This window comes from Roseobacter weihaiensis, assembly GCF_020622345.1.
GTDB classification, from domain to species: domain Bacteria; phylum Pseudomonadota; class Alphaproteobacteria; order Rhodobacterales; family Rhodobacteraceae; genus Roseobacter; species Roseobacter weihaiensis.
Genome location: NZ_JACNMO010000005.1, coordinates 1 through 113,319 on the forward strand (window position 1 = coordinate 1; position 113,319 = coordinate 113,319).

The 113,319-nt window shown below is 58.0% G+C and carries 113 protein-coding genes, 1 tRNA gene and 8 pseudogenes (1 of these 122 only partly in view); 43 read left to right on the top strand and 79 right to left on the bottom strand.

The genetic code is table 11. From position 1 onward, the window contains the following. Positions 1-461, top strand: a pseudogene (locus tag H7847_RS07185) (helix-turn-helix domain-containing protein); the annotation flags it as partial. Here H7847_RS07185 and H7847_RS07190 read toward each other — a convergent pair. Next, a pseudogene (locus H7847_RS07190) lies at positions 461-923 on the bottom strand (tyrosine-type recombinase/integrase); the annotation flags it as partial. The pseudogenes H7847_RS07185 and H7847_RS07190 sit on opposite strands and share 1 nt — an antisense overlap. Positions 924-1,197: 274 nt before the next feature. Between H7847_RS07190 and H7847_RS07195 the strand changes: the two are divergent. Further along, on the top strand, positions 1,198-1,830 hold the full coding sequence (locus H7847_RS07195) for an ImmA/IrrE family metallo-endopeptidase (RefSeq protein WP_227268716.1): 633 nt from the start codon (positions 1,198-1,200) through the stop codon (positions 1,828-1,830). On the opposite strand, the gene H7847_RS27115 is transcribed toward H7847_RS07195, so the two are convergent. The 3 genes from H7847_RS27115 to H7847_RS07210 are packed head-to-tail and all read right to left on the bottom strand — an operon-like array spanning position 1,718 to position 3,241. After that, positions 1,718-2,401 (bottom strand): transporter substrate-binding domain-containing protein, encoded by a 684-nt coding sequence (locus H7847_RS27115; protein ID WP_406675973.1) that lies wholly within the window; start codon positions 2,399-2,401, stop codon positions 1,718-1,720. The genes H7847_RS07195 and H7847_RS27115 overlap by 113 nt on opposite strands. Then, entirely contained in the window at positions 2,292-2,891 is a 600-nt protein-coding gene (locus tag H7847_RS07205) for a short chain dehydrogenase (protein WP_227268717.1), read from the bottom strand. The genes H7847_RS27115 and H7847_RS07205 overlap by 110 nt, the downstream gene beginning before the upstream one ends. Next, the gene (locus tag H7847_RS07210; RefSeq protein ID WP_227268718.1) at positions 2,888-3,241 is read right to left on the bottom strand and encodes a MerR family transcriptional regulator; all 354 of its coding nucleotides are present in this window, start codon (positions 3,239-3,241) and stop codon (positions 2,888-2,890) included. The genes H7847_RS07205 and H7847_RS07210 overlap by 4 nt, the downstream gene beginning before the upstream one ends. Positions 3,242-3,679: 438 nt before the next feature. Between H7847_RS07210 and H7847_RS07215 the strand changes: the two genes are divergently transcribed. Next, positions 3,680-4,510 (top strand): alpha/beta fold hydrolase, encoded by an 831-nt coding sequence (locus H7847_RS07215; RefSeq protein WP_227268984.1) that lies wholly within the window; start codon positions 3,680-3,682, stop codon positions 4,508-4,510. Positions 4,511-5,533: 1,023 nt separating this feature from the next. Then, positions 5,534-6,589, top strand: a complete 1,056-nt coding sequence (locus H7847_RS07220; RefSeq protein ID WP_227268719.1) for a nitric oxide synthase oxygenase — start codon at positions 5,534-5,536, stop codon at positions 6,587-6,589. A gap of 728 nt (positions 6,590-7,317) precedes the next feature. On the opposite strand, the gene H7847_RS07225 is transcribed toward H7847_RS07220, so the two are convergent. Together H7847_RS07225 and radC are read right to left on the bottom strand one after the other, a co-directional pair. Further along, positions 7,318-7,734, bottom strand: coding sequence for an NUDIX hydrolase (locus H7847_RS07225; protein ID WP_227268720.1), 417 nt, complete (start codon positions 7,732-7,734; stop codon positions 7,318-7,320). Between the two features lie 393 nt (positions 7,735-8,127). Continuing rightward, the gene (gene radC / locus H7847_RS07230) at positions 8,128-9,072 is read right to left on the bottom strand and encodes a RadC family protein (RefSeq protein ID WP_319799754.1); all 945 of its coding nucleotides are present in this window, start codon (positions 9,070-9,072) and stop codon (positions 8,128-8,130) included. Positions 9,073-9,567: 495 nt separating this feature from the next. On the opposite strand from radC, the gene H7847_RS07235 reads away from it, so the two are divergent. From H7847_RS07235 to H7847_RS07245, 3 genes are all read left to right on the top strand, one after another. Next, complete coding sequence (locus H7847_RS07235; protein ID WP_227268721.1) at positions 9,568-10,035, top strand: SpoIIAA family protein; 468 nt, start codon at positions 9,568-9,570, stop codon at positions 10,033-10,035. Positions 10,036-10,184: 149 nt separating this feature from the next. Continuing rightward, positions 10,185-10,673: a c-type cytochrome gene (locus tag H7847_RS07240; protein WP_227268722.1), complete on the top strand. Its 489-nt coding sequence runs from the start codon at positions 10,185-10,187 to the stop codon at positions 10,671-10,673. A gap of 387 nt (positions 10,674-11,060) precedes the next feature. Then, positions 11,061-11,846, top strand: a complete 786-nt coding sequence (locus tag H7847_RS07245; RefSeq protein WP_227268723.1) for a universal stress protein — start codon at positions 11,061-11,063, stop codon at positions 11,844-11,846. 232 nt (positions 11,847-12,078) lie between these two features. On the opposite strand, the gene H7847_RS07250 is transcribed toward H7847_RS07245, so the two are convergent. Together H7847_RS07250 and H7847_RS07255 are read right to left on the bottom strand one after the other, a co-directional pair. Further along, entirely contained in the window at positions 12,079-12,285 is a 207-nt protein-coding gene (locus H7847_RS07250; protein ID WP_227268724.1) for a M14 family metallopeptidase, read from the bottom strand. Between the two features lie 282 nt (positions 12,286-12,567). Continuing rightward, a pseudogene (locus H7847_RS07255) lies at positions 12,568-13,215 on the bottom strand (M24 family metallopeptidase); the annotation flags it as partial. An 80-nt stretch (positions 13,216-13,295) separates the two neighbouring features. Here H7847_RS07255 and H7847_RS07260 point away from each other — a divergent pair. Further along, entirely contained in the window at positions 13,296-14,039 is a 744-nt protein-coding gene (locus H7847_RS07260) for a maleate cis-trans isomerase family protein (RefSeq protein WP_227268725.1), read from the top strand. Positions 14,040-14,067: 28 nt separating this feature from the next. Here the strand turns inward: H7847_RS07260 and H7847_RS07265 are convergent, their stop codons facing one another. The 7 genes from H7847_RS07265 to H7847_RS07295 are packed head-to-tail and all read right to left on the bottom strand — an operon-like array spanning position 14,068 to position 20,487. After that, the gene (locus tag H7847_RS07265) at positions 14,068-15,003 is read right to left on the bottom strand and encodes an AEC family transporter (RefSeq protein ID WP_227268726.1); all 936 of its coding nucleotides are present in this window, start codon (positions 15,001-15,003) and stop codon (positions 14,068-14,070) included. Between the two features lie 21 nt (positions 15,004-15,024). After that, the gene (locus H7847_RS07270) at positions 15,025-15,825 is read right to left on the bottom strand and encodes an MBL fold metallo-hydrolase (protein ID WP_227268727.1); all 801 of its coding nucleotides are present in this window, start codon (positions 15,823-15,825) and stop codon (positions 15,025-15,027) included. Further along, a complete protein-coding gene (locus H7847_RS07275; RefSeq protein ID WP_227268728.1) occupies positions 15,825-16,631 on the bottom strand; it encodes a TatD family hydrolase in 807 nt (268 codons plus the stop codon). Before H7847_RS07275 ends, H7847_RS07270 begins: the two co-directional genes overlap by 1 nt. Before the next feature lie 32 nt (positions 16,632-16,663). Continuing rightward, a complete protein-coding gene (locus H7847_RS07280; RefSeq protein ID WP_227268729.1) occupies positions 16,664-17,770 on the bottom strand; it encodes a DNA polymerase III subunit delta' in 1,107 nt (368 codons plus the stop codon). After that, positions 17,767-18,405 (bottom strand): dTMP kinase, encoded by a 639-nt coding sequence (gene tmk, locus H7847_RS07285; RefSeq protein ID WP_227268730.1) that lies wholly within the window; start codon positions 18,403-18,405, stop codon positions 17,767-17,769. Before tmk ends, H7847_RS07280 begins: the two co-directional genes overlap by 4 nt. After that, positions 18,402-19,586 carry a D-alanyl-D-alanine carboxypeptidase family protein gene (locus tag H7847_RS07290; protein ID WP_406675974.1) on the bottom strand — a complete coding sequence of 395 codons (1,185 nt, stop codon included), beginning with the start codon at positions 19,584-19,586 and terminating at the stop codon, positions 18,402-18,404. Before H7847_RS07290 ends, tmk begins: the two co-directional genes overlap by 4 nt. Positions 19,587-19,590: 4 nt before the next feature. After that, positions 19,591-20,487 (bottom strand): SPOR domain-containing protein, encoded by an 897-nt coding sequence (locus tag H7847_RS07295; RefSeq protein ID WP_227268731.1) that lies wholly within the window; start codon positions 20,485-20,487, stop codon positions 19,591-19,593. A 196-nt stretch (positions 20,488-20,683) separates the two neighbouring features. Between H7847_RS07295 and H7847_RS07300 the strand changes: the two genes are divergently transcribed. From H7847_RS07300 to H7847_RS07320, 5 genes are all read left to right on the top strand, one after another. Then, positions 20,684-20,773 (top strand) — tRNA-Ser (locus H7847_RS07300). Between the two features lie 150 nt (positions 20,774-20,923). Beyond that, positions 20,924-21,901, top strand: coding sequence for a DUF6538 domain-containing protein (locus H7847_RS07305; protein ID WP_227268732.1), 978 nt, complete (start codon positions 20,924-20,926; stop codon positions 21,899-21,901). Beyond that, entirely contained in the window at positions 21,876-22,241 is a 366-nt protein-coding gene (locus H7847_RS07310) for a site-specific integrase (RefSeq protein WP_227268733.1), read from the top strand. Before H7847_RS07305 ends, H7847_RS07310 begins: the two co-directional genes overlap by 26 nt. A 404-nt stretch (positions 22,242-22,645) precedes the next feature. Continuing rightward, positions 22,646-24,079, top strand: a complete 1,434-nt coding sequence (locus H7847_RS07315) for a YfjI family protein (protein WP_227268734.1) — start codon at positions 22,646-22,648, stop codon at positions 24,077-24,079. Beyond that, on the top strand, positions 24,072-24,377 hold the full coding sequence (locus H7847_RS07320) for a hypothetical protein (protein ID WP_227268735.1): 306 nt from the start codon (positions 24,072-24,074) through the stop codon (positions 24,375-24,377). The genes H7847_RS07315 and H7847_RS07320 overlap by 8 nt, the downstream gene beginning before the upstream one ends. Positions 24,378-24,514: 137 nt before the next feature. On the opposite strand, the gene H7847_RS07325 is transcribed toward H7847_RS07320, so the two are convergent. From H7847_RS07325 to H7847_RS07370, 10 genes and pseudogenes are all read right to left on the bottom strand, one after another. After that, the gene (locus H7847_RS07325; protein WP_227268736.1) at positions 24,515-24,877 is read right to left on the bottom strand and encodes a hypothetical protein; all 363 of its coding nucleotides are present in this window, start codon (positions 24,875-24,877) and stop codon (positions 24,515-24,517) included. Between the two features lie 25 nt (positions 24,878-24,902). Continuing rightward, positions 24,903-25,406 (bottom strand): sulfotransferase domain-containing protein, encoded by a 504-nt coding sequence (locus H7847_RS07330; protein WP_227268737.1) that lies wholly within the window; start codon positions 25,404-25,406, stop codon positions 24,903-24,905. 285 nt (positions 25,407-25,691) lie between these two features. After that, positions 25,692-25,997 (bottom strand): transposase, encoded by a 306-nt coding sequence (locus tag H7847_RS07335; RefSeq protein WP_227268738.1) that lies wholly within the window; start codon positions 25,995-25,997, stop codon positions 25,692-25,694. Between the two features lie 347 nt (positions 25,998-26,344). Further along, entirely contained in the window at positions 26,345-27,064 is a 720-nt protein-coding gene (locus H7847_RS07340; protein ID WP_227268739.1) for a calcium-binding protein, read from the bottom strand. A 33-nt stretch (positions 27,065-27,097) separates the two neighbouring features. After that, the gene (locus H7847_RS07345) at positions 27,098-27,409 is read right to left on the bottom strand and encodes a DUF4214 domain-containing protein (RefSeq protein WP_227268740.1); all 312 of its coding nucleotides are present in this window, start codon (positions 27,407-27,409) and stop codon (positions 27,098-27,100) included. A 20-nt stretch (positions 27,410-27,429) separates the two neighbouring features. Continuing rightward, positions 27,430-27,618: pseudogene (locus H7847_RS07350) on the bottom strand (transposase); the annotation flags it as partial. A 486-nt stretch (positions 27,619-28,104) separates the two neighbouring features. After that, positions 28,105-28,605, bottom strand: a complete 501-nt coding sequence (locus tag H7847_RS07355; RefSeq protein ID WP_227268741.1) for a hypothetical protein — start codon at positions 28,603-28,605, stop codon at positions 28,105-28,107. A 10-nt stretch (positions 28,606-28,615) separates the two neighbouring features. Then, a complete protein-coding gene (locus tag H7847_RS07360) occupies positions 28,616-29,815 on the bottom strand; it encodes a hypothetical protein (protein WP_227268742.1) in 1,200 nt (399 codons plus the stop codon). A gap of 85 nt (positions 29,816-29,900) precedes the next feature. Next, on the bottom strand, positions 29,901-30,287 hold the full coding sequence (locus H7847_RS07365) for a hypothetical protein (RefSeq protein WP_227268743.1): 387 nt from the start codon (positions 30,285-30,287) through the stop codon (positions 29,901-29,903). A gap of 181 nt (positions 30,288-30,468) precedes the next feature. Further along, positions 30,469-30,624, bottom strand: a pseudogene (locus tag H7847_RS07370) (IS3 family transposase); the annotation flags it as partial. 329 nt (positions 30,625-30,953) lie between these two features. Between H7847_RS07370 and H7847_RS07375 the strand changes: the two are divergent. The 3 genes and pseudogenes from H7847_RS07375 to H7847_RS27120 form a co-directional block, all read left to right on the top strand. Continuing rightward, entirely contained in the window at positions 30,954-31,610 is a 657-nt protein-coding gene (locus tag H7847_RS07375; RefSeq protein ID WP_227268744.1) for a hypothetical protein, read from the top strand. Beyond that, positions 31,543-31,819: pseudogene (locus tag H7847_RS07380) on the top strand (IS3 family transposase); the annotation flags it as partial. The gene H7847_RS07375 and the pseudogene H7847_RS07380, both read left to right, overlap by 68 nt. Next, a pseudogene (locus H7847_RS27120) lies at positions 31,806-32,006 on the top strand (YcbK family protein); the annotation flags it as partial. The pseudogenes H7847_RS07380 and H7847_RS27120, both read left to right, overlap by 14 nt. Positions 32,007-32,368: 362 nt before the next feature. Here H7847_RS27120 and H7847_RS07390 read toward each other — a convergent pair. Next, positions 32,369-33,106, bottom strand: coding sequence for a plasmid partitioning protein RepB C-terminal domain-containing protein (locus H7847_RS07390; protein WP_227268745.1), 738 nt, complete (start codon positions 33,104-33,106; stop codon positions 32,369-32,371). 34 nt (positions 33,107-33,140) lie between these two features. Here H7847_RS07390 and H7847_RS07395 point away from each other — a divergent pair, with 34 nt between their 5' ends. Beyond that, the gene (locus tag H7847_RS07395; RefSeq protein WP_319799755.1) at positions 33,141-33,713 is read left to right on the top strand and encodes an ABC transporter ATP-binding protein; all 573 of its coding nucleotides are present in this window, start codon (positions 33,141-33,143) and stop codon (positions 33,711-33,713) included. A 668-nt stretch (positions 33,714-34,381) separates the two neighbouring features. Then, complete coding sequence (locus H7847_RS07400) at positions 34,382-34,525, top strand: hypothetical protein (protein ID WP_227268746.1); 144 nt, start codon at positions 34,382-34,384, stop codon at positions 34,523-34,525. Positions 34,526-34,718: 193 nt separating this feature from the next. Here the strand turns inward: H7847_RS07400 and H7847_RS07405 are convergent, their stop codons facing one another. The 11 genes and pseudogenes from H7847_RS07405 to H7847_RS07455 form a co-directional block, all read right to left on the bottom strand. Then, on the bottom strand, positions 34,719-36,350 hold the full coding sequence (locus H7847_RS07405) for a hypothetical protein (RefSeq protein ID WP_227268747.1): 1,632 nt from the start codon (positions 36,348-36,350) through the stop codon (positions 34,719-34,721). Position 36,351: 1 nt separating this feature from the next. Then, the gene (locus H7847_RS07410) at positions 36,352-37,434 is read right to left on the bottom strand and encodes a protein-glutamate methylesterase/protein-glutamine glutaminase (protein ID WP_227268748.1); all 1,083 of its coding nucleotides are present in this window, start codon (positions 37,432-37,434) and stop codon (positions 36,352-36,354) included. Next, positions 37,427-38,323 (bottom strand): CheR family methyltransferase, encoded by an 897-nt coding sequence (locus H7847_RS07415; RefSeq protein WP_227268749.1) that lies wholly within the window; start codon positions 38,321-38,323, stop codon positions 37,427-37,429. Before H7847_RS07415 ends, H7847_RS07410 begins: the two co-directional genes overlap by 8 nt. 9 nt (positions 38,324-38,332) lie before the next feature. Beyond that, the gene (locus tag H7847_RS07420; RefSeq protein WP_227268750.1) at positions 38,333-38,869 is read right to left on the bottom strand and encodes a chemotaxis protein CheW; all 537 of its coding nucleotides are present in this window, start codon (positions 38,867-38,869) and stop codon (positions 38,333-38,335) included. 26 nt (positions 38,870-38,895) lie between these two features. Further along, positions 38,896-41,103 carry a HAMP domain-containing methyl-accepting chemotaxis protein gene (locus H7847_RS07425; protein ID WP_227268751.1) on the bottom strand — a complete coding sequence of 736 codons (2,208 nt, stop codon included), beginning with the start codon at positions 41,101-41,103 and terminating at the stop codon, positions 38,896-38,898. Positions 41,104-41,115: 12 nt separating this feature from the next. Continuing rightward, entirely contained in the window at positions 41,116-41,616 is a 501-nt protein-coding gene (locus tag H7847_RS07430) for a chemotaxis protein CheW (RefSeq protein WP_227268752.1), read from the bottom strand. 1 nt (position 41,617) lies between these two features. Next, on the bottom strand, positions 41,618-43,600 hold the full coding sequence (locus H7847_RS07435; RefSeq protein WP_227268753.1) for a chemotaxis protein CheA: 1,983 nt from the start codon (positions 43,598-43,600) through the stop codon (positions 41,618-41,620). Between the two features lie 8 nt (positions 43,601-43,608). Continuing rightward, positions 43,609-43,974, bottom strand: coding sequence for a response regulator (locus H7847_RS07440; RefSeq protein ID WP_227268754.1), 366 nt, complete (start codon positions 43,972-43,974; stop codon positions 43,609-43,611). Further along, on the bottom strand, positions 43,971-44,228 hold the full coding sequence (locus tag H7847_RS07445; protein WP_227268755.1) for a hypothetical protein: 258 nt from the start codon (positions 44,226-44,228) through the stop codon (positions 43,971-43,973). Before H7847_RS07445 ends, H7847_RS07440 begins: the two co-directional genes overlap by 4 nt. 283 nt (positions 44,229-44,511) lie before the next feature. Next, positions 44,512-44,733 (bottom strand): annotated as a pseudogene (locus tag H7847_RS07450) (glutathione S-transferase N-terminal domain-containing protein); the annotation flags it as partial. Between the two features lie 34 nt (positions 44,734-44,767). Continuing rightward, positions 44,768-45,223 carry a MarR family winged helix-turn-helix transcriptional regulator gene (locus H7847_RS07455; RefSeq protein WP_227268756.1) on the bottom strand — a complete coding sequence of 152 codons (456 nt, stop codon included), beginning with the start codon at positions 45,221-45,223 and terminating at the stop codon, positions 44,768-44,770. Positions 45,224-45,337: 114 nt separating this feature from the next. Here H7847_RS07455 and hmgA point away from each other — a divergent pair, with 114 nt between their 5' ends. Genes hmgA through H7847_RS07480 form a run of 5 tightly spaced genes read left to right on the top strand, consistent with a single transcriptional unit; the run spans position 45,338 to position 50,824 of the window. Further along, positions 45,338-46,699: a homogentisate 1,2-dioxygenase gene (hmgA, locus tag H7847_RS07460; RefSeq protein WP_227268757.1), complete on the top strand. Its 1,362-nt coding sequence runs from the start codon at positions 45,338-45,340 to the stop codon at positions 46,697-46,699. Positions 46,700-46,719: 20 nt separating this feature from the next. Continuing rightward, positions 46,720-47,976 carry a fumarylacetoacetase gene (gene fahA, locus H7847_RS07465; RefSeq protein WP_227268758.1) on the top strand — a complete coding sequence of 419 codons (1,257 nt, stop codon included), beginning with the start codon at positions 46,720-46,722 and terminating at the stop codon, positions 47,974-47,976. Positions 47,977-48,021: 45 nt separating this feature from the next. Next, positions 48,022-48,972 carry an MBL fold metallo-hydrolase gene (locus tag H7847_RS07470; RefSeq protein WP_227268759.1) on the top strand — a complete coding sequence of 317 codons (951 nt, stop codon included), beginning with the start codon at positions 48,022-48,024 and terminating at the stop codon, positions 48,970-48,972. 37 nt (positions 48,973-49,009) lie between these two features. After that, positions 49,010-50,635, top strand: a complete 1,626-nt coding sequence (locus H7847_RS07475) for an FAD-dependent oxidoreductase (RefSeq protein WP_227268760.1) — start codon at positions 49,010-49,012, stop codon at positions 50,633-50,635. Positions 50,636-50,638: 3 nt separating this feature from the next. After that, positions 50,639-50,824, top strand: a complete 186-nt coding sequence (locus H7847_RS07480; protein WP_227268761.1) for a DUF2783 domain-containing protein — start codon at positions 50,639-50,641, stop codon at positions 50,822-50,824. A gap of 366 nt (positions 50,825-51,190) precedes the next feature. Here the strand turns inward: H7847_RS07480 and H7847_RS07485 are convergent, their stop codons facing one another. Continuing rightward, the gene (locus H7847_RS07485) at positions 51,191-52,351 is read right to left on the bottom strand and encodes a S8 family serine peptidase (RefSeq protein WP_227268762.1); all 1,161 of its coding nucleotides are present in this window, start codon (positions 52,349-52,351) and stop codon (positions 51,191-51,193) included. A gap of 183 nt (positions 52,352-52,534) precedes the next feature. Here H7847_RS07485 and H7847_RS07490 point away from each other — a divergent pair, with 183 nt between their 5' ends. Continuing rightward, positions 52,535-53,104 (top strand): hypothetical protein, encoded by a 570-nt coding sequence (locus H7847_RS07490; protein ID WP_227268763.1) that lies wholly within the window; start codon positions 52,535-52,537, stop codon positions 53,102-53,104. Between the two features lies 1 nt (position 53,105). Here H7847_RS07490 and H7847_RS07495 read toward each other — a convergent pair whose 3' ends face one another. Both H7847_RS07495 and H7847_RS07500 read right to left on the bottom strand, forming a co-directional pair. Then, the gene (locus H7847_RS07495; protein ID WP_227268764.1) at positions 53,106-53,642 is read right to left on the bottom strand and encodes an RNA polymerase sigma factor; all 537 of its coding nucleotides are present in this window, start codon (positions 53,640-53,642) and stop codon (positions 53,106-53,108) included. A gap of 402 nt (positions 53,643-54,044) precedes the next feature. Next, positions 54,045-55,679: a calcium-binding protein gene (locus H7847_RS07500; RefSeq protein WP_227268765.1), complete on the bottom strand. Its 1,635-nt coding sequence runs from the start codon at positions 55,677-55,679 to the stop codon at positions 54,045-54,047. 266 nt (positions 55,680-55,945) lie between these two features. Here H7847_RS07500 and H7847_RS07505 point away from each other — a divergent pair, with 266 nt between their 5' ends. Then, on the top strand, positions 55,946-56,305 hold the full coding sequence (locus H7847_RS07505) for a hypothetical protein (protein WP_227268766.1): 360 nt from the start codon (positions 55,946-55,948) through the stop codon (positions 56,303-56,305). A gap of 275 nt (positions 56,306-56,580) precedes the next feature. Here the strand turns inward: H7847_RS07505 and H7847_RS07510 are convergent, their stop codons facing one another. The 6 genes from H7847_RS07510 to H7847_RS07535 form a co-directional block, all read right to left on the bottom strand. Beyond that, complete coding sequence (locus H7847_RS07510) at positions 56,581-58,152, bottom strand: GMC family oxidoreductase (protein WP_227268767.1); 1,572 nt, start codon at positions 58,150-58,152, stop codon at positions 56,581-56,583. A gap of 14 nt (positions 58,153-58,166) precedes the next feature. After that, entirely contained in the window at positions 58,167-58,685 is a 519-nt protein-coding gene (locus tag H7847_RS07515) for a twin-arginine translocation signal domain-containing protein (RefSeq protein WP_227268768.1), read from the bottom strand. A 31-nt stretch (positions 58,686-58,716) separates the two neighbouring features. Continuing rightward, positions 58,717-59,112: a VOC family protein gene (locus H7847_RS07520; protein WP_227268769.1), complete on the bottom strand. Its 396-nt coding sequence runs from the start codon at positions 59,110-59,112 to the stop codon at positions 58,717-58,719. A 92-nt stretch (positions 59,113-59,204) separates the two neighbouring features. Beyond that, entirely contained in the window at positions 59,205-59,495 is a 291-nt protein-coding gene (locus tag H7847_RS07525; protein WP_227268770.1) for a ribbon-helix-helix domain-containing protein, read from the bottom strand. Between the two features lie 453 nt (positions 59,496-59,948). Further along, positions 59,949-61,526 (bottom strand): PepSY-associated TM helix domain-containing protein, encoded by a 1,578-nt coding sequence (locus tag H7847_RS07530; protein ID WP_227268771.1) that lies wholly within the window; start codon positions 61,524-61,526, stop codon positions 59,949-59,951. Then, positions 61,523-61,861: a hypothetical protein gene (locus H7847_RS07535; RefSeq protein WP_227268772.1), complete on the bottom strand. Its 339-nt coding sequence runs from the start codon at positions 61,859-61,861 to the stop codon at positions 61,523-61,525. The genes H7847_RS07530 and H7847_RS07535 overlap by 4 nt, the downstream gene beginning before the upstream one ends. Positions 61,862-62,079: 218 nt before the next feature. Here H7847_RS07535 and H7847_RS07540 point away from each other — a divergent pair, with 218 nt between their 5' ends. After that, positions 62,080-64,188 carry a TonB-dependent receptor gene (locus H7847_RS07540; protein WP_227268773.1) on the top strand — a complete coding sequence of 703 codons (2,109 nt, stop codon included), beginning with the start codon at positions 62,080-62,082 and terminating at the stop codon, positions 64,186-64,188. On the opposite strand, the gene H7847_RS07545 is transcribed toward H7847_RS07540, so the two are convergent. The 9 genes from H7847_RS07545 to H7847_RS07585 all read right to left on the bottom strand — a co-directional run bounded on the left by H7847_RS07545 (position 64,173) and on the right by H7847_RS07585 (position 69,330). Continuing rightward, entirely contained in the window at positions 64,173-64,430 is a 258-nt protein-coding gene (locus tag H7847_RS07545; RefSeq protein ID WP_227268774.1) for a hypothetical protein, read from the bottom strand. The two genes, H7847_RS07540 and H7847_RS07545, sit on opposite strands and share 16 nt — an antisense overlap. A gap of 198 nt (positions 64,431-64,628) precedes the next feature. Next, on the bottom strand, positions 64,629-65,621 hold the full coding sequence (locus H7847_RS07550; RefSeq protein ID WP_227268775.1) for a cell envelope integrity protein TolA: 993 nt from the start codon (positions 65,619-65,621) through the stop codon (positions 64,629-64,631). Then, positions 65,618-66,010, bottom strand: a complete 393-nt coding sequence (locus tag H7847_RS07555) for an ExbD/TolR family protein (RefSeq protein WP_227268988.1) — start codon at positions 66,008-66,010, stop codon at positions 65,618-65,620. The genes H7847_RS07550 and H7847_RS07555 overlap by 4 nt, the downstream gene beginning before the upstream one ends. Position 66,011: 1 nt before the next feature. Beyond that, complete coding sequence (locus H7847_RS07560; RefSeq protein WP_227268776.1) at positions 66,012-66,353, bottom strand: ExbD/TolR family protein; 342 nt, start codon at positions 66,351-66,353, stop codon at positions 66,012-66,014. 28 nt (positions 66,354-66,381) lie between these two features. Further along, positions 66,382-67,044 (bottom strand): MotA/TolQ/ExbB proton channel family protein, encoded by a 663-nt coding sequence (locus tag H7847_RS07565; RefSeq protein ID WP_227268777.1) that lies wholly within the window; start codon positions 67,042-67,044, stop codon positions 66,382-66,384. Continuing rightward, on the bottom strand, positions 67,044-67,475 hold the full coding sequence (locus H7847_RS07570) for a hypothetical protein (RefSeq protein ID WP_227268778.1): 432 nt from the start codon (positions 67,473-67,475) through the stop codon (positions 67,044-67,046). Before H7847_RS07570 ends, H7847_RS07565 begins: the two co-directional genes overlap by 1 nt. A 280-nt stretch (positions 67,476-67,755) precedes the next feature. Then, on the bottom strand, positions 67,756-68,019 hold the full coding sequence (locus H7847_RS07575; protein ID WP_227268779.1) for a hypothetical protein: 264 nt from the start codon (positions 68,017-68,019) through the stop codon (positions 67,756-67,758). Between the two features lie 29 nt (positions 68,020-68,048). After that, positions 68,049-69,047, bottom strand: a complete 999-nt coding sequence (locus H7847_RS07580) for an MFS transporter (protein ID WP_319799756.1) — start codon at positions 69,045-69,047, stop codon at positions 68,049-68,051. Then, positions 68,959-69,330 carry an MFS transporter gene (locus H7847_RS07585; RefSeq protein WP_227268780.1) on the bottom strand — a complete coding sequence of 124 codons (372 nt, stop codon included), beginning with the start codon at positions 69,328-69,330 and terminating at the stop codon, positions 68,959-68,961. Before H7847_RS07585 ends, H7847_RS07580 begins: the two co-directional genes overlap by 89 nt. Positions 69,331-70,355: 1,025 nt before the next feature. Between H7847_RS07585 and H7847_RS07590 the strand changes: the two genes are divergently transcribed. Continuing rightward, positions 70,356-72,167 (top strand): PAS domain-containing sensor histidine kinase, encoded by a 1,812-nt coding sequence (locus tag H7847_RS07590; protein ID WP_227268781.1) that lies wholly within the window; start codon positions 70,356-70,358, stop codon positions 72,165-72,167. 53 nt (positions 72,168-72,220) lie between these two features. On the opposite strand, the gene H7847_RS07595 is transcribed toward H7847_RS07590, so the two are convergent. Next, entirely contained in the window at positions 72,221-73,174 is a 954-nt protein-coding gene (locus H7847_RS07595; protein ID WP_227268782.1) for a response regulator, read from the bottom strand. A gap of 371 nt (positions 73,175-73,545) precedes the next feature. On the opposite strand from H7847_RS07595, the gene H7847_RS07600 reads away from it, so the two are divergent. Together H7847_RS07600 and H7847_RS07605 are read left to right on the top strand one after the other, a co-directional pair. Next, on the top strand, positions 73,546-73,800 hold the full coding sequence (locus H7847_RS07600; RefSeq protein ID WP_227268783.1) for a hypothetical protein: 255 nt from the start codon (positions 73,546-73,548) through the stop codon (positions 73,798-73,800). Positions 73,801-73,926: 126 nt separating this feature from the next. After that, positions 73,927-75,189, top strand: a complete 1,263-nt coding sequence (locus H7847_RS07605; RefSeq protein ID WP_227268784.1) for a response regulator — start codon at positions 73,927-73,929, stop codon at positions 75,187-75,189. A gap of 995 nt (positions 75,190-76,184) precedes the next feature. On the opposite strand, the gene kynU is transcribed toward H7847_RS07605, so the two are convergent. The 6 genes from kynU to H7847_RS07635 all read right to left on the bottom strand — a co-directional run bounded on the left by kynU (position 76,185) and on the right by H7847_RS07635 (position 82,950). After that, entirely contained in the window at positions 76,185-77,387 is a 1,203-nt protein-coding gene (gene kynU, locus H7847_RS07610; RefSeq protein WP_227268785.1) for a kynureninase, read from the bottom strand. Then, positions 77,384-78,214: a tryptophan 2,3-dioxygenase gene (locus H7847_RS07615; RefSeq protein ID WP_227268786.1), complete on the bottom strand. Its 831-nt coding sequence runs from the start codon at positions 78,212-78,214 to the stop codon at positions 77,384-77,386. Before H7847_RS07615 ends, kynU begins: the two co-directional genes overlap by 4 nt. Then, the gene (locus tag H7847_RS07620) at positions 78,211-78,984 is read right to left on the bottom strand and encodes a GntR family transcriptional regulator (protein WP_227268787.1); all 774 of its coding nucleotides are present in this window, start codon (positions 78,982-78,984) and stop codon (positions 78,211-78,213) included. The genes H7847_RS07615 and H7847_RS07620 overlap by 4 nt, the downstream gene beginning before the upstream one ends. A 60-nt stretch (positions 78,985-79,044) precedes the next feature. Next, complete coding sequence (locus H7847_RS07625; RefSeq protein ID WP_227268788.1) at positions 79,045-79,863, bottom strand: alpha/beta hydrolase; 819 nt, start codon at positions 79,861-79,863, stop codon at positions 79,045-79,047. Between the two features lie 4 nt (positions 79,864-79,867). Continuing rightward, positions 79,868-81,811, bottom strand: coding sequence for a 3-hydroxyacyl-CoA dehydrogenase NAD-binding domain-containing protein (locus H7847_RS07630; protein ID WP_227268789.1), 1,944 nt, complete (start codon positions 81,809-81,811; stop codon positions 79,868-79,870). 95 nt (positions 81,812-81,906) lie between these two features. Beyond that, positions 81,907-82,950 carry an acyl-CoA dehydrogenase family protein gene (locus H7847_RS07635; RefSeq protein WP_227268790.1) on the bottom strand — a complete coding sequence of 348 codons (1,044 nt, stop codon included), beginning with the start codon at positions 82,948-82,950 and terminating at the stop codon, positions 81,907-81,909. A gap of 229 nt (positions 82,951-83,179) precedes the next feature. Here H7847_RS07635 and H7847_RS07640 point away from each other — a divergent pair, with 229 nt between their 5' ends. The 8 genes from H7847_RS07640 to pcaF all read left to right on the top strand — a co-directional run bounded on the left by H7847_RS07640 (position 83,180) and on the right by pcaF (position 91,938). Then, on the top strand, positions 83,180-85,471 hold the full coding sequence (locus H7847_RS07640) for a bifunctional salicylyl-CoA 5-hydroxylase/oxidoreductase (protein WP_227268791.1): 2,292 nt from the start codon (positions 83,180-83,182) through the stop codon (positions 85,469-85,471). Then, positions 85,468-86,211, top strand: a complete 744-nt coding sequence (locus H7847_RS07645; protein ID WP_227268792.1) for an SDR family NAD(P)-dependent oxidoreductase — start codon at positions 85,468-85,470, stop codon at positions 86,209-86,211. The genes H7847_RS07640 and H7847_RS07645 overlap by 4 nt, the downstream gene beginning before the upstream one ends. Next, positions 86,208-86,681 (top strand): MarR family winged helix-turn-helix transcriptional regulator, encoded by a 474-nt coding sequence (locus H7847_RS07650; protein WP_227268793.1) that lies wholly within the window; start codon positions 86,208-86,210, stop codon positions 86,679-86,681. The genes H7847_RS07645 and H7847_RS07650 overlap by 4 nt, the downstream gene beginning before the upstream one ends. Next, a complete protein-coding gene (locus H7847_RS07655; protein ID WP_227268794.1) occupies positions 86,678-87,484 on the top strand; it encodes an enoyl-CoA hydratase family protein in 807 nt (268 codons plus the stop codon). Before H7847_RS07650 ends, H7847_RS07655 begins: the two co-directional genes overlap by 4 nt. Further along, on the top strand, positions 87,484-88,638 hold the full coding sequence (locus H7847_RS07660; protein WP_227268795.1) for an acyl-CoA dehydrogenase family protein: 1,155 nt from the start codon (positions 87,484-87,486) through the stop codon (positions 88,636-88,638). Before H7847_RS07655 ends, H7847_RS07660 begins: the two co-directional genes overlap by 1 nt. Before the next feature lie 2 nt (positions 88,639-88,640). Then, positions 88,641-90,263 (top strand): AMP-binding protein, encoded by a 1,623-nt coding sequence (locus H7847_RS07665; RefSeq protein WP_227268796.1) that lies wholly within the window; start codon positions 88,641-88,643, stop codon positions 90,261-90,263. Between the two features lie 71 nt (positions 90,264-90,334). Further along, positions 90,335-90,739: a RidA family protein gene (locus tag H7847_RS07670; RefSeq protein WP_227268797.1), complete on the top strand. Its 405-nt coding sequence runs from the start codon at positions 90,335-90,337 to the stop codon at positions 90,737-90,739. Next, entirely contained in the window at positions 90,739-91,938 is a 1,200-nt protein-coding gene (pcaF, locus tag H7847_RS07675; RefSeq protein ID WP_227268798.1) for a 3-oxoadipyl-CoA thiolase, read from the top strand. The genes H7847_RS07670 and pcaF overlap by 1 nt, the downstream gene beginning before the upstream one ends. A gap of 18 nt (positions 91,939-91,956) precedes the next feature. On the opposite strand, the gene H7847_RS07680 is transcribed toward pcaF, so the two are convergent. Genes H7847_RS07680 through H7847_RS07715 form a run of 8 tightly spaced genes read right to left on the bottom strand, consistent with a single transcriptional unit; the run spans position 91,957 to position 98,209 of the window. Further along, the gene (locus H7847_RS07680) at positions 91,957-92,361 is read right to left on the bottom strand and encodes an acyl-CoA thioesterase (RefSeq protein WP_227268799.1); all 405 of its coding nucleotides are present in this window, start codon (positions 92,359-92,361) and stop codon (positions 91,957-91,959) included. 47 nt (positions 92,362-92,408) lie between these two features. Further along, on the bottom strand, positions 92,409-93,029 hold the full coding sequence (locus tag H7847_RS07685) for a thioredoxin domain-containing protein (RefSeq protein ID WP_227268800.1): 621 nt from the start codon (positions 93,027-93,029) through the stop codon (positions 92,409-92,411). A gap of 8 nt (positions 93,030-93,037) precedes the next feature. After that, the gene (locus tag H7847_RS07690) at positions 93,038-93,463 is read right to left on the bottom strand and encodes a YybH family protein (RefSeq protein WP_227268801.1); all 426 of its coding nucleotides are present in this window, start codon (positions 93,461-93,463) and stop codon (positions 93,038-93,040) included. Between the two features lies 1 nt (position 93,464). Then, the gene (locus tag H7847_RS07695; RefSeq protein ID WP_227268802.1) at positions 93,465-94,919 is read right to left on the bottom strand and encodes an aldo/keto reductase; all 1,455 of its coding nucleotides are present in this window, start codon (positions 94,917-94,919) and stop codon (positions 93,465-93,467) included. Then, a complete protein-coding gene (locus tag H7847_RS07700; protein WP_227268803.1) occupies positions 94,909-95,865 on the bottom strand; it encodes a branched-chain amino acid ABC transporter permease in 957 nt (318 codons plus the stop codon). Before H7847_RS07700 ends, H7847_RS07695 begins: the two co-directional genes overlap by 11 nt. Beyond that, positions 95,866-96,783 carry a branched-chain amino acid ABC transporter permease gene (locus tag H7847_RS07705; protein WP_227268804.1) on the bottom strand — a complete coding sequence of 306 codons (918 nt, stop codon included), beginning with the start codon at positions 96,781-96,783 and terminating at the stop codon, positions 95,866-95,868. Next, a complete protein-coding gene (locus H7847_RS07710) occupies positions 96,780-97,511 on the bottom strand; it encodes an ABC transporter ATP-binding protein (protein ID WP_227268805.1) in 732 nt (243 codons plus the stop codon). Before H7847_RS07710 ends, H7847_RS07705 begins: the two co-directional genes overlap by 4 nt. Beyond that, positions 97,508-98,209 (bottom strand): ABC transporter ATP-binding protein, encoded by a 702-nt coding sequence (locus tag H7847_RS07715; protein ID WP_264479500.1) that lies wholly within the window; start codon positions 98,207-98,209, stop codon positions 97,508-97,510. The genes H7847_RS07710 and H7847_RS07715 overlap by 4 nt, the downstream gene beginning before the upstream one ends. 184 nt (positions 98,210-98,393) lie before the next feature. Here H7847_RS07715 and H7847_RS07720 point away from each other — a divergent pair, with 184 nt between their 5' ends. From H7847_RS07720 to H7847_RS07740, 5 genes are read left to right on the top strand one after another with little or no spacing between them, the layout of a single operon-like run. Continuing rightward, complete coding sequence (locus H7847_RS07720) at positions 98,394-99,104, top strand: GntR family transcriptional regulator (RefSeq protein WP_227268807.1); 711 nt, start codon at positions 98,394-98,396, stop codon at positions 99,102-99,104. Continuing rightward, positions 99,097-99,438, top strand: coding sequence for a TIGR04076 family protein (locus H7847_RS07725; protein ID WP_227268808.1), 342 nt, complete (start codon positions 99,097-99,099; stop codon positions 99,436-99,438). Before H7847_RS07720 ends, H7847_RS07725 begins: the two co-directional genes overlap by 8 nt. Further along, entirely contained in the window at positions 99,438-100,487 is a 1,050-nt protein-coding gene (locus H7847_RS07730; RefSeq protein WP_227268809.1) for an aldo/keto reductase, read from the top strand. The genes H7847_RS07725 and H7847_RS07730 overlap by 1 nt, the downstream gene beginning before the upstream one ends. Then, entirely contained in the window at positions 100,487-100,897 is a 411-nt protein-coding gene (locus H7847_RS07735) for a hypothetical protein (protein ID WP_227268810.1), read from the top strand. Before H7847_RS07730 ends, H7847_RS07735 begins: the two co-directional genes overlap by 1 nt. Before the next feature lie 31 nt (positions 100,898-100,928). Then, positions 100,929-102,185 (top strand): ABC transporter substrate-binding protein, encoded by a 1,257-nt coding sequence (locus H7847_RS07740; protein WP_227268811.1) that lies wholly within the window; start codon positions 100,929-100,931, stop codon positions 102,183-102,185. 319 nt (positions 102,186-102,504) lie between these two features. Here the strand turns inward: H7847_RS07740 and H7847_RS07745 are convergent, their stop codons facing one another. The 9 genes from H7847_RS07745 to H7847_RS07785 form a co-directional block, all read right to left on the bottom strand. After that, positions 102,505-103,104: a histidine phosphatase family protein gene (locus H7847_RS07745; RefSeq protein ID WP_227268812.1), complete on the bottom strand. Its 600-nt coding sequence runs from the start codon at positions 103,102-103,104 to the stop codon at positions 102,505-102,507. Beyond that, positions 103,104-104,162 (bottom strand): ABC transporter ATP-binding protein, encoded by a 1,059-nt coding sequence (locus H7847_RS07750; RefSeq protein WP_227268813.1) that lies wholly within the window; start codon positions 104,160-104,162, stop codon positions 103,104-103,106. Before H7847_RS07750 ends, H7847_RS07745 begins: the two co-directional genes overlap by 1 nt. A gap of 8 nt (positions 104,163-104,170) precedes the next feature. Continuing rightward, positions 104,171-105,916 carry an ABC transporter permease gene (locus H7847_RS07755; protein WP_227268814.1) on the bottom strand — a complete coding sequence of 582 codons (1,746 nt, stop codon included), beginning with the start codon at positions 105,914-105,916 and terminating at the stop codon, positions 104,171-104,173. 79 nt (positions 105,917-105,995) lie between these two features. After that, positions 105,996-107,117: an ABC transporter substrate-binding protein gene (locus H7847_RS07760; protein ID WP_227268815.1), complete on the bottom strand. Its 1,122-nt coding sequence runs from the start codon at positions 107,115-107,117 to the stop codon at positions 105,996-105,998. Positions 107,118-107,140: 23 nt separating this feature from the next. Continuing rightward, a complete protein-coding gene (locus H7847_RS07765; protein WP_227268816.1) occupies positions 107,141-107,977 on the bottom strand; it encodes a MurR/RpiR family transcriptional regulator in 837 nt (278 codons plus the stop codon). Positions 107,978-108,608: 631 nt separating this feature from the next. Then, positions 108,609-109,397: a heme ABC transporter ATP-binding protein gene (locus tag H7847_RS07770; RefSeq protein ID WP_227268817.1), complete on the bottom strand. Its 789-nt coding sequence runs from the start codon at positions 109,395-109,397 to the stop codon at positions 108,609-108,611. Between the two features lies 1 nt (position 109,398). Next, positions 109,399-110,439: a FecCD family ABC transporter permease gene (locus H7847_RS07775; RefSeq protein ID WP_227268991.1), complete on the bottom strand. Its 1,041-nt coding sequence runs from the start codon at positions 110,437-110,439 to the stop codon at positions 109,399-109,401. A 31-nt stretch (positions 110,440-110,470) separates the two neighbouring features. Beyond that, positions 110,471-111,370: a heme/hemin ABC transporter substrate-binding protein gene (locus H7847_RS07780; protein ID WP_227268819.1), complete on the bottom strand. Its 900-nt coding sequence runs from the start codon at positions 111,368-111,370 to the stop codon at positions 110,471-110,473. Next, complete coding sequence (locus H7847_RS07785) at positions 111,367-112,413, bottom strand: hemin-degrading factor (protein ID WP_227268820.1); 1,047 nt, start codon at positions 112,411-112,413, stop codon at positions 111,367-111,369. The genes H7847_RS07780 and H7847_RS07785 overlap by 4 nt, the downstream gene beginning before the upstream one ends. A 213-nt stretch (positions 112,414-112,626) precedes the next feature. On the opposite strand from H7847_RS07785, the gene H7847_RS07790 reads away from it, so the two are divergent. Next, positions 112,627-113,319, top strand: the 5' end (the start) of a protein-coding gene (locus tag H7847_RS07790) for a TonB-dependent receptor domain-containing protein (protein WP_227268821.1). The gene runs 1,323 nt beyond the window's last position; the window shows 693 of its 2,016 coding nt (coding positions 1-693); the start codon lies at positions 112,627-112,629; its stop codon lies off the right edge, out of view.

Sequence of the window (113,319 nt, forward strand, 5' to 3'; positions counted from 1 at the left end):
CTCAAAAAAAGCATGTTCGACGGTGGGGGCGACCACGAATGAGGTACCCTGCATCAGAAAAGCTTGAGATCATCCGGCTGGTCGAGGAAAGCCATCTATCTGCCCGTCGGACATTGGCAAAACTGGGTATCCCCCGGACGACGTTCTATCGCTGGTATGATCGGTATTTGCAGCGGGGTGAGGCTGGGTTGCAGGATCAGCGCCCCAAGCCGAAGCACGTTTGGAACCGCGTTCCTGATGAGGTGAAGCGCAAGGTTGTCGACTTCGCCTTGCAGGAGACAGAACTGTCACCGCGCGAGCTGGCGGTGACGTTCACGGATCAAGAACGCTACTTTGTCTCGGAAGCCACCGTCTATCACACGCTCAAGGCGCATGATCTGATCACCAGCCCGGCGTTCATCGTCTTGAAGGCTGCCAAGGAGTTCAAAGACAAAACAACTACGATCAACCAGCTGTGGCAGAACACCTTGTGGATCGGGTTTTGCAGTACGTCGACGGTGTCTCGCCATGTGCGCAAGTCTTCAATGATGTGAACCTTTGGTTTTTCGTCATACCATTCGATTGCCATGGTCGGGCTTTCCGGCAAGTCATGCACCCGGCGCGCATAGTTCCAGACAGTGCGGAAGTACTTAAGCACATGATTTGCCCCGGACGGCGTACTGGCCATCGCGCGATGTCGATCAGCGACCATAGACTTTGAGATCTCATCAAGCGGGAGACGGAGCCAGTCCTTCAGATGCAGATCGAACTGCTGCCGCATACCAATCTTATGCGCCTGCGACCGCAGTTTCGGGCGGGCAAGATAGGCATCGTGCAGCCTGCAATGTCGGCGCACCGATCTGGATTTTCTTACCGGCCTCCCTGCCCCACTCCAGCGCAAATCTTAAAGCTGTTTGCCGCGCCGCATCCGCGGAGATAACGGGATGACACACCCATCGGTGGCGCACGTGTCGCCCGCGAGCTGGATCGGATCTGGCATCCACAATGCACAATATGCACGACCGCAGCGCCACATCCAGTCCGGCAAAATATTCCATCATCTTTCTCCCTTGCTCACAGATTTCCTGTGATCCTAACGGGAGCTCGACCTTAGTTCAGGGTCAGCGCAATTACCCATGCTTTGGGCCATCCTCATCTTGGATAAATGAACCTACTTGTTGGATGCTGCTTTGCATCCGAAGGCGGCTGAGAGCCCTTATGGTGCGCCCACGGGTCTGCAGATTTGCCAAAGATTATCAATATAGTAATCTTTTGGGCTTAACAGCGGCCGCAGAATTTGATGAAAAGGTTTGTAACATGCCTGCGAGACGTCTTTCCTACCCCTACGTCGAGCCAGATGCAGCGCACCAGACGCGTCTGGAAATTGAAGTTCTGGCGGACCGGTATGCGCACGAGTGGGGTTACAGAAGCGGAAAATCGTTGGATGAAGTTTGCAAGACTGCTGGCGTAGATATCGAATACTCTCATCGCCCAAATGAAATAATGCTGGAAATACCGCTGGAAGAGCGGCCGGTTATCTGGCTGCCTCGCACAGGACGCAAACGTGATGACCGCTTTATTATCGCAACAGCACTTGGGCACTGGGCAATACACGTGGGCGAAACGCGCAAAGCGCACCCAGGCTGCGGGATCCAGGCTCTATATGAACCAGACTCAAATGAAGCACTAGAAGAGGCGAAGGCGTTCGGAATGGCTTTTCTTATGCCGACACAAGCGTTTATAGATTCCTGGTGTCAAGGGCGGTCCCAAGCGGCTTCCATTCGCTTTGATGTGCCGACGAAGATCGCTTATTTGCGCGCCAAAAGTCTTGAGCTGGGCGACACAGTCTAAGTCGAGACTTCTTTGGTTTTCGCACCCCAAAGATCGCTTTGGTTCCCGTCCATGAAGGCCATTTCGCTTGATTCAAACTGGCGCTGAGCATTTTTATTCGAAGAGTAAGACACGGTCGGTTTTCGTTTCGGTAATCGGATATGCTTCCATACCCACGGATGCGGCTGACATCCGCTGACCGGACCAACAGACCATCAGGCAAGGCCCAGATCGGTCGACTGAACAATGCGACCCTTTGCCGGGCGGCGGTCGCAAAGAGTCCAGTGGTCATCTGCCGGTCCCTGCGGGCAAGCCCAGGCTGGAGGTCTGCAAACTCCGTCTCTACAAATTCGACATCCCCGACACCAAGCTGGCGCAGGACATAGCGTGCAAGTTCAACATCGCATCCTGTGAAAAGACCCAGTTCATTCAGGTAGTTGAAGGATGGTTCGATTAAGTATGCAAACTTCTTGACCCCCGCCTCATGCGACCACCACCACCTGTCCGGTGAGGGCTCCATCGACGCATTTTGCAAAGGCGCGTCCGACCTTCTCCGAAGCCACGCGCTCGTGCCCGGGAAAGAAAGCGCCATACCGGTCCGCGGACACCCGGAGCAGGCCGGGGCTGACAGCATTGATCCGAATGCCTCTTGGCAGCTCAATCGCTGCGCCGGTGACAAAGCCCTCCAAAGCCCCGTTTGCCGTGGCAGCGCTGGTTCCTGAAATGACAGGATCGCGGTTGAGCACGCCAGTTGTCAATGTGAACGACCCCCCGTCCGAGATGCGGCCCAATCCCGAGAGAACCAAGTTTATCTGCCCCATAGCTTTGTTCTCCAGGCCAATCCTGAATGTCGCCTCGGTGTGATCCGAAAGCGGTGAAAAATGAACATTGCCAGCGGCTGAAATGACGGCATCGAATGTGCAAACCTCGTCATACATCGCATCGATGGCGCATTTGTCGCCGATATCAACCACCACGTCGCCGGTATGTCTGCCAGCACGAATGATTTCATGGCGCTTTGACAGCTCGGCATATGCCGCCTCCCCGACATCGCCCGATGCACCAACAAGAATGATCTTCAACGCAAATACTCCTCGTAAATCTCAAGCTTTCTGGTGAGGATGTCCGCGCATCGGTCAAGATCGTCGCGGCGTTTGGCGAGCAAGTCCGAGTGATCGAGCAAGATATCCTTGCGCGCTTGGATTGTCTCCTCGCCTTGGGCATAGAGAGCCGCGAATTCCTGCATGACCTTCATCGGCATCCCGGTCTCGCGGAGCCAATAAAGCAACGTCAGCCAGTCTATATTCTCAGGTGAAAAGCGCCGTTGTCCATCTGCCCCGCGACCAACATTCGGCACGAGCCCCTCTGCTTCGTAGTAGCGGATCGTATCGACCTTGAGCCCTGACCGAGAGGCGGCCTCTGAAATGCGCATGATAGCTTCCCTTCTGACATCGAACGAGATACCGGGCTGGAGTAGCTCAAGGTCAAGAGGAAATCTCGAATCTTGTCTACACCCCGATCCAAGGGAGACATCCAGAGTCACCCTGTAATGCTGCTCTACGGCTCTCCATGCCGGATCTTCACCGCACTCGCAAAATCACGGTTTGGACGAATTCACAGAGCGCGATGACGATAGTGCCACCATCGAGGCCCTGCCACGACCCTTCCAAAATCTGACCTCTTTCCCTCCGCCAAGCGACGTGTTTTTCACTACCATAGACCGTCTTTTCTGGGTAGCATTCGGTAATGCGCCATGGCCGGCTTGCGGATAGAGCGACCCACATCAAGTTTTTCAGAACGGCTGGTTTGCGCGGCGAAGTGGGCATCTCGGCGGGCCATGATTTAGTGGTATCTTGTCATGTACAATCAAATGAATGAATTCGCCTCTTCGGACGGGCTTACCTTGCGGTATCGCGCAGTCGGCCACGGCCCCGTGATCTTGACCCTCCATGGCTTCCCCGACACATATCGGACGTGGGACGCGATGACAGCTGATCTTGAGGCTGCGGGCTTTCAGGTCATTAATCTGGCGCTGCGCGGCTATGCGCCTTCCGATGTTGCAAGCGACGCGAATTATTCCATAGATCGACTTGCACGGGATATCGCTGATCTTTTGGACCACCTTGAAAGAGATAAGGCCGTATTGATCGGGCATGACTGGGGGGCATCAGCGGTCTATGCTTTTGCGGCCATGTATCCGGAGCGCGTCTCCAAGCTGGTGGCGCTTGCAATTCCACCTTTGGCTGTTGGCCCACGCGGGCTGCTGGAAAGATGGGCGCGTCCGCACAATCTCTATCTGGGTTTGGGTGGCTTTTCAGATTGGTGGGTCAGGCGAAATGGCTTCAACGAGATAAAAAGGCTATACAGTCTTTGGAGCCCGAGCTGGCATGTGCCGACGGATCACATCGAGACTGTTCTGACGGCCCTGGAACCCAAAAGCCGGTCGCGTGCGGCGATAGACTACTATCGTTTGGGAAAAGCCGAACCGTCAGATGATCTTCTGACAGCGCCTCTTTCCACGCCCTGTCTCGTCATTTACGGCAGTGATGAACCAGCGGTCCGCAGGTCGGCGTTTGCTCAGGCGCACGGTGTCATGGGTAAGGGATCGAAGGTTGTGATGCTGCCAAATGTTGGTCACTGGCCCCATCTTGAAGCGCCACAGAAGTGTATCGCGGAGGTACTGACTTTTCTGACCAAGTGATCTTGGTGCTCAGTCGCACAGTCAGGTAACGTCTCTCTGTTGGTGGTCATCTGTTCCGCTCGCGGCATCCGGACATGGCCTCGCGCTGCGCCGCGATAAAAACCGGACGGCAAGCCCTGCTGGGCGACGCATTCACATCATGAAAACAGATTTTTCAAGGACCGAGGCGCGTCCCTTGAGCCGGCATCTATGAATCTTGCAGCATTGCTGCGTATAGGTTCCTTTGCGGCCTTCGCCGATGTTGGGGGCGTCGGAGGAATTTGGGCACAGGCATAGCAGGTCAAACGCTCCAGTCAGATGCGATGCCAAGCTGATACTAGAAAATTATTATAATAGTCCGCAAATTTTTCTCGTTTGTCAGCTTTGGCGACCACAGACTAAATATCCATAGACCAAATATTAAGTGCGTTCGAGTGTTCCTGAGGTGGCATGCCAACAGGCTGAACTAGAAACCTCTGGAAGCTTTGATCACAGGAGGAGTCACTATGAAGAGTTTCGACACCGACATGGACGTTGATATTTCTACTGCCCCCGTAACCGCTTGCGGCGCCGGGTGTCGAGACGACCTTCAGGGGTCAACGGTTCTGGACACCTGGTCAGGCTGACCTTGACCCTGTCCACCCAAAGATCAATCACACAGCTAACATCCCCGGTCTAGAATGCCTGGCAACGGTCTTTACAAAACGACAGGGTTCGACCGCCCAGAAATCGAGGAAGCCCCCTTCTGATATTGATGGACGAGGGTATTTTCCGGGCGCATCGCAGGCTTTGCGATGCGGCTCACGGAACAAGATACCGAACCGTCCAGGGATAATAAAAGTCACCGCAGACGCCGAACCCATGGTTTTGCGCGCGGCTCGCAACCGGCTTGCCAGATATCGGACAACAAGATGGGCAACAAACAGAGTATTTACCCAGAATTGATTTAAGGAATAAGACTTGCAGACCTACAAGCTGATCCCATCATCGTGTCCTGTTAAAACCGACAGCTTTTCGTTAAAGTCAGGAGATCGTCCGGAAGAAATGCGTGCGTTTCTGCTGCAAATGGCCGAAGAAACCGGCGCGGACGCTCATCGAAGAATTGCAGAATTGACGCGCGAACTGGCGCGGTCAGGGACTGTAACCCACACGGCTGAAGAGTTGAAATGGGGTGCGCGTGTTGCTTGGCGAAATGCAGCAAGATGCATCGGACGCATGTTCTGGCCCGGGCTTGAGGTGCGCGATGCGCGCGATGCAAAGACCGAAGACGAAGTCTTTGAGAACCTGCTCGCTCATCTAAATGCATCGACCAATGGTGGCGATATCAAGCCGATGATCACGGTCTTTGGACTTGGGCCGCCATTGATTCGCATTCTCAACGCGCAGTTGATCCTTTATGCTGGCTACCTTCAGGCTGACGGTTCAGTAATCGGTGATCCACGTAACGTGAACCTGACGAAACTGGCTCAGCGGCTTGGTTGGCGGGGTCAGGGCACGCGGTTTGACGTATTGCCCCTCATGGTCAGGATTGGCGACAGACCGATACGCCTTTTCCCCTGGCCTCCCCAGGCCGTTCTTGAGGTGCCTATAGAACATCCTGACGCCGCCGCGGTGGGTGAACTTGGATTGAAGTGGTTTGCGCTGCCCGCCGTCTCCGGCATGGCGCTCGACATGGGCGGAGGTGTTTACACCGCAGCCCCCAGCAGCGGCATCTATATGGGGACGGAAATTGGCAGCTTTAACCTTGGTGACCCACGCCACTACAATCAGTTGGGGCCGATTGCCCGCGCGCTTGGGCTCAATCAGGGGGCCGAAAATCCCTTGTGGCAAGATCAGGCGATGGTTGAGCTGAACCGGGCTGTTCTGCACTCGTTCTCTCAGGCGGGCGTGCGCATCTTCGATCATCACACGTTGTCAGAAAGCTTTTGCAAATTCAGAGCCCGGGAAAGAAAACAAGATCGGATCGTGGCGGGCCATTGGCCCTGGCTTGCGCCGCCTCTTTCATCGAACCTTTCGGAGATCTGGCACATGAAAGACCTTCAGGCCACGATGTTAAAGCCCGGCTATTTCTATCAGCCCGTTCCAGAATTGGACTTTTAGAACGGTTGAGTCGCCCCTAGGCTTTGCAAAAGCTGGTTCATCTTCACCATGCCGCTTTGGGATCTCGCCAAAGGCGGCGCCGCGCAGGGTCACCTGCCCCGCACAAGTTGTCCTGGGCGCCGTGGGTATGAACGCGAGCCATATATATATGGAACCCGCCGTCTGGCCGACCACTTTGGTCAACTCGCCTTGAGCCAGTAAAATCGAGTGCCCGGATATATTTCCTGGGAGACCCCCTGACATTTCAAAAATCCAGGACGCGCCCCGTCGTATGTGCCGCAGCCTACTTCTTTGGGCTCGCTTTCCTCGTCAAGCTGTTTGCTCTGGTTGGATCGCAAAGAGCCCCTATGGATGAATACCGGTGACAGCTTTCATGCTTTGGCCCACGTTCAACTGATGTCTCGTCGCGCCACCACTGACACCATTGGTAAGAAGTCAATGCAACGATGGCAAAGTCAACGCAGTGCCCTCGCAGGTAAGACAACCACAAAACGCCCGCTTCAAGGCTTCATTGACCCATCCACACCTCTGTGGGCGTCAGATGGCGTCAATCATTGAGCCTGCAGAGGTGATGAACCAGCGAGTACCCGGCCCAATCCGGTCCTTCGTCAATCTGCCAAAAACCGCCGCGCAGATTTCGCCTTGCGGCCCGTCATGCACCGCGCAGCGTTCGACGGTGCACCAGCTCACACCTTGCGGGACAACCTGCTATTGCGGCAATGGCCCTTTCAGGCAGAATACTGCTTTTCCACGATATCATCGACATGCTGGCTGCATTCGATTTTGCCCGACAAGACGTCGGCAACCGGCCACCATCGCGCATCGCTGACATCATCCCGGGCGACAGGTTCGCCCACATGGTATTCACAAAGAACCGCCGCAAGCAGGAAATGGAACCGAACGGCCCCCTCATCGTCGCGCTCGATCACATCTACGTTCGTCAGATAGCGACGCGGCTGGCCTGTCACACCGGTCTCTTCGTAGAGCTCACGCACGGCGGCCTCCATCGCGGTTTCGCCAAGGTCCACATGGCCGCCCGGAAAACCCCAGCGACCGGCATCCGGTTCATTTCGGCGCTTGACGAGAAGCACTTGGTCCGCCCGTATCACGACAGCCAGAGCAGCAAGTTTTGGATGATTTGTCATGAGGTGAGTTTTGCAGAGCGTGGCGGCGAAAGAAAGCCTGGGGTAATTGTTGGTGGCTGGATTTGCGCCTGGGACCCGGACCATGGGTGCAAGGGGGGATATCTCCGCCGTGGCCATGCCCGGTCTGAGCAGGTGTTTGACCGTCGCACTGTGGCAGGCTTAAAACGACAAGCTTGGTGATCAGCCACCAGGATCGTCCCGCTGCCAGCGCCTGATGAGCCTCGGGCGACCCTCCGGTCTATCGCTGTGAAAAACCCTAATTCCGCCTTGAATTATGATCGGCTGCAATTCAGCGGAGGGGTTGGTTCCCGCAAATGCCAACACGACCGCTGCTGTGTCGCCCAGCTTTCCGTTTTTGGCAGTTGCAGCGGCCTGACCCTTCGGCACCAACCGTCAGCCGCATGCAAACATGCCTTCGGCTTTGAAAGAAAACTCCGTCTGCTTACCGATAATCACATGATCATGGATGGTGACGCCGATCGCGGCGCAAGCAGATGCAACACTGTCCGTCATTGCGATGTCTTGCGAACTGGGAGAGGGATCACCGGAGGGATGATTGTGTATCAGGATGATCGCGCTCGCATTCAACTCAAGTGCCCGTTTGGCCACTTCGCGCGGATAAACAGGAACGTGGTCTACCGTGCCCTGTGACTGTTCTTCATCTGCAATGACGATGTTCTTCCTATCCAAGAACAGGATGCGAAACTGTTCGGTTTCGCGATGCGCCATAGAGGTTCTGCAGTATGTAATGAGGTGATCCCAAGACGACATGACCTCTCGTTTCAGAACTTTTGCCTGACCCATCCGCTGCGCAAAAGCTTCTGCAATCTTGAGCTGCAAGTATACTTTCTCGTCCGCTCCCTCCACTTGCAAAACACGATGCCGAGATGCCGCAACAACTCCATTCAGATCACCGAACGTACTCAGCAACCTCTTTGCCAGTGGTTTTACATCGATACGGGGAATAGCGTTGAACAGTACAAGCTCCAACAACTCATATTCCGGCATGGACTTGTGTCCGCCATCCATGAAGCGCGTTCTCAGACGTTTGCGATGACCCCAGTAATGGGGTACGCGGTTGCCTTCGCCATCCATCAGCAAACCGCCACCGGCGGCTGCAGTTTTGGAAAGTTTGCTTGTCTGTCTGTAAGACGGTGCAAAAGCCGGCCGTGTCTCGATGCCGGGTGGTGGGACCCTTGCGTCCAGATCCGCAAGGCCACGCAGTGCATCCTCCGAAAACCCGCTTGGAGGGTTTTTCAAAATACGGCGCGAAACCTGCGGGGCCGCTTTTTGCCTTTTACCAAGGATTGTCGCTCCAGAAGTAAACCAACGGTTCATTTGTGACCTCCTACAGGCAAAACCGGCTATGATATCGTCAAACCAATAGGCTGCAGAATTCTGATTAATGTTTCGTTAAGAAACGACAATTGAACGCCGAAGTTGAAAAATGGTGCTAAATCTGTGGTGTGTCTGCCAAAGGCGGTTTTGGCAGATATCTGTGACATCTCTGAGACCGCTCAGAGGGCGCAACGGAAACAATCATATCCCTTGCCTCGACGTCCTGACCACCGATTTGCATGTGAAGGCCGACAGATCTTGATTTGATCCTTGGCGATGGCGACAATCCGTCCACGGTGTCCCACAAGGTGCGCAGGTGTTCTATGACCTGGCCCCTGGGCTTCTCGTCCTACCACTCGATTGCCATGGTCTGACCTAGCAGCCACGTAGAAAACTGCTCTGTGTGATCTCGGCGCGGGTCTGCGCGGTGCCCCGCCGATTTGCAGCTTTGCGGCCCTCAAACCAGCTCAGTCTGAACAGGTCAAAGGAGGGCTTTTGATTTGCATCAACACCATCGACAACCAGATCGCCCATTCTATGCGCAAGGAGATAAGGAATCTGAAAATGTTGAAGATCTCGAAACCGGGAGCAAACCGTTTAGACCTCGAACTCTCGGGTGTGCTTGATGCAGAAGCAATGCGGGCCGCGCTCGATGAATTGCTTGAGAAATCGGAAGGGATCACCCACGGAAAGATGCTCTACAGGATTCTAGACTTCGAGATGCCGACCATGGGCGCGCTGGCCGTCGAGTTCCAGCAGATGCCAAAGCTGTTCAGCTTAATAGGCAAATTTGACAAATGTGCAGTGCTCTCAGATACCGCGTGGCTCCGAACTGCCGCAGATATCGAAGGCGCTTTGATCCCGTCACTTGAGGTCAAGAGCTTTTCGCTTTCGGCTGCCAAGGCTGCAGAAGACTGGCTCAATGACAGTATGGAGGAAGAAGAGGAGAATTTTCCTGTCTGAACTCGGACCCGCACGGTCGCCGCCGGTCGGTCGATTGCATCGACCTTTCGGTTCATGAGTGCCCGCACGGTCCTTCACCAAAGGATGTATCCCGGCATGTGATTTGAATTGCGGGGCGAACGGCTTCCCCGCTTGCCGGGAACCACCAGATGGTTGTTATTGCGTGTGCAGAGGAAATTCTCACAGCAACTGAAAAAAGAGAGGCGAATATGTACAGGACTATTTTGGCAGTTTTTGGTTTTGGGGTTGCTCTTTCGGGGCTGGCGTCCTGCACGGACCTGGCTGGGCAAGATCAGGCCATGCCCACGCGGGCTGACGGTGCCGCATTTTTTGCCGAGAATTGCGCATCTTGCCACGGCACCGATGGCCAAGGCAATGGTCCGGCCGCAAGCCGTCTGACCGTTGCAGCAACGGATCTAACGACACTAAGCAAAGCAAACGGCGGGACGTTCCCCGCAGCGCGTGCGTTGAGTTACATCTACGGTGATCCTCAAAACAGCCATCTTGCGCGTGTCATGCCCCAGTTTGGTGGAGAGATGGCCGAAGACCTTGTTCCGGTGGAAATTGAAGGTGTGCTTACACCGACACCCAGGGAACTGGCTGGCTTGCTGGTTTATCTGGAGAGCATCCAGCAGTAAAATCGTGTTTTTGGAATCTGGCGCAGGCGTTGAGCAGAAACGAGCTAAGGTGTCAGCGATTGAGGGTATATACCGGCGAAGTACTCTCGTTCGGTTGATACTGCGCGCCTGTCAGAGCACCCAGAAAGAGCGGCAGTATGGGGCACCCAAGCAAGATTTCGTGCAGTTGGGCTCATGGCAGCTTCATGGTGCATCGCGGCATATGCTGCCACAGAGCTTGCACGGCTCAGTGCCGACATTCGCGCGATACCTACACCGGGTACCGCCCGTCACCGGCATGTTCCTTCGATGGAAAAATCATCCCAAAGAGGGGCAGCGACATCTTGTGTGGGTCCAACATCTCCCCACATGGGAAAGAGGTCAAGAATGCACTGAACGGGGGGAGACATGACGGTGAAAAGCATCATCGTGGCAAGTGATTTATCTGAGCGGTCGCGACAGGCGGTTCGGCGTGGTGTCAATCTGGCGGCAGGGTTGGAGGCGCGGCTCACGGTGTTGCATGTGGTGGATGCAGCCATACCGGCTGCGCTGGCAACTCAGATACAGAAAGAAGCTGTCAAGAGCCTGGCGGATGATGTTGCTGAGGACGCAAAAGGACGGCAGATTGATCACGAGATCAAAGTGGTCATTGGCGACACGATTGAAGAGATCAACGGCACTGCACAGACGGCCAGCGCGGATTTGCTGATCGTCGGGTTGCATCGTCGGCGCGTCTTCCTCGATCATATCAAGGAAACCACGATGGAGCACCTCATCCGCTCCAGCAACCTGCCGGTTCTTCTTGTCTCCGAAGAGGCGGATCATGACTACGCCCGTGTTCTGGGGGGTGTCGATCTGTCGCCGGTCTGTGCATCTGCGCTGCATAAAATACAGGTAATCGCCCCAAAGGCGAAGGTGGATCTTTTTCACGCGCATCAAGTCTCTTTCCGCAAGGAGGCTGAGCGGGACTATGCCACGTGGAAGGCGGTCTGTGGTCTTCCCGATCACCTGCCTGAACCGATATTTGTCGAGGCGTCCGCACAGGATGCGCTGCACGATCTCATGGCCAAGGAACGCTATGATTTGCTGGCCATTGGCGCGCATACACGCTCAAATACGGGGCGCTACATTCTTGGGGGGTTCTCGGCGGGGCTGATCCGGCAGCCCCCTTGTGATCTCTTGCTGGCAAAATAGAGCGCGAAACCGGCCCGTCTTTCATGGAACCACGTCATGCCATGCTCCTTGTCCTATTGCGGGTGCCGTGACTGGTGGCATTCTCCTTTATGAGAGCTGTCAAATCCCTAAAACCGAAAGGCAAACCACGGCTCTGAAATTAGCGATTGTCATAATGCGGCCCTTGGGCTGGGCAGATGATCGTACATGCCCAAGGCTTCAATCTCTCGCATCTCGATGCTGCAGGGCGCGCTTAAGGCATGCTGGGCAGCCCGACAACGCGCCTCCTGCGCCTTGTCCTCAAGTCTATGAAACCCTTCAAAGGGCGGAAATCCGGCGTGCGGCCCCCCGAAAAAAAATCGAACACGATATCGGCCATGGGCAGCAGAACGCGCTGAAGACAATCCGCGATCTTTTGCGCCGGCGCCCCATCCGGCGGACCGGGAAAGGCGCGGTTCATATTCCCCTGATCGACGGGCGCAACAGCCTGGTGCCCCTAATTTTCGCAGGTGTCAGCGCACGCCCAAGCCGGTGCAGCGCCATCGGGCCTTCCTATTCATCGCCATGATTGCCACCGGTGAAAAGCGCGCAGGAACCGTCGGCGTTTCGGATCATACAGATCGGGATCAGGATCGGCTCCCATGGGCTGTCGTTGTGGCTATAAGGCAGGCGCAGATGGCCAGATTGCCTGTCGTCACAGCTGAAATCCACGGTTGCGGTGATCGGGGTGTCCCGCAGCGCGCTAATCCTTGACGACCAGAGCGCGCGGCGTTTTGCACAGACAGCTGGCGCCACTTCCGGTGATAACGATGGGTTCCGTAATCTCCAATCCGCCGTCATCGAGCCAGAGCGCTGGCATAAAATGAAATGTCATGCCGGGGACCAGCAGGGTCTTGTCGCCTGTGCGAAACGACATCGTACGCTCGCCCCAATCGGGCGGGTAAGAGAGGCCAATCGCGTAACCGCAGCGGCTGTCTTTTTCAAAGCCCAGCCGGTTCAGGGTGGCATTGAAGGCAAGCGCAATGTCTTCGCACCGATTGCCGGGTCTTGCCCGCTCCAGACCAGCCTCCACCGCCTCCAACACGGCCTTTTCAGCGTCCAGATACCTTTGGGGTGGTTTGCCGAAAAACAGCGTGCGGGACTGCGGGCATTGATAGCGCTTATGGGCCCCTGCGATCTCGAAAAATGTGCTTTCCCCCCGGCGCAGGGGGCTGTCGTCCCAGGTCAGGTGCGGGGCTGTGGCATCAATACCTGACGGGGCCATCGGCACAATCGCGGGATAATCGCCCCAGTATTCGTCTGCGCCCGTCACTGAGGCATGATAGATTTCCGCAATCAGATCGTTCTTGCGCATGCCGGGCTCGGCCTTGTCGCGGATCACGCCGTGCATGAGGAGAACATCGTGATCCGCGAGAACGGTGCCGCGTGGCTTTCGACACCCTGTGGCCCCGAGATGCGGGTGCTTGAGGGATGAACGCGAGGCCGTTCCCCTACAGGTTGGCTGAGATCACCGCCCCTCGGTTGGGTTTGATCGCCCTGCAGTCTGATGAGACCGTGGAAGGCGACCTGCGCCGTCTGCTACCACCCGATTGCGAACTGATGGTCAGCCGTGTGCCCTCCGCAAGGGAGGTGACATCCGGGTCCCTCGCCGCGATGGAGGATCATCTGACGGCGTCAGCAAAGCTGTTCCCGGCAGGTCTGACATTCGATGTGATCGGATATGGCTGCACCTCTGCCAGCGCGCAGATCGGCCCCGGTGCCGTGGCCGACAAGATCCGCACCGGGGCGCCCGCGCATCACATCACAGAACCGCTCAGCAGCCTGATCGCCGCATGTCGGTACCTGGGGCTCTCCCGCGTTGCTCTGCTGTCGCCCTATATCGCGCAGGTGTCCGAGCGGCTGAGCATCGCCCTGGCAAAGGCAGATATTTCCACACCTGTCTTCGGCAGTTTCAATGTCGCAGAGGAGGCATCGGTGGTCCGCATTGAGGCCGCCTCGATCATGTCGGCGGCGAAATATCTGATGGCAGACGCGGAGGTGGATGCGCTGTTTCTGTCCTGCACCAATCTGCGGACCCTTGAGAGCATTGCGCCGCTCGAGGCCCTGCTGGGCAAGCCGGTTCTGGCCAGCAATCAGGTGCTGGCCTGGCATATGATGCGGCTTGCGGGGCTTGCGCCGCCTGCTGCTGCGCCGGGGCAACTGTTTGGTCGCTGAGAAAGCCTGGGCAGCCCGTTCCCGCCGTTCAGATGCCTTCCAGCAGCACAAGCCAGACCCAGACCGTCAGGATCGACCCCAGGGTCGCCAGCAGGACGGAGGAGGCGGCCACCCGGCGCGCCCGCCCGTACATATTGGCAAAGATATAGGCGTTGAAACCGGGTGCCATGGCGGCCGTAAGCACACCGGAACGGAAGGCCTCATCCGGGACGGAGAGGTTTTTGCCAAAGAGCCACATCAGCGCGGGGTGCAGAACGAGAGTAATTGCGCAGACCATCGTAATGGCGCGCAGGTCACCTTCGGGGCGGTACTGGAAAAGAACGCCGCCTAGCGCAAAGAGCGCCGCCGGCAGAGCCGCGCGGATGATGAGCGAGAGCGCATCATCAACAACCGTTGGGATTGGCAGGCCCGTCAGGTTGACGAAAAATCCAAGCGCGATGCCGATCACCAACGCATTGCGGAACATCGCGCTGGCCACGCCGCGCGCCATCACGAGCGGTGACTTGCCGCGATTGCGGGTAATCTCCATCACGGTGATGCCAAGCCCATAGCAGAAAGGCGAATGCAGGGCGACAATCGCAAAGTTGCCGGTCAGCGCCTCCGGCCCGTAAGCCCGTTCGGTAATGGGCAGCCCCAGCAGCACCGAATTGGAAAACAGACAGCAAAAGCCGATGGCCACGCAATCTTCCCAATCGCGCTTGAAAAACGCCCGCGCGCCGAACATCCCGGCAAAGAAACACAAGGTAGCCCCCGCATAGAAGCTTGAGAGCAACCGCGGGTCAAAGGAGTTCTGCAGATCGATTTCCGCAATCGCCTTGAAGAGCAGACAGGGGATCGCAAACCCTTGGGTAAACCGCATCACCCCGTCGATGCCGGAGACCGGAAACAGCTCTTTCCAGACCGCGACATAACCGAAGCCGATGACCAGAAAGACCGGGAGGATGACCTCAAGAAGGGTTTGCATGGGGGCCTTTTGTACCGGATCTTAGGGGGCGGCGAGGCTTACGCGCAGCCCGTCATAGGCCGGTTGGACATGATCGGGGGTTTCAGCAAGAACAGTTTCATAGTCAAGATCGATGTGCATATTCGTCAGCACAGCCCGTTTGGGTCCTGCCCGTTCAATCCACTCCAGCGTCTGGGAAAGATGGGAGTGGGTTGGGTGAGGGTCGCGCCGGAGCGCATCAACGATCCAGCAGTCCAACCCTTCAAGCTTGGGCCAGACAGCCTCCGGGATTTGGGCCACATCCGGCAGGTAGGCCAGATCGCCTATGCGGAACCCCAGCGCGTCCATGCCACCGTGGGGCACGTCAAAGGGACAAAAGGTGATCGGGCCGCCCGCGCCTTCGATGGTCACGTCGCCGTCAATCAGGTTCATCTCCAGGATCGGGGGATAGGTTGAGCCTTTGGGTTGAATAAAGACATAGCCGAAACGCTGCATGAGCGCATCGCGGGTCGGCGCGTCGGCCCAGACCGGCAGGCGGGCGCGCATGTTGAAAACGATCATGCGCAGGTCGTCGATGCCATGCACGTGATCGGCGTGGCTATGGGTATAGATCACGGCGTCCAGCCGTCCCACATCCGCGTCCAGCAGCTGTTCGCGCACATCCGGGGAGGTGTCGATCAGCACGGTTGTTGTGCCGCCGGGGCCCTGCCGCTCCACCAGCAAGGAACATCGGCGGCGACGGTTTTTGGGGTTTACCGGGTCGCAATCCCCCCAATGCCCGCCCAGTCGCGGCACGCCGCCTGACGATCCACAGCCCAGGATGGTAAAGTGCAAATCTGCCATTATGACGCCGGGGCGGGCTGCGCCGCCTTGGAGAACAGGCGGTCAAAATTCGCCTCTGTCTGCGCGGCAAAGGCTTCGTATTCCATGCCAAAGGTCTCTGCCGCGCGCCGGGCGGTATAGGCGGTAAAGGCAGGTTGGTTCCGCTTGCCGCGATGCGGCGGCGGGGCGAGATAGGGCGCGTCTGTCTCAACGAGAACCCGGTCCACCGGTGCTGCCGCAAAGATCTCCCGCAGAGCCTGCGATTTGGGGAAAGCCGTGATCCCCGACATCGAAAGGTAAAACCCCAGATCAAGCGCCGCCCGCGCAAGCCCCGCGGACGACGAAAAGCAGTGCATCACACAAGTATACGGGCCTTGTCGATACGCGTCCCTCAGGATCGCGGCCATGTCCTCATCAGCGTCGCGGGCATGTATGATCACCGGCAGACCTGTCTCGCGGGCAGCATCGATATGCACCCGGAGGGAAGTTTTCTGCACCTCGGCGCTTTCGGCTGTGTAATGATAGTCGAGCCCGGTTTCCCCGATCCCCACAAATTTCGGGTGCTGCGCCAGTGCGACAAGGCCGTCCACGGTGGCCATGGGTTCGGTTGCCGCACTCATCGGGTGGGTCCCCGCAGCATAATAGATCGGCGCATGCGCCTCGGCAATCGCGCGCACGGCGGGTTCGTTTTTCAGCTTGGTGCAAATCGTGACCATGCGCATGACTCCCGCCGCTCGGGCGGTGGCGACAACCTCGTCGAGCCGTCCGTCAAAGTCCGGGAAGTCGAGGTGGCAGTGGCTGTCTGTGATATGCGGTTCTGTGCTCATGCCTGTCCGACGTCTTACTGGCCGACCCTGTGTCAAGCGGCGCGGGCCTGACCGATCTTAATGAGGGTATCTAGGACCAAGGCGGCAGGGTCAAGGTTCACCGCGCGGCCATGTTGGCTGCGCGCACCTGTCTCCTGGGCGATCTCGGCCCAGGCGCGTCCCGCTGCCGGGTGCGGCGCCAGCCGCGCCAGCGTTTCCGCCTCACGCGGGGCGGCCTCGACATCGGGCACAACACCGCTGGCCCCTGTGCGCGCAAGACGCGCAAGCAAAAGGTCCAAGAGCTCAAACAGCAGGTCCCGCTTGGCTTCTGCCCCGCGTGCGGCGGCGGCTTCTGCCAGTTTGACAGCCCGGCTTCGGTCAAATTGCGGCAGCCCTCCTACTAGCGCGACCAGCTCGGCATAGAGTTTCAGACCCTCCAGCGCCGACAGCCGCAGGGCAGCTCCGACCGAACCGCCTGAGAGTTCCGACAAGGCGGCCGTTTGGGCAGCGGTGTCGGTCCCGGCCTGCGTCAAGGCACGCGCCATATCGTCGGCACCAAGCGGTTTGAGACGCAACACGCGGCAGCGCGACCGGATGGTCGGCAAAAGTCTTGACGGCTGATGGTTGACAAGCAGTAGTGTCGCGCGATCCGGTGGCTCCTCAAGCATTTTAAGCAGGGCGTTGGCCGCTTGGGGGTTCATGTCGTCCGCAGCATCCACGATGACAACCCGCCGCCCGCCATCAGCGGCGGACATCTGGAAAAACCCGGTCAGGCCACGGATATCCTCGACCGAGATCACATCCCGCAAGCGTCCGGTTTTTTCATTTTCCGTGCGGGTGATCGATTTCAGGCCGGGTTCGGAGCCTGCCGCGATCCGGCGCGCTACAGGGTGTTCGGGATCGATATGCAAGGACGACGGCGCTACGGGAGCGCCAAAGAGCCCGTCTCCATCCAGCGACGGGGTGGCCAGCAGGAAACGCGCGATGGACCACGCGAGAGTTGCCTTACCAATACCGCGCGGCCCGGTCAGCAACCAGCCGTGGTGCAGACGTCCGGTCGCATAGGCCTCCAGAAACCCGGCCTCGGCGACGGATTGACCAAATATTTCAAGGGTATCGCGCGGATGAGGCGCACCGTCGATCTGGTCAGGCGCGGTCATGGTAGGGCGGCCTCAACAAGCTGCCGGATGTCTTTTGCCACGGCATCAGGGGCTTGCGCACCATCGACCACTCGGAAGCGGTCGGGAAACTCCTCCGCCAGCTTCAGAAAGCCTGCGCGCATGCGGGTCTGCAAATCTTCGCCAAAGGCTTCAAAGCGCTCGTCCGCAGTCTGGCGCGACAAGGCGCGGGCGAGCCCCACCGCCGGGTCCATGTCGATCAGAACAGTGAGATCCGGCTCCCGTCCGATCATTAACCTGTGCAATTGGTCGACAACATCGCGCAGATCACCACGGGACAGCCCCTGATACATCCGGGTGCTATCCGCAAAGCGGTCGCAGATCACGATCTTGCCTGCCGCGAGCGCGGGCGCGATCAACCGCTCCAGATGGTCCCGGCGCGCGGCGGTAAAGAGCAGGATTTCGGTTTCGGCAGACCAGCGGTCAGGGTCCCCCTGCAGCACCAGCGCGCGGATTTCCTCGGCCCCGGCGGAGCCGCCAGGCTCGCGTGTTTCCACCACGTCGTAGCCTTGGGCGCGCAAGTGTGCCGCAAGCCTGTTGGATTGCGTTGATTTGCCTGATCCGTCGATGCCTTCAAAGGTAATGAACAATCCAGTGTCGCGCGGCGACGGTGTCACGATTGCGCCTCAGGCCCCTGGATCAGCTTCGTCATCAGGATCATGGCCGCCGTCGTCATCCGACTGAGAAAGCCACCGCTTGCCACATCCCGGTCCGCGACGAGCGGGAGCCGAACTTCGGGCAGCCCTTCGGGCGTAAAGACAAGCTCGGCCAGGGGATCGCCCTGCGCAATCGGCGCCTCGACCGGGCCGGTATAGACGACCTCGGCCTCGACCTGTTGACCGGCCAGCGCTGGCATCAGGACACTGAGATCTTCAGGCGCGACGAGCCCGACGGTCGGGACGCTGCCCATCCAGACGTCGGCCTGTGCGAACTGCTGGCCTTCTGTTGCAACTTCGCGCATGGAAAACTGACGAAATGCCCAATTGACGATAGCTTGAGATTCCTGCGCGCGCGCCGCCACAGTATCAAGACCGGTAATTACGAAGATCACCCGGCGGTCCCCCTGTTTCGCCGATCCGACCAGCCCGTAGCCTGCCTCCTGCGTATGGCCTGTTTTGAGACCATCCGCCCCGATGCCCATGGTCAGAACCGGATTGCGGTTCAGCCGGTTGCTGGGCACCCGGTTGTCGAATTCGAATTCGGTTTCCGCAAAAAGAGGATAGAACTCTGGAAAATCGGTGATGAGCCGGTCTGCCAGCAAGGCCAGATCGCGCATCGACATCAGGTGACCGGGCTGGGGCCATCCGCTTGCATTGGTAAAGGTCGAGTTTGTCATGCCCATCTGTTGCGCCCGCTGGGTCATCAGCCGCGCAAAGCCGTATTCGGTCCCATCCGGCGACAGCGCTTCGGCGATCACCACACAGGCGTCATTGCCCGACAAGACGACAATTCCGCGGATCAGGTCTTCAACCCGCACGGTCTCGCCAGAGCGAAGGAACATGCTGGAGCCGCCGTAGGACTGGGCATGCTCCGACACCGGAAGCTCTTCGTTCATGTCCAACCCGCCTTCGGTTTTGCCGCGGCGCACCGCATCGAAGGCCATATACAGGGTCATCAGCTTGGACATCGAGGCAGGCGGCAGCGGGGTGTCGGCCTCTTTGTTGAGCAGCACGGTGCCGGTTGTCTGATCCATCACAAAAGCAGCGGCGGCTTTGGTTTCAAAGGCCGAGGCGCTGGCGGTCGAAAAGATCATGGCGAAGATGGCGACGGCAAAACGGATCACGTTCAATCTCCTCATTGGCTCAATTGGTCACGGCGTAGGCATCCGAGAACCCTTCGCCCTTGATCTGGTCAAGCAGCTGGCGGCGTTCCCCCGAAGTCGTGGCGGGCCCGACGAGAACCCGCCAGAAGTCCTTGCCGCTGGAATTCTGCGCCTGCACCGTTGGGACCATGCCAGCGCTTCTTATCTGGGTCGCAACACGGTCCGCGTTATCCTCGACGCTGAAAATGCCCACTTGGATAAAGGGTTTTTGCAGTGTCGAAACCGGCAATGTCGACTGGACGGCCGGAGCCGGCGCTGCGGCCGTCGTTGGTTCTGCGGCATCTATTGCGGCACCTGCAGCTTCAATCGGATCAAGGGTGCTTTCCGCAATCACTTCCGGGGCATCAATGGCCTCGTCAGCCGTCTCGATAACGTCCGGTTCCGGTGGTGTCACAGCAATCCGCTCCTTGCGCAGGGCTATGACGTCGAGATCAACAGGCGCGCCCGCCAGAACACCCAGGGACTGCGCGGCATCCGATGAGATTTGTAGCCGCGGCCCCGGTATTTCGCGTTCGCGCCGAAAGAGAGCCCCCACCACGAATTGGCCATTTGATTGATTGCGGATGAGGACGCGTTCTGGTTCGGTCACGTCCGGATGTGCCACCCAGACCCCGCCGAGCGATGGCCTGCCATCCCACAATCCGGGTTCGGTAGCCGAGAAAACCTCCGGCGCTTCGACATCCTGTTCAATGAACTCACCCTCGGCGTCGGTCTCGACCGTCGCGGCCGTTTCAGCCCCCTGCCTGGGGGTGAAGATGTTTTGGATATCGAAAGAGCCTGTATCATCGCAACCCGTCAACAGCAGAATACCAATTAATCCGGCGGTCAATTTAAATCTCTCAACCTGACCATAAGAGGCAAAAGGGAGTTTGCTCATTGTCGCTGTCCTTGCCTGTTGGCTGCCTGAGCAGCACACCTCGCAGCCCCGTTTGGAACAGGGTCTTGACGCAAGTGTAGCTTGCGATGATCTGCGTGGGAAGACGAAACGGCAAAGATCGGCAATATTCCCCAGCGTAGCGTAGAGATTTTTCGAGGTTTCAGAATCGCTTGTCACACACTAGGACGGTCTAACCGGAGGAGTGGCAGAGTGGTCGAATGCACCGGTCTTGAAAACCGGCGTGCGTGAAAGCGTACCGTGGGTTCGAATCCCACCTCCTCCGCCACTAAGCTGATGGTATGAACTATCCAATCTCTGAAAAACCCAATGTTTTCAATGTCCGCACGGTGCGTTTACGCGCTGTAGGGGCCGTTTCCCTCATAAAATCCCGCATGGATTTCCGCATAGTGGCGGGTTTGGTGATGGAGGGTTTTGTATGGGTCTGACGTTGGATCGGGGGCGGTATTACTTCGTGATGAACGTGCCCAAGCATCTCTTTGGGAAGCTTTTAGGCAAGACCGGGCAACCGGTGCGGCAGGTGCGCCAAGCGCTGCGGACGGCCGATTTCAGCGTGGCAAAGCGCAAAGCCTTTGAGCTGGAGGAGCTGAAACGCGCAGAGTGGCATCTGCTGGAGCTGGGCGAAGAGGCGCTGGCGCATGAGAAGTTTGCCGCCGCCAAGAGAACAGCAGAAAGCCGCGGCTTTGACTATGTGCCGAGCGATGTCTTGCTACGGCGCTCTTTTGAGGAGAACCTGCCCCGGTTGATGGCGGCGGCGGGCACAGAGGCGCAGCCGACGCCACCCGAGATGGCCAAGGCGATCCTCGGCGGCGTGGAGGTGGCCTTGCCGCCTCTACGAGAGGTGCTGCAGGAGTTCATCGCCCTCACCAAGACGAAGCATATCCGCAAATCCGAGCGCCAGCGGCATCTGTGGCGTCTGCCAAGAGAGCGTGCCGTGTCCAACTTCGAAAAGGCTGTTCCAAGGCGCGCAACGGGCGGCATTAATCGGATTACGCGGGAGGACGCGCTGGCCTTTCGGGCCTGGTGGGCGGCGCGGATCGAGGCGGGAGAGACCCGCGCAGAGACGGCGAACAAGGACTTTGGGCATCTGTCGCAGATCATTCGGGAGTGGTGCGAGTTGAAAGGCCATGCTGATCTCGAGAACCCCTTCGCGAAGCTCCGGTTTGACCGCGCCATTGACCCAGAGATCCCGCGACCTCCGTTCTCCCGCGAATGGGTTGAGACGCGTCTGCTGGCACTTGGTGCGCTGGACGGTCTCAATGCCGAGGCCAGAGATGCGTTCCTGATGCTGATCAACACAGGGCTATGGCCCTCAGAAGTGCCTCTCCTGCCCGCTGGAAGACTTCTGCCTCGACGACCCCATTCCTTTCTTGCGCGTGGCCCCACACGGGCGTGAGCTCAAGCAGCGCCATACGGCGCGCGAGGTTCCCCTGCTGGGCGTCTCACTGGCAGCTGCCCAACGGATTGTGGCGCGCGGCGGAATCCAGAGATACTGGCACAAGGCGACATCCTGGTCGAACCTGGTCAACAAATACCTCGAGACCAACGGCTTGAAAGAAACGCCCGCGCACACCGCCTACAGCCTGCGGCACTACGTTGAAGACGCGCTGCTCACCGCCGGGATCGATGATCGGGTGCGGGCAGACATCCTCGGCCACAAGTACAAGCGGCCTGTCTACGGGTCAGGCGGTGGGTTGGCTTTGCGGCATCAGGCTTTGGCCGAGATCGCCCTGTGATTTATCTTGCTGACGATTAACGAAATCACCCCTTTTTTGGCCTGGTGTCTCCCGCCACCTGAGAGCCACCTTCATATCTTTCAATAGGTTATGCCCGGGAGGTGTTGCGCTTTGGGCAGGAACAGCGCGCGGGGATAACCAATTCTTTAACCCAAATTGGTTCTGTCCGGACAGAGGTACTCACCCTCGAACAGACGCAAATCACGCAAACAAGCGCACCGGCTCGGATCAAAGTTGAACCGAGACGGCGTGCGCAGGCTCTCTTAACGGCGCCGGACAGAATGGCGTACAGGCTTGAATGTAAACATTCAGGTCATGAGAGAGCTATTTCAAAAACGGAGGTTTCAAACGTTTTGGCCAAAGACTGTCCCGCAGATCATACACTCACCGCCCCGGAGCCCTTGTTGCGATCTCGCCCGGAAGGGGTTCCACTTCCTCTTGCACATCTTGGACCGCTTCGCGCACCGACACAGGCGTTGGCGGATCTGACGCAAGCGCCTGTCGAGATCGGCGCACAATCTCTGCTCGCTGTCTCGTCTCTCGCCACGCAATCGCTCGCAGATGTGGAGACGCTGGCCGGAAAGGCCCCGCTCAGTCTCTTCTTCCTCACTTTCGCACCTTCTGGCGAACGCAAATCGTCCTGCGACAAGCTGGCCATGGCACCGGTTCAACACTGGGAAGAAGAGCAGTTCACCGCCTATCTTCACCGCCGGAAGACCTACGAGTTCGACCTTGAAGTGTTTGAGAACCGGCACCGGAAACAGGTGAAAGCCCGCAGCGGCGGTGACGGCAACGTGATCGAAACCGATGCACCGCAAGCGCCTGTGGCGCCGATCATCCCGCGCAAGGTTCTGTCGGATGTGACCTACGAGGGCTTGCTGCATCACTTCGAGGACGGCGACCCCTCGGTGGGCATCTTTTCCGATGAAGGTGGACAGATCTTCGGCGGGCACGCCATGTGCAAGGAGAACCAGCTCAAGACATCCGCAGGCTTGTCTAAGATCTGGGATGGGGCACCCCTGAACCGGACACGCGCGGATGACGCGCTGACCACCTTCCGGCATCGCCGCGGATGCCTTCATCTGATGTTGCAGACCGGTGTGGCGGAGAGCGTTTTTGCCAATGACACCTTTCGGGATCAGGGATTGTTGTCGCGCTGTCTGATCGCTCAACCGCAAAGCCGGATCGGACAGCGGTTCATATCGGAAGGACCAGACGAGGTGCAAAGGCGCGCGGCAGCGAAGGAGACGCTGGCCGCCTTCCATGCCATGATCACCGGCTTGCTCTCACAGCCGCCCCGTACCAACGGCAATCCGCGGGAGTTGTCTCCACCGACCTTGGAACTCTCGCCAGAGGCGCGGTCGATGCTTGTTGCTTTTGCTAATGAAGTCGAGCGTGAACAAGGCAAAGACGGCGATCTGGCCCATATCACCGGCGTTGCCTCAAAGGCGGCGGAGCAGGCCGCGCGCATCGCCGGCGTGTTCTCGGTGTTGGCAGACCCCACGACACGGGGTGTGACCGCGGCAGTGATGCTGGACGCCATCCGGCTCATGGCCTGGTATCTGGCAGAGGCACAGCGCGCGCTCGATGTCGGCCGAGTCGACCCGTCTCTGCAGATGGCAGAGCGCTTGCGGGTCTGGTTGCTGGAGAAGATGCCGCATGAGCCCTTCGACAAACGCAAGATCGTCCGCTTTGGACCCGCCTCAATCCGAGACACGAAGACGGTGGAGAAGCTGCTGAACATCCTCGAGCGCCATCATTGGATCGTGCGCGTCCCCGCCGCGCAGATAAGCGGCAAGAAGGCCGCCCAAACCTGGAGGGTTGTATCGGATGTATAAACTCTTCACCTACAACGTTGCCACCGACGCGCCATGCCCGCCGTCGCAGCCGAGCCAGGAGCCTGCGACAAAGTCCCCAGCGACATCACCACATGCGACAGCTAACCCGCTACAAAACAGAGCGAATTCCAATCTGTCGCAGAAGTCGCTGGTCGCAAAGTTCATGGCGCTGGATTCCATCGCACGTGATGCTTTCGAGGAACGCGCAGCGATCCTGCAGTTCGACGCCGGCATGAGCCGCGACGAGGCCGAACGCGAAGCGCTCATCCAGGTCATGGCCACTTACCGCCGCGGCTAAGGCCGGACCGCACCGCGATGGAGGCACCAGCAGTTAGACAAAATCCCGCTTGACCAAAATGAAGAACACGCCATTACTCAAGGTCCGTAAATCTTACAAAACCGGGGCGTAAGTTTTTGTCCTCATCGCCGGGCAAACTATCCTGAAAACCACTCACAGGAAATCTCGTATACAAGCTCATCACAACGCTGTCGGTCTTTAGCAAAATGCTCAAAGTATATCTGTTTCTTGTCAGTTTCCCCAATGGGGTGGCTATCGCATTGCTGCTTTAGAAACGGCGACAGCAAGCGTTTTGTGGCCCAACGCACGTTTGCAGACCTTGAATAAACTCTTATCGCCTGTTTCGCACCGTGCGAAAGATTGGGAATTGCCCAATGCTCTTCTCCGTCAATTATTCTGAAAGGATCTTTGTATTTGCGCAGGAAGGGTGCTTCTGTTTCAGTTTGTTTGCGAATGAAAGCCGGGTTTTTGACGATATCGATCCCGTTAGAGCTATTCACGACTGAACTGACAGGGAACTCGATATCACTTATCCCAAGAACAGATGCGCTCGAACGACAGAAACAAAACGTTCTTTTCGGGAAATATACTTAGAATGTTTTCAATCTGATCGGCATAGAGTGATTTCTGAATGTAATCTTCCACAAATGATGACTGAAAAGCTGCGTGCACGTTGGGAATGTTTTCCTTCCCTCTGGATTTCGTAAAGAACTCGTACTGCGAAATCGCGCGGTACGTTAGATCTCTCAGAACCGCAAAAATCTTGATGTCGCTGTAGTATTCGTGAATACGTTCGAGACTTTTTCTATAGAGCATATATCTTGGGGTTATTTCACCCCGAGTTTTCTCTTTTCCCTTTGGAAAATTGTTCTCGTAGATTTCTTTGCCCCGCGCATATTTACTGTCTTTGTCAAAATGATGCAGTTCCTTTTGCGTGGGTACAAATACATCCGGGTGAGCCCGCAGAGCTTCGTGAAGCCACGATGTGCCGCTACGAGCCGCTCCAACTCCAATAAAATCAATAGCCATGATGCACCCTTCCAAACTTTCTAAAATTCAGTAGCGTCATGGACGTATTTCAACCTCCTTAATCCCTAAAAGACTTTTTTCTGGTATTGTCAACTTGAAGACCGACTCGTCAAAACCGATCAAAACTCGTTTCAGTTTTGCAGAACGAGCAGGTTTATTGAATGAAGCCTTGTAGGAACCAAGGCAATCAGTGACCATTTCGTCAGTATGACCGTGTGGCTTCGATGATTACTCAGGAATTTGAACGCGGTCGTCATGTTGCGCATTCAGGCTATGCTCAACAATTCATTCCTGCACATCCTCGGCCAAGCGGCGTAACGCCACGCCACACTGGGCGCAATCATCTTTGCCCATCGTCAGTTCGCCTGCCATGCGCGGGATGGGATCGGGGATCGGACGGCGCTTTGGCTTGTCTTTGGGTTCCTCGTCGGGAAGTCGCCGCTTTGCCGTCATCTTGGCAACCGCAATCTCGCTCGTCTCCAGTGCCAGTTGAAGCTGCTCGATACTCTCTGATGACGATCCAAACCTGTGATTGCGATGACCTACCAACTGGTGGCGCAGCTTCTCGATCAGGACGATCTGAGGCTTCACTTCGGCCGGCAAAAGTGCTGTGAACTGCCTTAGTTCATCAGGGTCTTACGGCAGCGGTTTGTCGGTATCCCGCATGGTTGAACGTAAGCGTCCGGCCAGCCTGCACTGCCGCAGACTACCTTGATATCTGCTTCACGTCCCAGGCCGCGGATGCATTTGTTGAAACGCTTCTGGTTGAGGACGGAGGCAAGAGGTCGAACTTCAGTATGACCTGACAGATCTGACCTGTCAGGATGAGGATGCCTTTGGTCCACAACTTCATATCTCGAGAGAGGTATTCGATACAACTGCGCCAATGTCAGGGGGCTGTGCTTTTTGACAAGCCGGAAAATCACCTTAAAAAAACCTCATGAGAACGAAAAATCTTCCTCATCCAGCGAGGGGAGTGAGATATCTTCCAGCGTGATTGACCCAGATCCATAGTTTAAGATGGTACCACCATCAGATTCGGAAAGAATGAGATCGGCAAACACCAAGTCTTGTACGTCGAATACAATAATATCGGTGCTTGTTTCGAAGCCTGCAATGAAGTCCATGCCATCTCCGTCGGAAAATACAAACTCATCAGCTCCTAGCCCACCGGTGAGTGAGTCATCGCCTTTGCCACCGCTCAGCGTGTCGTTGCCCCCCATTCCTTGCAGCTTATCTTGGCCCACACCACCGGATGTGATTTCGATGGCGTCCGTTCCAATTTGGTGTGTCAACGCTGGCGCTGGGTTTGTCTCATGCGCATTTCCGGCGGCCAGTTTTTCGGTGCTTTGAGCCAGCGCGACAACAAACTGGGCGATGGTGATCCGACCTGACGAGAGGTTCGCTTCCAAAGTTGACGACTCTGCTGGCGTTGGGTCGCGACCGAAAGTATTCAGGAAAGCCTGCTCAACAAGCGCGGCACCTGTCAACCCTGTTAGGGGTGCCGATGACACCCCTTGGATCGCACCATCCAACCCCAGCATTTTGGTCGCCAGATCATCCGGATTATCCGTACCCTCAAGCAATAATCCGGAGTAATACTCTAACTCACGCACGGTCGCGTCACGATCGTACATGACATCAATAAGATCTTTCACCAGCGCTTCAACATAGGCCTTGTCCAGACTACGTTAGTACTCCGCCGGGTTCATGATAACGTCGAAGTTATTCGTCGACATGTGGGTATTACCCACGACCAGATGCTCAACGGACTCAGAGATTTCAAGAAGCATATTAATGCGAGTTGAGGTGTCACTCGTGAGTGTTTGCAGATGATTGTCCAGCTCTGCAAGCCCCGGCGCACGACCAAAGGTGTTCAGGTAGAACTGAGTCACAAATTCAGCGTTTGTTAAAACACCGTAGCGCGTAGTGGCTTCAGGTGAGTTCATCAATTCAGCCGCGAGGGATGCTCTGTCGAGCTGGTTGTTTACGACGTATTTCACCAAAACCTGTTCTTCGGTGTATTCTCGTCCCCCAGCGCCTTCAGTCGACGCATCTCGTCCGGCAGCAGACCGCCGTACTTCTTTTTCCAGTTGAAGTACGTCGCCTGGCTGATACCGGCCTTGCGGCAGATCTCCGCGACCGGCGTTCCTTGCTCGCCCTGCTTCAGGATGAAGGCCTTTTGCGCCTCCGTAAATTTCGATGCCTTCATGCGATTCCGCTCCTCTTCCAGCCTGGGAAATCTAGCGGAAAACTCCAGCTTCAAACGATCCAGTTTTCAGGGGGCAGAGCACTTCACTAATGCTGTAGGAATGCCGTGCGCTTGGCGAGTTCGTAGCGAGAAAGTTGAGCACCGGTCCCCCTACTTGGAACCCACCAGGATACGCAGGCCAAAAAACGCTAGAGACCGGGTTTATCTTAAAATCGGCCAGTACCGCATGATCATAACGCACTTTCGGGACAGTACCGGTCGTATCATAATAAACATCGTTGTCTCGCCGCCTATCATTTCCGACGTCAACGTAAGTTCCATAGGATGCGGTGGTTACATAGCCTTCTTCCTGATACTCAGCACTCTCGTGATACGCTCTCTCGAAATCGTGCACTGAGTGAACAGTACGCTCTATTCCCAAGTATCCATTAGGCGTACGTATCTGATCATCGTTCCAGGCGCTTGCATCTGGCTCAGGCGCAGGACTTATTGAATCGTTTTTTTATTGCTCCCTCGATCAACGTCCTGATAGTCTGGAAGCCCTCCGCCACGAGCAAGGTTTTCTTTTAATAAGTCACGATGCAAATCGGGATAGGCTGTCGGATCATCCACTGGGGATGACGGCAAATGAACAGTAATCCCTAAAAGAGATTGTAAGTCACCGATCTTATATCTTTCGTCCACATATCTACTGACAATCTCAACAATTCTGTTTGCAGGGACATTTTCGTATTGTCTTTGCAGATCATTCGCTACTAGCCTGTCTGCTAGTCCACCTATCTTGTGAGCAGCTTCCTCTCCCGCTTTTCCTAAAACGCTATCGAAGGCCGATACATACCCTCTCGCCATGCTTGCTACACCAGCGGCCGGAGGTTGTGCATCAACAGAACCAAATGGATCTAAACTCGGCTTGTGAGACCCTAACCCTCGAGCAAATTCCTTCTGATGCGGACTAAGTTTGAAGTTGGTTTTTTGTCGACCTGTCAAGATGTGCTCCTTATGGATTTTCAACACACGCAAGGTAAGCCTCGCTTGACAACACCTCCCGTATTGGAATGCGGTAACTGTCTGTTTTTATGAGGCATAATAACAGGAAGTCTGATCGATAATTATCCAACCCTTCTGCCACAGGGCCTAGTGTCTCGATTAAACTGGTGTAGGGCCGCAACTCACTACAAGCGGCTGTCTCTGCGGCGCACCAGCTCTTTATAATTGAAACTTTGAGACCACTTAACAATGCCGAATATGTAATGGCCCTTTCAAAGTCGTGAGAAGAAGCAAGATCATGGAAAAGCTCCCGATCAGCGATATCCCACCAGATAAACGCTTCCGCTGGGAGTCCGCGTACAAGCGCCAGCTGACCCTTTGCAAGAAAGGATATGGCAGATGTGGGTTCAAAATCGCTGATAACTGCTCTCAAAAACTGCGATACTCCAAGTTCACTGTTGCTTAGCAATAGTTCTGTGAAGGCATCACAAATCACACTATCATCATGATCTTCTTTCGCCAAAAATGATCGATAGGAGGAACAGACATTTGAATTTTGAAAGATATCACGGGAGTTGTTAATTTCTGCAGCTAGATTGCTTGGGCTCAATAAGCTGAGCAACGATAAAATCCAGAAAAGAACTAGTATCGCCTTAAGATTTCGGCGAAATCTGAATAAAAGAGGCATAGTCAATTGTGGTGTATCAGACGCTGGACGGGTCAGTTTAGATCCAATTGAATCAGCCATGTTTGCCTCTCGTCTCACAAACAGCCCACCCGAAACCTCGGGTTCCACGCAGATCGTATTGACCGAGACAATCTGTGCGCCCTCGCCGATGAAGTACCCGCCAAGCGAGCAATAGCAGCAGCCCAGCAAACGGCCATCCAGCGAGACGACCAGCCCAAGGTGCCGCTCCGGGGCCATCAGCGTTTTGTCAAAAGCCCTGTCGAACTTCGTGTCCGAGAAAGGGATGTCGCCAAACAGGTTCTTCTCATGCACACTCCGGGTCAAACTGCGCACCTGCTCGCGGTGTGCGTTTTCGGTCTGCGCCGTGGTCAACCTCGACGTTTCGACGCTGTCGGGAAAGCCGCGATGCAGGGGTGGCTCAAAACTTGCATCGATACACGCTTCACCCACTGATTGGTCAACTCCCGTACTCAGCTCGCATCGATCTGCATGCTCTATTGGCGATAACCAGCTTATCGCCATTGCCCAGCCATCCGGCCTTGATTCAGATCAATGACACGGTGGATCACGCGGCTGTTCTGACCAGAATCGACTACGTCCCGGCGGATCAAACGGCTTTGTAGACCCGTCCTTCCGCCGTCAGCTGACCCGATTTTTTCAGAGCAGCCAGCGCATTGGCAATCGCGATTTGTGCGGGTTTATCCGTTGCATGCATTGCCGCAAAGATCTCCTTGCGCACAAGACCGTTTTCGGACGCGGCAACAACTTTCAAAACGTCGTTGCGTGTCCCAGGACGACGCTTCCGTGTTGCTTTCGTCTTGGGCGCGGCGCGCTTCATCTTGGGCTTTGGACCTTCTGCCAGATGATACTCGAACCCGAGCACTTTGAGATCAGCGATTGCCGTATTTGCCGCGCGCATTGCTTCGGCCTTGGCCGTGCTGAGTAGTTTTTGTTTTTCTGCTTCAAGCTTTTTGATTTCGTCAATCACAGACATGGACTCGCCCCGTTATTGGATCATCCATTGCTGTAAGAGTATCGGCGAAACAATGCAATAAAGGCTCATCTCTTGCGCGATACTTTACCGATTACTATTCCTTTGGCTGGACGTGATCGATTTCAATTCTTTCTGGCCGGGTGGTCCTCCTCCCATTTGCAGAGGGACGCGTCAGCAAAATCTAAGCTGCTTTCAATGTCTGTACCGGTGTCACGCCACCGATCCCCATGTTTGGCCTTTCATAATTGCATGTCCACAGCCACCGCGTGGCATGGTCTTGGATCTCCTCAACGCCATTGAAGTGGTATTGCCCCAACCATTCGAAGCGAACAGTTCGCTTCCCATAGGCGCACAGCCCGGCCCACTCTGGCAGAAGGTTCTGGGCGCTCTGGAAGAGGAAGGGTGGACCCATGACCGAGACATGATCGGAGGATAGCGAAAGCAGCCCTAGTTGTACAGCGAAGTAAGCAGCGATAGTGCCTCCTTCAGACTAAAGAATTGAGCTTGTTTGATCCCGCGTATATGTTTTGCGCGACATGAGAGGAAGAGTTGTAAGTATATCAATAAACGACATAAATAGCTTCCCTGGTTTTTGCACTTGAATCCCACCTCCTCCGCCACTCACACTAAGCCATTGACCAATAAGGGTGAAATTGGATGTGGTACATGATGGACCACACGAGAGCATCTCCCTCAGGCCCATGCGTCAGCGAGCTTGACATGCGGCACCTCACGAAGCCGCGTGGCAAAGGCTATACAATGCGCCTGATAGCACCGGAGGTGTTGGTCGGGACAGGAAACCCGTGGACAGGAAAACCATTCGGGAGGGAGATCAAGCTAGGGCTGAATACCCGTAGCCACGCTGAAGCCGTGCGCTTGAGGGACATCAGGTTGGGGCAAATACGGCAGCTTGAGGCTGACGCACTGGCGCAACGGGGTAGGAGGAGTGTCGGGAGGATCATCGACCTGTCCCCAGAGAGCGCGGCTGAGTGGCGTCAGATGCGAGAGGAAGCGAAAGACCCTGACAGCATCGACTACGTGCTCACTGATAAGCTTGAGAAGGCGGAACGCGCTGGCTTTGGCAAGGAGGCGAAACGCTTTGCTGATGTGGTCCTGAAGGGAAAGCTACCGCTGGCTGAGGCCTTGGAGCAGTACCTTGAAGACAGGAGGCCGGGCAACCCGCTGGGGCTTGATCCGCTGAAGCCCGCAACCATGGCTGACGTACGGTCTTCGATGAGGCACCTGCAGGCATTCCTACGGGCGCTATGGATATCGGATGGTCACCGGTCTGCTGAACAATGCGGGCTGGCATGTGAACCATAAGCGCGTGGAGCGTATCTGGCGACGTGAAGAGCTGAAAGTCCCGCAAAAGCAGAAGAGCGCGCGATTGATGCGCCATTGGTTCGAGCACAATGGCGCGCGGGCGGCTCTGGCTGAACAACGGGTCGTGCGTGCGTCTGCGGCCCGAACGTCCCAATCATGTGTGGTCCTATGATTTCGTGCAGGATCGTACCGCCGCTGAAGGGCGGCGGGGCAGCCGGTGTGGCGACACTGGGTGCAGCGGGCGTGGAGGTCGCACAGAGCGTCCTGGCCGAGACTCAGTCCGCCGTCCTGCCACTGGTGCCATATCTCGACACACTTCGCTGGGTCTTCATCGCCGTGGCGCTCGTTGGCATTGCGGTTACGATCTATGCTCGCCTCGATGATTGGAAGCGGGGGAGCGATGATCGCCACCATTCTCGGCGGGATCACCGCCACCCCATGGATGTTGTAAGTGAAGGCCTCGTCGTCAGTGGAGATCAGACATTCGACCCGTTCGATGCCGAGATCCTTCAGCACCTCGATCCGGATATGCCCATCCAGCAGCATGTAGGTGTCTTCCTCACCCGTGGATCGCGTGACGACCGGCGGTTCGACCAGGCCAACCTCTTTGATGGACGCGGTGATTTGGCGATACTTGCGGCTGGATTTGACGGATGCGCTGAGGGCGCGCACCGGCAGGACGGCTTCTACTGGCACAGTGACGCAATCGCTCTCAAATCCGAGCGCCACCGCGTCGGGCGTTTTACGCTTGCCCCGGCTCATTCGCCTGCTCCCACATCCAGCGATTGCCCGAGATAGGTGGGAAGGGTGTCCAGCCCCTCCGCGCGCAACAGCGTCAGGAAGTGGTCATCGTCGCGCAGCGCGCGAAACGCCTCAACAACAAACATCAGGCGGCCCTGCGTCAGTTCGGCCTTCTTGATCAGCACCTTCTCGCGCTCCGCTTCCTGTTGATAGGCACACACAAGCGCGTCGCTGGTCAGGGGCCGCTTGGCGCCGTCGCTTCTGCCATATCGGTTTCGATGAAGGTGCGGACCCTGTGCATCGCGCTGCTGGATGAGACGGCGCACGGCGGCCAGCTTCTTACCGCGCAGCTTTTTCTGGGTATAGGCGTCCATCAGAGCGCGTTGCCCGCCCTCGGCATCTGTTTTTGAAATGTCGATGGCGAGGTTCAGCGGCAGAAGGCCAGTTTCCACGGCCGAGACCAGCCGTTCTTCGCCGCGCTCCAGAAGCCCCGCAATCATTCCGACATAGTCTGGTGTGACGCCGATCTTGTTGGCGATCTGGCGGTCGTTGTAGCCGCGTTTGCGCAGGTTGCCGATCTCGCGCATCAGGTCGATCGGGTTGTGCTGGCGGCGCGCACAGTTCTCCACGAGGCTCATGACGAGGCAGTCGCTCTCATCGGCGTCGATGATGATGGCCGGGATGGCATCCTGCTGAAGCGCCATGAACGCCTCGAGCCGCCCTTGACCGCAGTCGATAGCCGAACCGCTTGTCATTCACGGCCATGCGAAACGCGATATCATCGCGCGGGTGGACGAGTTGATGGCGCTGGTCGGGCTCAATCCCGATCAGCGCGACCGCCGCCCCGGAGCCCTGTCCGGGGGCCAGCGCCAACGCGTTGTCATCGCGCGGGCGCTCGCGCTCAATCCCAAGCTCATGATTTGCGACGAACCAGTGTCGGCACTGGACGTGTCGATCCAGAGCCAGATCCTGAACCTGCTGATGCGTCTGCAACGAGAGTTGGGGCTGAGCTATCTCTTCATCGCGCATGACCTGTCTGTGGTGCGTCATATCGCGGACCGTGTGGCGATTATGTACCTTGGCATCGTGGTCGAACAAGGTCCCGCCGGCGCGGTTTTCGCAAACCCGGCACACCCCTATACCGAAACGCTGATCTCTGCCATTCCACTCCCGGATCCGGCTTTGCGGAACACGCGCAAGCGCATCGTTCTACAAGGCGACCTGCCCAGCCCGCTCGACCCGCCGAAAGGATGTCCCTTCGTCACGCGCTGCCCGCTGGCCGAAAAGCGGTGCCAGGGCGCCCGCCCAGAACTCACCCCCGTAGCCCCGGACCATGTCATCCGCTGCGTCGTGCGGGCTTGAAGCGATGCAAGCAGGTCGTGAGCACTATTGTTCATTTGTTCGGCAGGATCGGTGTGTCTGACGTCATCCCCATTGGGACCGTTGGGCGCATTGCATAACGGAGCTGGCTCATCGTAGACTTCAAGGATCGAAGATGAGACGGGACCCCGTGACACGAAAGAGCAAGGCAGATCGGATGGCAAGGGCTCAAATTATCTGAAAACGGACAAGGGAAACAGCATGAACTAAAAATGCTTTCTTCAAAAGAGCAGCACAACACACGTTTTCACTTTATAATTGCGTGGTTGAGATCATCGAAATTGAGACGATAGCGTATGACGTTGCACTCATGAAGGCCAGCGAGTTGCAATTTGACATATGCAACAAACCCTTCTCTATCCGGTTTAGGAACGCCAGCATCGGTTGCCATTGCAAAAACTTTCTCTTCTCGAAATTCCTTGAATTCGAGAACGCGTCGCCGAATGGCTGTGCGGACAAGTCACGGTATGCAATTGCTGCTTTGTCTGGGCTTTCGAGGTCCGCCCTGAGCAACCGGTACTTTTCCGCTGAGGCGAAGTAGGCATCGACGTATACTTCACGAGACAGCGATACGTTATTCAACTCGTAGACGACAATCAAATCGTCGATGTATTCTTGTTTAGCCTGTTCTCCAACTGAGGAGACAGACGATGAAGAGAAGCCGTTTCGAAAAAAATATGGGTCTCGTTACCGAAGCCAAAGAGGCCGAGCCGCAAATTCCGAAGCCACCAGAAATCAACAGAATTGAACCCCCAAGGAAAGAACTTCCAAAGCCCAACGAAGGCTATGGATGAAGTCAGAATACTGACGTATGAGATCCCTTTTCAAAGCTGAATAGAAACTGTTTGTATTGGAGAATTCTATCTATCTTACTTGTATCAAAATAATTGAACCACGTCAGCAATCGCGCAAATCCGCTATGTCACAATATCCTATTTCTAAGGAGCCCGGATCTCTTCTGCAACAAAACTCCATAACACGTTGCGCCTAAAACTCTTCGAAATCGTCATCATCCAGCGCACCTGCTTGACCCGATTCCTCTGCCGGCACGCTAAAACTCTCCGCATGAATGTCACGCTCCCGTTCCATTGTGTAGATCGCATAGATTGCGTGGCAAACCTCATCTCTGGGCTCTTGCACTTCATTTGTGTTCAACCGCACAAGAATGTCTTCTAGCGCTTGTTCAATCGGTGTCATCCGCACAAGGATATCCAAAGCAGAAGCGATATCTGCTGTTAGGCTTTGCGCTGCCTCACTTGCCGTCTCAAGATGGTGATCCACCGCGCTGACCTGAACGTGGATGGCCTTACATTCCTCTAACGCGGTCGTGAATTCGTCAATTCCCAACTTCAAATCGGCAAAGACCTTTTCCTGAAGTTTCTCTCTTTGTCCATCGAGCGTTTCAGACATCTTCAGGATCGTCCGCCCTGTTTCAGCAGAACAATCCGCGACAATCTTCGCCAAGAAAGCAAATGGGTTCTGACGATCCCCGAAGTTCGACGCCCTGATCGCAACATTGTAGGAAGACCCCGTCATCAAAGCGACCAGTTCGCGGAATTCATCAAGCCCCTCCCCAACCGCAGTCATTGATTTCGACGCTCCGGTGATTTGCTGTTCGGACGTGCGCATGGTCTTTGCGATACTGCCGCCCAACCGCTCAGCGGATTGCAACTTGTCCATCTGTGCCAAGATTTCTGTTTTTGTCTCCCCGCTCAATCCTGCTGAAAGATCATTCAAAGCACTGTCACAAGTTGCAACAAATCTGTTGAGCGCGTCCGTGACCGCTGCGCGCACCTCCTGTGCGTCTGTGATCATCGCTGCAAGCTGGGCCTTGGCAATCTGCGTACCGCCAAATTGTGATGTCTCTGGCTCTTCGAGCATAACCCAAACGTGTTCCAAACGCTGTGCAAAGGCGTCGGAGAACTGCATGAGCCCGATCAGCGCTCCCAAATCACGCCGATTCCCCGCAACCAAGGTTTCCGTAAGCGATATGGTGTCTTGATACGCGCGACGAATGTTTTGTGCTTCCGTCTTGTCTTGGGTATTTGCCTCCACATTGTCACCCAGATCAGTAATGACCTCAAAGGCTGCCGACACTGACGCATCAACGGCTTCTACCGCTGACACTGCTGTCTTGATCTGCGCCCCTGCACGTTGGGACCCTGCTTTGAGTTTTTCGGCAATCTCTTCGAGCAAGTCCGCATGCGATGTCATATTGTCCATACGTTGCGTCGCAGCAGTGGTCTGAGTGAGCGTGCCGACATATCGAAATGTGCCGGAGTTCTGCAAGATTATGGGCAGCTGGGCAATTAGATTCAACAGGTCCTGCTTTACCTGTTTTGCATCAATATCCTGATGGGTTTGTTGAAGAATATCTCTGAGCTCTTTGATTTGTTTATCAATCATCCCAGAGACTTCGTTCACGCGTGTCGTCGCCCGACAGGCATCAGCAACGGCATTTATCTGCGCCGACAAATCCGTCGCGCTGGTGCGCACACCGTCAAGCACACTGAGAATCTCAAGAAAAACCTCTGTGCTTTGAGAGCGCAATTCCTTCAGTTCAGAAACCAGATGCTTTGATGCGTCGTCTACATGTGGTTTTTTTGCAGCTTCAGCCATGCTATGCTCCCTGCCGCTGGGACATCCGCAAAATGCTAGGCGCGATGCGGTTGAGCGGCACTTCTTCTTCGACCGCGCCGGCGGCCATCGCTTCTTTCGGCATGCCGTAGACAACGCTTGTCGCCTCATTCTGCCCGATCGTGCGGGCCCCTGCATCGCGCATTTCCTTGAGCCCCCGTGACCCATCATCCCCCATGCCAGTCATGATCACACCCAGTGCATTTGACCCAGCATAGCGAGACACCGACCGAAAGAGCACATCCGCAGAAGGTTTGTGACGCGACACCAAGGGGCCATCGCGCACCTGCACCATGTAATTCGCACCACTCCGGTTGAGCAGCAAATGCCGCTCCCCCGGCGCGATCAGCGCGTGCCCACGCAGCAGGCGGTCATTATCGCGCGCCTCGCGCACTGTGATGGCACACAAACCGTCCAACCGCGCAGCAAAGGCATTGGTAAACCCAGCAGGCATATGTTGGACAATCACAATCGGCGGGCAATCCCCCGGGAGGGCTTCGAGCACGACACGCAAGGCTTCCGTACCGCCCGTGGAGGCGGCAATGGCGACCACCATTTCAGTTGTCCGCGCCAATGATTTGGCCAGCGGCGCTCGCTTGGCGATCACGGCATCTGCGGTCATTTTCTTGGCTGGCGTAGCGCCACGCAACAGATGCAGACGCGCCTTTGATGCGGCGTAGATCGCATCCCGAACACGTATGGCGGATTCTTCCAAAAAGCCTTTGACGTCGACCTGTGGCTTGCAAACAATATCCACGACACCTGCTTCGAGCGCGTTTGCCAGCGTTTCAGACCCGTCCGAGACCAAAGAGGAACAGATGACCACCGGAATGGGATGTTGTGACATCAGACGGCGCAGAAATGTGATCCCGTCCATACGCGGCATTTCCACGTCCAACGTAATCACATCAGGCCGCTCTTTTCTGATCCGTTCGGCGGCCACAAGAGGGTCATTGGCCGTCGCCATGACCTCCATACGCGGATCGCTGTTGATGATGTCTGACAACACCTGCCGAACAACAGCACTGTCATCAATGACGAGAACGCGGATCGGTTTTTCAGCCATCAGGTGCCTCATATTGATAGATTGAGTTGCCCACTGAAAACAGGCCGTCTACCAATCCGCGCACGGTTTCGGTGTGAGCTACGAACAGATAACCCCCCGGCCGCATCCTTCTAACCACGCCTTGAACAACCTTTTTTTGGTCCTCAGGTGTGAAATAGATCAAGACGTTACGCAAAAAAACGATATCCATCGGTGTCGACAGTTCGGTGCTGTCAGGGTCCAACAGATTAGCGTAGGCTAGCTTGGCCTTCTGGCGAAGCTTTGGAACAATCCGGTAAACAGGCTTGCCTTCCCGAACGACCTTTTTGGACCTTAGCAGATAGTTTTTACGTAACTCTTCCGGGATGTTTGCGATCTCTCTTTCGGAAAACACCGCAAGGGCCCCCTGTGAGAGCACGGCGCGCGAGACATCCGTGCCAAAAAGCTGATAGTTCACATTAATCCCGGAGGTGCGTAGGTATTCTTCGATCACCATACCACAGCTCCAAAGCTCCGCCCCGGTTGAGGCTGCAGCGCTCCAGACTGCGAGGTTAGCGCGCCTTCTTTCCCCTTGCGTCAAGGCAGGCAATCCTGTGTCGTTAAGCCAGTCGAAATGCGCAGGTTCCCGAAAAAAGCTGGTGGTGTGGGTCGCCAGGGCCTCAACCAAGAGAATTGCCTCGGCCCTGCCATTGGGGCCTTTGAGATAGGACACGTAATCAGTGTAGCTGTGCAATCCCAGTGCTAAAAGCCGTTTCGATAGGCGCGTTCGTAAAAATTCGGGCTGATTTTCACCTGACGTTATACCAGAATGTTTCTTGGCGATCGCGGCGATCTCTGAGGCGTCAGCGGGGCGCAGGGGCACGCTTTGCATCGCGCGCGCGAATTCGCTAATTGGATGGTCCTGTTTCAAGAGCTTGGCCTAAACGTTAGGTCTGTTGGTGGAGAAAGAGAAAGCGTCGAAATCCGTCGAAGAGGTCTGGAAAATCTCGCTCAGACTTAGGATGATGACGACATCCTGTCCCAACCGTGCTACGCCGGATATTGTATCAGTAGACCAGCTGGTCATTGTAGGCGGCGCTGCCTCAACATCGCTGTCATGAATATCGACAACGTCCAGCACACGGTCAGCCACCACCCCAATTGGAACACTTTCGTTGTTATGCGACAACTCAAATACGATCATGCGCGCGGTTTCTGCATCTTTCAAACCCATGCCAAGGCGACTTGCGATATCGAGGATCGCGATCCCTTCACCACGAACGTCGATCATTCCGATCACGTCTGGCGGCGCGTTCGGCAATTTTGATATCGTCTGGATGTCCAGCACCTCGCGCACATTACGCACATCTACCGCGAAAAACTGATCGCTCAGTTGGAACGTCATGTAGGTTTGGAGAGCTTTGGCGGCGAGGATACCCTCGTCGCCAACATCGTCTCCCATCATTAATTCAGCCATCTTGCTTCTCCAGCTTGAAGTCTTGCTTAATAAGGCTCGAAAGCACTGTCCGAGCTGAGATCAAGATCAACGCCATTCCCTTGGTCGTTGGCATGCCCGTTCGCTTTGGGATGCACTTGGCCATTTGGCACCGCACCTGGCAATTGCGACGTCGGCGTGTTCGCCTTAGGTACCGAGGCAGCAGGCGGAGCAGCCTTCGTCGGTTTTATCGACGGTTGGTCACCAGGATGTGCGCCGCCTTCTTCCAAACGGAAGAAGCTGATCACTGATTGCAGCTCATCTGACTGGCCGGCTAGCTGTTCGGAGACAGATGCTGCTTGTGTGGACGTCGCCGCATTCTGCTGGATCACATTGTCCAGCTCACGTATCGCCTGATTGATTTGCTCTGCGCCGGTGTTCTGCTCTCTGGTTGCTGCAGAGATTTCCTGGACTAAATTAGATGTGCGTCGAATGGAAGGTACCAACTGTTGAAGCATCTCACCCGCTTTCGTGCTGATATCTACAGTCGTTGTCGATACTTCGCTGATCTCCTGAGCCGCCTGCTGGCTGCGTTCCGCCAGTTTGCGCACCTCGGAGGCCACAACCGCGAAGCCCTTACCATGTTGACCCGCACGCGCTGCTTCGACCGCCGCATTCAAGGCGAGCAAGTCTGTTTGACGCGCGATTTCCTGAATGATGTTGATTTTCTCGGCGATGGTTTTCATGGCCTGCACAGCGTCATCCACGGCCTGACCGCTCTTTGCGGCTTCCTCGGCGGATTGGGTCGCGATCTTTTCTGTCTGGCTGGCATTGTCTGCGCTTTGACGGATGTTTGAAACCATCTCCTCCATGGCGGCACTCGCTTCCTGTGCCGCTGCGGCCTGTTCAGTGGCACCAGAACTCAGGCTTGCGGCCGCACCGCTCATAGCAGAGGCACCACCGGCTACCCCCTCGGAAGCAGAATTGGCGTTGTGCACTACCTCGCGCAATTTCTTCAGCATGGCTTCAAAGGCAATGCCGAAGGTATCACGGTCACTTTGACGCTTGGCATCGACCGTCAGATTCCCTTCGGCGATCTGCGTCGCAACATCAGCCATGACATTCAGATTGCTCGTCATCTCATTCATGGCGTTCAACAAATCACCAATCTCATCACGCGCATTGCTTGAAGCATCCACACTTAGATCCCCTATCGCCACCTGCCGTGCCACATCGACCGCGCGGTTCAGACCCCGGCTGACGGACATGGAAATCCAGGTCGCCGCACCAATACCGATGATAAGCGCGATAGCTGCAACCGTCAGCAGAACAGATCGGTTGGTGTTATAGTTTGCCGTAGCACGGTTGCTGTCGGCGGTCATATTGCTTTCCAAAAGTGCAACCACCTCGTCAGCCGCCGTCGTCGCAACAAGCCGCAGATCACGCATAGCACCGTTGAGCAAATTCTCCGCTTTGGAATTTGTCTGTGCGATGCCAAGCGCAAGGCTGCGCTCAAAAATCGCGCGATACTCTTCCCAATTCGCTTTCACAGCGGCGAGTTCAGCACGACCGTATACGCCCAGCTCCTTTTCCATACCGTTCAGCGCGACTTCCGCCGCCGCTTCAGAGGAGCGTGCTTCTTCTTCCAAGGCCGCGAGGACGGTATCATCGCTGGCCAGGATGGACGACAGCAATGCGATTTCCATCTCGCTCACCTCATCGGAGAAATCCAGAACGTAGTCGTTGAACCGGTCCTCATCAATTGCCGTAATCTGCACCGCAACGTCGGACAACGCGTCGACCAACTCGTCCATTTCAACGCCGTTTGGACTAAGCTCAGCAAAGGCAATATCGCGCGCTTTAATCATAGAATTCTCTTGCGCGAAGGCATAAACATCATCCGCCAGCGACGTGTATTCTGCAAAGGCCGCTTGAAATTCCTCCAGCTCGCGCAATTCCTCTGGGCCAAGCAGCGGCAGCATCTCTTGCTCGATCCGCTTGATCTCCTCGATCGCCCTTTCGTAATTCTGGTACTGCCGGTCCTGATTTTCATCCGTTTCAGCCAGCACGACGCCGCGCAAGGATGACAAGGCATCCGTCATCGGTTCTTGCAAGGCTGTTGCCAACTTCAAGGATACACCGGATTCGTTGACAAGGGTATCAACGGTAGCATTCGTCTCGCCCATGGCATCGACAGATATATATACCAACCCGCACAGCAGCAGGAGGATTGCGCCAAAGGCGCTTGCCAGTTTTGTTTTGATCGTTACGCGCATTGTCTGTCTCCTTCAGACGGATTTTTCGTTAGCCGGATCGGGCCGGAACAGGTTTTCAGAATTCAAAATCACCACGAGGTTGTCGCCGTGTCGTATGACACCGTTCACAAAGTCGCGCGGCCAACGCGCGCCAAGCTCCGGTATTCTCTCTAAATTTAGCGCCGCCGTATCGATGACCTGAGACACCTCATCAGCAGCAATAGCCACTTTGGTCAGCGTGTCCTCAATCATCAGTTCCAGAACGACGAAACGAATGTCAGGCGATGGGCGTTGCGGCGGCATTAACAAGCGTTTGCGCACATCGATCAAAGGTACGATAGACCCGCGTACATTGATCACAGCCGGCACAAATTCGGATGCGTTGGGCACCTGCGTCATCTTTATCGGATCAAGGATTTCATTGACGCAGACAACGGCGATGCCGAACATTTCTCCCGACAGCTTAAAGAGCAACATGTTTGAAATTGGCGTTTCCGTCTGGCCCTTAGGCGTGTCAAGCGTGTCCAATGTCATCTCAATGACCTCCTGCTGCGACGTATTTGCTAGGTGCTTCCTGCGCTTTTGCTTGTTGCAAGGCGCGGCGGATCATGATCGCGGTGTCAATGATCAACGCCACAGTGCCATCACCAAGGATAGTTGCACCGGCAAAGCCTTCGACGTCGCGATGATAGACGCTCAATGCTTTGATCACGGTCTGGTTCTGGCCCAGAATATCATCGACGATGAGCCCCAGGGGCGCATTGCCCGCCCGGACAATCACCACACGGCGGCGGGTGTCTTTGCTTTCGGGATAATTGAAGACATCCACCAGATCGAGGAACGGCACCAGCGTTTCGCGGATACGCAACATGCTGCGGCCACTTTCACGGTTTGTCTCAAGCGTATCAAGTTCAACGCATTCCTGCACTGCAGACAACGGGATCACAAAGACATCGCTACCCAGCCGCACCAACATGCCGTCGATAATGGCAAGGCTGACCGGCAGGTGCAGCGTCACCTTGGTGCCCTGTCCCGGCTGCGAGTGCACTTTGAAATTGCCGCGCAGGGAATCCACAGTGGTCTTGACCGCATCCATGCCCACACCGCGCCCCGAAATGGAAGTCAGTTCTTTAGCGGTCGAAAAACCAGGCGCAAAGATGAACTGATGCAATTCCTGTTCGGTCGGTGTTGCATTTGCGTCCAACAATCCCCGTTCGATCGCGCGTGCGCGGATCGCTTCGGTATTCAGCCCACGACCGTCATCCTCCAACGAAATGAGCACCTCACCGCCCTCTTGATTGGCTGACAAAATGACCGTTCCATGCTCGGGCTTATTCGCCTCTATCCGGCCTTCGCGCGTCTCAACCCCGTGATCAATTGCATTGCGGATCATGTGCACCAAAGGCTCGCTAAGCTTGTCGATGACGTTCTTGTCGATCTCTGTCTCACCACCTTTGGTGACCAGCTTGATGTCCTTGTTCAGCTCCGCTGACAGGTCTCGGACCACGCGCCGGAACTTGCCAAAGACCGTCTCAATCGGCATCATGCGGATCGACAGGGTCGTGTCGCGCAGTCCCGTAAGCAGACGTTCAATATCTTCAGTTACGGCTTCCAGCATCGGGTCAGCCAACCGTGTGGTCACCTGATTGAGGCGCGCTTGCGCGATAACCAACTCCCCCAGACGGTCCATCACCTCATCCAGGCGGCCCGAATCCACGCGGATGGGGGCCGTAGTCTTGTTTGACTTGCCCTTGTCCGCTGCAACGGTTTTGGTCGTCAACTCAGGCTCGGATGCAGCAACCGGCGGCTCATGTTTGGTAATCTCAAGCTCAGAATCGTCGGCAAAGATGAATACATCCTTGATCGCTTCTTCGGTTGTCGCCCCTGTGAGGGTCACTGCCCAGGCTGCATAGCACTGCAACGGCTCAAGTTTTTCCAAAGATGGCACTGCGGTCAGATCAAGGCGATGGGTGACGTCGCCTAAGTCTTCCAGTTCGCCCAGCAGCAAGTCAGGACGTAACCCATTGCGCAAATCATCCGCGGCAGGTTTGAACCAGATATCAAAAACCGCAATTTCTGATGCGGCACCAGCCTGTGACGCCCCCTCCTCTGTCGTCTCCGGTGCGCTTGTCACATTCGTCAGCGATTGGAGCGCCGCCACGAGATTCTTCACCTCAGCAGCCTCGGACAACTGATCCGCCTCAGCGTTGTCCCCCCCCAGATCTACAAAACGGCGCATGGTGTCGCGCGCTTTGAGCGACAGGTCAATCAGCTTTCCGTCAATCGCCAGCTTACCCTCTCGGATCAGATCAAAGGCTGTTTCAAAATGGTGGGTGAACTGCGACAGTCGAGTGAAGCCGAACATTGAGCCCGACCCCTTGATGGTGTGCAGCGCACGAAACACCGCATCGACCTGCGCGGGGTCGCTACTGCCCTCCAGCTCTAACAGCTGGTCTTCAAGGGTTTCCAGAATGTCATTTGCTTCTTGGACGAAGGCTTCAATAGCAGGATTTGTCATGATCTGTCCTAACGGATGAGTTTCTGGACAACGCCAATCAACTTGGCCGGATCGAAGGGCTTGTTCAGCCAGCCGGTGGCCCCTGCCGCCTTACCCTCCGCCTTGGCTTCGGGCTTGGATTCGGTCGTCAGCATCACGATCGGCACACCCTGCCCGTTTGCCTCGCCGCGCGTGGCGCGGATGAACTCAAACCCGTTCATAACTGGCATATTCAAATCCGTGATAATCAGATCAAAGCGCTGGCCCTGCACCTTTTGATGCCCGACTTGCCCGTTTTCGGCCGTCACCACGGTGTAGCCTTCGGGCTCAAGCGTGAAAGCGATACTTTTCAGAATTGAATCACTGTCATCAACGGTTAGAACAGTTTTGCTCATCTCAACACCACCTGCTCAGAACCCATGACGTTTGCCGCATGGCCCGTCAGCTTGTATGTGCAGCCAGCATCGGCCAGCGTCGCGATGCAGCTTGCCGCCAGTTGGATCGACAGCAAAGATGGGTCCGCTGCATCGAAATCAATGGTGCAGGAAGCTGATTTGCTAAGCTTCTCAGTTTCTTCATGCAGTTTCTGATGTACGGCCTTTGCCGTTTCAAAGTCCGCAGTACTTGGAACAAGGATTCTTTTTGACATGCTATCCCTCTCATCGCTTGGGACAGCTAAAACACACAATGTCATAACAATTAGTTTATCGATTTAGGTCTATCGGTTTTTTTGGACTTTAAGTTCGATCCCGACCGGCCAGCAAAATACCAACCTTGCGGTGTTGTGCGCCAGCAACCTCAAACCCTTGGCAATCACAAGGCGGTCGCTTTCCTCTTGAGACGGCAAAAGATGACAGCACTCCAGCATAAAGGCTTTGTTCGGTTATCGCGGTCGCGAGCTTGAGGCATTGAACGTGGTGATCGCTGAGCACTCAGAGAGACACATGACACAGCGCAGGCGCGCGGGTCTCATCAAAATATTCGATCATGGCAAGCGATTGTGTGAGGATATGACCGTCCAACTCGAGCACAGGAACAAGGCTTTGCGGATTTCGGGTGAGGTGGGCGTTTGACCTGTGGCTCGCCTCCAGCAGATCAACGACTTCAGTGTCCCAGGTCTCCTTCGCGAGACCACGGGCTATCCGAACACGGTAGCTGGCCGAAGATCTCCATAGTCATTGAGTCGGGTCATTTTGGCTTTTCCATGAGTTTATCCAATGCCGCATGCAACGCATCCGCTTGATGATCCAGTTTTTGGAGTAGTCCCGCCTGATAGTTTTCTGCAATCGGGATCAGCTCATGGAGCAATTGAACGCCTGCATCCGTTAGCGTCAGCTTGAGCAGCCGCCTGTCGTCGCTATCCACCTGCTTGGCGAGATAGCCCTTTGTTTCGAGTTTCGTTGCCGCACGGCTGACCTTGGATTTCTCAAGGCCGACGCGCTTTTCAATGTCACGGACCGACAGACCTTTGGTGTAGCCAACGTTCACCAAAACCCGCCATTCCGCGATCGAGATGCTAAACCGCGCCAGGTATTGCTTGGCCAGACCGGCGCTGAGCTCTGCTGCGATCACCGTGAGACGATAGGGCAGATAAGATTCGAGATCGAACGAGGGAAGTGTTTTCGCCATCAGCGGACCTTTCATTGGCCGCACTATGGGCCCACACTCGTTGCAAATGCAATAAATTTCTTGACCTCGTTGCAAATGCAACAAATACTGTCATGCAAGCTTATTATCCGGCAATTTTGGGAGCACCATATGAACGAACAGGCCTCACCTTCCCGCCTCACGTTGGCACCCGAAAATACAGGAACCAAGCAAGGCTATATGCCCGGCTTCGGAAATGATTTCGAAACGGAGGCCCTGCCGGGCGCTCTGCCGCAAGGCATGAACAGCCCGCAAAAGTGCAACTACGGGCTTTATGGTGAGCAGTTGTCCGGCACTGCCTTCACCGCGCCCAGCCATCAGAACGAGCGTACGTGGTGCTATCGCATTCGGCCATCGGTCAAACACAGCCACCGCTATGAAAAGATCGACATGCCCTTTTGGAAATCCGCGCCCAATTTGCACGCGGACGTCACAAGCTTGGGTCAATACCGCTGGGATCCCATCCCGCATTCCGACGAAAAACTCACCTTTGTGACAGGCATGCGCACCATGACCACGGCGGGGGACGTGAACACGCAGGTCGGCATGGCCACCCATGTCTATCTGGCCACGGAATCCATGGTGGACGACTATTTCTTCTCCGCCGATTCCGAATTGCTGATCGTACCACAGGAAGGCGTGCTGCGCATCTGTACAGAGCTTGGCGTGATCGAGCTGGAACCAAAAGAGATCGCCATCATCCCGCGCGGCCTCGTCTACCGTGTCGAGATCATAGAAGGCCCCGCGCGCGGCTTCGTCTGTGAAAACTACGGGCAGAAGTTTGAATTGCCAGGGCGCGGCCCGATCGGCGCCAACTGCATGGCCAATCGGCGCGATTTCAAGACGCCCGTCGCCGCTTTCGAAGACCGGGAAACCTCTTCTCGGGTGACAATCAAGTGGTGTGGACAGTTTCACCAAACGAGGATCGGGCACTCACCGCTCGACGTGGTTGCCTGGCATGGCAACTACTGCCCCGTCAAATATGACCTGCGCACCTATTGTCCGGTCGGCGCAATCCTGTTTGATCACCCTGATCCGTCTATTTTCACGGTTCTGACCGCCCCGTCCGGGCAACCTGGAACAGCGAATATCGATTTTGTGCTGTTCCGCGAGCGCTGGATGGTGATGGAGGACACATTCCGCCCACCCTGGTATCACAAGAACATCATGTCCGAATTGATGGGCAATATATATGGTCAGTACGACGCCAAACCGCAGGGATTTGTACCCGGAGGGATCAGCCTCCATAACATGATGCTGCCGCACGGGCCGGACAAAGAAGCGTTCGAGAAAGCCTCGAATGCAAATCTGGGGCCGGACAAGCTGGACAACACCATGTCGTTCATGTTCGAGACCCGATTTCCACAGCATCTGACGACCTTTGCCGTGCAGGAGGCCCCGCTTCAGGACGACTACATCGACTGCTGGGACGACATCGAAAAGAAATTCGACGGCACCCCCGGCAAGAAGTAGTCGCATAAAGGACCACACAAATGTCATTGATCCGTTCCTGGGTTGCCTCGGCAAATGCGGAAACGACGCCCTTCCCCCTCAACAATCTGCCTTGCGGGGTGTTCTCGCTTGGCGATGACGATCCGCGTTGCGGCGTGGCGATTGGCGATATGATCCTTGATCTGCGCGCCGTCGAGGCTGCGGGCCTGATCGCCGTTTCGGATGCACCGGTCTTCGCTCAGCCTGTCTGGAACGGCTTCATGGCGCTCGGCCGCTTGGCTTGGGCTGATCTGCGTGACAAGCTGACCGCACTGCTGGCCGAAGGGTCCAACGCGCAAACCGATGTCGAACCCCATCTTGTGGCCGCCGCGGATGCTGTCCTGCATATGCCCCTGCATGTGCCTGAATACACGGATTTTTATGCAGGCCTGCACCACGCCTCCAATGTCGGCACCATGTTCCGAGGCGCCGAAAACGCGCTTCCACCCAATTGGCTGCACGTTCCGATCGGCTACAACGGGCGCGCGTCTTCGGTGGTAGTATCGGGCACGCATGTCCGCCGCCCCTGGGGCCAGATCAAAGGCCCGACTGACGACAAGCCTCGCTTCGCCCCCTCCGCCCGGTTTGACATCGAGCTTGAGATGGGGGCCATCGTCGGCACCGCCAGCAACGGCCCGATCACGGTGCAAGAGGCCTTTGACAACATCTTTGGCTACGTACTGCTGAACGACTGGTCCGCACGCGACATTCAGGCCTGGGAATACCAGCCGCTTGGCCCGTTTCAGTCAAAGGCCACGGCCACCACGATCAGCCCTTGGATCGTGACCGCCGCAGCCCTTGAACCCTTCCGGCACGACGCGCCGGAGCGGCAGGTCGAATTGCTCGATCACCTGAAGGATTGCGGGCCGATGCTCTATGACATCGATCTTGCCGTGACCCTGACCCCGGAGACCGGCCAGACCAGCACTATTGCCCGGACAAACTACACGCAGATGTATTACTCAGCGGCCCAGCAGCTTGCCCATCACACCACCGCAGGCAGCCCGATGACCGTCGGTGATCTCTTGGGCTCCGGGACGATCTCCGGCCCGGAGAAGGGCGAACGGGGATCACTGCTGGAGCTGAGCTGGGGCGGCAAGGAACCCTTCACGCTTGAGACCGGTGAAACCCGCAGCTTCATAGAAGACGGTGACACATTGGCCCTGACCGGGCACGCGCGGGGCGACGGGTACATCATTGGGTTCGGGCCCTGCAATGGGACCGTTCTGCCGGCTCTCCCAGACCCTTATGCACGCTAGCTCTCGCCGCTGACCGGCGTCGACGATTTTACAAAGGAAACTGAAATGGCCAAAGCATTCGCATCCCAAGGCGACATGACTGAAAAGAAAATCACCTTTGATGAGGTTGGTGCGGGGCTTTATGCCTTCACTGCCGAGGGCGACCCCAATTCAGGTGTCATCATCGGCGATGAAAGCGTCATGGTTGTCGAGGCGCAGGCCACCCCAAGGCTGGCCGAGAAGGTCATCGAGCGGGTGCGCGGCGTCACAGACAAGCCGATCAGCCACGTCGTGCTGACCCATTACCACGCCGTGCGGGTGCTGGGTGCCTCCGCCTTTGGCGCGGAAAACGTCATCATGTCCGACGCCGCCCGCGCAATGGTGGTAGAGCGCGGACAGGAAGACTGGGACAGCGAATTCCAGAGGTTTCCGCGTCTGTTTGAAGGTCACGAAAGCATTCCCGGCCTCACATGGCCCACGGCGACTTTCAGCGACAGCATGACCGTCTACCTGGGCAACCGCCGCGTTGACATCAAGCATATCGGCCGCGCGCATACGGCCGGTGATGCGGTGATCCACGTGCCCGATCAAAACGTGATGTTCACCGGGGACATCGTCGAAGACCACTCTGCCTGCTATTGCGGCGACGGGTATTTTGCCGATTGGGGGCCAACGCTTGACGCGATCAAGGCCTACGACGTGGATGCCATTGCGCCCGGGCGCGGGGCGGCATTGATCGGAAAAGACGCCGTGGAACGCGCAATCGAGAGTACGCGCGATTTTGTCAACAGCACCTACCGGCCCGCCGCCCGTGTGGCAGCACGCGGTGGATCATTGAAAGAAGCATGGGACGCGGTGCGCGCGGCCTGCGATCCAAAATTCGCAGATTATGCCATCTACGAGCATTGCCTGCCCTTCAACGTCTCGCGCGCTTATGACGAAGCCCGTGGCATCACCACGCCTCGGATCTGGACGGATAAGCGTGACCTCGAAATGTGGGAGCAGCTTCAGGGTTAGCCCGGCAAAGACCCCCCTTCCCCATTCAGGTGATCTCATGGTCCAAGACAGATACGCGCTCGCATTCAAGCTCTACCCTTATCAGCAAAGTCCCGACCAGACGGCTGAAACCCCTGCGCGCCACCCCGTTGTCGTGGTTGGTGGCGGGCCGATCGGGTTGGCAATGGCTCTTGATCTTGGCCGCCAAGGGGTTCCGGTCGTTGTTCTGGACGACCATGAGGGGATCGGGATGGGCAGCCGTGCGATCTGCTTTGCAAAGCGCACGCTTGAGATTGCCGAACGCTATGGATGTAGTGGCCCCATGCTGGAAAAAGGGGTTATCTGGAATGTGGGCAAGGTGTTCCAAGACGACCGGCAGGTGTTCGAATTCAACCTTCTGCCAGAGGAAGGCCATGCTAACCCCGCCTTCATCAACCTGCAGCAACCCTATTTCGAGAAGTTCATCTTCGAACAGATCCAGGCCGAACAAGCCAAAGGCGCGCCGGTTGAGGTTCGCGGTAAAAATCGGCTGGATTCCATCGAAACCCACACCGATTGCACCGTTTTGACCGTCACCACACCCGATGGACCTTACACCCTGGAGGCGGACTGGGTGATTGGTTGTGACGGAGCCAGCTCACCTCTGCGCGAGATGATGGGGCTGGAGTTCGACGGACGCGTCTTTCAGGACAGCTTCCTGATCGCGGACATCAGGATGAAATCCGATGAGTTTCCGACCGAACGCTGGTTCTGGTTTGAACCTCATTTCAAATCGGGGGCGTCGACCCTGCTGCACCGACAACCGGACGATGTCTGGCGCGTGGATTTTCAGATCGGTTGGGACGCCGACCGCGCCGAAGAGATGAAAGAAGAGAATATCCGCAAGCGGCTCGATGCGATGTTTGGCGATGACGTGGAATACGACATGGTCTGGTCGTCAATCTACACGTTCCAATGCCGGCGGCTGGAGAAGTTCCGCCACAACCGCGTGATCTTTGCCGGGGACGCGGCCCATCAGGTGTCACCGTTCGGGGCGCGCGGGGCCAATTCGGGGATGCAGGACGTCGACAACCTTGGCTGGAAACTGGGTATGGTCATCAAGGGCCAGGCCCCGGCAACGCTGCTCGACAGCTATGACGACGAACGCATTTACGGCGCGGACGAAAATATCCTCAACTCGACCCGGTCCACTGACTTTATCACGCCAAAATCCGAGATCAGCCACACTTTCCGCAACGCGGTTCTGAAACTGGCCGAGCGTCACGCCTTTGCACGCCCGCTGGTGAATTCAGGGCGCTTGTCGGTGCCCTGTGTTTACGACACCTCTCCGCTCAATGGGCCTGATGAACTGCCGGGCGGCCCTGCGCAATCGCGCGTGGGCAGCCCCTGCAAGGACGCCCCGGTGAAGGATGGGTTTCTGCTGCAATCTTTGGGGGATGAATTTGTTTTACTGTCGATCAACGCCGAGATGTCAGATCTGCCCGAGGTCGATGGCATTCCCCTGCGTCATGTGACGATCAGTACAGATGACGACCCAAGCGGCGCGTTGTCAGAGCGATATCTCGGCACTGCGGCCTCTGCAGTCTATCTGATCCGCCCGGATCAGCACGTTGCAGCCCGCTGGCCATCCTTTGATCCAACCAAGGTAAGCGCTGCCCTGCTCAAGATTTGTGGAAAGGACTAATCGATGACCGCTCTGATCTTGTCACCCAATATCACGACGCCAGACGATTTCTACGCCGATCTGATCGCCGCTCATGAGGGGTTGTCCGACGAGGAGAGTGACGCCTTCAACGCGCGGCTGATCCTGATCTTGGCAAATCATATCGGGGATCAGGATGTCCTAAATGAGGCTTTGAACACCGCACGCTGACCTCAACCCATCTGCGTGAAGAGCTTTCGGCCGCCGGGCGGCTTGCATCGAAACTGCCATCGCGCGAAGCCGTGATGCCCAGAGAGCTGAGATATTGTGCGAAAGCGGCCTCAAGGGCATCCTGACCTCATCATCGGGCGAGCCGATAGCGCCGCCCTCTTTCCGAAAGAGCAAGGGGTGATGACCCTGCAATGATGGCATCAACAGCCGGTCCAAAGTGTTTGTGATGCGATGGCGTTCACCGGCAAACTGCGTCCGCGGATCAAACAACAGTGCCATCGAAACAGCCAACTCCGTAACGTGCTCCCAAGCGGGGTACACGATGTCAGCGGGTCCCGTGGCACAAGGCAGGAACGGACGCAAAAGTCACTCGCCACAGATATCTTCGGCAAGGGCAAGCCCGTAACCGAACATCGGATCGCGCCCCGCGGGCCCAAGTTCTTCGCTGGTCGCCGAAAGACGATTGCGCACGTCGGCGACACTGCGTGCCGCGACAAGGGAAGGGTCGGCCACCAATCGGGCGGTGACAAAGGGGGTTGCAATCGATGTGCCCGTTACGAAACGCGCGCTGCGGCCGGATGGCACCAGCACGTCCACACCAGGAGCCGCGATATCCACATGCGGACCGCGCACAGCATTGCGGTAGATGCGCCGCTCGGCGTCTACCGCAGTCACAGCGATCACCCCGTCGAAACCGGCGGGATAAAGGGGATCAACATCCGGACCCTCGTTACCGACAGCCGCCACCAGGATCAGACCACGCGCCACAGCCCGTTCAACGGCGAGGTCGAGCAGTTTATTGTATGGCCCGGCGAGCGCGAGATTGACGAAACGCACCTCTTCCTGCGCCAGCCAGTCGAGCGCCCGCACGAGGGAATCCGCACCCGCCTTCAGTCCGAGAGCATCTTGTTGCCCAAAGACATTCGCCCCGTAGATCATGACCCCTGTCAGGCGGTCGGGGTTGGCGAGAACAGCGGCAACGTCCGTACCATGAGCGGCTGGCACCGCCTGACCATCGAAGAATGAACGCGTGATTACCTTCACCCCGGCCAGCGCAGGGGCGGAGGTGTCGATCCCGGTATCGATCACCCCCACAGGCCCTCGCGCACGGCATCCATTTTTGCGCCAGCGCATCATCTCGTTGGCATAATCCAGTGTCTGCGCGGTGCGCGCCGTTTGCTGGAGACGGTAGGCGTGGTTGATGCCCACCGTGGCACTCGGCACCGCCGCTTCAAGCGCGGCAATCGCCTCCGGCCCCGTGACACCGGCAGGCATCCGGAACGTGAGCATCGTAAGCTCAAGTCCGCGCAAACGGGTCACGTCGAGCACCTGATAGCCATCGGAAACAGCCGCGGCACGCATGTCAGCGGTGGCCTGCGCATCGGGGACAAGCGCGATGACTTTGCGCGGCCCGACGGCGTCCGGTTCAACGATCCCCGGGCCATGACGCAACGCCGCGCAGCCGAGCAGCATCAGAAAAAGACTGACAGCGGCGACCAGACGACCGAACTGTATGGCGTGGAACATGCTTTATCTTTCTTTGTGTCGGGTGGCGCACCGGCACGCCTTGTTTCAAACCCTTTGTCGTTCGGAGCTCGGTACGGGTTCAAAAAAAGGGAAAAAATACATCCCGAGACAAACAATTTTTGAACCCTGTCGCAAGACTGTGCGACAAAGCCTTGAACACTGCAACACAACGGGTGCGATGACATGGATCGGGATGACGCAATTCTCAACTATCTGCAAAATCGGCTTGCCCCCGAGGATCGCGCACAGTTCGAGGCCTCCATGACACAGGATGCATCGCTTTCCGCCGAAGTCGACCTGATGCGGTCGGTCCGCGCAGACTTGGCGGCGGCGCCAAAGCACCAAAACAGCGATGCCGTGTGGGCCAGACTGGCTGCCAGTATTGATCCCGTGCCTCAGCCGGCCAATGAAAACCGCCGCCCCTGGATGCAGGTCTTGCGATATGCGGCTGTCGCTTGCATTGCGGTTGCCGCCTGGCAGTTCACCATCGTGCCACGCACCGGCAGCGTGTCAGAGGGATTTCGCACATCAAGCGAGCGCGCGCCGGCTTTCATCCTTCAGGTCAAGTTTGTCGAGAGCGCAACAATCGGCGAAATCGGTACATTGCTCGCAGCCTTGGGTGGGACAATCTCCGACGGGCCGAGTGCGCTCGGAGTGGTCCGTGTGTCCTTCCCCGATCAGGCGTCGCAACGAGAGGCCATGGAAGCGTTGAGCGCCCGGACCGATTTGGTAGAGATCGTTCTGGAGCAATGATCTAGCGGCGCATCCCCGCCGTGAGACACCGCATCAAGGCCTGTTTGGCATGAAAGATGCGGGTCTTGATCGTCCCGACCGGCACGGCCTCGATTTCAGCAATCTCCGGGTAGGTGAGATCTTCCAGAAAGGCGAGACGGATGGCTGATTGCTGCACATCTTTCAACCCATTCAAACACCGATGAAGCCGTTGCTTTTCTGATGCCGCGATCACCGCCGCCTCCGGGTCCGGGGCGGTATCTGCGCTTTCGGGCACCTCGTCCACGAAGGACAGCCTGCCGCGTTTGCGCAGCGCATCGACCAATTTGTTGCGCGCAATCGCGAAGAGCCAGGTCTTCACGCTCGAGCGCCCCGAAAAGCGCGATGCGGTACGCCAGACATCGAGCATCGTGTCATGCACACAATCCGATGCAAGCTCTTCGTTCCTGCAGCGGGCAACTGCGAACCCATAGACGGCGTCATTGTATCGGTTGTACAGATCTCGCATGGCACCTTTGTCGCCTGCGGCAATACTTGAAATGAGATCCTTGTCGTCCATCGTATTTTCGGCTCGCCGGTCCCACCACATGTTTCAACAAGAAGTGCCATTGGACACCGCTGGACACAACTCTTAAGCGCAACGGCCTGGTCGAAGGCGGAAGGCACCCAGCGTTTTCCTGTGCCTCTCACCCGATCAGGATGTGGAGTGCCGCAAGCATGCCGCTTTACGACCATACCCTCATAACCGGTTGACACGGCAGAACATCTCAATCTGACGCACAGCCGGTTTTTGACAGAGGGCGCGCCGTTTGCGCATCGTGATGCTGCGGCTGCCTGGTTCAATCACTATGCGGCACTGCGCTCCATCCGTGGTAGCGCAACACTCTGCGCAGTGCCGAGAATAGCGAGACCCCGTCCACTTCAAGCCAACGGGGCCGCACACCACCGATGGTACGCTTACCTAGGCAATCATGAAATCGTCGGCGATAAAGTCTGTGACCACAGTATCTTCGAATGTGATCACCTTGTTGTTTAGGGCCAGTTCCACGTCGTCTCCGACCTGGGTCAGGTTTGCGAGCAGGTTTTCGGTGGTGACGTCAGGATCTGTTGTGACGAACTGCAACTGGTCTACGCCGATCTCGAAATCGAGGATGATATCGATGCCATTGTCTTCCTCGAAGAACACGAAGGTATCCGCCCCTTCACCGCCGCGCATCACGTCATTCCCCGCACCGCCGCGAATGACGTTGTCCTGATCGTTGCCGCTGATCGTGTCGTCAAACGCGGTGCCGGTGACGTTTTCGAAATTCTCAGCCGTCGAATTGCCCAGCGTGCCAGCTTTCAGATTGACGGCGACCGCCTCCGCGGCCTGCGACAGATCCAGCGTGTCCACGCCATCGCCACCGTCCAGATCGAGGACGATCTCGTCCAATACTGTGTCCACGATCACGGCCGTATCATCGCCGCCCCCGAAATTCGTCTCCAGGGTCTCCGTTTTGCGGATGTCAAGCTGGAAGAGACCACGCTCGGTCTGGTCGTTCACTTCGATCCGGGCAAACTGCACACCTTTGTCGGTCATCGAGAATTCAGCAACATCCCTGTTCTGCAGATCGTCGTTCACCAAATCCGTGTCGAAATTGACCTGAACCAGATCGTCTCCCTTGCCGCCATTCATCAGGTCCGATCCGTCGCCATTGTTCCAGACAAGGATGTCGTCGCCGCGACCGCCATAGATGAAATCGTCGCCCTTGTTGCCGACAAGGGTGTCATCCCCCCCACGACCAAAGATCTTGTCGACACCGCCGAGGCCTGAAATGACGTTGTCCTGCTTGTCGCCGGTGATTTTGTCGTCGAACGCGGTGCCGATAACATTTTCAAAATTCTCAACCGCCGAATTCCCCAGCGTGCCAGCCTTCAGATTGACGGCAACCGCCTCGGCCGCCTGCGACAGATCCAGCGTGTCGATGCCGTCACCGCCATCAAGGTCGAGCGTGATCTCGTCCAGCACCGTGCCCACGATCACCGCCTTGTCGTCCCCACCGCCAAAATTCGTCTCCAAAGCTTCGGTTTCACGAATGTCGAGCTGGAACAGGCCACGCTCGGTCTGGTCATTCACTTCGATCCGGGCAAACTGTACGCCCTCCTCTGTCACAGAAAATTCGGCCACGTCCTTGTTCTGCAGATCGTCGTTGACAAGATCGGTGTCGAAATTCACCTGCGCCTTGTCATAGCCGCTGCCGCCATTCATCAGGTCCGAGCCATCGCCGTTGTTCCAGACCAACAGGTCGTCGCCACGACCCCCGAACATTTGGTCATCCCCCCTATTGCCGACAACCCGGTCATTTCCGGAACCCCCGGAGAGGTAATCGTCGCCGTCGCCACCTTCCAAGGTGTCATGACCGGACCCGCCAAAGATCACATCATCGCCAAGACCTCCTGTGATTTTGTCATCGCCAAAAAGGCCAAAGATCAGGTCGTCCCCCCCGTTGCCAGCGATCTCGTCATCGCCGAACGTACCGACAATAAGCTCGTCGCGGTTCGAGCCACCGATCTGGAGGCCACCGAAAAACAGATTAAATAAGTTGAAGCTAGGCATTGGATTCTCCATTCAAATATCATTTTCGTCTTTATGTTCACCGCCACCTGTCCCGAGCCTGCTCCTGTTGTCTAAGCCTCAGGTTTGTGCCCGTGCAGCCGGCGAGACATCCATTGGTCGCGCCGACGCCAACCACGGTTCAAAATTATTTTGGGGGGGCGGCCGCAATGCAAAGGAGACCTTGTCAAGACAATCTCCAGGTCATGTCGACCCAACCGGAGGGCTGCAAAACTCAATTGACAGCCTGCGTTTCCGGTGTGCGTTAGATGGCACGACATCTGCGCAATGAGGATCATCTGGTGAATGAGAAGCAGATCAAAGACCAAGGCCCGGGGCAGAAAATGGATGGCGTTTCTCAATCACAAGCGACCACACCCGGCAGTTGGCGGACAGCCGCCTCGGGCCTTGCCATCGCGGCGATGACTGCTGGGCTTGGCCTTGGTTTGGTGATGCCCCATCAGAACAACGGGCTGATGGGCAAAGTGCCCAAGGCCGCGCGCGACCGGGCCGCGGGTGTCTTGGCCACGCTGGTCTTTGCAGGCCAGTTTACCGCCCAGGTCGTCGCGGGCCTTCTGGTGCAGGTCATCACATTGGGGCGGGTCTTCGCAGTTTTCGCCGGGATGTAGGCACCAAGCGCGTCCTTGCTTTGGCGGATTAGGAAGCCGCCGGAGGCTTCGCGCGTTGCACCAGACGCATGAGGGGCTGAAACCGGCCCGTGAACAGCGGTAAAATCCTGGGGCACGCCGCAGCGCTGACCGCGTTGTGACCGGCCCCTTCTTTATGGTGGTTTGCAGGTACGTCAGAAACGGCACATGTCTTGTGACAGAGGGCTTGGATTTCTCGCGCCGCGCCAAAGGGCAAAGCCTGCCCTTTGGCTTTTTTCCACCAGTCGGATGTGGTCTTACAGGTTGCCTCTGCCCATTTCTGCCGCGATATGGTCAGCCTGGCGAATGGCCAGAGCGACAATCGTCAGCGTGGGGTTCTCTGCCGCCCCGGTGGTGAACTGCGATCCGTCGGAGATGAACAGGTTGGCAATATCATGGGTTTGACCATGGCTGTTGACCACACCGTCACGCGGGTTCTCCGACATCCGGTTGGTGCCGAGGTTATGTGTCGACGGATAGGGTGGCGTCGGGAAGACACGTGTCGCGCCAACGGCCTCATAGACCGCTGCGCCCTGCTTATAGGCATGGTTGCGCATCGCAATGTCGTTGGGGTGGTCATCGAAATGCACATTCGGCGCAGGCAGGCCGTATTGGTCTTTGACATCATGGTTGAGCGTGATTCGGTTGGTTTCCTGCGGCATGTCTTCGCCCACGATCCACATGCCGGCCATGTTTTCGTAGCCATCCAGCGCGGTGGTGAATTCACGCCCCCAGGCACCGGGGTCAAGAAAGGCCGCCATGAACGGCAACCCAAGTGCGAGGGTCTCCAGCTCATAGCCCCCCACAAAGCCGCGGGACGGGTCGTGGCGGGCTTCGTCCTGGATGATCCCCGCCATGGTCGTGCCCCGCCACATCTTCACCGGCTTGTCGAAGATCGCGTAGACCGATCCCGTCATGTGACGCATGTAGTTGCGCCCCACCTGGCCCGAGCTGTTGGCCAGACCGTCGGGATACATCGATGACTCCGAGTTCAACAGCAGCCGCGGGCTTTCGATGGAGTTTCCCGCCACACAGATAATCCGCGCCTTCTGCATCTGCTGATTGCCATCGGCGTCGGCATAAAGCACGCCGGTGACCTTGCCACCCTCATCATGCTCGATCTTGAGGACATGGGCCCTTGAGCGCACTTCGAGGTTGCCCGTGGCTTCGCCTGCGGGAATGTCGCGATAGGCGGCGGACCATTTCGCGCCCCATTTGCACCCCTGAAAGCAGAACCCAGTCTGCTGGCAGGCTTGCTCTCCATCCCGTTCGGCGGAATTGATCGCCATCCGACCGGTATGCACGTCCTTGTAGCCGAGCGCCTTGGCTCCCGCTTCGAAGACTTTGTAGTTGTTGCATCCCGGCAGACCTTCGCGACCGCCGGTGCGGGTCACGCCCAGCTTGTCCTCGGCCTTGGTGTAGTAATCATCCATCTCACGTGGATCGATGGGCCAGTCCAGCAGGTTTGCGCCCTGCACATCGCCATAGGTCGTTCTGGCCTTCCACTCGTGATCCTGGAAGCGCAGGGACGCCCCCGCCCAATGGGTCGTGGTGCCGCCCACGGCCTTCACGATCCAGGCGGGCAAGCCGCTGAAATCCTTGGCCACACGCCAGTCGCCCGAGGTGGTCCGCGCGTCGAGCCATGCCAGCTGGCCGAAGCTTTCCCACTCGTCATTGACATAGTCCTCGGGCAGATACCGCCCGCCCGCTTCCAGGGCGACGACGCTGACGCCCTTCTGGGCCAGTTCGTTTGCCAGAACCCCGCCGCCCGCGCCGGTTCCGATGATGACGACAACGCTGTCGTCGTTCAGATCAAATGGTGCACTCATCTTCGTGATCCCCCTCAAACCCAGTTGATGTCGTCAAAACCATGGTTGAGATAGCCGCCCTGGGAATAGCTCTCTCCCTCGTAACCAAAAAGCGGCCAGACGGCTTTCTGGTTATAGAGCCCGGTGACAAGCCCGCCCCGGACGGCCTGGAAAAACGCGCTGTTTTCCATACTGCGCAGTATGTCGACGCGGTCGCGTTCCCAGCCCACATCGATGTAGCTGGCGTAGCCTTTACCCTCGGCGGCGGCGTTCAAGGCTGCGATGCCCGCCTCGACGGTTTCGGCATTCTCTTCGCTGTCATAGCCTTTGACGGCCGCAGCGTAGAATTCGTCTGCCACGTGGTCATGCGGATAAATATCGCGGGCCATCTGGATCAGGGTTGCCATCGTTGTCGGTTGAAGGTGCTGCACCTCCATCGCCCAGGCCGCTGAGGTCGAGGCAACATAGCCCGTTCCCACGACAAAGGCCGCACCGGCTGCCGCACTGCGCGACAGAAGCTGTCGCCGTGTTAAGGTTGCATTTGTGTTGGTCATCTGAGTGATCTCCTCCCGTGATCCATAGACTTCAGTGGTAGCGCCCGGCCTTCTGCAGAACCTCGATCTCGTAACCGTCGGGGTCCTGAACAAAGAAAAAGCGGGCAATGACTTCGCCGTCAGGGGCGAAATCCACCAGTTTGCGCGGCGCGTACCCCGCCGCTTCAAACCGCTTGTGCTCGGCGACCACGTCATCGACGCAAAACGCGAGATGACCGTAGCCGTTGCCCAAATCGTATGGCTCGGTTTGACTTTTGTTAACGGTCAGCTCAAGCTCGAAGCTGTTCTCAGCATTGCTGAGGTAGACAAGCGTAAAGCTTTCAAAATCGAGGCGCTCGGCGATCTGCAGCCCGAAGGCCCCCTCGTAGAACGCGGCGGAGCGTTTCTCGTCCAGAACGCGAATCATGGCGTGAATTGCTTTGGCCATATGGTCCTCCCAAACCGCTGGTTTCAGCCTTTGGGACAAGAATGCCGGAGCAATTCAGCTCGTAGGTAGTAGTGCGTTACTACAAAGCCACTTTATTCAGCAGCGATCTTGGTGCCTTCCGCCAGGATATGTTCCTGCCGGATCAGACAGGCGCAGCGTAGAAGTGACGTGAAATTCGCGGCTTCACCTCTAAGTTCAAGGACTTCCAAGTGAAGTTTCGAAATGAAAGCGGGCGTTGTCATGCCCTCCTGCACGGCTATTTCATCGATGATTTCCCAAAAATTCCGTTCCAGGCGAATACTGGTACTTTGCCCATTCAGGCGCAACCGGCGGGTCACTGGTTCGTAATCATCGGGGTCCTGTCCTGCAAAAATCTGGCACATACTCACATCTCCTCCCCAACTTCGATCACTCTTATCCTTGATCCGGAATCGTTTTTTGGCAAGCGCCAGAGGTTTCTGCTGTGCTGATGGGGTTAAAGAATTCGAGCTTAAAGAAGATGTACCATCTCTTGCGCCCGTGTCCGCAAAGTACTGCAAGGCTGCCTATGGAGCACTCTCGCTCACAACAAAGTCGGCGGTTGGAGGACGAGCGCCCTTCGGCTTGGGCTGCCCTGGCAAGCGGCCTTTCGCTCCAGATTTCAATGACCTCCGCCTTGGCGAAAGCAAACCCAGGTATCGCACCAAATCAGCAGCCCAGCCTGGACGTAACCTTGGCCACCGATGGCGCCGTGGCACGTGAGCTCCTTGTGACGCTTTGGGTATCGAACCGCGTACACTCGGCAGGTTTATTACTCTGCGGCACTTGCAAGCGCCGGGTGCCTGATCTTCGCCCAGCTACTCGCCAACCGCCAAAGAGCCTCGCCTGCGCAGGCGGCGCAAAGCGGGCGTCAGGCATGCTGCAGCCGTTGTCAGGCATACCATATCGATCAGCAAAACATCTGTGCCGCCACTCACCATGGCTTCGCCCCAGGAAAGCCCGCCGGTCTGCAGCCGATAAAGCGGCAGCAGCAAAATCCCAATGCCAAGCGCGGTGGCGTAAAACTCATTCATACGCGCCATCGGAATATGGCGGAACAACCAGGCCAAAAGGATCACCGCAGCACATCCGGCCAGAAAGGCATTTGTCGTCCAGGCAAAGGGAGCTCCAAAGAGATAGCCCGTGAAAAACCCATAAGCGCACACCACAATTGCAAGGGGCAGCCCCCAGGCAACAGTGACCAGGACATGCTCTCCTGCGCGCCATATCGGATCGTCCGCGCGGCGGCGCAGCCAGAGCTGCATACCCGAAATAATCGTGTAGGTCATCGCAGCGCCCAAGGCGACCCAAACCAGCCGCGAGGCAAGCCCGCCGAAATTACCGAAATGCAGCGGTGTCATCAGCTCTGCGAGGAGTGATCCGCTGGAAGGCGCGGATCCAACCAGATCAACGCGCCCCAGAAAGGCACCGGTCGCCCCCGCATATTCGAGTGTCGATCCCCTCAGGGCGCCCGGCGCGGCCCCATGGAAGGTTTCGATGATCGCGTCAGCCCGTCCGTAGTGGTGGATTTCGATCGCGCCAACGTCACTGCCCGCGCGTGTCCGGGCATCTGCAATCAGCAGTGTCAGATCCGTTGTTGGAACGGGTTTGGAATCCTCGATCATCGTGGTGCCTCCCAACACGGTGTCGAACGCCCGTTCCTGATCCCCGCCGAAGGCCACAAGCGCCACAACTGGCAGGCCAAGCGACACGGCAAAGCTGAGAAAGGCACCGGTAAACGACAACAGGATGGCAAACGGCAAGGACCACACACCTGCCAGCGTATGCCTGTCGCGGAACGACACCATGCGCCCGCCCGGTCTTTCGGTGGTGAAAAGATCGCGGATGATATGTTTATGGATCAGGATGCCCGTGAGTGCTGCAACCAGCATCGCCACGCCCAGCAAACCCGTCAGATAGAGACCCAGACGACCCGGCACATGCAGGCGCACATGCAGATCGACAAGAAACTGCGACAGGGCGGTCTCGGGTCGTTGACTGAAAATGTCGTCCAAAAAGCCCATGCCCGCTTCATGGATCGTGCCAGACCCCGGCGCGAGCACGTAGTGACGTCCGAAAAGCTGGTTGCCGCCGTCCGGATGGGCACGCGGCGCCCCAAAGAAAACGCTCAGATCGCCGCCGGTCCAGGTGCGGACAAAGACCGTGTCGTGCAGTTCGGGCGGGACTTGGGCCGCCAGTCGCTCCACATGACGATTGACAGGGCCGTCAAAGGCCCCCGTACGGTCCGCGCGCCCCTCCGACCAGGCCGTGATCTCATTGTCAAGAACCACGATCGTGCCGGTCAGCATGACGACGTAAAGCAGGATCGCAAGGGTTGTCGCGGACCAACCATGTAAGGCGACAAGACGTTTTGTTGCGGCAGCGGTCAGACTCATCTCAGGAAAGCTCCCACGATCAAGAGGAGGAAAAAGAAGGCCAGCCCAAGGTAGAGGGCGGCGATGCGCGGCAGGTTCCTTGTTGCAACAGGGAGGATCACGAAGGCGGTCCAGAGCACGGGAAAAAGAACCACAGGCAACACGAGGTGGTTGACCCCTCCGCGCCCCGCCGGAAGCGCGAAGGGCAAGCTGGCCATGGCCAGAAGCGCCAGCACGAGCGCTGCGGGGCCGGCAAAGATCCAACGCCAGAGTGTCTGATGCCCATCGATGGCCGAGGCAAATCTGCGGGCCACCACAGGAGTTGAAAGGCGCGAAAGCACAGCAATATCCATCATTCTGAGATTTCGGCTGGCGGCGCGGTCTGCGCATGGCTTGCACTGGTTGCAAGAATAGAACAGCCGGTGATGAATTGCGAGACCATAGGCGACTTTTTTAATAAGGTATTGTGCCAACCGGCAAAATATGGTTGTTGATTCCAGCGCACTCTAGCCGGATCAAGTGGTATCCCCGCCAGGGCAGGCGATCACAAAAATAGCGATCCGGTGGGGTAAACATGATCCGATCCATTGTAGTGGGAAGTGCTTCGATGTGGGCTGCGACGGTTGCCCACGGCCAAGAGACAGCCGTTCCTTTTGACCTGGGCACACTGGTTCTGCAGGGCGAATTGCAGGACCGGACACTGCAGGACAGCCCGACCTCCGCTGCCATCGAAACCGGTGAAGATCTCGAAGAACGTGGAGAGACGAACCTAAAGGACGTGATCGAACGAACGCCCGGTGTATCCTCCAGTTTTGGCGAACGGGGCTTTGTCATTCGTGGCATAGACCAAAGCGGCGTGGGCGGCGGCGGGGCGGGTAAGCTCGTCTCGACACAGGTCGATGGCGTTGCCTTGCCCGGCAATCAAGCCACATTTTTTGGCCCCTTTTCCACCTGGGACCTCGACCAGGTAGAGATTCTGCGCGGCCCGCAATCCACGCAGCAGGGTCGCAATGCGCTGGCAGGTGCGATTGTCTTGCGATCAAAAGACCCGGTTTTCGAACAGGAGTACCGGCTGCGGTCCGAGATCGGGTCGCGTGATTTCAGCCGCATTGCCCTTGTTGCAAACACGCCGCTGTCGGACACTGTGGCACTCCGCTTTTCCGCGGAAAGGATCCGAAGTGACGGCTATGTCTTTAACGCCACACGCAATGAAGATGCCAATCCGGAGGAAACCGACACCTATCGCGCCAAGCTGCTTTGGGAACCGGTCAATAACTTCAGCGCGACGTTCTCCTTCAGCCGAACCGATAATTTCGGTGGTGAGGATACCATCAATCGCACCTCGTCACCCAGTGGGGAGGTTGTCACGCTTGATCTGCCGACACGCGAAGGGTCGCGGCATGATATCTGGGGGCTGCGCACGGAGTGGGGGATCTCGGACAGGCTGACGCTGGAGACCGAGACAAGCTATTACACGCAGGACTATGTCCGTTCCGAGGACGGAGACGATACCCCGATTTTCCTGGGTTCCTTCGAGCGGCGGGTCGATACAGAAGTTTTCGAACAGGATGTGCGGCTGCGGTTTGAGACCAGCGGGGTCACCGGCGTGTTGGGGTTGTTCTATAGTGAGATCAAGGAGAAGCGCCCAGCCAACTTCATTGTGGACACGGGCTTTTCCCTCGGCGGAACACCTGGCAGTGCCAACGGGGTTTTCGTGGATCGTTTCACCGATTTCGCCACAGACGTCACCAACATCGCGATCTTTGGCGAGGCCGACATTCGGGCAGACGATATTCTGAACGGTTTGTCGTTCACCGTTGGCGCGCGCTATGACTACGAGGAATTTGCCTTTGATCAGATCACGACGTATTCGCTCCCCCTGCCAGCTCCCTTTACCAATTCCGCCGCACAGGGCGAGACCTCCTTTGACGCCTTCCTGCCCAAGATCGGAGCGACCTACGAATTCACTGAAAACCAGGCGGTGAGTTTCACGATCCAACGCGGCTATCGCTCGGGGGGGTCGAGTGTGAATATCGCGGGGGAACTGTCGAACTTCGACCCGGAATTCACAACCAACTACGAACTGGCCTACCGCGGGAGCTTTTACGAGGACCGGCTGTTGGTTGGGGCCAACGTGTTTTATGCCGACTGGGAGGATCAGCAAGTGAGCCGGTTCATCGGGTTTGTGCCCAGCGGACAGCCGGATTTCGAGGTGGTGAATGCGGGCGAATCGCGCATGTGGGGCGGTGAATTGTCCCTCGAAGGCGAGGTGAGCGAGAGGCTCGCCCTCTATGGTTCTGCTGCCTATGCCAAAACGGAATTCGTTGATTTCGTCAACGATGGTGTACAGCTGAAAGGCAATTCCTTTCCTTTTTCGCCAGAAGTGACCCTTGCACTTGGCGGGCGTTACAGCTGGGACAACGGCCTGTCGCTTGGGATCGATGCCTCCTACACCGACGGCAGTTTTTTCGATGTGGAGAACACAGCCGCACAGCGCAGCGATGATCGTTGGCTGGTGAATGCGCAGCTGACCTATGCCTTCGACGACTGGCTTTTGGGGCTGTATGCGCGGAATATATTTGACGAGGAATATGCGACATCTCGCTCCACAAGCAATGGGACAACGCTGGAGCGTATCGGAGAGCCGCGCACCGTTGGGCTTTATGTTCAGCGATACTTTTGACGGCTTCGTATGACGGTCATCGCGCTCGTTATCAGCCTCGGGGCCGTTGCATGGCTTGCGCGCCATGATCCAAAGCGACGCAGGTCGTCCGGGTTGGCACCTGTCGTGCCCCGCATATCCGCAAGGTGGGTGTGGTTCATCGCATTGGCCCCGGGCGGGATACTGGCGGTCTTGGGCGAGGCGGCGAGCCTGTTTTTGTGGATGGGCGGTCTATCCGCCTTCGGATGGGTGGTCGTGGCCATATCACCCGCCGCCTATCGCCGCTGGCTGGCAAGGTTGAGAGTTTGGGGGGCGGCGCTGCGGGCACGCATTGGGGTATCCAGGTAAACCTCCCACCCCTGCCCGCAAAGCGGCGTCAGTTACAACGTATCCTGCAACCCCGCGTTCCACATGTCGCGCGATGTCGGCTGTAGCATTACCCGGCCTGCCGATTGCGCCCCTTAGCGACCTCTGATCCTGATCGCGAACTGCCGTTGCGCGCCCAAGGGGGGTGGCGGAAAGGGCGCGGCCTTTTGAATGACGCGCAGGGCCGCATCATCAAGCGCGCTGGACCCGGATGTCCGCGCCACGGAGACACTGGCCAGACCGCCGTTGCCCGAGATCGAGAAGGCAACGGTTGTCACGCCGCGGCTGTTGACCCGGGGTTTCGAGACACGCGAGATGCGCCGCATGATCTCGCCGGGGTAATTGCTGGCGGCGGCATTGCCGCTTTGTGAGGCTTGCTGACCGCTATTGCCTTGGGTTGTCGCTTGCTGGGTGCTGGCACCATCTGCTGCGCCCTGGGTATTGTTGACCTGCGCATTGCCGCGAGCGGACTGCACGGCTTCAGCCTGTCTCTGGGCGGCTTCAGCCTGCCGTTCCCGCGCTTGCGCTGCAAGTGCCGGATCGCGTTGCCTCGGGCGGGCAGATACCCGCGGCAGATTGTCCTCGGGGTCGGTGGAAGGTAGTGTTTCGGGCGCACTGGCGGGTGGGGCTTCGGTGGGAGTTTCCGATGCCCGTGGTGCGTTTGGCCGGAGAGGTTGTTCCGGGGCAACCGGCGTTGGGGGGGGCAGTGCTGCAACAACTGGATCGTCTGAGAGCGACGGCGGTACAGGCGTTGGCGTGGCCTGGGCCGTTGTCTGCGGTAGGGCGTCCGGCTGGGGCGCCAGGCGGGAGGTGATGGGAGGTTGAACAGATGGCGTTTGCTGCGGCGCTTCCGCTGCCGGCGCTGTGCGGTCCGGCTGCACGGGGTCAGCAATGTCCTGCACGGTTTCGGCGGTCATTGTCCCGGCGACCATGTCTGCAAAGCTTGACCCGACACGGGCCTCGGGAGCTTCACCTGCGCCCGCCATCAAAACAGGCTCCTCTGCGGCCCTGAAGTTGGACACCCCGACAAGCAGGGCAGCGGCCAGAAGGATGGATATGGCTTTGGCCAGAGGTGAGCTTGCAATCATCGCAAGCTCCTTTCGGTAACGATTATAATACGTTCTGCCCCTGCCGCGCGCAAATCGCGGGTCAGGGTGACCAATGTCTGTGCCGGCAGATCCCGGTCCGGCACAAGTCGGATAGTCTGACGGTCGTCCTCCGCCAGACTGTCGAAGAAGCGCTGGATATCCGGTTGATCTGTACCGCGAAAGGCCAACCTTCCATCGGCATGGATCACCAGGGTATCGGGTGGGGCGCGTCCCTCCAGTTCAGTTGTCTTGACCAGCGAAAGCGTCCGGTCGAGAGGGTGTGACAGGGTGCCAGCCACCATGAAAAAGACCAGCATCAAGAAAACGATGTTGATCAGCGCAATGGTTGGTTCACGCTGTGATTTTGCGGGGGCCTGCCTGCGCACCATCTCAAACCCCCAGAACGCTGACGCGGAGCGCGGGCAGCCTGCGGAGCGCCACCAGCAGGTCTGTAAGGCGTTGCGCATCAACATCTTCTGCCAGGCTGACGAGCAAGACGGTGCCGTCCGGCGCCTCGGCCAGCGCAGAGGTCGGCAAAGTGTCCAGGGCGATCTGGTCGCCGTTAACGCGCACCGTATCCTGACCCAGTTGCAGGAAAAGCGGTGGTGTGCCGGAGGGGGCCACGGCACCGGAACTCGCGGCTGACAATTCCACTTCTGCAAATTGGGAAAACGTCGAGGTCAACATGAAAAACAGCAACAACAGGAAAATGACGTCGATTAGGGACGTCATCGACAGCCGCCGCCGTCTGCCCACTGGCCTAGCCATGCGCCGGAACCATCTCGGCGTCTGCCGGCTGCGCACCACCCAGAGGGGACAGGATGGTGAGAATGGCTTTGTCTGCCAGCACGCGTTCGGCCTCCATCCGGCTTTCCAGCCAACTCAATGCCAGGGCGGTTGGCATGGCAACAACCAGCCCGGCCGCCGTGGTCAGAAGCGCGACCCAGATCCCCCCTGCGAGGATGGAAGGATCGACCTGCGCGCCGGCGTCCTGCAGCGCCTGAAAGGCCGCGATCATACCCAGCACAGTGCCAAAGAGGCCCAGCAGCGGGGCAAGCTGCGCCACTGAATCCAGCATTCGAAAGCCACGCTCCAGTTTTGCAAAACGGGCCTCGGTCTCGGATTGCAGGCGGTCAAATGTCACGGCAGAGCCCGACATCGCCATGTTTACAACGGGCGCAAGATAGCTGGTTGATCGCTCAAGCGCCGCGCGCGCGGCGCTGCGATCCTGTGCGTCCCAGGCGTCAATCGCCTCGGACAGGGCTTTGTGTCGCCCGACACCTGCAACCGCAAACTGCCAGACCTTGTATAGGATCACCGCAAGGGTCAGCACTGCGACCCCCATCAGAATGATGACAACGGGGCCACCCGTTCGGGCAATCTCACGCAGTGGATCGAGAAGGGAGATGAAAGACGTATCCATTATCCGATCACCTCGACCTCTATACGTGAACTGGGGGTAAAGCCCGCGTCGCAGGCGGAAGGCGGCAGGCCGTCGCCTTCGCATGTGCTTGCACCATTGAAGAGAACCCGACCCAGCTCGTCACAGGTCAAATCCGGAACGGCAAACTGGCGCACGCGGGGGCGTTCCGAGGGGAGCGCGCCAAAGTCGAACAAGGTCAGCCGATCGACCTGACCGCTTCGGTCAAACAGAACCGTCTCATAGATCACGCGGTCCATGGCTTGGGCAAATCCATTGGTGATCAGGAACGTCAGCGTGCAGCCGTTCTCATGCGGGTCGGCGGCGTTCAGCTCTATGCTGATATTACCGGATGAACTCGGCTCGTTCGCGGGGGCGAAGCCACCGATGAAAGACACAAGCAGGGCAAATAGATATCGAAAAGCGCGTTGCATGATCGCTCCGTAAGCTACAGAAGGCCGGGCTACCTGGCTGAACGAACGAACGTCGACGGCTTGGTCACAGTGTTGCATATGTCCGAGATGACAATCCCGGCCGCTTTACACCTTGGTCAAGGGCTACCAAAAGTTTATCGTGACTGCAATCCTGACTTTTATACTAAGAAATTTTTACGTTGCGGCAGGAAGCTGATCGTTACCAGAAGACATCTCCGACGGATTTCGGCGGCCCTTCAGAGCTGACAGCTGACAGGCAACGGTTCGGCCCCACGAACAGTCAATTGACCAAGGCGATTTCGCCTCTTGCGCCCAATAGCCCTTTGTCAATTTGACCGTTCTCAATCTTGCTGACCTTCTCTGTATCTCGTTCGGCATCAGCCACGCGGACAACAACTCTCCGCAGCGACACCTCCAATTCCGGGTGGGAAACCATCTCGTTCTGCCAAGGTTGCAGTGCCCCCTGTAACTTGCTCAAGAACCTGACCTCATCGATCCGCCAGCCCGCTTCCCGCGGTTGGGTGCGGATTGCTGTGATCGACATCACGACCCGCTCCCGCGATCTGGCTTCGATCACTTGAAGCCTCTACCAAGCGGACGCCATGAAAGGATCGCCAGGACAAAGACCCCGCCTGCCGCAACAAGAAAAGGCACCGTCAGTGCAGTTTCGCGTCCGAATGAGCGCTGCGCAAGGTTCACGATGGCCCCAGAAGCCACCAGACCAAGAGGCATCATCCCCCAGGCAAAGGGCCGGTAAACGCTGTTGACCCGTCCCATGATCGCGTCCGGTACATTTCGCTGGCGATATGAAATGGAAAGCGTGTTCCAGACGATACCGCTGAGATAGAAGAAAAACATTGCAACAGCGACGATGATCGGCCCCGGCGCGAAGGCGATCAACAGGAACATCGGCGCGCAGGCCAGGTTCATCCATTGGGCCAGCACACCGGTCTTGAAAACCTTCAGCAGGGGCGCGACGATTACGCCACCAACGACACCGCCGATGGCTCCGACCGCGAGGATCAGCCCGTAGGTCGTCGCCCCTGCACTGAGGTTCTCCTGAATATGCAGTACGAGCGCAATAACGGCCATTTCGGCAAAGAAATTCCAAAAGCCCGTGATAAGAACCAGAACGCGGAGCATTGAGTGCCGTGCCACAAAGCGGAACCCCTCGGCCAAATCGGCCCGCCAAGCGCGCGGTTTCTGCGCGTGCGGTTTGAAATCTCCGATCAGGGATCCCGTCAGAAGGGCGGCGAACAACAACGCCACAGCAACCATGAGGAAGGGCAAGGGGATAAAAACCGCGACAAGAAAGGCCCCGATTGCAGGGCCAGCCATACTGTTTCCGGCGGTCTCGATGCTGCCCAGAAGCCCATTCGCGCGCTCCAGGTTGCCTGACGGAACAATGCTGGGAAGCATCGACTGTGCCGCGTTGTCCCGTGCAACCTCCGCACAGCCGATAACGAAGCCAAGACATAGCAAGCTACCATAAAGGGAAACATGGCCAACGCCTTCCAAGGACGGCTCCATAAGCGGCAGGCTCAACACCATCGCGCCCCCCCGCCACGCCATAGGCGAAGGTGCGGACAAGGTCGCAGAACACAATCAGACGCCTGCGATCCGTGTGGTCTGCCAGCAGGCCCGAGGGCAAAGCGAACAGAACCCAAGGGACGCGCAACGCCGCAGGCAGCATTGCGATCCAGAGCGGGTCGCGGGTCAGAAGCGAGGCGGTCCAAGCCCAGGCAATAACAGCGATCCCGTCACCAAGATTTGCAAGACCGACCGCCGCGCCGAACCGTGCGAAGGCGCCCCGCTGTCCGGTATTTGGATCATCCTGTGCCGCGATCTCTGTCACAAACGAATCCTTTCTGGGACTTGACGTTGGTTGTTGATACCGCCTCAAGCTAAGTTGAGGTCAAGAGGTTGGGCGCACTGACGTCGGCGGGCGAATTGGCGATAGGTGAAGTCGCGAAACGCATAGGCGTCTGCGTGACAGCATGGCCTATTTAAAAGTGGAAAGACGCCCTCCGGTCGCAACGCTGAGCTCCAAATCACCGGGGCCATCCTCCGCGCAACCTCATCCGGCGCATCACGGCTGTCCAGATCCCCCAACGGGCCGGTTTATCGCCGACCCAGATTGCGGATATCGTCGGCCAACCGCCGAAGGACCGCGACATTTCCGCCGACGACCGGGGCGCGCGCAAACCTTTTGGCCTGAGGATCTGACAGCGCGGACAGAGCTTCTGACAAACCCTCGTGATAGATGGATAGGCTGCGTCGGCCGCGATTGCCTTCTCTTCCGTGAAGGCCCGGTTCGGGGAAGGGATGAAGTCAGTTTCCGAGTGGGGCGAAGGTCGACCAAGGGTTTTTCGCGGCTGGAGTTCAGACCATGCGTGACTCGATGCGGCGGCGCATCCGAGGGGGCTTTGGGTCCAGGATGAGCGACGCTGCAACCCAGACCAAAGCCTCCGGATTTCCCGACATCCAAGACCGCTGAAACATCCTCGAGCAACCTGATTTTGTCTGGAAAGCTGATTAGACAGTCGCTCTTTTGCTACAAATCTGAGTTACTCTGCCTCTCCGATTGAAGCGCCACCCACTTGCATAGCGCGTTCCTTGAGAAGCGTAAGCCCATGACATTGGCCTGCTGGGCGAAGCATTCCAGACATGGTGCAATTTCCGGAGGCGATATTCGGACACCGTACCAGCGGCAAGACCAAACCTGATGATCAGCATTGGGGGACCTCGGCAAGGATTGCCACGCGATTGACATTCGGACCTCTTGCTGTCTGCGCCGTCCTGTGTTGACAATCAGGGGGCAGCGGCACTTCCTGCCTTTTCCGAATTTTATTTCAAGGTTGAACTGGACGGTATGATATTATGAGCCCACTGCAGGACCTGCCCAACAAGATCGGTATTGCGCTGCTTGTCGTCGGTGAAGATGGGAAGATTATCTTTTCCAATCGTGCCACCACACGGATTTTCGGACTTTCTACGACAGCGTTTTGCAAGATGAACATCTGCGATCTGCTTCCTGATTGGGCTCTGGACGGTGACAACAGCCAGGCTTTGTCCGAGGGTTCCGAGCAGGTGATACGGCCGCTTTACGGGGTTCACAGCTCAGGGCGATCTTTGGCCCTCGAAGCGCGGATCATGCCAGAGAGCATGGCCGAGGACGGCTTTCGCTATACCATGGCCCTGCGCGATGTCGCAGATGAGCTGGAAGCTGAACGATTGGCCAAAGCCGAACATCGTCGCATGGAATATGCAATCTCAGGGGCGAAGGTCGGCATTTTCGAAGTTGATCTGCTAACCGGCAGCTCTCAGACTTCAGGGGCCTGGCGGGAGATAATGGGCGTTCCACCCGATGCCGAGATCGATACTCAGGCCGAGTGGCGCAGCCGTGTCCATCCCGAGGATCTGCCGAGGGTCGAGTTTGCGGATCAAGAGTGCATCTGTGGCCGCACTGAACGTTCCCTGACAGAGTACCGGGTGCGAAGATCTGACGGATCAGATTGGTCCTGGATGCGATCCGATGCGATTGCCGACGCGCGCGATAAAAACGGCATGGCGACGAAACTGATTGGGGTACAGACCGAGATCACACGCCAGAAAACCGCTGAAGATGCATTGCGACGCAGCGAACATCAGTTTCGAACGGCGCTGGAGAATGCACCGATCGGACAGGCGCTTGTCGCAACCGATGGCCGGTGGTTGGCGGTTAACCCGGCGATGTGCCGGTTTCTGGGCTACTCCGAAGAGGAATTGCTGAACATAGATTTTCAGACGGTCACACATCCCGCCGACCTTGAGCCCGACATCGAACAGGTTCAGCGCCTGCTGGACGGCAAGGAAATGACCTACTCGATCGACAAAAGATACTTGCGGCGCGATGGAGAGATCGTATGGGGCAACCTCAGCGTTGCTTTGGTGCGGGATGCAAACGGTGCCCCGCTGCATTTCATTTCCCAGATTCTGGATATCTCGGAGCGGCGGCGCCTGGAACGGATGGAGCGGGAATTCGTGGCGACGGTCAGCCATGAACTGCGCACACCGGTGACATCGATCTCCTCAGCGCTTGCGTTGATTGATCCCGCCTCATTCGAGGCCCTGCCGGCCAAGATTCAGAAACTGATCTCGATCACGCATGAAAACAGCGACCGTCTGCGAAAGCTGCTGGATGACATTCTAGATTTCGAAAAACTGGCATCAGACAAGATGTCGCTCACTGCAATGCAGGTCGATGCCATGCAGATGGCCAAAAGGTCGATAGAGGCTGTTCGACCGATGGCCGAGCAGTTCGGAATCGTAACAAGTCTGGACGACCCGGAGAGATTTGTACCATGCAAAGCGGACCCGAACCGTTTGCAACAGATTCTGGCCAATCTTCTGTCCAATGCGATAAAGTTCTCCCATAAAGGCGGCCATGTTCGGGTCGATGTGACAACAAATGCCAGTCACGTTCGAATTGCCGTCGTGGATCAGGGTATCGGTGTTCCGGCAGCGTTTCGTGAGACGATATTCCAGCCATTTATCCAAGTCGCCCCATCCAGTACCCGTCAGCGCACGGGCACCGGCCTCGGTCTGAGTATCACGAAACAACTGGTTGAGCAGATGGGCGGAACAATCGGTCTTTGCGCAGAGCAGCCGGAAGGCTCGGAGTTCTGGGTCAAGCTCCCCCTCGCCGATTGAGCACCCCCCTGCCGAGCAAAGGCGTTGTCGCCTCTGAAAGCTAAGCCTGAAATTCAGACCTCTTGATACGGCATTTTTTCTCGGACACGTACCATTGCGCGTCTTAGGGCCTGCTCTTTCAATGCGTTCAGATTGACCGGCTGACTAAGCAGCGGCTGCAGTGCGGCACCCACTGCCACCTCTAGATCAAAGGGTGTACCGTCGTCTTTGCACAGCTCTTTTTCATCAACCACACCCTGAATATCCCATTCGAGCGACGCCGTCGATTGAAGGGCTGCAGCGTTCGAGCTGCAGAGGAAATTCCCGTTTCCCACGTAACACATCACAACGGCACCCGACATCGACGACATCGCGATCGCATCGGCAACATGCCGGATCGCGAACTCAAATTCGCTGGGCGTGCTTTGACTGTATATTCTTTCTCCCCCCAGAACATGCACCGCGAAAAACGTCGAGGATTGCAAACCCGCCCGTGACAACTGGCCCAGATAGTTTTCAAAAACGGGCCAGATCACAAGGCCCTTTACACCTTCGATCTCCAGTCGATCAGAAAATCCCGCTGGCGGATCGGCATCTGTGACTGCGTTAGGCACAACCGCGTCCGAAGTCAGCTCTCGGACACGCCTTTGTTCCGCGGCAAGCCGGTTCGCCATTCCGATCCTCACCGAAACTTCAAAGATGTCGAAAGGCTTTGTGATGTAGTCCGTGGCACCCGCCACAAAAGCGCCATCCACATATGATTTTTCGGTCATCGCGGTCAACATGATGATCGGCGTTTTTCGATAGGCCGGCATTTGGCGAACAGCGGCACACAGCTCTATGCCGCTGGCTCCGGGCATTTGAATGTCCAAAAGGAAGCACTCGAACGGCTCCGTTTGTGCCGCGATCAGATCCAGTGCATGGTCGGCTGACTCGGCAACGGTAACGTCCATGATACCGGCCTCGGCCAAAATCATCGGTAAAAGCTCCCGGATAGAGTGGTCGTCATCTACAGCCAATGTCTTCATGCGGCTAACCCTTGGTCATGTAATTTCCGGTAAATACAACTTATTATGGAAAGAACATCCAGCGAAATACGCGGCGTTGCAGGTCAGAACCTGGAAAATACTGCGGTGCAAACCCCGCAGCCAACACGTTGTCGAACTTGTCGCACAATCAAGCAACCACGGCAACGCAAAGAAATGGCACCTGCCCTGGGAACAAAACACAAGGTCATGACGTTGCTCTTTCGCGGGGCCGATCTTTGTAAAAGGTTCGATGACATGACTTCTAGTCTTTTGACCGACCCCAGGCCGATGGGACCGGTTCAGCCAACCTTGCTGCCGGGACCGGAACGCGTTCCGACCCATGCCCCTGCAGGATCAATGGTGGCAATCACATGACCGGGTTGAGTGCCAGCTCAGCCCGCGAGCATCCCAAGGTGATCGGCAACGCAGGAGCGTTCGCAAAAACTGGTAAAATGGCCGCAATCGGCTTCAACCCCCGGTTGGTTCGCCGCAAAAAGCCGTTTGAGGGTTGCGCAGGCGTGAAATCGAGGCTCATATCAGCTGGGATGCAACCCAAACGGGTCAACCTACGGGCAGCGGGCATTATCGCCAAGGCAACTTGTCCGGCTGTTGTCAGCGGCAACTAAAAATCTTTTAAAGCACTGATTTAAATATAAAAATTTAAAGAATATGCACTCATAGATTGCACTATTTTTGGTGTTTTTGTTCTGGGTGCTTATATGATCTGGGTGTGCGGCGAGGTGAGAGCGAAAATGACCTTGGGATATGTGATTATCGGCATGGTTGTGGGACTGCTGGCGTTAGCCATTGCATGGTTGCTGGGTGCACCGCTGTGGCTGGCGCTTCTCCTCTACAGCGGCGTCGGTTCGCTTGCCATGATCATAGGGGCCGTCATATTCTACGTCCGTGGCCGCATATCCGGCAGTTCTTCACCAGAAGCCATGATCGAGCAAACGGATGCGCCCTCACATGGGCCATCGGTCGGAGCTGGAATGAACCGTCCGCGCCCGCGCGAACAGCACCGCCCGGTAGCGATGAGGATACTTGCGGTTGATGACGATCCGTCACTGCTGGAATTGATCCCGATGATCGCGGAAAAGGCCGATTTCCCGGATGTTACAACAGTGTCATCGGGAGCACAGGCGCTTGCGGTCATCGCGCAATCACCCGTGGCATTCGATTGTTTACTGTTGGACATCTGCATGCCCGGCATGCATGGCATCGAGCTCTGCACCCGTATCCGCAGGATGCCCCATTATGCGCAGACGCCAATCCTCATGCTGACCGCCATGAGGGACATCGAATATCTTAGCCAGGCTTTCAAAGCGGGCGCTACGGATTACTTGACCAAACCCTTTGACGTTGGCGAATTCTGTGATCGGCTCCGGAAGGCTCATGAATGCATCGGAGCCCGCAATCAGACCGTGGGGCCTGATACGACAACAGTTGGCCTTTTGCGCGGCTCGACGGGCCGGGACACGATCGATCTGGCAGCCACCGTTCACTTTGACGGCATTGCGGGTTTTGTTGGGTACGTTGCGATGGAAAACTACGTCGAACGGCTATTACTCAAGGATCTTGACCGGGCCAGCTTGCTCGCGCTCAAGATCGATCAGTTTGAAACGATAGGGGCGCGTACGTCGCGCTCCAGCGTCGTCTCTTTATTGAACAAAACCGCCAAAGCGGTTGTCGAGGTCTTCGGGTCCCATGAGCCGATGACCACTTATGCCGGAGACGGGATATTTATTCTTGCTTTCGGGGCCGAGAACCTTGGCCCGCTGGTCAGCGCTGAAGCCGAAATCCAAAACCTGATGAGAGACACGCGGTTTGAGAACGAAGGTGGCATCACAAACGAAATCGGAGTTTCGATTGGCGTGCTGACAAGACCCGATTCCGGGGCCAAAGCGATGCGCGCCAGAACGACAATCGAAAGAGCAATATCTCATGCAGAGACACGTGAGTTGAATAAAGCGGCGAAAGCAGCGCCGTCTACGGTTAGTTTAACAAGAAGGTAGGCGATTGCAGCCGGGCACGCACGACCTCAATCCGGCTAACAAACGAACCAATGACACTCTGCCTGACCCGTTCCCTTTTGAGCGCCCGTCCCTGGCATTCAGCTCCGCTGAGGTTTTCTTCCTTCACTTACCGATCACCGCAATCCTTTGATGTCATCCCATCGAGGCTTGGATGCGGGTGGCGGTGGTCAAGGTCTTGCGCCCTGACGGCACCAGTTTCAACAGCCAGAGCATCATCGCGTCAGAACAACGATGCCGGGGCTTTACTGACCGGTAAATCCTTTTGCCATTTAAGACGGGCCGACGGTTTACGCAGGTTCACTTTTCGGCGGTGTGACCATCCAGATCGCAACAGAAAAACCCGTTGTCTTACGTTTCCAGGCTGTTTCGTCTGGGCTTAAGCTCAGCACCGGCCCGGCAATTCTGGCCTGTGGTTTCAAGAACGTACAAGGCTTCCCCCTCCGCCTCCAGACAGACACGATTTGGGCGACGGGTCAGACAGACACCCCAGACGGGGCATTGACCGTTGCGAAAACGGTGTAAAACTCCGGCTGGCCCTGCACAGCATTGCCGTCAATGACGCGCGGTCAGATCCTGAATGGACGCTCCTGCTCTCTCTCCGCTGGGCCGGACGGCGTTGCGTATCCGCTTGATCCGACGAAACGAAAGGTAGCTGAAAGTAAATGCCAGCTCACTGCGAAACGCTGCCGGACGAAGCATAGACATGCCCGCAGGGCGTTGCCCACCAACACCCCAACCCTTCATGCGTTTGGGGCGGATGAGAACTCCACCCGGCAGAACAAACCTGCCGATTTCTCTTTTCATCGGCCGCTTTCTGACAACGGCAGACGGTTGACGTATGACACCAGAGGAACCGACACTCAGCAAAATCGAGCTGTTGCTTCTTCATTTCATCGGCTGTCGATGATCCGGGCTGAAGGTTTCGTTGCGGTCTTGGCAGATGATCTTTCAGCTTGTTCACCTGTGTGACCCGGTCAGGTGACCCTCCCTTTCTGTTTGAATTGCGGTTGGTCCCAGAGCCGTTCGGTCAAGATGCGTTGCAAAATATCCACGGCTGCGATCACGTCACTCTCGTCGATATAGAGCGGGGTGAAGCCGAAGCGCATGATGTTCGGTGCGCGGAAATCACCGATCACCCCTTCTGAGATCAGCGCCTGCATGGCGGCATAGCCGTTTTCAAATGCAAAGGAGACTTGAGAGCCGCGCGTATCGGGGTCGCGCGGACTGGCCAGGCTCAATCCTGCACAGCGCTTTTCGACCTCTGCGATGAAGAGCTCACAAAGCACCACACTTTTGGCCCGGATATCGGCCATGTCGATCCCATCCCAAACCTTGAGCGCCTCCTCGAGGGCGGTCATCTGGATCACCGGCGGAGTGCCAATCCGCATTCGCTCGATATCTTTTGCGGGCCGGTAGGATGGCTCAAACGCAAAGGGCGCCTCGTGGCCGAGCCAGCCCGCCATTGCCGGGGTGATATCTCCGATGATATCCGGGCGGACATAGATGAAGGCGGGAGCGCCGGGGCCACCGTTGAGGTATTTGTAGGTGCACCCCACCGCGAATTCGCAACCGCAGCCCGCCAAATCGACCGGCACCGCGCCCGCGCTGTGGGCCAGATCCCAAAGCATCACAGCCCCCGCTTTCCGCGCCCTGGCCGTCAGTGCTGCCATATCATGCTGGCGGCCCGTGCGGTAATCCACCTGCGTGATCATGGCGACGGCGATCTCGTCGGTCAGCCCGTCCATGACCTCTTCGGGGGCGACAATGCGCAGCTCATGGCCTTGGTCAAGCTGCGCAATCAGACCCTGCGCCATGTAAAGATCAGAGGGGAAATTGCCGCTGTCAGACAGGATCACCTTGCGGTCCGGACGCATCTTCAGGGCCGCGGAAAGTGCCTGATACACCTTCAGTGACAGCGTGTCCCCCATCACGACCGATCCGGTCGGCGCACCGATCAGCCGGGCGATCCGATTGCCAACGCGGACAGGCTGACCCATCCAGTCATCGACATTCCAGCCGCGAATGAGGTGCTGGCCCCATTCCTCCGTGGCCATATTGCCAAGACGCTCGGTCACGCCTTTGGGGAGCGGCCCAAGCGAGTTGCCATCAAGATAGATCACGCCGTCGGGCAGGTCGAATTTGTCTTTGAGGGGGAGTGTCACGAGACCGTCCTTCATAGTTGACCGCGCAGGTGCCAAAGTTCAGGGAACAGCTCGACCTCGAGCATTTTTCGCAGATATTTCACGCCAGAGGTGCCCCCTGTGCCGCGTTTGAAGCCGATGATCCGTTCCACCGTGGTCACGTGGTTGAACCGCCATCGCCGAAAGTAGTCTTCCAGATCGACCAGTTTTTCCGCCAGTTCATAGAGCGACCAGTACGCATGCGGGGACTGGTAGACCGTTGTCCAGGCATCCATCACCGCCTGATTGGCCTGATGTGGCTGGTCAAGACGGTAGATACCGGTATCGAATGCCACCCCAAGCTGACCCGCCAGATTGTCAAGCGCGACGTGATAGAGCGACTTGCCCTCAAGCTCTTGCCCCAACATGTGGTGCAATTCGGGACGGTGTTCGTGGACTTTCATCATGGCCCGGTTGCGATTGCCCAGTATAAACTCGATCAGGCGATATTGATGCGACTGAAAACCGGATGACGCGCCCAGATCATCGCGAAACTCGGTGTATTCGCTCGGCGTCATGGTGCGCAGAACGTCCCAGGCATTGTTGAGCTGTTCAAAGATGCGCGCGACCCGGCTCAGCATCTTGAAGGCGGGCGGGAAATTCCCCTTCACCAGCTCTTCGCGTGCGGTGGACAATTCATGCAGGGCCAATCGCATCCAGAGCTCGGACGTTTGGTGCTGTATGATGAAAAGCATTTCATCATGGGCGTTCGATTGCCGTTTCTGCGCCCCAAGGATCGGATCAAGGGACAGATAGTCGATATAGGACATCTCCTTGGCAAAGGACATTTTTGCCCCGTCGGATGATGGATCATATGCACTCATGGGTGAACCTCTCTCGTAATCTGACCAAACGCCCCGACCACTTTTGCCTCAGCAGGGAGCAGCGCGCTGAGCTTTTCAAAGGCCTGGATTGACAGGTTGGCATGCGCCTCGAATGTTGCCCGCGCGTCTTCAGCGTTCCGGCGCATTGCGATGTCATAAAGGGCGGTATGCGGCTCCAACGCCATCGCCGTCGCAAAGACATTCGCCGCAGATGCTGCGATATCGGGATGGGTGGCCGCCAGTTCCCGCAAACCGGTTTGGATGAAAAGCTGATAGCGTCCAAGCTGATCGTTCAGCTGGGTCCGGAAATGATGCATCCAGGGGGAGGTTGCGGCTTTGATCAACGAGGCATGGAAAGCATCGTGGCGGGTGGCCCAAAGCGCAAGATCATCGGATGACAGCAAAACCGATGGCACAGCTGTGTGTGAAAGATGGTAGTAAGCGCCGATCACGCCCGCCTGCCAGCCGTCATCGCCATTTCGGACCGCCTGCACGAACAAGGTGCCTTCGATCGCGCTGCGGCTGCGCTCAAGATCAAGCAAATCGTTGGCAGAAAGCGGGGCCACGCGGAACCCTTTGTTATGCTCTGTGACGACAAGCTTCTCCGCGCTCAGGCGGTTGAGACATTCCCGCAATGGGGTTAGGCCAATTGCGTAGCGCTCTGACAAGGCGGGCAGGCGTAATGCCGAGCCGGGGGCAAGCCCCAGCGACAGGATATCCGCGCGCATCCGCCCATAGAGGGTGTCTGATTTCGAAGGGGCTTTGACCATGCCAGCGTCTCTCTTTCACATGCCATCCTCTATATCGCATACGAAAAAGAAAATCATATATTATTCTGCAAAGACTTTTGTAAGTGCGCTATCTGGGTCTTTAAGGGAATCAAGAACAGAGAAGTGATTGTGGTCACCGTCAACGACGCAAGCGATCTCTGCCTCCAACCCATCCCACATCAAAGCGAGCAGATTTGCCTGGCGAATGAATTCGGGCCGTTCACCGCCGCCAACCCACACCGTTACATTGGCGTCGCGACAGGGTTGCAGCAAGGCAGGGCTTTCACGCAGGGCTTCCGCCTCATCAAGGCGCAGATCCTTGTTCATCTCGGTCCAGATCAGGGGGCGCAGATCATGCAGCCCACTGATCGAAAGCGTGTGATCCAGACGCTTCTGGGCATCCTCTGACAACGGGCTGTCGGCGCAAGCCATGCGTGACACAAGATGCCCGCCCGCGGAATGGCCCGCGATCCGGACAGGCCCACTCACGAGCGTTGCAGCTTTTGAGATCGCGGCCCCGATTTGCGACGTGATCTCGGCAATTCGCGCCTCTGGCGCAAGCGTGTATTGTGGCAGTGCGACGGCCCAGCCGTTGGCCCGCGCCCCTTCGGCAAGGTCGGTCCAATAGGATTTATCCGTCGCGATCCAGTAGCCACCATGCACAAAAATCGCGAGCCCCTTGGGTGTGCTATCCGGCCAAACCAGATCGAACTTTTCGCGCGGGTGAGCACCATAAGAGAGGTCGACATCCATCGCCACACCGCTGTCGCGGTAGGCCACCGCATTCTCCTGCCAGAGCGCAGGAAGCCTGTCCGCCCCGTCGATATGGGCCGAGTTGGCAAAAGCATCGTCCCAGTCGCGTTTCGGGCGCGTCTGCATTTTCCTACACCTTGCTCATGAACATCGGTCCGCCCCGCCAGCGGGGGAACCCGTAACCGTTCACCATAACCACATCGATGTCATCGGGGCGGGCGGCGATGCCTTCATCCAGGATCGCCTGCCCCTCTCGCTGCATGATCAACAGGATTTGGTCCATGATCTCATCCTGCGTGAAACTGCAGCGCGTGATGTTTTTGCGCGCAGCCTCCGCTTCGATCAGCGTGGTGACCTCGGGGTCAACCTGCGCTGTGTTACCGTCATAGAGGTACCAACCGCGCCCGGTTTTCCGCCCGAAGCGACCCGCCTCGCAAAGCTTATCGGCGATCTCTACATAGCGCTCCGACGCCGGGCGGGTACGTGCCCGGCGCTTGCGCATGGCCCAGGCGATGTCCAGCCCGGCCAAATCCTGCATCTCGAAAATCCCCATAGGGAAGCCGAAATTGCGCATGGTTTCATCGATCTGCGCCGGTAAAGCGCCGTCTTCGATCATGTACTCGCATTCGCGCCTATAGGCGGACATGATCCGGTTGCCGATGAAGCCGTCGCACACACCCGCTGGCACGGTAATCTTGCCCAAGCGCTTGCCAAAGGCCGCCCCGGTCGCCACGGCTGATGGGTCCGCGCCCGGCGGAATGACAAGTTCAAGCAGCTTCATGATATGTGCAGGCGAGAAGAAATGGAGCCCGATGACACGCGGGGGGTCTTCTACAGCCTGTGCGATCTGAGCAACATCGAGGTAGGAGGTGTTGGTGGCCAGAACTGCCTGAGGTTTTGCGACTTTATCGAGTTCGGTAAAGACGGCGCGTTTGACGTCCATGTCCTCGAAGACAGCCTCGACGATCAGATCGGACTGGGACAGGCCATCATAGGATGTGCTGCCGTTGAGCGCGTCGATGAAGGTGTCATGATCCGATTGTGTGATAAGTTCCCTTTGCAGGCTGCCCGCCAGTGTTTTCCGCACGCGTTCCATGCCGGACGTCAGAGCCCCCCCGTCGCGTTCAATCAGCGCAACACGGAAGCCAGCGAGCAGAGATGCCGCCGCAATCCCTGCCCCCATAGTGCCACCGCCAATGACGCCAATCGTCTCGATGGGGCGTGGTTCTGCACGTTTTGTCAGATCCTTGCCGACAGCGCGTTCGGCAAAGAAAATGTGGCGCAGGGCCTTGGACTGTGGATCGCTCTTGAGCTTGAGAAACAGCCTACGCTCGGCGGCCAACGCCTCTGTTGCGTCTGACAGGACTGCGGTTCGGAGGGCATCGCATACCGCTTTGGGGCTCTTCTGACCGCGCGCCTTTGCGATGATTTTGCGGATCTGTTGCTCCAGCGCGTCCGGGTCGTGATCCGGCACAGATCGCTTGGACAGCGCGACAGGCAAGGGGTCTGTCAGATGGGTACGCGCGAACTCTAGTGTTTCAGCGCGCAAGTCGGTCAATACAATGGCATCGATCAGACCTGTTTCATGCGCCACCTGTGCCTCAACAGGTTTACCGCTGGCCATCATTTTCAGGGCTTGCGGCGCGCCGATGAGACGCGGCAGACGTACCGTGCCCCCTGCCCCGGGCAGCAATCCAAGCGTAACCTCTGGCAGCCCGAGCTTTGCCGTGGCCGTTGCCATCCGGTAATGACAGCTCAACGCCAATTCGAGCCCGCCACCCAGGGCGGCCCCGTGGATCGCGGCGATCCAGGGTTTTGTTGCCGCCTCCAGCGCGAGCGCCACGTCGGGCAGGTGGGGTTCCATCGGGGGTTTGTCGAATTCCCGGATATCTGCCCCGGCGACAAAGCTGCGACCGGCGCAAATCAGAATGGCGCTGCGGATGGCAGGGTCATGCTCAACCTGCGCAATCGCACGCATCAGCCCCTGCCGCACCGGCTGCGAGGTGGCATTCACCGGTGGATTGTTGATCTCGACCAGCGCTATGGTGTCTTCAGAGTGGACCGTGACGCACATTTATTGAAACGCCTGCAAGCCGGTGGTGCCGTATCCGGCGATCAGCGCATGCACATCATGCATGCCTTCACCGGCGTTCATGGCTTCAAGCTTCATCATGTGGCAGATACCCTCATATTCCACCGACAGGTCAGTGCCGCCGGGCATATCCCGCGCCGCGCCCGCGATGGCCTTCGGTTGTTGCGCTTCATCAGCCGGACCCGTTCCGCCGGGACGGTGTGGCGATCAAACATCCGCCCCAATTGAAACGCGCCTTTAAGACCAAGGGCAATCTCTGTCTGCATGTCGGCCAGTTTCCTTTGGATCAGCGGCCTCACCGCCCACGGCCTGCCAAGCTGCTTGCGATCCATCAGGTAATCGCGTGCGGCTTGGAAACAGGTTTCCGCCGTGCTCATCGCAACCCGGGCAATGCCATAGCGTGCAGCTTTCAGGCACCCAAATGGAGCCACCGGCCCGCTGACACATGGCAGCAGATTGTCTTCGGGCACGAAAACCTCATACATTTGGATCGCGCCGCTGGTCGAGGCGCGCAAGCAGAGCTTGCCGCCAATCTCTAACGCCGCCGGGCCTTCCGTGCCCCTCTCAAGGATGCAACCCTTGATCCTGCTGTCCTGACCGCCGGATTTCGCCCCGACGATAAAGACATCGGTAGTGGGGGAATTGGTGATCCCGTTCTTTGCGCCCAGTAAAGCGTATCCGCGCTTGACCTTTTTGGCACAGGTGACCCTCGATCCGGGATCAGCGCCATGATCGGGTTCGGTGAAGTCGAAGCAGCCCACCTGCCCGCCGCCGGCCAACTGGGCCAGGTCTTCCCGCCGTTGCTCATCAGCGCCATATGCAAAGACCGGGTGCATCACCAGGGACGACCGCGCTGGCATCGCAGAACGACATCTGGAATCCACCCGCTCAACCTCGCGGGCCACGAGACCATATGAGACGTAGTTTGCGTCATCCTGACCAAACTCTTCCCGGATGATTGACCGCGGGAAGCCCAAAGCCCCCATCTCAGACATGATCGCAAGACCAAGGTGCTCATGCCGGTACGCATTCATCATGCGGGTGGCGAGGCGGTCCTGACAACAAGCATGCGAGGCCTTGAGGATCATGCGCTCTTCTTCGCCCGACGAATGCTCCAGCACGGAGAGGATTGCTCCGCCTCAATGCCGGAAACGTGCTCCAGACACTTTGGGTCTGAGAGCGCGGTGAGATCTGCATGGGTGTTCATGGCGCAAAGCTCCGGGACAGGTCTTGGCATGAAGGTATCCTAGGTGGGTAAGCCTTTTACTTCAAGCTTAAACTATTTATGCTTGAATTTCATAGTGAAGCACGTAGACTATCTGCATTTGCCAAGCAAATCAGGGGAATCGAATGCGCATTGCATGTCTTGGGGGAGGTCCTGCAGGTCTCTATTTTGCGATTTCCACAAAGCTGCGCACGCCAGACGCAGAGGTCGTTGTGTTTGAGCGCAACAAGCCCGACGACACATTTGGGTGGGGCGTCGTCCTGTCTGATGAAACGCTCGACAATCTGCAACAGAATGATCCGGTGAGCGCCAAGCATATTCGCGACAGCTTTGCTTATTGGGATGACATCGCGCTCCACTATCGGGGCGAAAAGCTGGTCTCTTCCGGGCATGGGTTCTGCGGCATCGGGCGCAAGAAACTTCTGCTGGTTTTGCAGGACCGGGCCCGTGAACTTGGGGTTGATCTGCGCTTTGAGACCGAGGTGGGCAATGCCACGGACTACATGGATGACTTTGATCTGGTTGTTGCCGGCGACGGGTTGAATTCGCGCACCCGGCAGGAGTTCAAGGACACGTTTCGACCCGATATTGATGTGCGGAAATGCCAGTTTGTCTGGCTGGGAACCCATCAGAAATTTGACGACGCCTTTACTTTCATTTTTGAAGAGACCGAAAAAGGCTGGCTTTGGGTACATGCCTATCAGTTCGACGATGAGACTGCGACGTTTATCGTGGAATGCAGCCAGCAGACATTTGACAATTACGGCTTCGGAGAGATGAGCCAGCAAGAGACGATTGCGATCTGTGAAGAGGTCTTCAAGGACCATTTGGATGGGCATGCCTTGATGACCAATGCCAACCACATCCGCGGCTCGGCGTGGCTGCGTTTTCCGCGCGTTCTGTGTGAAACCTGGCATCATGAGAACGTCGTTCTGCTAGGGGATGCGGCTGCGACAGCGCATTTTTCGATCGGGTCAGGCACCAAGCTGGCTTTGGAAAGCGCGATTGCGCTGGCAGATGAAATCGTCGCTGAGCCGGTTCTGGAGACCGCCTTCAAGAATTACGAAGAAAAGCGCCGCCTGGAAGTGTTGCGCCTGCAATCGGCGGCGCGAAACTCTCTGGAATGGTTCGAAGATGTTGAGCGCTACTTCGATCTTGCCCCGGTGCAGCTGAACTATTCCATGCTTACACGGTCGCAGCGGATCAGCCATGAAAACCTGCGCGAGCGAGATCCGAACTGGCTGCAGTCGGCGGAAAACTGGTTCATGGAGCAAGCGGGCGAAAGATCGAACGGCCCGGCACGTGCGCCGATGTTTGCGCCGTTCAAACTGCGCGACATGTCGTTGAAAAACCGGATCGTCGTCTCCCCCATGGCGCAATACAAGGCCGTGGACGGCGCACCAACGGATTGGCACCTGATCCATTATGGCGAGCGCGCGAAAGGTGGTGCAGGGCTGATCTATACGGAGATGACCTGCGTGTCGCCCGAAGGCCGGATCACGCCGGGATGCCCTGGCCTCTACGACCCGACGCACGAAACTGCATGGGCGCGTATGAACGCATTCATCCATGCAGAAACGGATGCGAAGACCTGCTGTCAGATCGGCCATTCCGGTCGCAAAGGGTCGACCCGCATAGGCTGGGAGGGCATGGATCAGCCGCTTGAGGCGGGTAACTGGCCACTTTTGTCGGCATCTGACATCCCCTGGTCGAAAGACAATGCGACGCCCAGGGCCATGGACCGCGCCGATATGGATGTTGTGACGGCGCAATTCGTGGCAGCCACGCAGATGGCCGAGCGGGCCGGCTTTGACATGATCGAGTTGCACGCGGCCCACGGCTATCTGATTTCTTCCTTTATCTCGCCCTTGTCGAATGTCCGGGACGATGCTTATGGCGGCAACCTCGACAACCGGATGCGCTACCCGCTCGAGGTCTTTCACGCCATGCGCGCTGCCTGGCCTGCTGACAGGCCGATGTCGGTGCGCATCTCTGCCAGCGACTGGGCCGGTGATGAGGGGGTGATGCCCGAAGACGCCGTCAAGATCGCAGCGATGTTCGAAGCCGCCGGGGCGGATATCATCGACGTCTCCGCCGGTCAGACGTCGACCGAGGCCAAACCGGTCTATGGCCGGATGTTCCAGACGCCTTTTTCCGACCGTATCCGCAATGAAAACGGGATCAAGACGATGGCGGTTGGCAATATCTATGAGGCCGATCACGTGAACTCGATCCTGATGGCAGGCCGTGCGGATCTGGTCTGTCTGGCCCGTCCGCATCTGGCTGATCCCTACTGGACATTGCACACGGCAACGGCCCTTGGTGACCGTCAGGAGGTGTGGCCAAAACCTTATGAAGCAGGCCGGGATCAGGCGTGGCGTCTGGCGGACCGGGAAGCAGAGATGAGCCAGGTATGATGCTGAAGGGCGCGCATGTCATCGTGACGGGTGGCGGCACAGGGGTCGGTGCCGACACAGCCCGTACCCTGGCGGAGGCCGGAGCACGCGTCACCAACATGGGCCGCCGCAAGGCACCTCTGGCGGCGCAGGGTTTGCCTTACCAAACATGTGACGTCACCGATGCCGACGCGGTCGACGCGGCCTTCTCCCGCGCGCGCGCGGATCAGGGGCCCGTCTCTGCGGTGATCGCAAATGCGGGTGCCGCGCGCTCGGTCCCCTTTGCAAAGATGACCGCTGAAGATCTGACCGCAATGACCGATGTGAACCTGACAGGTGTTTTCAACGTCTGGAAGGCCGCCCTGCCCGATATGAAAGCGGCGGGCGGCGGTCGACTGATCGCGATTGCATCCACCGCGGGGCTAAAGGGCTATCCTTACGCGTCGGGATATTGCGCGGCAAAACATGGCGTCGTCGGGCTTACCCGTGCCCTCGCGTTGGAGCTTGCCGGACTGAGCGTCACGGTGAATGCCATCTGTCCGGGCTTCATCGAAACCCCCATGCTTGACCGCTCAATCGCCAATATCGTCGAAAAGACCGGGATGAGCGCCGATGACGCTGCCAAATCGCTGACCAAGGGAAACCCGCAGCGCCGCTTCATCCAAACCGACGAGGTGGCCGGTGCCGTGATCTGGCTTTGCTCCGAGGCGGCCAGATCCGTCAACGGTCACACGCTCAACCTCTCGGGAGGGGAAATTTGAAACAGAACGAACCCCACCCCGACCGCGGCACCGTTTCTGCCTCGAAAGAGCGTCTTCGCCTCTGGCTGCGCCTTCTCAAGGCCAGCCGTACTGTCGAGGCCAAATTGCGTGAAAACCTCCGCACTGAGTTTGATACAACACTGCCGCGTTTCGACGTCATGGCGGCGCTGGCGCGGCATGAAAACGGGCTCAAGATGAGCCAGCTTTCGGGGGTCTTGCGGGTCTCAAACGGCAATATCACCGGGATCGTCGACCGCCTGACCGAAGACGGGCTGATGGTGCGCGTCCCGGTGCCCGGCGACAGGCGTGCAACGCTTGTTCGCCTGACAAAGCGCGGGCAAGAAGAATTCGAACGTCAGGCGGCGGCCCATGAAACCTGGGTCGACTTTATCTTAAGCGATTTCAGCGCCGATGAAGCGGCCGAGCTTGCGGCCCGTCTTGACCAGATGGAAGAAGGGGTAAGCGAGTGACAGGTCGCACGGATGTCAAACATTTCAAGTGCCGGATCGAACGCCGGATTGCGACGCTCCAGCTGGATCGCCCGGACCGCAAAAACCCGCTGACATTTGACAGCTATGCCGAGTTGCGCGACTGGTTTCGCGATCTTGTCTATGCAGAGGATGTGGACGCGGTGATCTTTGCCTCCAATGGCGGCAACTTCAGTTCGGGCGGCGATGTGCATGACATCATCGGGCCGCTGACGAAAATGAACATGAAAGAGCTTTTGACCTTCACCCGGATGACGGGCGATCTGGTCAAGGCAATTGTCAATTGCGGCAAGCCAGTAATCGCGGCGGTCGACGGCATTTGTGTTGGCGCAGGGGCAATCATCGCCATGGCCTCTGATTTGCGCATCGCCACGCCGGATGCCAAATGCGCCTTTCTCTTTACGCGTGTGGGTCTTGCCGGATGCGACATGGGCGCCTGCGCGATCCTGCCGCGGATCATTGGGCAAGGCCGCGCGGCAGAGCTGCTTTATACCGGGCGCTCCATGTCCGCCGAAGAAGGAGCGGCCTGGGGCTTTTACAATCGGGTGGTTCCTTCAGGCGATCTGGACGCGGCAGCACAAGACATGGCAACACGCATTGTGACGGGGCCGAATTTTGCCCATATGATGACCAAGACGATGCTGGCCCAGGAGTGGTCGATGTCGATCGAACAGGCGATCGAAGCTGAAGCGCAGGCACAGGCGATCTGCATGCAGACCGGGGATTTCGAACGCGCCTATGCGGCCTTCGTGGCCAAGGAAAAACCTGTGTTTGAGGGCAACTGATGGCAGATCGCAGCTTCCTGTCCTGGCCCTTCTTCGAAGACCATCACCGTGCGCTTGCAGACGAGCTTGAAAGCTTTGCAAGGGGATTGCGCATTGACCATTCGGACACGGATCAGGCCTGTCGCAGGCTGGTGCGTGAACTGGGCAAGGGCGGATGGCTGAACCATGCCACGGTGGCACCTGGGTCGCAGGCTGGCCTGGACGTCCGCACGTTGTGCCTGATCCGCGAAACCCTCGCCCGTCATGACGGGTTGGCGGATTTTGCCTTTGCGATGCAGGGGCTGGGGACAGGTGCCATTTCACTTTTTGGCACAGAGGCGCAGCAGAACGCATGGCTGCCCCGCGTCCGCGCCGGCGAGGCGATTTCCGCCTTTGCGCTGACCGAACCTGCCTCGGGCTCAGATGTCGCGAATTCAACAATGACCGCCACGCGGGATGGCGAAAGCTATGTGCTGAACGGCGCGAAAACCTGGATTTCAAATGGCGGCATCGCAGACGTCTACACGGTTTTTGCCCGAACCGGCGATGCGCCGGGAGCCAAAGGGCTGTCGGCCTTCGTCGTTCCGACCGAGACACCGGGCCTGCGCATCGCCGAACGCCTGCAAACCATCGCACCGCACCCGCTTGCCACACTCAGTTTTGAGGACTGCCGCATTCCCGCAGCTGCCCGACTGGGGGCCAGCGGCGCAGGTTTCAAAATCGCAATGTCGGTGCTGGACGTGTTCCGATCCACGGTTGCGGCCGCTGCGTTGGGCTTTGCCCGGTGCGCCCTTGAGGAATCGTTGGCGCGCGTAACAACACGCAAGGTTCAGGGGGCTCCACTTTTTGATCTGCAAATGGTGCAGGGGCACATCGCCGAGATGGCGCTGGATATCGATGCCAGTGCCTTGCTTGTCTATCGCGCGGCATGGGCCAAGGATTCCGGTGCTCCGCGGATCACGCGCGAGGCGGCAATGGCCAAACTGTTCTCGACCGATCAGGCGCAAAAGGTCATCGACCGGGCCGTGCAGCTTCACGGCGGGGATGGCGTGCGCAGCGGTGAAAAGGTCGAACGCCTGTATCGCGAAATTCGCGCATTGCGCATCTATGAAGGCGCCTCAGACGTCCAGAAAGTCATTATCGCACGCCAGGCCCTCGGTGAATTGGGAGGATAATCATGCTTTACCCGTCAGCACATAGCGACACGTTTGCGCGCGACCATCTCCCCCCGACAGATGAATGGCCTGATCTGCTTTTGGAGGGGTTCGACTATCCTGAAAAACTGAACGCAGCCGTCGAACTGACGGATGCGATGGTGGACAAGGGTTTTGCCGATCACACCGCGCTGATCGGAAACGGGCGGCAACGCACCTACAAGGAATTGTCAGACTGGACCAACAGGCTGGCCCACGCTCTGGTCGACGATCTGGGCATTCAACCCGGCAATCGCGTTTTGATCCGCTCGGCCAACAACCCGGCCATGGTCGCCTGCTGGCTGGCGGCCACCAAAGCGGGCGCCGTCGTGGTGAACACCATGCCAATGCTGCGCGCAGGTGAGTTGAGCGCCATCGTCGACAAGGCTGAAATCACACATGCCCTCTGCGATACGCGCCTGATGGATGAGCTGACGGTCTGCGCCAACGACAGCGCATACCTCACAACCGTTGTGGGCTTTGACGGAACATCGAATCATGATGCGGAACTGGACCGTCTGGCGTTGGAAAAGCCGGTCCGGTTTAAGGCCGCGCAGACGGCGCAGGATGACGTGGCCTTATTGGGGTTTACCTCCGGTACGACCGGGGAACCGAAGAGTACCGCTCATTTTCACCGGGATCTGCTTATCATCGCGGACGGCTACGCAAAGGAAATCCTGAATGTTGTGTCCAGGGATGTGTTTGTCGGCTCCCCTCCGCTTGCCTTCACCTTCGGCCTTGGGGGATTGGCAATCTTTCCCCTGCGCTTCGGGGCCACGGCGACCTTGCTGGAAACCGCGTCACCCCCGAACATGATCGAGATCATCGAGAAATACAAGGCGACCATCTGCTTCACCGCCCCGACCGCCTACCGCGCAATGTTGGCAGCAATGGAGGAGGGGGCCGATCTGTCCTCCCTGCGTGCTGCAGTCTCCGCCGGGGAGACGCTTCCCGCCCCTGTCTACGAAGAATGGATGGCCAAAACCGGAAAGCCCATGCTCGACGGGATCGGCGCAACCGAAATGCTTCATATCTTTATCTCCAACCGCTTTGACGACCATAAACCGGCCTGTACGGGCCGACCGGTCTGCGGCTACGAGGCCAAGATTATCGGAGACGACGGTCAAGAGCTGCCCCCGGGCGAAGTTGGCCGCTTGGCCGTGCGTGGTCCGACAGGATGTCGCTATCTCGGCGATGCCGGACGTCAAACGGCCTACGTGGTTGATGGCTGGAACATCACGGGCGACGCGTTTTCAATGGATCTGGACGGGTATCTGCATTTTGCAGCGCGCAATGATGATATGATCTTGTCATCCGGCTACAACATTGCGGGACCCGAAGTTGAAGCGGCGCTTTTGTGCCATCCGGATGTTGCTGAATGTGCGGTTGTTGGCGCACCGGATGCGGAGCGCGGAATGATCGTCGAGGCACATGTGGTTCTCACGAACGGGGCACAGCCGGGAGACATGATGTGCAAATGCCTGCAAGACCACGTCAAGGCGACCATCGCACCCTATAAATACCCGCGCCGTATCGTGTTCACCGATGGCCTGCCCAAAACCCAAACTGGCAAGATCCAGCGCTTTTTGCTGAAATCAGAGGGATAATCCCTGCAGCCCGTGTTTTGGACCGGGCTTTCACCTCCCAGACAGACGTCCACCCCAAATCGGAGCAAGCGATGACATCGAAGACAATTCACCCCGATGACTGGGCCCCCGCGAAAGGCTATGCCAACGGCATGCTGGCGGCAGATGGCACGCTTTATGTCGGTGGCCAGATCGGTTGGAGCGCGGACAAGGTTTTTGAAACCCACGACTTTATCGGGCAGATGGAACAGGCCCTGCGCAACGTTGTCGCTGTTGTCGAAGCCGCGGGCGGCCGGATCGAAGACATCACACGTCTCACTTGGTTCGTCATCGACAAGAAGGAATATGCGGCCCGCCAGCGCGAGGTTGGCGAGGTCTATCGCCGTGTTCTGGGTCGGCATTTCCCTGCGATGTCCATGCTGGTTGTTGCCGGACTTGTCGAAGACGACGCGCTTTTGGAGATCGAGGCCACGGCCTATATCGGTGTGCCGTCCTGATGGCACGTGCCTTTGTCTGTGACTACATCCGCACACCGATCGGCCGCTACGGCGGCGCACTTGCGTTGATCCGCCCTGATGACCTGGCAGCGGATGTTTTGCGGGCGTTGAAGGGGCGCAGCGATCTCGATTGGGCGGTCACGGATGAGGTGATCCTGGGCTGCGCCAACCAGGCAGGTGAAGACAACCGCAATGTGGCGCGCATGGCCACCCTGATGGCGGGCTTACCCGAAAGCGTGCCGGCGCTCACCGTCAACCGGCTCTGCGCCTCGGGGATGGATGCGGTGATCGCCGCGGCCCGCTCCATTCGCGCGGGCGAAGCCGACCTGGTGATCGCGGGCGGCGTTGAAAGCATGTCGCGCGCGCCCTTCGTGATGCCCAAAGCGGCAACACCCTTTGCCCGAAATGCAGAGATCCATGACACGACCATTGGCTGGCGGTTCGTGAACAAGGCGCTCGAAGCGCAATACGGCATCGAGTCCATGCCCGAGACGGCAGAAAATGTCGCCGAGGCCTATGATGTGACCCGCGCGGATCAGGATGCCTTTGCGCTCTCCAGTCAAACAAAGACCCGCGCGGCACAAAGCGCAGGCAGATTGGCGCGTGAAATCGTGCCCGTGACGGTTCCACACCGCAAAGGAGCGCCAATAGAGGTGTCCCAGGACGAGCATCCGCGCGATACCTCTCTGGAAAAACTTGCCGCTTTGCAGACACCGTTCCGACAGGGCGGCACTGTCACGGCAGGCAATGCGTCGGGCGTCAATGACGGGGCTGCGGCGCTCTTGATCGCTTCGGAAGAGGCGATTACTGCACACGGTCTGACGCCCCTGGCCGAAATTACAGGGGCCGCATCGGCCGGGGTGGCACCACGCTTGATGGGGATTGGTCCGGTGCCTGCCGTTCAGAAGCTTTGCAACCGTTTGCGTCTCTCACCTAATACATTTGACGTGATTGAACTGAACGAGGCCTTTGCTGCTCAATGTGTTGCAGTCTTGCGAGAGCTGAGCATCGACCCGCAAGACCCTGCCGTCAATCCCAATGGCGGTGGGATTGCGCTTGGGCACCCGTTGGGCATGAGTGGCGCGCGCATTGTGGGGTCCGCCGCTCTCGAACTCACCCTCAAAGGGGCTTCTCATGCGCTGGCGACGATGTGTGTCGGTGTTGGACAGGGCGTGGCGCTCGGCCTGCGGGCACCCTGAGACCCCGCGCCCAGGCTTTCAATCGAGAAAGTTCTGAATTTTCTCACGCACTGCGTCTGGCCATGGCACAGGCCGCCCGGTGTTTTTGTCGATGTAAACAATCACCGACCGCGCGGTCAGACGCACCTCACGACCTGTTCCGGCATCGATTTCCAAATGAGCGCTGGTCTTGCCGAGCTTGGTGACCGCCAGTTTGAATGACAGGGTCTCCCCCAATCTGCTGGGGGCAGGAAAATCCACTTTGATCGAAGCTGTCGGAACCCCAAATCCCGCTTTTTGCATCGTTGCAAAGGAATAGCCGACTGCCTGCTCAAACCACTCTTCCACCGTCAGGTTGATCATCTCAAAATAGCGCGGGTAAAAGACAATGCCTGCTGGATCACAGTGTTGGAAAAGGACTTTGACGGGGAGGGTGAAGGCCATGGTTTCGATCCGTTTTTTGATATTGTAACAGGGGACATAGGACAGCTTCAGCGGTTCGCACCAACAATCGCTTCGTCTTGCTCAGAAAAAGCCACAGGTTCGCTTACGGAGGCGACTGCGCCCATAGCCTGACCTGCGTCATCAGGGATGATGCTGGTCGGGAACGAACGTACCTCCAGCTTCCGCGCCCGTGCACAGCTTTCCGAGACAAGCGGATCACGCTCGGTCGACTTCCCAATGCCGTCCGTATCCAGTTGCGGCAGATCAGGCTCCGCGCCCGCCGCGTCATAGGGAGCGGGGGCATTCAAATCCACGCCATCCCGAAGAGGCCCGGTCTGGATGGCGTGAGCGAATGCAAATACCTGCGCAGGGCTTTCGGCTCTCTTCATCTGCAATATGGCATGGTTGAGTGGCGCCGAAATGCTGTGTGGCGTCTGCGGCTGTCGCCTCATTTCAAAAAACGCATCACCCAAAGCCTGCACTGTGATCGACACCAATTGCGGTGCAGCCCCGGTGATATATGCAGGCATATCTGCGTAAGGGCAAACGCGATCACCGGTCACCAGGCCACCTGAGATGACTTCGACTTCAACCTCGGGGGATCGTGCGCAAACGCTCGGCGATCGGGATGACCCCATGGCACCAGCCGCAAAGCGGGTCGTGCCCATCAAGCAGTTTAGGCATTCTCAAACCAATCCGGTGAAACGTCCTGAGGCGTATTGTCCATATCGAACGCCAACCGCCATGCGCCCTCTTCCTTGCGGAACAACAGAAAAACGCGGCCCGTGGACCCCTCCTTGCCCGTTGCGTCGTCTTCCGCCGGGGGCTCAAAGTAATAGGACCCGAGGATCCCCGCCAGGCTGCCGCTTTGCCACGCTGCCTCTTCCTTGTACAACAGGCGGCCTTTGAGATCGGGGATCGAGCCTGCGTACCAGGGCTCTACAGCGTCGAGACCCTTCATCAAGGGCGCATTGGCGTTCGCATATACGCTGTCCTGAGTGTAGTAGGAGAACAGGGTATCGACATCCTTGCTGTTGAACGCGGCAAGCCAGTTTTTCAGCACGTCGCGCGCGGCATCCATTTCCGTCTCATTTTCGATCATCTTACTGGTCCTGTTGAGGTCTGGTGACGGCTTCGGCTTCGATCTCGACCCGGAAATCGCCGACTAGCCGATCCACGACAAAGGTTGTGTTGGCCGGAGGATGGGCCCCGAAAGCACGCCCATGCGCAAGGCTTGCACCTTCCACGTCCTCATCCCCGGCGACATAGGTTCGGGTGCGTACGATGTCGGACATGCTCCCCCCAAGCGCCGTGACGGTCGCCGAAATCTTATCAAGAATATAGGTCGCCTGCGCCTGCGCATGACCGGGGGCCACATCATGATCGTGACCATGCGTTGCGGTGGTACCGGAAATCAGTATCCGATCCCCCTCGCGAAGCCCACGGCAGTACCCGGCAATCGGCTCCCATTTTGAGCCGGAGAAGGCACGGGTTCGACCATTTTCATCGGTTTCGACCTCCAAAACGCTTGGAATCTGGCTCAGGTGATGGCTCAAATCGCCGCTCGCAGTGAGGAAGGGCGGTTGGCGGTATTCGTCGCCACAATCCCCCGGAATGGGCGTGGTGTTTGCAAAGGCCGTGTCGAGCAGCGCGTGATCTTCGGTATCAAGTTCAAAGCTGAAAAGCCTCAGGTTGTCAGCGCGGTGTTCATTTTCGCCCAAGCGCGCCCCTATGATGATGCCTGCCACATGCGGCTGTTCCAGAATCCAGCGAGACGCCACATTGGAGATCGAAGCGCCGTGTTTGCGCGCGACCGCCTCCGCGGCCCGTAACACCCCCTGAAAGGCTTCCCACCCGCCTGCGGCGTCAATGAAGCGCAGATATTTCATCCGGCTCCAATCCGGTACATCTGTGGGGCGTGGTTGCCCCAGCCATTTGCGGGTCAGGAACCCACCACAAAGCGTCCCATAGGCCAAAAGCTTCACATCACGATCCTGACACAGCCCTGCCAACGACCCCGCGGCGCGGCGATCCATCAAGGAAAACGACACCTGATTGGACACCAGAGGAATGCCTTCTTCCAACGCAATCTCCAGATGTGCTGCATCAAAATTCGTGACGCCAATCGCACCGATTAACCCGTTCTCTTGCAGGCCGGCCAATTCCTTGAGCGCATCCAACCAGGCCGGGTGCTCGAAACTCCACCAATGAAATTGAAGCAGATCAAGCCGCGTGACCCCGAGGCGGTCAAGGCGTTCCTGTACACCAGCCCGTACGATCTCTGCGGTCATTGGTCCCGGCTCCGGACACCATTTGGTAAACGCTTTCGCCTCAGGGGCCTGTTTCAGCATCTGGCCGGCAATCAGCTCCGCACTGCCATAGTGGTCGGCCATATCAAAGGTATCAAAACCCGCCTTGGCATAGTCAAGCAGTGCGGTTGCCGAGGCGTCGAGGTCTCGCGCCTTGCCGTCGCGTTCTTGATCTGCAACCTGCCAGAGACCGGTCAGGATACGGGATATGTTCAGGGTCCCGGTGAGGTCAAATCTGTCAGGTTTCATTGCGTTGTCCCAAATGTTTCGAAATCGACTGGCGTTCGGGCAGCACCCCCTGTGGACGCCACAACAGTATCAGGCACAGCATAACGCCAATGATCACGATTTGCAGCGATGCGGCGCGGGCCTGTTGATCGGGCGGGAACAATTCAGAGATCAGGCTGCCAGACAATGCCCAGATTGCCCAGACCAGTACTGCCCCAAAAATCGCACCCTTGTTATTGCCAGAGCCCCCGACGATCAACATCGCCCAGACCTGAAACGTCATCATTGGAAGGTAGTTGGCTGGGGCAACGAACCCGATGAAATGGGCCTGAACGGCGCCTGCCAACCCCATGATCGCCCCGCCCAGTACAAAGGCCTGCAACCGCAGGGACGTCGGATTTTTACCCAGCGATTGCGCGGCCGTTTCGTCTTCGCGCACCGCTCTCAGAACACGGCCCCAAGGTGACCGGGCCAGATGCTCCAAAACGACGTAGATTGCGACCACCAACAGCGTGGCAAGCCCAAGATTAGCATAGTTGAACAGAAGCGCATCGTCCTGGATGCCTGAGAACGCCCGGGGGATGAAGCCGACCCCGAAGACGCCCCCGGTCAATGGTTCGAGGTTCTGAAAACAGAGTTGCAAAGCGATGGCGATGCCGAATGTCGTTATCGCAAGGTAGTCTGAGCGCATACGGATCGTCAGCGCCCCCACAAAAAAGGAGATCAACCCGCTCATCAAGGCTGCGCCGATCCATCCAACCGCGATCGGCAGGTCAAACCCACCCACCCTGTCTGCTGTCTCGGGCGTGGTCAGCAGAACGGACGTATACGCCCCGATCCCGACAAAGGCGGCGACGCCCACATTGAACAGCCCCGTCTGCCCCCATTGGACATTCAGCCCAAGGCAAATAATGGAATATGTCATCGCAAGTGTCAGAAAGAACGCGCCATAGGCAAGGTATTCCATCTAAACGGTCCTCCCGAAGAGGCCCGTTGGCCGGATGATTAGCACAAGAACCAGCACCACGAATGCAACGCCAGCCCGCCATTCAGCCCCGACGATTTGCACCGTGAATGCCTCGGCCAACCCGATGATCAACCCGCCGAGCAGGGCGCCGGGGATCGAGCCGACGCCACCAAGGATCGCGGCCGCAAACAGGGGCAGCAAAAGATCAAAGCCCATATAGGGTCGGATTTGCACCAGAAGCCCCGACATGACACCCGCCACACAGGCCAGCCCGGCACCGATGACCCAGGTCACACGGATCACGCGTTGCACGTCGATACCATAGACCCCCGCCAGGCTGGGGTTCTCCGAGACTGCGCGCATGGAACGACCCGTCGAGCTGCGTGTCACTACAAGATGCAGGGCCAGCACCAGCAGCGCCGTGACCGCTATGGTCAAGAGTTGGTCCGGCGTCGCCCGCATACCAAACCCGACGGGTTGGGCGATCTGGAGCTCTCGGGTGAGATATTGCGGATTGGCTGTATAGATGAATTCCAGCACCGAGCGCAGCGCCATCGACGCCCCGAAACTTGCCATCACGATGATGATCGTGTCAGCACCGCGTCTGCGCAGCTGCCCAAAAAGGATCTTGTCCAGGATCAATGTCAGCACAATGGTCAACCCAGCCCCGGCCAAAAGGGAGAGCGGAAGACCCCAGCCAAAACTAAAGGGGCCGATTGGCTCTCCGATGCCAAGACCCGCGAGCAGACCGCCCAGAAAACCTGAAACGGTCAGCGTAAGATACGCACCCCACGCCAGAAAATCACCATGGGTGAAATTGGCAAAACGCAGGATTGAGTAGGTGAGCGTCAAACCTATGGCACCCAATCCAATCGTGGCACCAGCAATCAGCCCGTCAATCAGGACCTGCGGGCTCATCGCGCAACCTCCCTTGTGCGGTTGCCAAGGAACAGGCGGCCCAATGTGGTACTGTCCTGCAAAGCGTCGGTCGGTCCGTCATGCGCCAGCTCTCCATCCACCAGAACCAATGCACGCGATGCCAGTCCCAACGCGGCACGCACATTCTGCTCCACAAGGATCAGCGTCACACCTGCCGCATGGACCCGGGCCAGCGTTTCAAAAACCTGCCCGACCAGTTTGGGTGACAGTCCCGCAGAAGGCTCATCCAGCATCAAAACCGGTGGATCGGTCAGGAGCGCGCGGGCCGCAGCCAGCATCTGCCGCTGCCCACCGGACAAGGTGCCTGCCAGATCGTTCGGGCGCAGCTTCAGATCGGGGAACATATCAAACATCTTGTCGATCTGCCCCGCGCGGCGGCGTTTTTCGACCAGCTCCGAGGCGATCTGCAAATTCTCGCGGATCGTCAGCTGCGCAAAGATGTTCTCCGTTTGCGGCACAAATCCGAGGCCCCGCTTCGCAAGAGCATAAGAGGGTACACCTGTGATATCATCACCACCCAGCGTCACCTGCCCGCCAAGGCAGGCCACCTGCCCGGCGATTGCCTTTATCAGCGTCGATTTGCCCGCCCCGTTCGGGCCCAGAACGGTGACAGCCTCGCCCTTCTTCACCGCAAAGCTGACACCTTTTACGATGGGCAGGTCGGGATCGTAGCCCGCCTGAAATCCCTTCACAGCGAGGGCAGTCATGTCGGCATTCCCTCAAGATACACCTCTATGACATCGGCCCGTTGCGTGACCTCTTCTGGCGCGCCCTCAGCCAGCAATTGGCCTGCAGCCATGACCACAACCCTTGGGCAAAGCCGCGCTATCATATCCATGTTGTGCTCGATCAGCAGGACCGCGATGCCCAACTTGTTGATCTCCGCAATCCGGTCGATGATCAGATCGAGCAGTGTCGGGTTCACCCCGGCGGCCGGCTCATCCAGCAAGATGACCTTGGGTTGCGTCATCAGCACCCGTGCGAGCTCCAGCAGTTTGCGTTGTCCACCAGAAAGTACCGACGCAGGTTGGTCTTCCAGATGTGACAGTGAAACGAAATCCAGCAATTCGCGCGCCCGCGTTCCGTTGGCCCGCTCCTGCGCCGCGACGGAACCCAGCTGGAAAAGCGCCGAAAGCACATTCTCACCCACCTGCCCCTGTGCAGAGGTCATGACATTTTCAAGAACGGTCATTCGAGAAAAGGGTTTCGGGATTTGAAAACTTCTGCTGAGCCCGCGCCCAAAACGCCCCTGTTGCGACAGGGGCGTGACATCCGCTCCATCCAGCCGGACGACACCGGAACTGGGGCGCAGCGTACCCGCCAAAAGGTTGAACATGGTCGTCTTGCCTGCCCCGTTAGGTCCGATCAACCCAAGCAGCTCCCCCCGACCCAGCCGCAGCGACATTCCCTGTATCACCTGCAAGCCGCCGAAAGCCTTTACGAGAGATTCGGCAGCAAGCATTGGTATAGGGTTTTGATTTTCCATCACACTTTCATAAGTTGATCAATGATCAATCATCAACTACAATCATAGAAATGGCGCTTCGTAAAGTCTTCTTGAGCACTGAAGCGAGGTTTGGAGTACCGGTTTGGGCCAATCACCAATAAATCTACAGGGCATGGCGGGGCTCTCGCCGATTGCCCGGGAAACCACGCAAGACATGGTTTATGGTCAGCTGCGCAATTCGCTGATTTGCGGCGGCTTTGACGCAGGCGAGGTGTTTAAACCTGCAGAGCTGTCCAGGCGTCTGTCTGTCAGCTCCATGCCCGTGCGCGAAGCGCTGGCGCGGCTCGTGTCGGAGCGGGCGCTGGAAGCAATGCCGAACCGGCGGGTCCGTGTGCCCCTGCTTGACCTCACGCAGATGCGGCGGATCGGTAGTGCCCGCAAGTTGATCGAAGGAGAGCTGGCCGCCTGTGCGATCCACAACATCACCAACGCAGATATTGCGAAGTTGGAAGATCTCACGACACAATATGAGGCCGCCAGCGATGAAAACACGGTTGCACTCGCCAACCATGCCTTCCATTTCACCATCTACGAGCGTGCGGAATCGCATGTTCTGATCCCCTTCGCCGAAAGCCTGTGGATGCAGGCCGGACCCTATATTCGTGCCGCCTCGCGACTTGTTGCAAAACCGCTCGACACCTCGGCAACCAGGTTTCATCACGCAATCATCCAAGCCCTGCGCAAAGGCAACCGTGGAGATCTGATCGACGCGTTGCACAATGATCTGTCCCAACCCTTCGACATTCTGGAACGCACGGACGAAACCGTTTGGGGGCATGCACAAAATGGCTGATGGTCAGTTTCAGTTGTGGGATCTCCGCGTGGAGGTCACAGCCCCGAAGGGCGCAAAACTCTGGTGTGGGGCCTGTGTCGGGGATTGGTTCGAACTGCGTGGCGAGATGCTGTACCTGCCGCCCGATCAGGGCATTTCGATCTATTCGCTTGCCTCGGTGCTGCCGCTTCTCGCCGCCAAGCAAAGAATGACCGACCCCGCCGATTGGATGACGACGGATGCCGAAATCGCCTGCCCCGATCCCAATTGCCCCTCACGCCTGAAAATCACCCGCACAAAACTTCGGTGTTTTGAACGGTCCGAAACGACCGCTGTCCCGCTCGGAGAGCCTTGATGATCTATACAGACCTGGCTCCTGGATACCGCATCTCACGGGTCATCAAGGGAGGATGGCAGCTCGCCGGTGGCCATGGGGCAATCGACCGGTCGACCTCGATTGCAGATATGTTTTCCTTCTGCGACGCCGGTATAACCACCTTTGACTGTGCGGATATCTACACCGGCGTCGAAGACATGATCGGTGCCTTCCGCGCAGATTTTCGCAACCGGCGCGGGGCTGAGGCCTTGTCGGAGCTGAAAGTCCATACGAAATACGTTCCAAACCTCGACGTCCTCGACAACCTGACCAAGCGCGACGTGGAAACTGCAATCGACACCTCGCTGACCCGGCTCAAAACAGACCGACTGGATCTGGTGCAATTCCACTGGTGGCACTATGAAACCGGCGATTTCCTGCAAGTTGCAAGCTGGCTGACCGAACTGAAAGCCGCCGGAAAGATCCGCAATATCGGCGGGACGAATTTCGATACCGCCCGCAGCCTGGCCATGGTTGACGCCGGTGTGCCCCTTGTCTCTTTGCAGGTCCAGTATTCTTTGCTCGACAACAGGCCCTCGAAGAAAATGGTGGCGGCCTTCGCAAAGGCAGGCATTCAACTGATCTGTTACGGGTCTGTCGCGGGTGGTTTGCTTTCGGACCGCTGGCTGGGTCAGCCCGAGATACAGGAGCCGCACGAAAACCGCTCTTTGACCAAATACAAGCTGATGGTCGATGAATTCGGCGGGTGGGACCTGTTTCAAAGTCTGCTCACGACCCTGCGCTGCATCGCAGATCGTCATGACACCGACATCGCTACGGTTGCCAGCCGCGCCGTGCTTGACCGTCCCGGCGTTGCGGCTGTCATCGTGGGCGCGCGTAACCGCGCGCACCTGTCCCAAAACGCCCAGATTGCAGAACTGGCCCTCACCAGAACCGACCGGGAAGAGATCGCGGCCGTCCTTGCACAAGCCAACTCAATTCCGGGCGACGTCTATACCCTCGAACGCGACCGCGACGGCAGTCATGGATCCATCATGAAATACAATCTCAACAAGGAGTCCGCCTGATGGCCGATCTTTTGACGATGGCGGAAACAGAAATACGCAAGCGGCACGAATTTTTCGTGGACTGGTATCGCGCCACCGCTGCGCCGGACGCGATGGAAGACTGCGCCGCCAGTTTCGCCCCTGACTTTCGCATCATCTGGCCCTCCGGCGGGTCTATGGACCGCGCCCCGTTGCTGCAGGCCCTGAAAGATGCACGCGGCTCAACCGGAAACGAGTTCGAAATCCGTATCGACATCAATCATGCGGTTCAACTCAGCGACGCGCTTTGTCTGATCACCTTTGATGAACATCAGGAAACCGCCAAGGGCCCGAATTCACGACGCGGCACCGCGATTTTCAGCCGCGATGCCCGCGCGCCCAATGGCGTCCTCTGGCGCTACCTACAAGAAACCTGGATCGAACAGGTCTGATGAACACATCAAATCAACAAGGAGAGACCTAATGAAAACGATAAAAAAAGCGTTGCTCACAACCGTGCTCACGCTGTCGGCAACCGTCTCCATGGCTTGCGAAGTCACGGTGGGCGTCGTGCTGGAGCTGACGGGACCTGCCGGTGCTTTTGGCCAGGCCGGTGCGAAATCCATCGAAATGGCGTTTCGCGACATCAACGAAGCCGGTGGCGTGATCGACGGCTGTATGCTGGTAACAGACACACGCGACAGCCAGAGCCAGGGGAATGTCGCGGTCGATCAGGCCACGCAATTGGTGAACATCAGGGAAGTTCCCGTGTTGATTGGCGGCATCATCTCGTCGGTCTCTGTCCCTATCGTGACATCGGTCACCGCACCGGCCAAAGTCGTCCAGGTCTCCCCGGCGTCTTCTTCACCGACACTGACGCAGCTTGGCCGTGAGGGCATAACCGGTGGCTATTTCTTTCGCACGATCACATCTGACGCGCTACAGGGCGTGGCAGCGGCGAAATATGCGCGGGACAGCGGGCTCGACAATCTGGCGATCATCCACGTGAACAATGACTTCGGCGTCAATCTGATGCGCGAATTCACCGCAGCCTTCGAGGCCCTCGGTGGTAACATCAAATCGACAACAGCTTACAATGAAAACCAGCCCAGCTATGCCTCCGAGGTGACCGCCGCGCTTGGCAGCACTCCAGACGCGCTTTACCTGATATCTTACCCCGTTGACGGTGCCACCATCGCAAGAACGTGGATCTCGCAAGGTGGGCCCCAGAAGTACCTCTTCAATGACGGGCTGAACACACCGGATTTCATCGACGCCGTGGGCGCCCGGTTTCTCGAAGGCGCGTATGGCACCTCCTCTGGTACAACGGAGACCCCGTCGACGCGGTATTTTTACGAGAACTACGCCGAAGTCTCTGGTGGGTTCGAGCCCTCTGCGCCAGCAGCGGACCGCTCCTATGATGCGGGCGCCCTCGTCGGGCTGGCCATTGCCAAAGCGGGCGTTGCGGAAGCAGATGCAATTCGCGCGGCAATCCGTGAAGTTGTCGATCCTGAAGGAGAACCGATTTACGCAGGGCCGGAAGAGTTCGGGAAAGCGCTTGGGTTGATCGCAGAAGGGAGGGCGATCAAGTATGAAGGGGTGATCGGACCTGTATCCTTTGATGAAGTTGGCGATATCTCCGGCCCCTTCCGGCTTTGGAAAATCGAGGATGGTGGCATTGTCACCACCGGCCAGATGACCACCGAAGACGTCGCTGAAACAATGTCATCGCTCAACTGAATTCTGACTGTTCGGACGAAAGCGCCGCCGCTCTGGCGGGGCTTTCGCGCAACTGAAAGACCCCCGGTGAGGACCTTGTTCAGGACCGCAAGCAGTCGCTTGATGCCAGCCGATGTTATCATCGTTCTCGGGACATCCGGATCAGACGATGGGACACATGGTATTGCGACCACCAGCATCGCATAAGCGACCACAAAGGCCACGATGACCGGGCAGGCCGAGGATGGCCAGCCAACCGCGCACTCCCGTTTACAAGCCAGCTCGGCGCCATAAAACAGCAGGCCGCAGCTGACAGCCCAAGGCAACCGTCAGGAGATCATCAGTCAGGGGCTTCAAAATCCAAGCTGCCGGGCAGATAGTTGAACAGCTCCAGCCGTGGCGGATTGCCTTTGCCCAGCCGAAACGCGCTCAGGCTTGCGGGTGCGACTGGTATGATATGCGCCGGGTCAAGCCCGACATAGCGCTGCAGGATCGCGCGGATGACACCGCCATGACAGACCACAAGCAGGTTCTGGCACGGGTCGCGCTGTTCCTCCTCGATGACCGCGGTGACCCGCTCAACAAAATCCGCCCAGATCTCTCCGCCCGGCGGTGCAGATGTGCCCGCCCGCCATCCAAGGTAGGCGGTTTCATCCTGGGCTCGGATCTCTTCGATGGCGCAGCCGGTCCAGTCGCCGACGTCAATTTCCCGAAGCCCGTCTGTCAATCGCGGGCTCTGGGCCCCGATCCGACGTGCCGTCTCGCGAACGCGTTCAAGATCAGAAGAGACCGCCCGGCACGGGCCAATACCATCGATGACCGGGCGCAGCATATCCGCCTGCGACGCACCCAGATCTGAGAGGCCGATGTCCGCCTGGCCCTGCAGCCGCCGCGCGGCGTTCCATTTCGATTGTCCGTGACGCACCAACAGCAATCGCATCAGCCGATCCTCTCGCCATTTGTGCCGAACCAGCTGTCCGGTCGGGGCGGCAGGCGAAACTGAATCGTATCGCCAATGCGCGCTGCGGGCGCTGTGTCCACGATGGCCGTCAGACGCAACCCGTCGCGCAGACCGGTCACCATGACGCGCCCGGCAATCGCGCTTGTCTCTACCAGTTCCATCGGCAGAGTGGTCTCGCCTTCGGCCTCACTCAACATCATTGTCTCGGCACGATACATCGCCATGCACTTGTCGGCGGGCGGAGTTACGGGCATATGCCGCCCGCCCACCTTGTAGCCCGTGCCATTCTTGTTCACCGGGATCATGTTGTTGGGGGGCGTGCCGACGAAAGTGGCCACAAAGACGGTTTCAGGATGGTCCACCAGATCGGTGGGCGCGCCGAACTGCTGCACGCGGCCTTTGTCCATGACCGCGACATGGGTGGCCATGGTCATTGCCTCGATCTGATCGTGCGTCACATAGACGGTCGTCGCCCCTGTCGCGCGGTGCAGGCGCATGAGTTCGGTGCGCATCTCGACCCGCAGCTTGGCATCGAGGTTTGACAGGGGTTCATCGAACAGCAACACCGACGGCTTTGGCGCGATGGTGCGCGCAATGGCAACGCGCTGTTGCTGCCCCCCGGAGATTTCATTGGGATACCGGTCTGCCAACTGGCCGATGTCGAGCAGCTTCAAGACCTCCTCGACCCGCGCAGTGCGGTCCGGTTTCGACATCTTCATCACCTTCAGGGGCCATTCGACATTGCCGCGCACCGACATATGCGGCCAGAGCGCGTAGGACTGGAAAACCAGTCCGGAATTGCGTTTGGCCGGATCAACGGCCCAGTTGCGATCCCCATCTGAAACGGTTTGAGCGTCGAACACGATCTGCCCGGCCGTGGGCAGCTCCAGACCTGCGAGCATCCTCAGAAGCGTGGTCTTGCCGCAGCCCGATGGTCCAAGCAGCACAAAAAACGCGCCATCTGGGACCGAGATCGAGACGTCTTTGACAGCTTCGAATGTGCCGAAGCGTTTGGTGAGATTGCGAATTTCCAGCATGGGATCCCTCAGTTCTGCAGCCAAGGCTGGGATTTGGTTTGCAGCCGACTGGCAATCAGCGTGGCGGCGATGGAGATGAACAGGATCACGACCGTGATCGCGTTGGCAAATTGTCCGAAACCTTCCGAGGCGTATCGATAGGCGACGACCGACAGCACCGGCATGGTTGGCGTAAAGAGAAGCACCACCAGCGACAGATCGCGGATGATTTTCACAAAGATCAGGATGCCGCCCGCTGCGAGGCCGCGAATGGCCAGCGGCACGGTGATGGCGGCAAGCCTGCGGGCAAAGCTTGCGCCTGTCATGCGCGCACTTTCCTCCAGCTCTCCGCCGACCTGCTGGATCACCGCACGGCCCGTCTGAACGGAGAAAGGCAAAAGATACGCCGTCCCGGCGATCACCAGAAGTGCAAAGGTGCCGTAGAGTGCCGGAAATGGCCCGATTGGCGCACCCAGATAGGCGATATAGGCGGCACCAAACGCAATGCCCGGAACGAGAAGCGGCAGGAAGCTGATCTGCGTGATGGCGGCAGACATCCACCCTTCGCGGAAACGCGCGGTGGTGTAGGAGGCCAGAAGCCCTAAGAACATGCCCATGAATGCCACCGCCAGCCCAAGGCCGAGCGTCACCGTCAGGGCCCGCAGGATATCCTCGTTATAGGCGATGCCGGGAATGCCTTGGGCAAAGGAAGGATCACTCTGGCCGATCCAGTAATGCAACGTCCAGTCAGAGAACAGATTGGCCGCCGATGGCGCAAGGCTTGATGCGGTCAGGACGATCACCGGCACCACCGTGGAGCTGATCAGGATCACCATCGCCAAGGCGCAAAGCGGCCAGCGCGCGCCCCGCAAGTCAAAGCGTTTGGCCCGCCCGCCCTTGCCGGTGATGGTCGCATAGGACCGGCGACCGGAAACGATCCGGTTTCCTGCCCATAGAAACGCCCCCGAAATCAGCACCAGCAATATGCCGATCACATAACCGCGCCCGACCTGGCCCACTTCGATCATCCCAAACAATCGTGTGGAGAGCGTCTGCATCCTGACCGGCAGGCCAAGCAAGGCGGGCGTGGCGAAGTTCGAAACCGCACCGGCAAAGCACAGTGAGCCCGCTGCGACCAGTGCCGGGGTCGTGACCGGCAGAATGATCCCCATCAGAATCCTCCCCCCCTTGGCACCCGCAATTTGCGCGGCCTCGACCAGATCGGAGTTTACGGTGGCCAGTGCCGCGGCGATGATCGTGAAGGCGAGGCTGAAATAGTGTAGCGTCAGCACGATCAGCGTGGGTACCATACCCCATGCGAGCCAGTCTGGAATGCCCAACCCCATGCCTTGCAGCCAGCCCACCTGCCCCCCAATACGGTCATTGCGGAAAAGCGACCCCCAGGCCAGCGCAGCCGCAAAGGACGGAATCATGAACGGGAGCGTGGCCATCACACCGATGGTCTTACGGAAAGGCACGTTTGTCATCACCACCAGCCATGCAAGAAACCCACCCAGCAGCACGCAACCGGTCGCCACCACGAGACCGATCAGCAAGGTGTTGGTCAAAGGCTTGTAAAACAGATTGGTCGAGAGGCGCCCCGCCAAGACGTCGGACCACGCCTGGATCGTTTCGGGTTGCAAAGTGTAGAGCACCGTCCGCAGAAGCGGCAACACGATCAGCGCGATCAACAGAGCCAGCACCACCGTCTTGAGGATCGTGCCTTGCTGAAAGACCATACGTCGTCCTTGTCCACCCATGACTGTGTTCGCCATCAAAATCACCCTCGAACGATGGAGTAAGGATCTGCTGGCAGGCGCATCACGACGCCTGCCACCGACTGGGAGAAACCCGCTATTGCAGGGTGAGGATCAGGTCGCCGATTTCGGCGCGGATCTTGGCGGTCTCTGCCGGGGCGATCCGCCAAGCGGTAAAGTCTTCCAGCGGCACCGCGTCAGGATGCGGTGGGATGTCGGTGCGGGTCACGTAGTCGCCTGCGACATAGAAAGGGGCAAGGCCAGGCCCGCCGGTTTCGCTCTCATCCCCCATCAGAAAGTCGATCACGAGCCGCGCAGCCGCCGGATTGCCCGGTTCGGCTGACAAGGCCAGCACAGCAGGGAAGATGATGCCAGGCGCGGGTTCTACCGCATTGGCAACCTGCAACGCCCATCCCTCGTCTTCATTATCGCGGCGGTCCGAATAACTGGTGAAACCAACCGGCGGATTGTCCTGCCCGATGGCCCCCACCGCGACGTTCACATCATCGGTGGACCCCACGAGGATCACGTCATTTGCAAAAAGGTCCGCGATGAATTTCTCCCCTGCATTGGCCGCGCCGTCCAATGCGATGGCCTCGCCGAACTGCGCTTCATACGCGGTGGCCATGTCGTCAGATCGCAGCACGATCTCGGTCATCAGGTCGAGGTAATCGCCCCGCTGCAACGGATCGACCATGACGACGCGGCCACGCCATTCATCAGTCGTCAGTTGCCAGAGGTTGGAGACGGGCGCGCCGTCCGGATTGGCGTCTTCGTTATACATGAGCACCTTGGTCGACAGGCGCTGCGCCAGAAGCGGGCTCCGGTATTCCGGGTCCACGCGGTCTGCAACGCGGGGCGGCACGTAGGGCGCTATGATCCCGGTCTCCAGCAATTCAGTCAGCACCACCGGCGTATCGGAGATATAGATCACGTCCGCATTGGCCACCCCGGCCTGCGCCTCGGCGCGAAGCCGCGCGATCTGTTCGGTCGACGAAATGTCAAAGCCTTGGAGGTCAATGCCGGGATAGGCTTCCTCAAAGGCCGTCTCAACCCGCCCGATCCGACTGGTGAAGGAATAGACGGTCACCGTGCCCTCTTCCTGGGCAAGCGGCAGCAGTTCTTCGGGGCCCATCTCGTTCAGGCGATCATCGGCCTGCGCGGCCGATGAAACAAGAATGCAGACTGCGGCGAGGCGCGTTGCCTTCATAAGCTTCATGTGATCCTCCCTTGGAATCGTTGTTATTCAAACCGCTCGATCAGCTGTCCCAGCCGGTCGAGTTTCTTCAGAGATTCATCTTTCGCGGTCAACCCGGCCGCAATGACGATGGCATTGCACACCGTCATCGGCACGGTCAGTGTCTGAAAAGCATCCCGATCGCCGGACCGCGGTGCGGCCAGGATATGGTCTGGCTGCGGCACAAGAAGCGCACCCGACTTGCCCGAAATCATGATGGTCTCTGCACCAGTCTCCTTTGCGGTCTCCATCAATGCCGCGTAGCCTCGGGGGGGGCGGCGAAACGCAAAGCTCAAAACCACGTCGCCCCGCTGGAGGCCCAGCATCTGTTCGGCCAGACCACGCGGGTCGGTATCGAGCTGTTGCACATCCTTGCCGAAGCGGCGAAACCGCTTGACCATCATCAGCGCCAGAACCTCGGCGTTGCCACAGCCGTAAACAAATATCCGCTGCGCATTCATCAGGATCCGGGCCGTGCTGGCAATCTGGCCAGCGCTGATGAATTCCTCGATCCGGCCGAGCGCTTGCGCCTCGTCCTGCGCCAGCTTGCCGAGAATCGTGTCAGAAGTGCTCTCTGTAATGGTTTTTTCAAAGCGGGTCGCGGTTTCGCGGGTGGCGATGAACTCATCGCGCAGCGCATCGCGGAAGGCCGCATAGCTGTCGAAGCCCAGCTTCTTGGCGAGACGCGAGGCGGTCGCCTCGTGGACACCCACAGATCTCGCCAATTCACCTGCTGTGCCGAGCGCCGCGGCCGTGGGGCTCTCAATCACATTCTCGACAAGCAGCCGCTCGCTGGGCGTCAGTGACGTTGCCTGATCCGAGATCGTTTCAATAAGAGACATGCAAACTCCACCACCCCTTGCACGTCTTCTTGCATTAATATTGATTCTTTGCAAGCTTATTTGCTGAGCGCGCATCAACTCCGCCGCAAGTTGAAAATACCTACCTCCGTGCGCCTACCAATACTCTGAACTCAAAAGGTTTTCGCGGGTCTGGTAGACCTTCTCAGCAGATCATCCGATCCCGCAACGCGGCTTGGCGAATTGCATCAGCAGGCCGAAGCCACAGTCGCAAGGCCCTTCCCAAGCAGCGCGACGAGGTTGCCGAAAGCCGCCAGGCAAGAGCAAATCAACTCCGGCTGAAATCGGAATTGGGCTGCGCATGCGGTACCTCCCGAACGGTAGAGCATGCCCACACTCAGGGCGACGAATAGGGACGACAATCGCCGGTCAGATACCAGCACGGTATGTCAAATTACAATGATGTGAGGCCCGCATTTCAGGTGGCTGGCGGCGCCCGCAGCAGCATCACACCCTGATGTCCGGCCACTTCGCCCGAATTAAGGTTGCATCGGCAAATGCCGTTTTGCTGACGTATGAGGCCGGGCCGCCTGATCGTCTCAGAAAGAAGCTATGATTTGTATTGCGGACTGGGGTTGCCCGTCACTCACAGCTTTGGCCACGGCCGCACCTGTCAAGCGACATCAGGCTGAACCGCCGCTTGCGGCAGCAGGTACCAGTCGGACGATGGCGGAGGTCGTCGCGTGCGGACCGGACAGTCATAAGCGTCCGAGAGGTTTTCATCCGTGAGCACGAGGTCCACCCGGCCGTCTGCAACGATACGACCGGACCGCATCAGCACAACTTGATCGGCAAACATCGCCGAGAGATTGAGATCATGCATGACCGCGACCACGCCACCTCCGGCATCTGCGTAGTCGCGCGCAATCCGCATGACCTGCAACTGATGACCAATGTCCAGGCTCGAAACGGGCTCGTCCAGAAAGAGCCAACGGGGCTGACCGGCCACCATTGGCTCCCAGACCTGACACAGGACGCGCGCCAGTTGAACGCGCTGCTGTTCTCCGCCGGAAAGCTCCTGGTAGAAGCGTGCCTCGTACCCGGTCAGACCGACACGCGCCAAAGCCCGGTACGGCAGACGCGCGTCCTGTGACAGACCCTGACCGAGCCCGAGACGGACCACTTCGATGGCCTGAAAGGGAAAGGACATCGGCGTCGATTGCGGCAGCACTGCCCGGACGCTTGCCAACTGCCACGCCGGCGTCACCGCGATATCGTAACCGGCGACCGTTACGTCGCCCGTGCAGGGTGTTTCTCCGGTCAGAGCCTTGAGCAGGGTTGTCTTGCCAGAGCCGTTGGGCCCGACAATCGCGGTCAGGGCCGTCGGTCGGGCCTGAAAATCCAGACGGTCAAGAATGGTTTTTGCGCCATATCGCAGCGTGATCCCCTTGGCCCTGATCATATCACAAATCCACCACGCTGCGGCGGCGCAGGAGGATCCACAAAAAGAAGGGTGCGCCAAGCACGGCGGTCACGATCCCGATGGGCAATTCCGCGGGTGCCACCACAAAGCGCGAAATGATATCCGCCATCAACAGCAGACTTGCCCCGAGCAGGGCCGAATTGACCAGCAGGCCGTGATGATCGGGTCCTGTGGCCAGCCGCAGAAGATGCGGCACCACGATGCCCACAAACCCGATGCCGCCCGAGACCGCCACCGCAGCTCCGGTGGCCGCACTGACGGCCAGGATCGCGATGTTTTTTGTGCGTTGCACATTGATGCCAATGTGATGGGCCGAGGCTTCGCCAAGGGCGAGACCGTTCAGCCCGCGCGCAAGGGTCGTGGCGATCAGCGTGGCCAAAAGGACAACGGGGCCGGCGATCAAGACCTTGGCCCAGGAACTGCCCGCGAGCGAGCCCAGCTGCCAGAAGGTGAGCTCGCGCAGTTGCAGATCATCAGCATGAAAGATCAACAGGCCCGAAATAGCACCCGTCAGCGCGCCCAGTGCGATCCCCGCAAGCAGCATCGTGGCCACCGAGGTGCGCCCAGACCTTGTGGCAACAGCATAGAGCACCATCATGGAGGCCCATGCACCCACAAAGGCCATGACCGGCAGCAGCGCATCACCGAACACACCGGCCATGCCGAAAGGCAGCGCACCGCCCACCACAATGGCCAGGAGCGCGCCGAGGCCCGCGCCCGCGCTGACGCCCAAAAGACCGGGGTCGGCCAGCGGATTGCGGAAAAGCCCCTGCATGACCGCACCGGACACCGCCAGCGCCGCACCAACACAGGCCCCCAGCAGCGTGCGCGGCGCCCGGATCTCCCAAAGGATCACCGCCTCTGTCGTTGTTGTGCCCGCACCCATGGCAAGGCTCCAGAGGGCGCGCCAGAGAGATGTGCCGGAAGCGCCCACGGCGAGGCTGGTGATCGACACCGCGACCAGAACAAGTGCCAGGATGCCGTGAAGCTGCCGGGCGCGTTGGCGGCGATCCACCACCATTGCAACATTCTGGTCGGCCAGCGTCACCGCATCAGCCCGCGGCGTAGAGCGCGTTGTGCAACGCGCGCACGGCCTCTGCCGTGCGCGGGCCGAACCCCAACAGCAAAAGACCATTCATCCGCACCACAGCCTGGGCCTGCGCGGCAGGTGTGGTGCGGAGCGCGGGCATGTCGAAAAGTTCTGCATCACTGCTGGCGTGCTCGCCCGCGCGGTCCATCATCAGGATCACATCCGGCGCTGCGGATGCGATCGCCTCTGCCGTTACGGATTTGTAGCCATCAAAGGTGCTGATGGCATTTTCCCCACCGGCCAGACTGATGATTGCATCCGCAGAGGTATCGGTACCGGAAGCCATGAGTTGCCCCCCCTGGGTGCTGAGAAGGAATATGACGCGTGGACGTGGCTGACCCGAGGCGGCGATATCTTCAGCTGTCGCTTGCAGGTCCGCTGAAACTCTTGCGGCGAGCGTTGCCGCCTTGTCCGGGACACCCAGAGCGGCCCCCACAGCAGTGATCTTTTCTGCAATCTGGTCCGCGGTCCGGGCCTGTGGCATCTCGATGAACGGGATCTGCGCCGATCTAAGCAGATCGAGTGTGTCAGGCGGCCCTGCGCCTTGCTCGGAAATGATGAGATCGGGCTTGGCGCTCAACACACCTTCGGGTGACAACGCGCGTATGTAGCCCACATCCGGCAGAGCCGTTGCTGCCTCGGGAAAGCTTGATGTGGTGTCGCGGGCGACCAGCCGATGCTCTTCGCCCAAGGCAAAGACGATCTCGGTAACCGACCCGCCCAGAGAGACGACGCGCATCGCCGCCGCCTCTCCGCGCGCGTTGGAGGTTGCGATGCCGAGCGCGAGGAGCACCAGTATCACGATCACGGCAACACGGTCACTCAACCCCAAGCGCCCGGCCCAGACCTGCCGCCGCCTCATTGTACAGCTTCCACTTCAAGTGTGGGTAGCGCTTTGACGATTTCGCGCCAGGCGGGGCGGCTGTCGCGCCCCTCCTTGCCCAGACCAAAAACCTGAAAAATCAGCGTGCCCTGCGCATCAAATGCCTCGACCGAGACTGCGGGGCCGCGTTGCGTTGGCTTATCAACCGCCCAAACCTCCGCGATCCGATCCCGGCGCAAATGCAGGTTAAAACCCGGGTCCATGACGTTTTGCCAGGGGCCCATGGGCTTGAGGGTCCGGATTGGGCCCGTGTGTATCTGGATACAGCCCCGGTTGCCGACAAAGAGCATGATCTCGATCTGCTGATCCCGCACCGCTTCCAACATCGCATCGACGGCTTTCGGGGGCACTGCGCGCACAAAGGGGGCGCCCGCGATGCGGTAGGCCCCCAGCCGGTTCATCTTGAGTTTGGACGTCAGGCGCATGAACTGGTGGGTGTCGGTCATCCGCACCCATTCCTTGCGCAGAATATCCAGCTTGCTGACGTCAGATTTGGGCACCTCCGGCGGTTTTCGGGCGGCAACCACAAGGGTGGCTTCCTGATCCGGCAGCGCAATGTTTGCCGGTGCGTCCGCCCATGCGTCGACAGCGGTCTCGTCACGCAGAAAGACCTTGTGCACTGCGTCTCCTGCTGCGTCGAAAACCTGCAAACTGCGCCGCATCCCGGCCTCTGTCTCTTTCTCGACCATATAGGCGTGGCGCCAGTGGCTCGGAAAAATCCGCAGATCGATCTCTTCCGTCAATACCATCGCTGCATGCGGCCCTGGATGATAGTTGGCGTAGACGCCGATCTTTTCGTGCACGCAAGCCACGTTGCGGGTCAGCGCCATTGTTTCACCAAAGCTCCCGGCAGCATGCATGATCTGGTCCGGATGGGGCACAACGGCGGTCGCCCCATGGCCAATATGAGCAGCAACGAGCTGTGCTTCGGTGAGCGCCAGTTTCTCGGCCAGATCACGGTCGCGGGTCTTGCTGTCTGCGGTCCGGGCCGCACGAATCTCTTCGGGGGTCAGGTGTGTCATCACGGCTTACCAATTCTTTTTAAGGGCGGGATCAGAACTGGCTTGGTGAAGCGTTTCACCTGGCTTGCGGAATCTGCAGACATTCTTGACAATTTTAGTAAGTTTAAGGTAATCCTGCAAGAGCCAAGTGAATAACTTGCTTTAAACCACCTGATTTCGCCGCGGCCAGCCCCCTGCAAGCTCAGCTATCAGCCAGCTTTCGAGGGGCCCTCAATGCATCTGTTATCCTTGCGCAGCCTGCTGCGCATCACCACTGCGGTGCTCTGCACTGCCTCCTATCCTGCCTTGTCAAAGGATCAGGAGACAACCGACGAAGAGACCTATCTCGGCACCATCATTCTTGGCGAAAGCAAACGTGATGTGGCAACCGACACGGCCATTCCCACCACCACCATTGACGAAAGAGAGATCAAGGACCGGCAGGCGGGTACGATCGCGGAACTGATTGATTCCGTTCCCGGGGTCACGCTGGTCAACGGCGCAACTGCAGCAGGCTCCGGCATCAACATCCGCGGATACGGCGCCAACGGTACCTTCGGGACAGACCAGAAGGTACTTATCCAGGTGGATGGTGCCACAAAGGGCAGCGAAGAACTTTATCGTATCGGCACGCAGCTCTATTCCGACCCCTTCCTCTTCCGTGAGGTTGAAGTCATCCGAGGCACGATCGGGTCGTTTGAATACGGCTCCGGCGTCTTTGGGGGCGTGGTGCGCCTGGAAACCATCAACGCCTCCGACATCCTTGGAGAGCGGCTTGGCTTTGGCGGGCGTCAGACCCTTGAGTTCTCTTCAAACGGCGATGGCATCACCAGTTCCACCATCCTGGGATGGAAGCCCGACGAAAACCTCGAGCTTCTCTTTAATTATACCCGCCGGACGCTGGATGTCCGCACCGATGGCAATGGC

Bases quoted from the DNA above. Each gene is read 5' to 3' on its own strand.
- H7847_RS07195 (WP_227268716.1), top strand. From the start codon at position 1,198: ATGGTGCGCCCACGGGTCTGCAGATTTGCCAAAGATTATCAATATAGT.
- H7847_RS27115 (WP_406675973.1), bottom strand. From the start codon at position 2,401: ATGGCGCTTTCTTTCCCGGGCACGAGCGCGTGGCTTCGGAGAAGGTCG.
- H7847_RS07210 (WP_227268718.1), bottom strand. From the start codon at position 3,241: ATGCGCATTTCAGAGGCCGCCTCTCGGTCAGGGCTCAAGGTCGATACG.
- H7847_RS07215 (WP_227268984.1), top strand. From the start codon at position 3,680: ATGAATGAATTCGCCTCTTCGGACGGGCTTACCTTGCGGTATCGCGCA.
- H7847_RS07220 (WP_227268719.1), top strand. From the start codon at position 5,534: ATGCGTGCGTTTCTGCTGCAAATGGCCGAAGAAACCGGCGCGGACGCT.
- H7847_RS07225 (WP_227268720.1), bottom strand. From the start codon at position 7,734: ATGACAAATCATCCAAAACTTGCTGCTCTGGCTGTCGTGATACGGGCG.
- radC (WP_319799754.1), bottom strand. From the start codon at position 9,072: ATGAACCGTTGGTTTACTTCTGGAGCGACAATCCTTGGTAAAAGGCAA.
- H7847_RS07240 (WP_227268722.1), top strand. From the start codon at position 10,185: ATGGTTGTTATTGCGTGTGCAGAGGAAATTCTCACAGCAACTGAAAAA.
- H7847_RS07245 (WP_227268723.1), top strand. From the start codon at position 11,061: ATGACGGTGAAAAGCATCATCGTGGCAAGTGATTTATCTGAGCGGTCG.
- H7847_RS07250 (WP_227268724.1), bottom strand. From the start codon at position 12,285: ATGAACCGCGCCTTTCCCGGTCCGCCGGATGGGGCGCCGGCGCAAAAG.
- H7847_RS07260 (WP_227268725.1), top strand. From the start codon at position 13,296: ATGAACGCGAGGCCGTTCCCCTACAGGTTGGCTGAGATCACCGCCCCT.
- H7847_RS07265 (WP_227268726.1), bottom strand. From the start codon at position 15,003: ATGCAAACCCTTCTTGAGGTCATCCTCCCGGTCTTTCTGGTCATCGGC.
- H7847_RS07270 (WP_227268727.1), bottom strand. From the start codon at position 15,825: ATGGCAGATTTGCACTTTACCATCCTGGGCTGTGGATCGTCAGGCGGC.
- H7847_RS07275 (WP_227268728.1), bottom strand. From the start codon at position 16,631: ATGAGCACAGAACCGCATATCACAGACAGCCACTGCCACCTCGACTTC.
- H7847_RS07280 (WP_227268729.1), bottom strand. From the start codon at position 17,770: ATGACCGCGCCTGACCAGATCGACGGTGCGCCTCATCCGCGCGATACC.
- H7847_RS07290 (WP_406675974.1), bottom strand. From the start codon at position 19,586: ATGAGGAGATTGAACGTGATCCGTTTTGCCGTCGCCATCTTCGCCATG.
- H7847_RS07295 (WP_227268731.1), bottom strand. From the start codon at position 20,487: ATGAGCAAACTCCCTTTTGCCTCTTATGGTCAGGTTGAGAGATTTAAA.
- H7847_RS07305 (WP_227268732.1), top strand. From the start codon at position 20,924: ATGGGTCTGACGTTGGATCGGGGGCGGTATTACTTCGTGATGAACGTG.
- H7847_RS07320 (WP_227268735.1), top strand. From the start codon at position 24,072: ATGTATAAACTCTTCACCTACAACGTTGCCACCGACGCGCCATGCCCG.
- H7847_RS07330 (WP_227268737.1), bottom strand. From the start codon at position 25,406: ATGGCTATTGATTTTATTGGAGTTGGAGCGGCTCGTAGCGGCACATCG.
- H7847_RS07360 (WP_227268742.1), bottom strand. From the start codon at position 29,815: ATGGCGATAAGCTGGTTATCGCCAATAGAGCATGCAGATCGATGCGAG.
- H7847_RS07365 (WP_227268743.1), bottom strand. From the start codon at position 30,287: ATGTCTGTGATTGACGAAATCAAAAAGCTTGAAGCAGAAAAACAAAAA.
- H7847_RS07375 (WP_227268744.1), top strand. From the start codon at position 30,954: ATGATGGACCACACGAGAGCATCTCCCTCAGGCCCATGCGTCAGCGAG.
- H7847_RS07390 (WP_227268745.1), bottom strand. From the start codon at position 33,106: ATGACAAGCGGTTCGGCTATCGACTGCGGTCAAGGGCGGCTCGAGGCG.
- H7847_RS07400 (WP_227268746.1), top strand. From the start codon at position 34,382: ATGAAGAGAAGCCGTTTCGAAAAAAATATGGGTCTCGTTACCGAAGCC.
- H7847_RS07405 (WP_227268747.1), bottom strand. From the start codon at position 36,350: ATGGCTGAAGCTGCAAAAAAACCACATGTAGACGACGCATCAAAGCAT.
- H7847_RS07410 (WP_227268748.1), bottom strand. From the start codon at position 37,434: ATGGCTGAAAAACCGATCCGCGTTCTCGTCATTGATGACAGTGCTGTT.
- H7847_RS07420 (WP_227268750.1), bottom strand. From the start codon at position 38,869: ATGGCTGAATTAATGATGGGAGACGATGTTGGCGACGAGGGTATCCTC.
- H7847_RS07425 (WP_227268751.1), bottom strand. From the start codon at position 41,103: ATGCGCGTAACGATCAAAACAAAACTGGCAAGCGCCTTTGGCGCAATC.
- H7847_RS07430 (WP_227268752.1), bottom strand. From the start codon at position 41,616: ATGACATTGGACACGCTTGACACGCCTAAGGGCCAGACGGAAACGCCA.
- H7847_RS07435 (WP_227268753.1), bottom strand. From the start codon at position 43,600: ATGACAAATCCTGCTATTGAAGCCTTCGTCCAAGAAGCAAATGACATT.
- H7847_RS07440 (WP_227268754.1), bottom strand. From the start codon at position 43,974: ATGAGCAAAACTGTTCTAACCGTTGATGACAGTGATTCAATTCTGAAA.
- H7847_RS07445 (WP_227268755.1), bottom strand. From the start codon at position 44,228: ATGTCAAAAAGAATCCTTGTTCCAAGTACTGCGGACTTTGAAACGGCA.
- H7847_RS07455 (WP_227268756.1), bottom strand. From the start codon at position 45,223: ATGAAAGGTCCGCTGATGGCGAAAACACTTCCCTCGTTCGATCTCGAA.
- hmgA (WP_227268757.1), top strand. From the start codon at position 45,338: ATGAACGAACAGGCCTCACCTTCCCGCCTCACGTTGGCACCCGAAAAT.
- fahA (WP_227268758.1), top strand. From the start codon at position 46,720: ATGTCATTGATCCGTTCCTGGGTTGCCTCGGCAAATGCGGAAACGACG.
- H7847_RS07470 (WP_227268759.1), top strand. From the start codon at position 48,022: ATGGCCAAAGCATTCGCATCCCAAGGCGACATGACTGAAAAGAAAATC.
- H7847_RS07475 (WP_227268760.1), top strand. From the start codon at position 49,010: ATGGTCCAAGACAGATACGCGCTCGCATTCAAGCTCTACCCTTATCAG.
- H7847_RS07480 (WP_227268761.1), top strand. From the start codon at position 50,639: ATGACCGCTCTGATCTTGTCACCCAATATCACGACGCCAGACGATTTC.
- H7847_RS07485 (WP_227268762.1), bottom strand. From the start codon at position 52,351: ATGTTCCACGCCATACAGTTCGGTCGTCTGGTCGCCGCTGTCAGTCTT.
- H7847_RS07490 (WP_227268763.1), top strand. From the start codon at position 52,535: ATGGATCGGGATGACGCAATTCTCAACTATCTGCAAAATCGGCTTGCC.
- H7847_RS07495 (WP_227268764.1), bottom strand. From the start codon at position 53,642: ATGGACGACAAGGATCTCATTTCAAGTATTGCCGCAGGCGACAAAGGT.
- H7847_RS07500 (WP_227268765.1), bottom strand. From the start codon at position 55,679: ATGCCTAGCTTCAACTTATTTAATCTGTTTTTCGGTGGCCTCCAGATC.
- H7847_RS07505 (WP_227268766.1), top strand. From the start codon at position 55,946: ATGGCACGACATCTGCGCAATGAGGATCATCTGGTGAATGAGAAGCAG.
- H7847_RS07510 (WP_227268767.1), bottom strand. From the start codon at position 58,152: ATGAGTGCACCATTTGATCTGAACGACGACAGCGTTGTCGTCATCATC.
- H7847_RS07515 (WP_227268768.1), bottom strand. From the start codon at position 58,685: ATGACCAACACAAATGCAACCTTAACACGGCGACAGCTTCTGTCGCGC.
- H7847_RS07520 (WP_227268769.1), bottom strand. From the start codon at position 59,112: ATGGCCAAAGCAATTCACGCCATGATTCGCGTTCTGGACGAGAAACGC.
- H7847_RS07525 (WP_227268770.1), bottom strand. From the start codon at position 59,495: ATGTGCCAGATTTTTGCAGGACAGGACCCCGATGATTACGAACCAGTG.
- H7847_RS07530 (WP_227268771.1), bottom strand. From the start codon at position 61,526: ATGAGTCTGACCGCTGCCGCAACAAAACGTCTTGTCGCCTTACATGGT.
- H7847_RS07535 (WP_227268772.1), bottom strand. From the start codon at position 61,861: ATGATGGATATTGCTGTGCTTTCGCGCCTTTCAACTCCTGTGGTGGCC.
- H7847_RS07540 (WP_227268773.1), top strand. From the start codon at position 62,080: ATGATCCGATCCATTGTAGTGGGAAGTGCTTCGATGTGGGCTGCGACG.
- H7847_RS07545 (WP_227268774.1), bottom strand. From the start codon at position 64,430: ATGGCCACGACCACCCATCCGAAGGCGGATAGACCGCCCATCCACAAA.
- H7847_RS07550 (WP_227268775.1), bottom strand. From the start codon at position 65,621: ATGATTGCAAGCTCACCTCTGGCCAAAGCCATATCCATCCTTCTGGCC.
- H7847_RS07555 (WP_227268988.1), bottom strand. From the start codon at position 66,010: ATGGTGCGCAGGCAGGCCCCCGCAAAATCACAGCGTGAACCAACCATT.
- H7847_RS07560 (WP_227268776.1), bottom strand. From the start codon at position 66,353: ATGACGTCCCTAATCGACGTCATTTTCCTGTTGTTGCTGTTTTTCATG.
- H7847_RS07565 (WP_227268777.1), bottom strand. From the start codon at position 67,044: ATGGATACGTCTTTCATCTCCCTTCTCGATCCACTGCGTGAGATTGCC.
- H7847_RS07570 (WP_227268778.1), bottom strand. From the start codon at position 67,475: ATGCAACGCGCTTTTCGATATCTATTTGCCCTGCTTGTGTCTTTCATC.
- H7847_RS07575 (WP_227268779.1), bottom strand. From the start codon at position 68,019: ATGTCGATCACAGCAATCCGCACCCAACCGCGGGAAGCGGGCTGGCGG.
- H7847_RS07580 (WP_319799756.1), bottom strand. From the start codon at position 69,047: ATGGCGTGGCGGGGGGGCGCGATGGTGTTGAGCCTGCCGCTTATGGAG.
- H7847_RS07590 (WP_227268781.1), top strand. From the start codon at position 70,356: ATGAGCCCACTGCAGGACCTGCCCAACAAGATCGGTATTGCGCTGCTT.
- H7847_RS07595 (WP_227268782.1), bottom strand. From the start codon at position 73,174: ATGAAGACATTGGCTGTAGATGACGACCACTCTATCCGGGAGCTTTTA.
- H7847_RS07600 (WP_227268783.1), top strand. From the start codon at position 73,546: ATGACCGGGTTGAGTGCCAGCTCAGCCCGCGAGCATCCCAAGGTGATC.
- H7847_RS07605 (WP_227268784.1), top strand. From the start codon at position 73,927: ATGACCTTGGGATATGTGATTATCGGCATGGTTGTGGGACTGCTGGCG.
- kynU (WP_227268785.1), bottom strand. From the start codon at position 77,387: ATGAAGGACGGTCTCGTGACACTCCCCCTCAAAGACAAATTCGACCTG.
- H7847_RS07615 (WP_227268786.1), bottom strand. From the start codon at position 78,214: ATGAGTGCATATGATCCATCATCCGACGGGGCAAAAATGTCCTTTGCC.
- H7847_RS07620 (WP_227268787.1), bottom strand. From the start codon at position 78,984: ATGGTCAAAGCCCCTTCGAAATCAGACACCCTCTATGGGCGGATGCGC.
- H7847_RS07625 (WP_227268788.1), bottom strand. From the start codon at position 79,863: ATGCAGACGCGCCCGAAACGCGACTGGGACGATGCTTTTGCCAACTCG.
- H7847_RS07630 (WP_227268789.1), bottom strand. From the start codon at position 81,811: ATGTGCGTCACGGTCCACTCTGAAGACACCATAGCGCTGGTCGAGATC.
- H7847_RS07640 (WP_227268791.1), top strand. From the start codon at position 83,180: ATGCGCATTGCATGTCTTGGGGGAGGTCCTGCAGGTCTCTATTTTGCG.
- H7847_RS07645 (WP_227268792.1), top strand. From the start codon at position 85,468: ATGATGCTGAAGGGCGCGCATGTCATCGTGACGGGTGGCGGCACAGGG.
- H7847_RS07660 (WP_227268795.1), top strand. From the start codon at position 87,484: ATGGCAGATCGCAGCTTCCTGTCCTGGCCCTTCTTCGAAGACCATCAC.
- H7847_RS07665 (WP_227268796.1), top strand. From the start codon at position 88,641: ATGCTTTACCCGTCAGCACATAGCGACACGTTTGCGCGCGACCATCTC.
- H7847_RS07670 (WP_227268797.1), top strand. From the start codon at position 90,335: ATGACATCGAAGACAATTCACCCCGATGACTGGGCCCCCGCGAAAGGC.
- pcaF (WP_227268798.1), top strand. From the start codon at position 90,739: ATGGCACGTGCCTTTGTCTGTGACTACATCCGCACACCGATCGGCCGC.
- H7847_RS07680 (WP_227268799.1), bottom strand. From the start codon at position 92,361: ATGGCCTTCACCCTCCCCGTCAAAGTCCTTTTCCAACACTGTGATCCA.
- H7847_RS07685 (WP_227268800.1), bottom strand. From the start codon at position 93,029: ATGGGCACGACCCGCTTTGCGGCTGGTGCCATGGGGTCATCCCGATCG.
- H7847_RS07690 (WP_227268801.1), bottom strand. From the start codon at position 93,463: ATGATCGAAAATGAGACGGAAATGGATGCCGCGCGCGACGTGCTGAAA.
- H7847_RS07695 (WP_227268802.1), bottom strand. From the start codon at position 94,919: ATGAAACCTGACAGATTTGACCTCACCGGGACCCTGAACATATCCCGT.
- H7847_RS07700 (WP_227268803.1), bottom strand. From the start codon at position 95,865: ATGGAATACCTTGCCTATGGCGCGTTCTTTCTGACACTTGCGATGACA.
- H7847_RS07705 (WP_227268804.1), bottom strand. From the start codon at position 96,783: ATGAGCCCGCAGGTCCTGATTGACGGGCTGATTGCTGGTGCCACGATT.
- H7847_RS07710 (WP_227268805.1), bottom strand. From the start codon at position 97,511: ATGACTGCCCTCGCTGTGAAGGGATTTCAGGCGGGCTACGATCCCGAC.
- H7847_RS07715 (WP_264479500.1), bottom strand. From the start codon at position 98,209: ATGTCGCTGCGGCTGGGTCGGGGGGAGCTGCTTGGGTTGATCGGACCT.
- H7847_RS07725 (WP_227268808.1), top strand. From the start codon at position 99,097: ATGGCTGATGGTCAGTTTCAGTTGTGGGATCTCCGCGTGGAGGTCACA.
- H7847_RS07730 (WP_227268809.1), top strand. From the start codon at position 99,438: ATGATCTATACAGACCTGGCTCCTGGATACCGCATCTCACGGGTCATC.
- H7847_RS07735 (WP_227268810.1), top strand. From the start codon at position 100,487: ATGGCCGATCTTTTGACGATGGCGGAAACAGAAATACGCAAGCGGCAC.
- H7847_RS07740 (WP_227268811.1), top strand. From the start codon at position 100,929: ATGAAAACGATAAAAAAAGCGTTGCTCACAACCGTGCTCACGCTGTCG.
- H7847_RS07745 (WP_227268812.1), bottom strand. From the start codon at position 103,104: ATGCGATTGCTGTTGGTGCGTCACGGACAATCGAAATGGAACGCCGCG.
- H7847_RS07750 (WP_227268813.1), bottom strand. From the start codon at position 104,162: ATGCTGGAAATTCGCAATCTCACCAAACGCTTCGGCACATTCGAAGCT.
- H7847_RS07755 (WP_227268814.1), bottom strand. From the start codon at position 105,916: ATGGCGAACACAGTCATGGGTGGACAAGGACGACGTATGGTCTTTCAG.
- H7847_RS07760 (WP_227268815.1), bottom strand. From the start codon at position 107,117: ATGAAGCTTATGAAGGCAACGCGCCTCGCCGCAGTCTGCATTCTTGTT.
- H7847_RS07765 (WP_227268816.1), bottom strand. From the start codon at position 107,977: ATGTCTCTTATTGAAACGATCTCGGATCAGGCAACGTCACTGACGCCC.
- H7847_RS07770 (WP_227268817.1), bottom strand. From the start codon at position 109,397: ATGATCAGGGCCAAGGGGATCACGCTGCGATATGGCGCAAAAACCATT.
- H7847_RS07775 (WP_227268991.1), bottom strand. From the start codon at position 110,439: ATGGTGGTGGATCGCCGCCAACGCGCCCGGCAGCTTCACGGCATCCTG.
- H7847_RS07780 (WP_227268819.1), bottom strand. From the start codon at position 111,370: ATGAGGCGGCGGCAGGTCTGGGCCGGGCGCTTGGGGTTGAGTGACCGT.
- H7847_RS07785 (WP_227268820.1), bottom strand. From the start codon at position 112,413: ATGACACACCTGACCCCCGAAGAGATTCGTGCGGCCCGGACCGCAGAC.